This is a genomic window from Comamonas guangdongensis, from assembly GCF_041079535.1.
Classification (GTDB): domain Bacteria; phylum Pseudomonadota; class Gammaproteobacteria; order Burkholderiales; family Burkholderiaceae_C; genus Comamonas; species Comamonas guangdongensis.
In genome coordinates this window covers 57,672-168,654 of record NZ_JBFYGN010000003.1, presented here as the reverse complement: position 1 = coordinate 168,654, position 110,983 = coordinate 57,672, and the positions used below count along the sequence as shown (strand labels likewise).

Genomic DNA, 110,983 nt, shown 5'->3' with positions numbered 1-110,983 from the left:
CCCCAGCGCCGAGACCGCGCACGAGCCTCTCTTCGCACGCATCGAAGGCTATGCGCAAGCCTCGCTGCAGCTGGCCGACGACTTTGTCCACCTCGCACGTGCGCAACAGCAAAGCTATCGCAGCGAAGCCCTGGATCTGGGGCTGCTGGCCGACCAGGCGGTTGCCGACTGCTGGGCCCAGGCGCGCAAGCAGAATGTGCAGCTGCAGTTCGAGCTGCCGGAAACCGAAGCCACGGTGCGCGGCGACCCGGGACTGCTGCACCGCGCGGCCGTCAATCTGCTGAGCAATGCCATCAAATACGGCCGGCCCGAAGCGGCGTCTGCAGCCGCCTGCGTGGAATGCAGCCTCATCGATCAGGACGGATGCTGGGGTTTCGCGGTGCGCGACCACGGCCCAGGGATGGATCAGGCCTCGCTGCAGCGGCTCAGCCAGCCATTCGAGCGGCTGCAGCAGCATCAGCGCCAGGATGGCGTCGGGCTGGGCCTGGCTTTTGTACGCACCGTGGCCCAGCGTCACGGCGGCAGCCTGCAGATCCGCAGCGAACTCGGCCGTGGCAGCCTTTTCATCCTGCTGATTCCCAAGGCCTGAGCCCAGAGACGAAAAATCCCCAGAACCTTTCGGTTCTGAGGATTGACGTTTTGGTGCGGCTGGCAGGAATCGAACCCACGACCCCTTGGTTCGTAGCCAAGTACTCTATCCAGCTGAGCTACAGCCGCAACAGGGTTGTATTCTAGCAGTGCAAAAACGCCTCTCAGACCAAATCGGCAACTTTTTCGCAATCAAGCAAAGAAAAAGCCTGCCATCGCGAACGATGGCAGGCTTGATGCATCTGGTAGGGCGTGGCGGACTTGAACCGACGACCAAGGGATTATGAGTCCCCTGCTCTAACCAACTGAGCTAACGCCCCAACACCGACAACAGCCTGGGCTGCCACCGGAAAAACTTGGCTATTGTAGGGCCTAACGCTTGTGGCTCAAGGCATTGCTCACGAGTTTTGACGTGATATCGACAATCTGGATCATTTTGTCGTAGTGCATGCGGGTGGGACCGATCACCCCCAGGGTGCCCACGATCTTGCCGTCGAGCTCGTAGGGCGCGCTGACGACCGAGAGGTCCTCGAAAGGCACGATCTGGCTTTCGCCACCGATATAGATGCGCACGCCCTCGGCCTGATTGGAGAAGTCCAGCAGCCGCAGAATCTGGGTTTTCTGCTCGAACAGATCGAAAGCTCGGCGCAGATGGCCCATGTCGCTGGAGAAATCGCTCACCGACAGCAGATTGCGCTCGCCCGCGATCACCACATCCTCGCGGTCGTTGCTGCTCATCACTTCGGCGCCGATATTCACGGCCGCCTGCATGAGCACGCCGACTTCCGCGCGCAGCTGCTCCACCTCGATCTTCAATCGCGCACGCACCTCCTCCATGGTCAAACCAGCGTAATGATGATTGAGGAAATTCGAGGCTTCCACCAACTGCGAAGACTCGTAATCCACATCCGTGAAGATCACGCGGTTCTGCACATCGCCTTCGGGCGAGACGATGATGACCAGAAAACGCCGCTCCGACAGGCGCACAAACTCGATATGCTTGAACACGGAGCTGCGGCGCGGCACCATGACCACGCCCACGAACTGGGAGAGGTTGGAAAGCAGATGGGCGGCGTTGGCAATCACTTTTTGCGGTTGCTCCGGCACCAGATCGGGCGTTACAAGGTCTGAGCGCTCCACCGTGAGCATGGTGTCCACGAACAGGCGGTATCCCCTGGCCGTGGGCACGCGCCCCGCCGATGTATGCGGGCTGATGATCAAGCCCATCTCTTCCAGGTCGGCCATCACATTGCGTATGGTGGCGGGCGACAATTCCAGCCCGGAGGCACGCGAGAGAGTGCGCGAGCCTACCGGTTGACCGTCAGCGATATAACGCTCGATCAGCGCTTTGAGCAATAACTTGGCACGTTCGTCGAGCATGATTTCATTTTAATGATGTAATTTCCCAGATGACATCCACGTTCCGCCATATTGCCTTGATAGGCAAATACCACACTCCCGCAGCAGGAGCCCCGTCTGCTGCGGCCGGTCAGGCATTGCAACGGATTGCGGCCTATGTGCGCAGTCTGGGGTGTGAGGTGATTCTGGATACCCAGTCGGCCATCTATGCCGGCCTGTCCGACTATCCGAGCATGGACGTGGGCGGCCTGGGCAAGCACTGCGACCTCGGTCTGGTGGTGGGCGGCGACGGCACCATGCTGGGCGTCGGCCGCCATCTGGCGCGCTACGGCACGCCTCTGGTGGGCATCAACCAGGGCCGCCTGGGCTTTGTCACCGATATTGCGCTGGAGGATTTCGAGGCCTCGATCGCTCCGATTCTGCAGGGCGAGTACGAGGAGGACGAGCGTCCTCTGATGCAGGCCCGCGTCATGCGCGAGGACGCCTGCGTTTTCGAAGCCCAGGCCATGAACGACGTGGTGGTCAACCGCGGCTCGACCTCGGGCATGGTGGAGCTGCGCGTGGAGGTCGGCGGACGCTTTGTGTCCAATCAGCGGGCCGACGGCCTGATCGTGGCCACCCCCACGGGGTCCACAGCCTATGCGCTCTCGGCGGGCGGCCCCATGCTGCACCCCTCGACCCCGGCCTGGGTCATGGTGCCGATTGCGCCTCACAACCTCTCCAACCGCCCCATCGTCCTGTCCGACGCGCAGGAGGTCATGATCGAGGTGGCCGGCGGCCGCGATATCAGCGCGAATTTCGATATGCAGTCGCTGGCTTCGCTGCAGCATGGCGACCGCATCCTAGTCACCCGGGCCGATCACAGCGTGCACTTTCTGCACCCCAAGGGCTGGAATTACTTCGCCACCCTGCGCAAAAAGCTGGGCTGGAACGAAGGGGGCTCCTGACCATGGCCTTGAAGCGCATAGTCCTGCGGGACTTTGTGATCGTCCAGGCGCTGGATCTGGACTGGCAAGCCGGCTTTACGGTGCTGACCGGCGAGACCGGCGCGGGCAAGTCCATTTTGCTGGATGCCCTGCAGCTGGTGCTGGGCGCACGCGCCGATGCGCAGGTAGTGCGCGAAGGCTGCAGCCAGGCCGATATCTGCGTGGAATTCGACTCTCCCGCCTCTTTGCAGCCCTGGCTGGACGAATCCGGCTTTGCGCAGGAGCAGCAGCTGCTGCTGCGCCGCGTCATCGACAGCCAGGGCCGCAGCCGCGCCTGGATCAACGGCACGCCCGCCACGGCCACGCAGCTGCGCCATCTGGGCGAGCAGCTCATAGACATACACGGCCAGCATGCCTGGCAAAGCCTGACGCGTCCGGACTCGGCACGCGCCATGCTGGACACCTACGGCGGCATAGATGGCACGCAGCTCAAAACCCTGTGGCAGGACTGGCGCCAGGCCGGCCAGGCCTTGGAGCAGGCCCTGGCCGCCCAGGACAATCTGCAGCGCGAGCGCGAACGCCTGCAGTGGCAGATTGCCGAGCTGGACAAGCTCTCGCCGCGCGCCGACGAGTGGGAGGAGCTCAATGCCCAGCACACGCGGCTGTCGCATGCGCAGACCTTGATGGATTCCGCCCAGACCTGTCTGCAGATGCTCGAAGACGAGGATGCGGGCGCGGCCAATCCCTTGGGCAGGGCTCACCATCTGCTGCAAGATCAGGAGCATCTGGAACCCGAATTCCAGAACATTGCCGATGTGCTGGGCTCCTGCGTGGCACAGCTGCACGACGCGCGCCACTCCCTCCAGGCCTATCTGCGCCGCGCCGACCTGGACCCCGAACTGCTGGCCGATCTGGACGAGCGCCTGTCGCTATGGATGCAGCTGGCGCGCCGCTACAAGCGCACACCCCAGGAGCTGCCGGCTCTGCTCGAAGGCTGGAAGCAGGAGCTGCGCCAGCTGGATGCGGCCGTGGACGTCGATGCCCTGCGCTCCGCGGAACAAGCCGCGCACCAGCGCTATCAGAGTGAAGCCCGTCAGATCTCGCAGCAGCGCAGCCTGGCTGCACCGCGCCTGTCGCGCGCCATCACCCAGTCCATGCAAAGCCTGGGCATGAAGGGCGGCCGCTTCGAGGTGCAGCTGGAGTCTGCCGAAACGGCCGGCCCCGCTGGCACGGATGGCGTGACCTTTCTTGTCGCGGGCCATACCGGTGCCACCCCCAAGCCGATCGCCAAGGTGGCCTCCGGCGGCGAGCTGTCCCGTATTTCGCTGGCCATCGCCGTCACCACCAGCGAGCTGGGCCAGGCCGGCACCCTGATCTTCGACGAGGTGGACTCCGGCGTCGGCGGTGCCGTGGCCGAAACCGTGGGCCGCCTCATGCACTCGCTGGGCCATTCGCGCCAGGTGCTGGCCGTGACCCACCTGCCCCAGGTCGCGGCCCATGCCGACCAGCACTACCGCGTGACCAAGCGCCCCAAGTCCAACACCACCATCAGCAGCGTGGACCCGCTGGCCGGCGAGGAGCGCGAGATGGAGATGGCCCGCATGCTGGGCGGAGAGCATCTGTCCGAGGCCACCATGGCCCACGCCAGAGAAATGCTGGTCATGGCAAGATTGTCGTCTCGTCAACCATTGGGCAACAATGCCTTCGCCGCTGCCTCATCCAGAAGCAGCAGGGCCGCAACGGCTGCGCGCAAGCCGGGCAGCAAAGTCAGGGGAGTGTGAAATCATGTCTATGGAGATTGTTCTGATCAGCGGCATGTCCGGATCGGGCAAATCCGTGGCGCTGCATGCGCTGGAAGATGCGGGCTATTACTGCGTGGACAACCTGCCTCCGGAGCTGCTGCAGTCCCTGGTCGAGCTCAAGCTCACCCATCACGACGAGAAAGTGGCCATCGCCATGGACGCCCGCAGCGCCCAGGGCCTGCCCCAGCTTCCCGAGCAGCTGGAGCGCCTGAAGCAGCAGGGCCTGGTGCCGCGCATGATTTTTCTCGATGCGAGCACCAGCACGCTGGTGCGGCGCTTTTCCGAAACCCGCAGGCGCCATCCGCTGTCGCCGGGCTCGCTGTCTTCGGGACGGCAGGCGCTGGAGCTGGATATAGAGAAGGAACGCGAGCTGCTGGGCAGCTTGCGCGACCGCTCGGTCGTCGTGGATACCGGCGACCTCAAGTCCTCGCAGCTGCAAAGCTATATCAAGCAGCTCATCGAAGTGCCCAACGGACAGATGACGGTGCTGTTCCAGTCTTTCGGGTTCAAGCACAGCGTGCCCATGGACTCGGACTATATGTTCGATGTGCGCATGCTGCCCAACCCGCACTACGAAAACGAGCTGCGCCCGCTGACGGGGCTGGACCAGCCCGTCGCAGACTATTTGCGCGACCTGCCCGAGGTGCGACAGATGCAGCAGGATATACAGCAGTTCCTGGAGCGCTGGCTGCCGCGGCTGGCCCGGGATCATCGCAGCTATGTCACGATAGGCATAGGCTGCACGGGCGGGCAACACCGCTCGGTCTTCCTGGTCGAAGCCCTGGCCAAGCAGTTCGAGCTGCAGTGGCCCACGCTGCGCCGCCATCGCGCGCTGGATTTTCGCGCCAGCTTTCTGCAGGTCTCCGAACAGTTCCTGCGCCCGACCCAAGCCCCCGAAGCGCCGCGCTGAGCTTGCATCCGGCCATGTACAGCGCCCTGCCCCCAGCGCCCCGGCTGTTGCTGCTTGAAGACGACCCCGCCATCGCCCGCACCATACGCTATGCGCTGGAGCGCGAGGGCATGGCCGTCACCCACTGCCTGCTGCTTGCCGACGCCCGCCGGCAATGGGCGCTGGGCAGCTATGACGCCCTGCTGCTGGACATAGGCCTGCCCGACGGCAACGGCCTGGACTGGTGCCGGGAGCTGCGCTCGGCGGGCTCGATCGCGCCGGTGCTCGTGCTCAGCGCACGGGGCGAGGAAATGGACAAGGTGCTGGGCCTGGAGCTGGGTGCCGATGACTATCTGAGCAAGCCCTTCAGCCCGCGCGAGCTGCTGGCGCGCACCCGAGCCCTGCTGCGCCGGTCCCGGCAATTTCAGCCCCAAACCCAGGCCCGGCTTGCGCCTGCGCTGCAAATAGACGAGCAGGGCCAGCGTGCTCTGGTGCATGCGCAGACACTGGATCTGACGCGTCGCGAATATCAGCTGCTGCAATGCCTGATGCGCAGCACGGGTCGCATATTGAGCCGGGACTTCCTGCTGGAACAGGTCTGGGGACTGGACAGCGAAAGCGCGGACCGCACCGTGGACACGCATATCAAGACCTTGCGCGCCAAGCTGCGCGAGCAGCTGCCGGGGCAGGAGCTCATCACCACCCACCGCGGCCTGGGCTACAGCCTGAGTCTGCCCGAATAGCCGCCATGCGCCTGGGCCTGCGTCTGTTCTTTGCCTTCTTCCTGATCAACGGGCTGGCCGCCTTCTTTGTGCTGCGCGTGTTCATGGTGGAGATCAAGCCCAGCGTGCGCAAGGTGACGGAAGACACCCTGGTCGAGACCGCCTATGCGCTGGCCACCCTGGCCGGCGCGGACCTGGCCGATGGCGAGCTGGCGGGCAATAACGGGCGCTTCGCGAGCCGGCTCGCGGGCTACACGCACAAGCCCATACAGGCCTGGATCTGGGACACGCGCAAGACCACGCTGGACATGCGCATCACGGTGACCGACGCGCAGGGCCGGGTGCTGTTTGACTCGCTGGGCAAGGACGAGGGCCAGGACTATTCGCGCTGGAGGGACATCGCCCTGACGCTGCGCGGAGAGTATGGCGCGCGCACCACGCGCGAGATCCAGCAGGACGAGGCGAGCAGCGTGATGTATGTCTCCGCCCCCATTCTGGTGGACGGCAGGATCGCCGGCGTGCTGACCGCTTCCAAGCCATCGCGCTCGGTGCAGAAGATTGTCGACGACGCGGAGCGCAAGATTCTGCGCGGCGGCCTGCTGTTCGTGCTGCTCTCGGCCGCTGTGGGCTGCGCCGTGACCTGGTGGTTTGTGAGCCATGTGCGCCGGCTGCGCAACTATGCCCAGCAGGTGCAGGCGCCCACGCTCCATGAGTCCGCCCACCCCGACCAGGCCCTGCAGCCCACCGGGGTGCCCAGCATGCCGGGTGAGCTGGGCGAGCTGGCCCAGGCCATGGACGTGATGCGCAAACGACTCGAGGGGCGCGACTATATCGAAGGCTATGTGCGCGCGCTCACGCATGAACTCAAAAGCCCGGTCGCAGCCATACGCGGCGCCGGCGAGCTGCTCCAGGAGGAGCTGCCGCCGCAGGACAGGGAGATGTTTGCCGCGCAGGTGGTGGACCAGAGCCTGCGCCTGCAGAACCTGATCGATCAGCTCCTGCAACTGAGCCGGCTTGAGCAGCGCCAGCATCTGGACAAAAGCCTTCGCTGCAGCCTGCTGGACTGCGCACAGCGAGCCATGCAGGCGCTGCGCAGCAGCGCAGAACAGCGCAACATAGAACTGCAACTCAAGGGACAGGACAGCAGCGGCCCCTGGGAGACAGATCTCGTCACTCTCGCCATCAGCAATCTGCTGCAGAACGCGCTGGATTTTTCGCCTGAAAACCGAGTCATCGAGATCGCGCTGGCCCCGCAGCGCATCACCGTCAGCGATCAAGGCCCCGGCGTTCCCGAGCCCCTACTCGCCCGCCTGGGCGAGCGCTTTTTCACCACCCCCAGACCCAATGGCGAGCGCAGCGGCACCGGCCTGGGCCTGTCCATCGTGACCCGCATCATGCATCTGCATGGCGGCAGCATGTCGGTGCTCAATCTGCGGCCGGGTCTTGCGGTGACACTGGACTTCGCTCCTGAAAGTTAAACGACTGCCAATCTGCGGCAGGACTTCACACCCGCTTCACAGACTTCATTTCAGCCACACAGTCGCTGCAGACACTGCCTCCCGAAACTTCAATTTCAGGAGCACGCATGAAAAACCGACTGCTGTTCAAGACAGTCTCACTGCTGATCGTTCTGGCCCTGCTCATGGCGGGCCTGTCCATGATTCAGGATGTGGTCCGGGACCGCATACGCAACCGCGACCACGCCGTGCAAAGCGTGGTCTCCAGCCTGGCGGGGTCGCAGACCCTGATCGGCCCGGCATTGGTGCAAAACTGCACGGAAACCACCCGCACCGGCAATGGCAAAAAAGTGGAATACAGCACACGCGAGTTCCAGCGCATGCTGCTGCCCGATACGCTGAACCACGATGCCAACGCCAGGATGGAAGAGCGCTCGCGCGGCCTGCACCATATCAACACCTATTTGCTGCACGACCAGATCACGGCCAGCTTTGCCAATGCCGCGCAATATGCGGAACTGCCCAAGCCCAGCGAGCCCAATGCCGTGGTGCGCTGCCAGAAAGTCTCTCTGGCCTTTGCCCTGAGCGACCCACGCGGCATTCGCAGCGCCACCCTGCAGGCCAATGGCCAGGATCTGGCCGTCGACTCCGGCACATCGCTGGCTCGTTACGGCAAAGGCATTCAGGCCGACATCGACAGCAGCCTGCTCAAGAAAGGCCAAGCCTTGAACATCGAGCTCAAGCTGCAGCTGCTGGGCACGGAGCAGCTGGCATTTACGCCCATCGCCAGCGAAAGCAAGGTCACGCTGACCGCAGACTGGCCCCATCCCTCATTCGGCGGCAGCTTTCTGCCCGGCCGTCGCGAAGTCACGCACAGCGGCTTTACGGCCAGCTGGGAACTTTCCTCGCTCGCCACCTCGGCCAGCACCGCCTTCCATCGCCAGCAGGCTCTTTGCGGCTCGGGCTATGACGGCGGTGCCGACGCCTACTCCATCTCCGCAGCCCGCTCCAGGGACGACGGCGGCCCCTGCCTGGAAACCATGAGCACGGAGTTCGTCAATCCCGTCAATGTCTATTCACTCAGCGAGCGGGCCACCAAATACGGCATCCTGTTCGTGGTTCTGACCTTTGTGGCCGTGGGCCTGTTCGAAGTCATGAAAAAGCTGCGCGTCCACCCGGTCCAGTATCTGCTGGTGGGCTCGGCATTGTGCAGCTTCTTCCTGCTGCTGATCAGCCTGTCCGAGCATCTGGGGTTCGCCACCTCCTATGCGATTGCCGCCAGCGCCTGCGTGGCCCTGCTGGCCTTCTACGCCAGCCATATCCTGGGCAGCATCAAGCGCGGCCTGCCGTTTGCGCTCGCCATTGCAGCCCTGTACGGACTGCTGTATGTGCTGCTGCAGCTCGAGCAGACCGCCCTGGTCGTGGGCTCGCTGGCGCTGTTTGCCGTGCTAGCCCTGGTCATGATCTGTACCCGCCATGTGGACTGGTATGCCTTTGGCCAAGGCGAAAGCGCCAGCGAGCAAGGCAACGCCGGGGAGCAGGCATGAGCAGCATGCAGCATTCGCCCGAAGCTCGGGCATTGCTGGCCACCTCGGCCAGGCATCTGCTGAACGCAGACATGGGCGACAGTCTGCGGCATTACCGGCAACTCTGGCAGGCCGCGCAATGCAGCGGCGACCGCGAGGCCCAGCTCTCCATACGCGCACAGGTGGTAAGCGCGGGGCGCGAGCTGCAGGCCAGGCGCACTCATCCGCAAGCCAAGGCGCTATGGCTGGCCTTGCTGGGCCTGCGCTGCTCCATGGTGATGCCACGCATGCGCTTCTGATCCAGGCCTGTGAAAACAAAAAGCCGAGGCCTGGCCTCGGCTTTTTTACTCGGCTCAAGCCAGCTCAGAATCCAGCAGCTTGCGTATGGGTGCCGGCAGGCCCAGATCGGCCCAGGCCACTGCATCGGCCCAGCAGGCTTCACCGGCTTCGGCCACCATGGCCGCACGCGCCTTGTCCAGGCTCACCAGCACGGGATGCAGATGCAGATCCTTGTGGGTCAGCACATGCAGAAATGCGGGCAGGTCCTGCCAGGCAGGCTCCTCGGTCCCCAGCCACGAGGTCTGCACAAATTGCTTGAGAGCGGCGTAGCTGTCAAACACCGGCGGGCTGTAGAGCCCCGCCCAGATGCCGGCCTGCGGACGCTTTTGCAGCCAGACGCGGCTCTGCCCGTCCATGGCGATCAGCAGCCACCAGGACTCGGAGCTGCGCTTGAGCTTGCGTGTGCGCACCGGGTAGTTTTCGGGATTGCCGGCACGCCCGGCCCGGCATTCGCCGTGCAAGGGGCAGACCAGGCAGCTGGGCTTGCGCGGCGTGCAGATGCTGGCGCCCAGGTCCATCATGCCCTGCGTGTAGCGCGGCATGGCGGCCTCCAGGTCTTGCGTGGGGCATAGCTGCTGCGCCTGCTCCCAGAGCAGCTTTTCATTCCTGGACTGAGCCAGGTCGCCGTCGAAGGCCAGCACCCGCGTCAGCACACGCCGCACATTGGCGTCCAGGATTGGCACCCGCTCCGAAAAGCAGAAGGAGGCAATCGCTCCGGCCGTCGAGCGGCCTATGCCCGGCAAACTCGCGAGCTCCTCCGCGGTGCACGGAAACTCGCCGCCCCAGAGTTCCATCACGGCCTGCGCGCATTTGTGCAGATTGCGCGCGCGGCTGTAGTAGCCCAGGCCGCTCCACAGCGCCAGCACGGCGTCCTGCGGGGCAGCGGCCAGGCTGGCCACATCGGGAAAAGCATCGAGGAAACGCTGGTAGTAGCCCAGCACGGTGCTGACCTGGGTCTGCTGCAGCATGATTTCCGACAGCCAGACACGGTAGGGATCACGGGTTTGCTGCCAGGGCAGATGATTGCGGCCATGGCTGGCCTGCCACTGCACCACGGCCGGGGCAATCGACGGGAGATTCAAGATTTCAAGTTACCAGGTTGATGTCCAGCGGCACGGCCGCCTGCCTCTCCATCCCCAGGGGGGACAGCAGCTGGCCGGTCACGCTGGCCAGTTGCGACTGCAGCGTGCCAAGCCGGGCTTGCGCGTTCTCCATCTCGGCGATGCGCTCCTCCAGCCCCGTGGCCGCGCCATGTATGCGGTCCACGGCCTCCAGGCGGCGCGTATAGCTGCGTTTGCGTTCCCGCAATTGTGCATCGACGGGTGCGGTCAGGGATTTGCTCCACATATCCACTTCATTGGAAGCGGCCTCGAACACCGTGCGCAAACGCAGGGCCAGAGCCTTGATCAAACGCTGGGAGAAGGCCGCACCACTGAGCTTGAGTGCATGGCCCAGACCCAGATACTGGGTATAGCTGCCTTCTATGCTGTGCAGGTCGGCGCTGAACTCGGGCAGCACCAGCTGCGGCGGCGTCTGCAGCGCAAAGCCGTATTCGGCATTCAGTTCCTTGAAGGTCGAGCCCAGCATGTTGTGGATCTCTGCGGCCTGTACCAGGGCCTGGGCCGTCACCGCATGCAGGCGCTCGAAAGTCTGCTCGTAGACCTTGCGGGCGCCCAGCTTCAGCCCGCGCTGGTCCAGCGCCTGCTTGAGATCGGTGAGTTCGTTCTTGAGCGTGGCGGAGCTCAGCAGCTGGAACAGCTCCTTGAGCATGCGCATATGCACCGAGCGCATGGCCAGAATCTTGGTCGTGCAGCGGTCGAATTCCTTTTGCTCGGCCTCGATGCGGCCGCGCATGCCGGCAATCACATTGGCATTCTTGCCGCGCAGGCTGCACAGCTCCGCCAGCTGGTCGTCCAGATCGCTGCGGCGCATATTGATGACGCGCTCCACCTGCGACTGCAGCTGCAGCACATTGGCCTGGACGGCCGACTGCAGCACCTTCTGGCGCTGGCCCATGATGCCGTTGGCCAGCAGATCCTCGAATGCGGGCAGGCCGCTGGCCTGCAGCAGGGCATCGTTCTTGCCGACCTTGGCCACCAACCCCTTCTGGGCCGATACCGGCAGCACATGCTCCGCCGGCACGCCCAGCAGATTGGCCGAATCCTGCTGCTGCCGGCGCAGCTGGGCCTGAACCTGGGCGCCGGAGCTCAGGCTGTCCCACAGCGTGTCCACCTTGTTGAGCACCACGAAGCGCGACGCGGCCGTGGCCTGGTCCCCGCCCGCCTTGCCGGCTCCGGCAGGCAGCACGTGGTTGCGCCAGATGGCGAGATCGGACTTAGTCACCCCCGTGTCCGCCCCCAGCACAAACACCACGGCATGGGCCTGGGGAATCAGATTGACCGTGAGCTCGGGCTCCGCTCCCACGGCATTCAGGCCGGGCGTGTCCAGAATCACCAGACCCTGACGCAGCAGGGGATGGGGCATATTGATCAGTGCATGGCGCCACATGGGCACTTCCACCCAGCCCTCGGCATCCATCAGCGGGTTGTCCGCGCCCTCTTCGTCGTGCCAGAAGCCCCAGGCACGCGCCTGGTCCACGGAAACCTTGCGCACCTCGGCCACCTTGGCCAGGGTGTCGGCAATCTGCTGGGCATTGGCGATATCCAGCGGATGCTGGGCCCAGGCATCGCTGCGCATGCGCCACTGGCCCAGGCTCTCGGGCGACTCGCGCGTATCTATGGGCAGCAGGCGCAGGCAGGGCTGGAGCTCCGGCTCCCAGGCCAGCTCTGCCGGGCACATGGTGGTGCGCCCCGCGCTGGCGGGCATGAGGCGGCGGCCATAATGGGCAAAAAAGATGGCATTGATGAGTTCGGACTTGCCGCGCGAGAACTCGGCCACAAAAGCCACCATGACCTTGTCGCTGCGCATCTGCTCCTCGAGGCGCTGCAGACGCTCCTGCACCGAGGTATCAAGCAGATCCTGGGCAATCAGCCATTCACGCAGTTCCTGCAGCTGCGCGGCAAAGCCTCTTCGCCAAGCGCCATGTTGGTCAAACTGCTCGTTGAATGAAGCTCCCACGTGAATCCCTCTTTGTCTTGCTGCCAGCCTGGGCAAAATATAGCATTGACCTCCGACGGAACCCCAGAGGGTCCGCGCCGATGTTGCGCGCCCGGCGGCGGAGGCAGCCTCAAGGCCGCGGCCCCGTCCCGCCAGGCATTTGCCGCGGCATCGATGCCAATCGATGTTTGCCACCGCAGCCTCAGATCAAAAACCAGCTCAAGCGCTTATGCAATAAGCGGCATCAGCTATCAAGTTTGATTATGCCGGCTTTCTTTCTGGCATCGGGCACAGTAATAGGTGCTGCGCTGCCCCTGCCGCAGCAGCCGGATGGGAGAGCCGCAGTGGCTGCAAGGCAGGCCGTCGCGGCCATAGACCTTGGCCTGCAGCTGAAAATGCCCGGCCATTCCATTGGCCGATGAGAAATCGCGCAATGTGGTGCCGCCCAGTTCCACGGCCCGGGCCAGCACCGCGCGTATGGCCTCGTGCAAGGCCTTGGCCTTGCGCGGCCCGACCTCGCGCGCCGGGGTTGCCGGATGTATGCGCGAGAGGAACAGCACCTCGGACGCATAGATATTGCCCACCCCCACCACCACGCTGCCGCCCAGCAGCAGCTGCTTCACCGGGGTGCGGCTGGCAGCCAGGCCCGACCTGAAAGCTGCCAGCGTGAAGCCACCGTCCAGCGGCTCCATGCCCAGATGGTCCAGCAACTTGCGCGCCAGCGCGTCGCTCTCGCCGGCCACATAGACCACGGCGCCAAAGCGCCGCGGATCGTGCAGGCGCAACAGGCCGCCCGTGGTCTGCAGGTCGAAGTGGTCGTGCGGACCCGCGGGCCCCAGGGGCGCCTCCTCGGCCCCCACAAAGCGCAGACTGCCCGACATGCCCAGGTGGACCAGCAGCAGGCCCTCGCTCAGATCCAGCAGCAGGTATTTGCCGCGCCTGCGCACGCCGCGCACCTCGCGCCCGACCAGCGCTTCGGGCCGCAGGCCCAGGGGCCAGCGCAAGGGCTTGCCCGGCACGGCGGCAACAATGCGCGCGCCCGCGATACGGTCGGCAAAGGAGCGGCGCGTGACTTCGACTTCGGGCAACTCAGGCATGCAATCTCATCTTCGGAAAGTGTTCGACAAGCTTCGATTATTATGGGCCGATGGTTCATCCTCTACGTTTTCAAGGACTCGCCGTGGCCGCTGCTTTGGCCATGGGATCGGCAACTGCCTACGCCCAGCCGGCCGACCCGCCGCTGCCGCAGGACACGATCGAGCAGCCCGCCGATCTGGACCAGGCCATGGAACGTGAGAACGAGCAGGCGGCCCTGTCGGCCGAGCTGTTCTATGAAATCCTCGTGGGCGAAATGGCCGCTCGCGAAGGTGCGCTCGCCGACGCTCAGGCCTTGATGATGGAGGCGGCCCGCACCAGCAACAGCGAACAGCTCTACCGCCGCGCCACGGAGCTGGCGGTTCAGTCCCGCTCCGGCGACCGCGCGCTGCGCAGCGCGCGCGCCTGGCTCGAGGCCTTCCCCGAGTCACGCGACGCCAACCGCGCCGTGCTGCGCATTCTGGTGGCCATGAACCGCATCTCCGACTCGGCCAGCTATCTGCGCCGCGAGGTGCAGCTCACTCCCGCCGCCAACCGCAGCGCCACCTTCCTGGCCATCACCCAGCTCTACAACAACGCCACGGACAAGTCCCTGGCCGCCGACGTGGTGGAGCAGGCACTGGAGGACGAACTCAAGGACCCCAAGAACGGCCCCATGGCCTGGGCCACCATCGGCCATATGCGCCTGATCGCGGACCAGAAGCCCGCCGCTCTGCAGGCCTTGCAGAACGGGGAAAAGCTCAGCCCCGACTCCGGTGCCGTGGCCCTGCTGGGCATGGAGCTGCTGGAATCGGGCTCCACCGAGGTCGAACCGCTGGTACAGCGCTATCTCAAGAACAATCCTTCGGCCCAGATGCGCATGGCCTATGCGCGCGTGCTGCTGGACCAGAAGCGCAACGCCGACGCCAAGGAGCAGCTCAAGGCCATCACCAGCGAAACCCCGGAATTCCCCGAAGCCTGGGCCGTGCTGGCCAGCCTGCAGCTGCAGGACAACGAGCTCGACGCCGCCCAGAACTCCATCCAGCAGTTCGGCTCCGTGCTGCCCGCCCTGCCCCAGGGCGTGGGCCGCAATGCGGGCCAGTCCCAGTACTATCTGCTGCAAGCCGATCTGGCCGAGAAGCGCCAGCGCTATGACGAGGCCGACGGCTATCTGCAGCGCATTCCCGATGCGGCCAATCTGCTCAGCATACAGGCGCGCCGCGCCGAGATGCTGGCACGCCAGGGCAAGATTCAGGAAGGCCGCGCCCTGATACGGGCCGTGCCGGCGACCGGCCCCAATCAGCAGCGCCTCAAGCGGCTTGCCGAAGTGCAGCTGCTGCGCGATGCCGGCCTGAGCCACGAAGCCTATGGGCTGCAGGCGGCCCTGCAGAAGGAAGCACCCGACGACGTGGAGCTGGCCTACGACACCGCCATGCTGGCCGAGCGCGTCGGCAAGTACGACGATATGGAGAAGCTGCTGCGCGGCATCATCGAGCGCAAGCCCGATTTCCAGCATGCTTACAACGCCCTCGGCTACTCCTATGCCGAGCGCAATATCAAGCTCGATGAAGCGCAGACCCTGATCCAGAAAGCCCTGGACATGCAGCCCGGCGACCCCTTCATCACCGACAGCCTGGCCTGGGTGCATTTCCGCCGCGGCAATCTGGCCGAGGCCGAGAAACTGCTCGAGCAAGCCTATGCCACGCGCCAGGATGCGGAGATCGCGGCCCACCTCGGCGAAGTGCTGTGGGCACAGGGCAAGCAGGACCAGGCGCGGAAGATCTGGCGCCAGGCCCTGCAGGCGGACGGCGACAACAGCACGCTGCGCGAAACGCTCAAGCGCCTGAACGCCGCACCATGAAGCGCCGCCATGCCCTGAGGCTCTGGCCCGCACTGGCCCTCTGCACGGTGCTGCTGGCCGGCTGCGCCCTGCCTGCGCGCCAGCTGCAGCCCGATGTGGGCGCGGCCGGCAAGCACTGGTCGGGCCGCATGGCCCTGCAGGTGCAAGACTCCCAGCAGCAGTCCTTCAGCGCCGGCTTCGAGCTGCAGGGCTGGCCCGAGCGCGGCACACTGCTGGTCTTCAACCCTCTGGGCTCCATCATCGCGCGCCTGGAATGGACAGCGAGTCAGGCCACGCTGCAGCAGGGCGAAAAAATCACCAGCTCCGCATCCCTGTCCGAACTCATAGTCCGGCTGACGGGCAGCGACATCCCCGTGGCCGCGCTGTTTGACTGGCTGCAGGGCCGGAACACCGCCGTCAGCGGCTGGCAGACCGATCTCTCGCGCATAGGCGAGGGCCGGCTGCGTGCCGACCGCTTCAGCCCTCAGCCCGAGGCCTCGCTGCGCATCGTTCTCGATCAGGACCCGCAGTGATCCACCGGCCGGTGCTATCGTTGCGCCGTTCTTCTCTCTGACAATTTCGCCATGCACTCGCTTTATGACGTGCCGGCTCCGGCCAAGCTCAATCTGTTCCTGCACATCACCGGCCGCCGACCCGACGGCTACCACCTGCTGGAATCGGTCTTCATGCTCATCGACTGGCACGATGTGCTGCATTTCGAGCGCACGGCCAAGGGCCAGATCAGCCGCGAGGACCTCAGCGGCATGGCCCTGCCCGCGGACGACCTCATCACCCGCGCAGCCCGCGCCCTGCAGCAGGCCACCGGCTGCACCCAGGGCGCGCATATAGGCATACACAAGCATCTGCCGGCCCAGGCCGGCATGGGCGGCGGCTCATCCGATGCGGCCAGCACGCTGCTGGCTCTCAACCGCCTGTGGAATCTGCATCTCTCGCGTCAGGAACTGCAAAGCATAGGCCTGACGCTGGGCGCCGACGTGCCGTTTTTCCTCTGCGGCCACTCGGCCTGGGTCGGCGGCATCGGAGAGATCATTACCCCGCTGACGGGAGCCAGCGCCCTGCCCGAGCAGCAGTTCATCGTGGTCAAGCCCGAGCAGGGCCTGGAGACCGGAAAAATTTTCGGCAGCGAATTTCTGAAGCGCGACACAAAGCCTGCTACAATCGCGGACTTCGCTGCAAAGCACTTTGGTTTTGGCCAAAACGACTTGCAGCCGGTCGCCGAAGGCTTGCAGCCTGAAGTGAAAAAAGTCAGGAACTGGCTCGAATCCTTCAAATTGCATGCTACAATGACGGGCTCAGGAAGTGCAGTATTTGCACCGATGACGCAGACGATTGATTTGAACAGTGCGCCAAGCACCTGGAAAATCAGGATCTGCAAAAATCTGGAAAATCATCCACTTTTGAGTTGGGTTTCAGATAACGGGTTATAAGGCTGTTTGTTTTCGACAAAAGGCCTGTGTAGGGGAGTCGCCAAGTTGGTCAAGGCACCGGATTTTGATTCCGGCATGCGAGGGTTCGAGTCCTTCCTCCCCTGCCAAACATCTTCTTGCGTCAAGGCAACCCATAGCACTGGGACGCACAATGCATTCACATCACTCTGATTTCATGGTCTTCACGGGCAATGCCAATCCAGGCATGGCCGAAGAGATTGTTAAGCACCTGGGCACCACCTTGGGTGCTGCCGACGTTGGCCGTTTCTCCGACGGAGAAGTCGCGGTCGAAATCAAGCAGAACGTTCGCGCCCGCGACGTTTTCGTGGTTCAGTCCACCTGCGCACCGACCAACGACAACCTCATGGAGTTGCTGGTCATGGTCGACGCGCTGAAGCGCGCCTCGGCCGAGCGCATCTGCGCCGTGATCCCCTATTTCGGCTACGCCCGCCAGGATCGCCGCCCCCGCTCCAGCCGCGTGCCCATCACCGCCAAGGTGGTGGCCAATATGCTGCAGGCCGTCGGCGTCGAGCGCGTTCTGACCATGGATCTGCACGCCGACCAGATCCAGGGCTTCTTCGACATTCCCGTGGACAACATCTACGCAACCCCGGTGCTGCTGGGCGATCTGCGCCAGAAGAACTACGAAGACCTGATCGTCGTCTCCCCCGACGTTGGCGGCGTGGTGCGTGCGCGTGCCCTGGCCAAGGAACTGGGTTGCGATCTGGCCATCATCGACAAGCGTCGCCCCAAGGCCAATGTATCCGAAGTCATGCACGTGATCGGCGACATCGACGGCCGCAACTGCGTGATCATGGACGACATGATCGACACCGCCGGCACGCTGGTGAAGGCTGCCGAGGTGCTCAAGCAGCGCGGCGCCAAAAACGTGTACGCCTACTGCTCGCACCCCATCTTCTCGGGTCCGGCACTGGAGCGCATCGGCAACGGCTCGGCCCTGGACGAAGTGGTCGTGACCAATACCATTCCGCTGAGCGCCGCCGCCCAGCAATGCGGCAAGATCCGCCAGCTGTCCGTGGCCGGCCTGTTTGCCGAGACGATTCACCGTATTTCCACGGGTGATTCGGTCAGCAGCCTGTTTACGGAATAAAATCTCAGGTTTTTCGGCTCCGAGCCCAAGCAAACCTCCTTCGGGAGGTTTGACTGTTTCGAGGCCATCGCAAGAATCCGGAGCCTGCGGGCACAGATTCTTTTTTCAATCGGGCGAGGCTGGTCGCGGTCCGCCCCTCAAGGAGTTAGTTATGCAATTCGTCGCTTTTGAGCGCGCCAAGCAAGGTACGGGTGCGAGCCGCCGTCTGCGTCTGTCGGGCAAGACCCCTGGCATCGTTTACGGTGCTGGCGAAGCCCAACTGATCGAAATCGATCACAACGCCCTGTGGCACGCCGTGCACAAGGAAGCTTTCCACTCCAGCATCCTGGACATGGAAATCAACGGTCAAGTGACCAAGGTTGTGCTGCGCGACGTGCAGTTCCACCCCTTCAAGAAGCTGGTGCAACACATCGACTTCCAGCGCGTGGACGCCAACACCAAGCTGCACATGAACGTGCCTCTGCACTTCGAAGGCCTGGAAGAATCCCCCGCCGTGAAGGGCGAGAACTGCACCGTGACCCCCCTGATGCACGAACTGCAAGTGATTTGCGAACCCGCAAACCTGCCCGAGTTCATCAAGGTGGACCTGAGCGCCCTGACTTCCAAGTCGGTGCTGGGCCTGCAAGCCCTGAAGCTGCCCAATGGAGTGAAGGCTGTGGTGCGTGGCGCCAACAAGAACCCTTCCCTGATCTCGATCAAGCTGCCCGAAGTGGCTCCTGCCGAAGGCGCCGCACCTGCTCCCGCAGCTGCTCCCGCCAAGAAGGGCAAGAAGTAATTCTTGTGGCTTCGGTACAGCGCCTGTCGCTGTACCCCATGCAAAAAGCCCACTTCGGTGGGCTTTTTGCATGGTGCGGTCCCAATCCTGCGGCCAACCGCAGAAGAAGATAATCACGCCATGATCAAACTGTTTGTCGGCCTGGGCAATCCCGGCCCTGAATACGAAGACACGCGGCACAACGCCGGCTTCTGGTGGATCGATGCGCTGGCGCGCGAACTCAAGGTCACGCTGGTGCCCGAGCGCAGCTACTGGGGACTGATGGCCCGCACCGCCATCCACGGCCAGAACGTCTGGCTGCTGCAACCCCAGACTTTCATGAACCTCTCGGGCAAGTCCGTGGGCACGCTGGCGCGCTTCTTCAAGATCCAGCCCGAGGAGATTCTGGTCGTGCACGACGAGCTGGACTTCGAGCCCGGCCAGGTCAAGCTCAAGCGCGGCGGCAGCCATGGCGGACACAACGGCCTGCGCGACATCCATGCGCAGCTGGGCTCGGCCGACTACTGGCGCCTGCGCGTGGGCATAGGCCACCCCGGCAACAAGGCCGATGTCGCGCACTGGGTGCTCAAGAAGCCTGCGCCCGACCAGCTCAAGCTCATCGAGGACGGCATTGCCCACTCGCTCAAGGCCTGGCCCGAGCTGATCGCGGGCCAGATGGACAAGGCCACGCTGGCCATCCACACCACCAAGCCCCAGCGTCCCAAGCCGCCGCGCAAGCCCGCGACGGACGCCGCGGCCACCGACACGCCCTGAGGCTCTGCAAAAACACAGATAGCTCCTGAATCAGGAGCTATCTGCGCTTGGTCTGCAAGGGCCGGGCGCCCAAAAACCCCTTATTCTGCCGACTTGCCCTGCTGCAGCAGCTCATATTTCTTGAGCAATACCTCGCGGCTTTCCACATATTCCGGGTTCACGGGAATGCAGGCCACGGGACAGATCTGCACGCACTGCGGCTCATCGAAATGGCCCACGCACTCGGTGCACTTATGCGGGTCGATCTCGTAAAACTCCTCGCCCATATAGATTGCGTCGTTCGGGCACTCGGGCTCGCACACATCACAGTTGATGCATTCATCGGTAATCATCAATGCCATGTGGCAGCTCCTCTGCAGTCCTTTGTGTCTTAGAACATTATCCCAAGCCGTCCAAGACATGACAGCAGCCGGGACAAAGCCGCGGGCGCCATCGCGGCGGCACAATAGCCACTATGCTGCGCAGCACGCCAACGGCCTGTCGCGCTCTTTTTTCCGATGCAACCACGCCTGAATTCATGAGCATCTTCTTGCTCAAACGCCTGATCACGCTGATCGCCACCCTGCTTGGCGCCTCCATCGTGGTGTTTGCCGTGCTCGAAATCCTGCCCGGCGACGCCGCGCAGATGCTCATGGGCCCCGATGCCGCCCCCGAGGCCGTGCAGGCCATGGCCCGGCAGCTCGGCCTGGACCAGCCGGCCACAAGCCGCTACTGGCAATGGCTGGCCGGCCTGCTGCATGGTGACATGGGCAACAGCTACGCCTATGGCTCGCCCGTGTCGGAGCTGGTCTGGGAACGCCTGAGCGTCACCGTCCCGCTGGCCGTGCTGGCCATGCTGCTCACCGCGGTGCTCGCCATCAGCGCCGGCGTATTCGCCGCTGCCCGGCACAAGCGCTGGGGCGACGTAGGCGTCATGAGCCTGGCCCAGATCGGCATCGCCATTCCCAACTTCTGGTTTGCGATTCTTCTGATCCTGCTGTTTTCGGTGAAGCTGCAATGGTTCTCGGCCGGCGGCTTTCCGGGCTGGAGCGAGGCCGAAGGCGGCGGCTTCTGGCCCGCGTTGCAGGCGCTGCTGCTGCCCGCGATCTCGCTGGCCGTGGTGCAGGCCGCCATCCTGGCGCGCATCACGCGCTCGGCGGTGCTGGAGGTGCTGCGCGAAGACTTTGTACGCACGGCCCGCGCCAAGGGCCTGTCGCGCGGCGCCGCGCTGTGGCATCACGTGCTGCGCAATGCCATGATTCCCGTCGTCACCGTCATGGGCCTGCAGTTCGCCAATCTGCTCGCGGGCACCATCGTGGTGGAAAACGTCTTCTATCTTCCGGGCCTGGGCCGGCTGATCTTCCAGTCCATCTCCAACCGCGACCTGATCGTGGTGCGCAACTGCGTGCTGCTGCTGGCCGCCATGGTGGTCGTCGTGAATTTTGTGGTCGATATGCTTTATGCCGCCATCGACCCCCGCATCAAGGCCGGCGATATATGAGCATGCGCCCCGAATCCGCGGCCCCAGCGCGGGCCGCAAGCTTTGCACGGCGCGCCCTGCAGCACCGCAGCTTTGTGCTCGGCGCCCTGCTGACCGCCCTGCTGCTGGCCGCGGCCTTGCTGTCCTTTGCGTGGACGCCCGGCTCGGCCTACGAGATGGATATGGACGCGGCACTGCAAGGCGCGGGCGGCCCGCACTGGCTGGGCACGGATGCTTTCGGCCGCGATGTGGCCTCGCAAATCCTCATCGGCGCACGCGCCTCGATTGCCGTGGGACTGATTGCCGTGGGCCTGGGCATGGCGCTGGGCGTGCTGCTGGGACTGATTGCGGCCGCCTGCCGCGGCTGGGTCGAGGAGATACTCATGCGCCTCGCAGACTTCACCTTCGCCTTCCCCGCCCTGCTCTCGGCCATCATGCTCACCGCCGTGTTCGGCGCCGGCATGGTCAACGCCATCATCGCCATCGGCATCTTCAACATCCCCACGTTTGCGCGCATCACGCGCGCCTCGGCCAATGCCATCTGGGCGCGCGACTATGTGCTGGCCGCGCGTGCCTGCGGCAAAAGCCGCATGGCCATCACGCTCCAGCATGTGCTGCCGAACATCGCCTCCGTGCTGGTGGTGCAGGCCACCATACAGTTCGCGCTGGCCATCCTGGCCGAGGCCGCACTGTCCTATCTGGGCCTGGGCACCCAGCCGCCCCAGCCCTCCTGGGGCCGCATGCTCAGCGAGGCCCAGACCCTGATGTTCCAGGCCCCGCTGCTGGCCGTCTGGCCCGGTGTGGCGATTGCGCTGTCGGTGCTGGGCCTCAATCTGCTGGGCGACGGCCTGCGCGATCTGCTGGATCCGCGCCTCGCGCGCGAGCGCTGATGCCGGGAAAGAGCCACATGCCTTTGCTTGAAGTCTCCAATCTCTCCATCCAGCTGCAGACCCGCCGCGGCCCGGCCCAGGCTGTGCGCGATGTGAGCTTCACGCTGGAGCGCGGCGCCACGCTGGGCCTGATCGGCGAGTCGGGCTGCGGCAAGTCGCTGACAGCCCTGGCCCTGATGGGATTGCTGCCCGAGCACGCCCAGGTGCAGGGCAGCATACGCCTCGACGGCCAGGAGCTGCTGGGCCTGAGCGAAAGACGCCTGTGCGCGCTGCGCGGCAACCGACTGTCCATGGTGTTCCAGGAGCCCATGAGCGCCCTCAACCCCGTGCACAGCATAGGCCGCCAGGTGGCCGAGCCGCTGCGCCTGCATCTGGGCCTGAGCCGCGGCCAGGCCCGTGCTCGCGCCACGGAACTGCTGGAGCGCGTGGGCATTGCCCAGGCGGCCCAGCGACTGAACGACTATCCGCACCAGTTCTCCGGCGGGCAGCGCCAGCGCATCATGATCGCCATGGCCCTGGCCTGCGGCCCCGACCTGCTGGTGGCCGACGAACCCACCACGGCGCTGGACGTGACCGTGCAGCAGCGCATTCTGGACCTGCTGCAGGAACTGGTGGCCGAGCACTCCATGGCCCTGGTGCTGATCTCGCACGATCTGGGCGTGATCGCGCAGAACGTGGAACAGCTGCTGGTCATGTATGGCGGCTCGGTGGTCGAGTCCGGCATGACCGAAGCCGTGTTTGCGCGGCGCGCCCACCCCTATACGCGCCGTCTGTTTGCGGCACGCCCGCAGCTCGGCGCCCCGGGACTGGCACGCCAGCACCTGCCCACGATTGCGGGCACGGTGCCCGAGCTGGTCGATATTCCTGTGGGCTGCCCGTTCGCGGGACGCTGCGGCTATACCAAGGAGTATTGCTATGTGGAGCGGCCTCAGCCACGCATGCTGCAAGTGCCCAGCCTGCCGGCTCCGGCCTCGCTGGCCTCCTGGCGCCAACCCCATGTGGTGCGCTGCCTGCGCGACGAAGCCATTGCTGCGGGAGAGTCCGCATGATCGCCTCCTCTCGCGGCGCTCCTGAAACCGCAGCAGATGCTGCTTGCCTGCTGAGGGTTAGCGATCTAAAACGCTCTTATGCTCGCCCGCGCACCTCGCTGTGGCACCGGCCCGAGCCGCTGCAGGCGCTGCGCGGCCTGAGCTTCGAGCTGCAGGCCGGGCAAAGCCTGGGCGTGGTGGGCGAATCGGGCTCTGGCAAGTCCACGCTGGCGCGCCTGGTCATGGCGCTGGACAAGCCCAGCGCCGGCAGCGTGGAGCTGCTGGGCCGCGACCTGAACCGGCTTGGCGAGCAGGAACTGCGCGCAGCGCGGCGCGACTTCCAGATGGTGTTCCAGGACCCCTATGGTTCGCTGGATCCGCGCATGACGGTGGAGCGCATCGTCGGCGAGCCCCTGGGCACGCTCATGGAGCGGCCCGGCCCTGCGGCCAGGCGCCAGCAGGTGCGCTCCGTGCTCGAACAGGTGGGCCTGCGCGCACAGGATGCGGACAAGTATCCGCATGAATTCTCGGGCGGTCAGCGCCAGCGCATTGCGATTGCACGCGCCCTCATCACCCGACCCAGACTCATCGTGGCCGACGAGCCGGTAAGCGCCCTGGATGTCTCGGTTCAGGCCCAGGTGCTCAACCTCATGCAGGACCTGCAGCGCGAGCTCGGCCTGTCCTATCTGTTCATCAGCCACGACCTGGCCGTGGTGCAACATGTCTGCGACCAGGTCATCGTGCTCCATCAGGGCGAGATCGTGGAGCGCGGCACGCCGGACCAACTGTTCTCGGCCCCCGAGCACCCCTATACCCAGGCCCTGCTCAAGGCCGCGCCCAGAGCGATCTAAGAGCGTGTTCACGCTCTAACAGCTCGGCCGCACAGTTGTTCACACACTAGGGCGCCGGATGCGGGCGACTCGTCTCCGGGCCGGCCTGCGTGGTGTAAAAACGCATATGAAACAGGCTCCCGCCCACAGCGGGACCTGCAGCGCTTTTACCGGCCCTTGCGGCCCGCCCCCCCTCGGAGACTTTGTTGATGCTCAATCGCCGCTCCTTGCTGGCCAGCTCGGCTGCCAGCTTGCCCTTGTTCACCACCTGGCCCGCCCTGGCCCAGGCTAGGAAGGACAGCGTCACGCTGGCCATGACGCTGGAGCCGCCGGGACTGGACCCCACGGCGGGCGCGGCCTCCTCGATTGCCGAAGTCGTGCACTACAACGTGTTCGAGACCCTGACCAAGATCAACTCCGACGGCAGCGTCTCGCCGCTGCTGGCCGAAAGCTGGGAGGTCTCGCCCGACCTCAAGACCTATACCTTCCGCCTGCGCAAGGATGTGAAGTTCCAGAACGGCGAACCCTTCAACGCGGCGGCCGTCAAGTTCTCGTTCGACCGCGCGGCCGACGACAAGAGCACCAACAAGGACAAGCGCACCTTCGCCAATCTCAGCACGCAGATCGCCGACGAACACACGGTGGTCATCATCAACAAGGATATAGACCCCGACTTCCTGTTCGTGATGGGCCAGGCCACCTCCATCATCGTCGAGCCCAAGAGCGCCGCCACCAATGCCAGCAAACCCGTGGGCACCGGCCCCTATATGCTGGCCGCGTGGAGCAAGGGCGCATCGGTCACGCTGGCCGCCTGGCCGGGCTTTCGCGCGCCCCAGAGCATCCGCATCAAGCGGGCCGTGTTCCGCTTCATCCCCGATCCCGCGGCCCAGGTCGCCGCGCTGCTGGCCGGGGACGTTGACGCCTTCCCGCGCGTCACGCCGCGCAGCGTGCCGCAGTTCAAGAGCAATCCGCGCTTCCAGGTGGTGGTGAGCAACTCGCGCGCCAAGACCATTCTGGCCATCAACAATGCGCGCAAGCCCTTGAACGATGTGCGCGTGCGCCGCGCCATCGCGGCCGCCATCGACCGCAAGGCCGTGATCGCGGGCGCCGCCGACGGCTATGGCGTGCCCATAGGCAGCTATTACGTGCCCACGGCCTTCGGCTATGTGGACACCACGGGCATCAATCCCTTCGACGTGGAAAAAGCCAAGGCCCTGCTGGCCGAGGCCGGCATCAAGACGCCGCTGACGCTGACCATGACGCTGCCGCCCACGCCCTATGCACGCCAGGGCGGCGAGCTGATCGCGGCCCAGTTGGCCAAGATCGGCATCCAGGTCAGGTTGCAGAACGTGGAATGGGCGCAGTGGCTGTCGGGCACCTATACCAACAAGAACTACGACCTGAGCATCATCTCCCACGTGGAGCCCTTCGACCTGGGCAACTTTGCCAAGCCCGATTACTACTGGGGCTACCACTCTCAGGAGTTCAACGAGCTGTTCGAGAAGATCAAGCACACCCCGCGCCCCGCCGACCGCGCGCGCCTGCTCGGCGACGCCCAGCGCCTGCTGGCGCGCGACTCGGTGCACGGCTTTCTCTACACCCCGCAGTGGGTCACCGTGGCCGACAAAAAGCTGCGCGGGCTATGGAAGGACATGCCGGTGTTTGTGAATGACCTTTCCGCCCTATCCTGGGGATAGCGCGTAAACACCCCCTGAGGCGCTTTGCGCCTTCCCCCTCTCTCTACGCGCTGTGCGCTACGGGAGGGGGACGATGCCTTCGCCTGGGCGGCCCCGCCGCGAGGCGGCTCTTGCTCGGCATCCCTGAGTTGGGGCACGCCAGTTTTTGAGGACGCTTGTTCAGCGCTGGACCAAAGCCAGCCGCAGCGCCAGCGCGCCAAATACCGTGGCCGCAATGCGGTTGAGCCAGCGCTGGGCACGGGCCGAGCGCAGCAGAATCTGGCCGAACAGGCCAGAGCCGCAGGCGATGGAGCCGAACACCAGCAGCGTGGCCAGCATGAACACGCAGCCCAGCGCCATGACCTGCGGCGCCAGGCTGCCGCGCGCCGGGTCGGCGAACTGGGGCAGAAAGGCCAGAAAGAAGATCAGCACCTTGGGGTTGCTCAGATTCATGAGCACGCCGCGCCCCGTCCAGTGCAGGGCCGAGCGCCATGTGAGCCGGTCGCGCTCGGACCGGGCCTGCATCTGGCCGCCGGCGCTGACCGGCGCGCGCCAGGCCCCCCAGGCCAGATAGGCCAGGTAGGCGGCGCCGCAAAGCTTGATGGCCGTGAACAGCATGGGCGAGGCTGCGACCATGGCCGCCAGCCCCAGCGCCACGGCCGTGGTATGGCCCACGAGGCCCAGGCACAGGCCCAGAACCACGCACAGGCCCACGCGCCAGCCGCGCTGGGCCGACTGCAGGAGCACGAACAGATTGTCCGGCCCCGGGCTCAGGCCCAGCAACACGGCCACGCCGAAAAAAGCGATCAGGGTCTGCAAATCAGGCATGGGGATTTTTCGTTGCAATCAAATCAATAGCTGCTTGCGCCATTCAGGCATGTGATCTGGATGACTTTTATCTCCAGTCCAAGAATGGGCAGGTGCTGGCAGCTCATTTTTTCGAGGTAATGCGCTTCTCACAGGCCAGGTCGGCGAACGGGCCGTCGTAGAGACTCCAGGCCTGGCCCGGAGAAAACTGCTGGCAGCTCAGCGCGCCGTCGAGCTGGCTGCGCCACAGATACCAGGGCGCAGGCGCCGCCGGCACCGGCAGTTGCAGCGCGGCCAGCAGGGCCGCGCACAGGCATCGCTTCCAACGGAGATACGGCTTCATGATGGGTTGGCTCCTTGTGGCAACGGCATGGGCACCGTGACTATCCAGCCTTCCAGCGCATCCATGGCCGCGGGCAGACCGTAGCGTGCGTCGCCTTCGGCATGACGCATGGCCGCCCATGCGGCCTGCAGCAGGCAGAGCACGGCATCCAGCGCATCGCCGCTGGCGTCTTCGACAAGCGCTGCGCGCTGGCTGGCGTCGGGCAGCAGCCTCAGGCCGAGCATGGGCAGGCCTTGCTCCAGGGCCTGGACCAGTTCCCGGCGCGCCAGGGCACGCTCGGGATTCTGGTGCGCGGCAGCATCGCTCTTATAGCTGCGCCGCCCGAGCACGGAGCGGGCCAGCATACCCGGATAAGCTTCCAGCCCCACCCGCGCGGCAGGTTGCGCGGGCTCGGCCTGCAGGCCCGGCAGATGGACGCCCGCGGCGCGCAAGCGCGGCAGGCCCGCATGCAGCATATAGGCCACGGGCGGGTTCACCCATTTCATGGAAGGGCTGGCGCCCGCCGGAATGTCGGTGGCGCGGTGTGCAAACTTGCGCCCTGCGGGGCGCGCGTCGCAGAAGGCTTTGAACTGCTCGCGTATCTGCGGCCGGCTCAGCGCCGCATAGTGCTCCATGCAGGCCGCCCAGTCGGCTGGCCAACCAAGGCTTTGCACCAGCTCGCGCGGCAGGCCAAAGGGCAGGTCGAAGCCGCCTATCCATGGCCCGTGCTGCGCGGCGGCCAGCCACTCGCTCCAGCCGTCCAGCGTCGCAAAGCGCAGCAGCCCGTTCAGCTGCACACACTGTTTCTCCATGCAGAGCTGACCACGCGCGATCACGATGGGCTTGCGGGCCGTGGGACTGCTGCTGAAGTCGCAGCCCAGGATCTGCATGCCCATGCCTCAGCCCAGGCCCAGAGCCGTCACGCCCAGAGCGATGAGCACGGCACCCGCAATGCGCAGCGCGCGGTCGCCCTCGCCTAGCAACTTGCCGCCGATCAGCGCCGCAAACAGCATGGACACCTCGCGCGCCGGCGCGACATGGGAAATCGGTGCGCTCTGCACCGCATACAGCACCAGCACATAGGCAATGGGGCTGAACAGGGCCACGACGGCCGCATAACGCCACTGGACGCGCCACAGGCGCCGGGTTTCGGTCCAGTCGCTGACGGCCAGCGGCACGAGCATCACCAGGCGCAGCAGATTGCCCACATAGTCGAGCAGAATCGGTGACATCAGCAGCACCTTGACCGCATAGCTGTCCACCACCGTGTAGCCCGCAATGAACAGGCCGGTGAGCAGACCGTAATACAGCCCGGCCAGCACGCGCTGGCGGGTCTCGGCGTCATGGCCGTCGCGCACGGCCGCGATCATGCGCGGACCGCCCGCGATCAGGAACACGCCCAGCACCACGCCCGCGATGCCGGCCGCGCCTAGGGTGGTCAGCTGCTCGCCCAGAAAGATCACCGCCACCAGCGACGAGATCAGCGGGCCGCTGCCGCGCGCCAGCGGGTAGACCACGGTGAGATCGGCTACGCGGTAGCCGCGCAGCAGCACCACGAAATAGAACACATGCAGCACCGCGCTCGCGGCCACAAAGGCCCATTCCGTCCAGCCCCATTGCGGCACCACATCCTTGCCCAGCCACCAGCCCAGCGGCATCCAGATGATGGCGTTGCAGACCGCGGTATAGAGCGAGAAGCGGGCGTCGCCACCGGCCTTCTTGGCCACGATATTCCAGCCCGAGTGAATCAGGCCGGCCAGAATGATGAGAACAAAAGCTTGCAGCGACATGGATGACATGGCTACCGCAATACAGGATGCGGGCGGCAGCTGAAAAAGCAAAAGGCCGCGCGACGCGCAGCCTCTTGGAAGGGATGAATCAGAGCATTGCTTACTTGCGGGCAGCAATCAGCGAAAGAAACTCGCGGCGCAATTCATTGTTGGTCAGGAAGGCACCGCGCATGACGGAGTTCAGCATCTTGGAGTCCATCTCGCGCACGCCGCGCCAAGACATGCAGAAATGCGAGGCCTCCATGACCACGGCAAGTCCGTCGGGACGGGTCTTGTCCATGATCAGGTCGGCCAGCTGGATGATGGCCTCTTCCTGGATCTGGGGGCGGCCCATGATCCAGTCCACCAGACGCGCATACTTGGACAGGCCGATCACATTGGTGTTCTTGTTGGGCAGCACGCCGATCCAGATCTTGCCGATCACGGGGCAGAGGTGATGGCTGCAGGCGCTGCGCACGGTGATCGGTCCGACGATCATCAACTCGTTCAGATGCTCGGCATTGGGGAACTCGGTGATCGCGGGTTGGTGCACATAGCGGCCGCGAAACACCTCGTTGAGATACATCTTGGCCACGCGGCGGGCCGTGGCCCGGGTGTTGTGGTCGTGCACGGTGTCGATCACCATGGAGTCGAGCACGCCCTGCATCTTGTCCTGAACCTCGTCCAGCAGTTTCTCCAGCTCGCCGGGCTCGATGAATTCCGAGATGTTGTCGTTGGCGTGAAAGCGCTGGTTCGCTGCCTTCAGCCGCTCGCGGATCTTGACCGAGACGGGCGTGCCCTCGGTCGAATTGTCTTTTGTCATGTCGGCGAGTTCTCTGAACATATCGGTCATGGTACCAGTGAATAAACGACCCAAAGCTACAAAGGATTTGTCATCCAAATGCAGGTTTGCAAGGCGCAGCAAGCTATGGTTTCAGTAGCGTCAGGGCACACCACCCAAAACAGGCATACCCCCAACCAGGGACAGCAAGCAAGGGCCTAGGCGGCCCCGCCGCCCCGCAGCAAGGCTGTCGTCCCCCTCCGCGAAGCAGAGAGGGGCGCCCGGCTAGGGGGAAGGCGCGCAGCGCCTCAGGGGGTGCTACAGCCTGAACTCCGCAATCAGCGGCAAATGGTCGGACATGCGCCACCAGATGCGCCCCTTGGGCACCTGCAGGCCCAGCGGCGTGAGGCCGCGCACATAGATATGGTCGAGCTGCGCAATCGGCAGGCGCGAGGGGTAGGTCGAGATGCCCTGGGTTTCCTCAAATTCGAACAGGCCGAAGCCGGCAAGCATGCGCTTGATCTGGTTGCCCCAGTCGTTGAAGTCACCGGCCACCACCAGCGGGGCGTTGGGCGGCACCTCGCGCTCTATGAAGCGCTGCAGCTGGGCAATCTGGCGGATGCGGCTGCCGTGGATCAGGCCCAGATGCACCACGATGGAATGCACACGCTTGCCCTGTATGTCCAGCTCCACATGCAACAGGCCGCGCTGCTCGAAGCGGTGGTCCGAGATGTCCTCGCGCTGGTAGCCGATCACGGGCCAGCGGCTCAGCAAGGCGTTGCCGTGCTCGCCGTCCCTGGTATAGGCATTGGTCAGATACACGGACTCATAGCCCTCGGGCGCCAGATACTCGGCCTGCGGCACATTGGGCCAGCGGTCGAAGTACGCTTCTTCCTTGCGGTTCATCTTGCGCACCTCCTGCAGGCAGACGATGTCGGCATCGAGCTGCTCCACAGCCAGGCCCAGATTGTGGATTTCCAGGCGCCGGGCCGGGCCCAGGCCCTGGACTCCCTTGTGAATGTTGTAAGTGGCCACGCGCAGTATCTGCGGGTCAGAGGCGGGAAACTGGATTTCAGACATAGATTCCGACTTTTTCATGGCTGCCGCCTATGCGCGGGCAAGGCGGGCAAGCTCCGGATCGAAACGCGGCAGCAGCAAGATGGCCTCGGCGTTGGAAAAGGAAAAGCAACGCTGGGCGGCATCGCGCCAGTCATGCCAATCATGTGCGGTGTGCTCGCCGGGATTCAAGTGCACCTGGGTATCGGCCGGCACACGCAGCCCGAAAACCCTCTCCCGGTTATGCCAGACGCCGGGCGCGTAGCGGTGCTGCCACTCGGGGTAGATGGTGTAGACATTTTCCAGATTCCAGTCAAGCAGACTGCAACCCTGGGCCAGCGCATCGATGCCGGTTTCCTCGCCCACCTCGCGCACGGCGGCCTCGCGCCATTCCTCGCCTGGGCTGTCCTTGCTGCCGGTCACGGACTGCCAGAAAGCCCCGCCTTCCGGGGCCGGCGCCGTGCGGCGCAGCAGCAGAACCTTGCCGTCCCCGCGATAGATCACCACGAGCACGGACTCGGGGATCTTGACTGGCGGCGGCTGCACTGGGCTCATCGGTTCATGGTAGCGCGTACGCCGCGGGACCGGGCGTAGCCTTGTCGGGCACAGGGTCTAGCGCCGCGAACTAGCGCCGTGAATTCCCGGCCTTGGTGGCGACCTCGGGCGGCAGGCTCTTGGCCTGCAGCGCGCGCAGCTGGTGCACCAGCTGGTTGTGGGAGTCGAGAAAGGCCGCGGCGATGACCTTGCCCTCGTTGGTATTGCTCCAGCCGGCGCCACCCGCACCGCCCAGCCGGCCTATGACCAGCCCTCCCACGCCCAGATCGGTGGCGCGGGCCGAGCCGGTAGCCGCGGCCACCTGCTCGGTGGTTTCGGTATCGGTCAGAAACAGCGCGGTCTGCGCCTCCTTGAACCTGACCTTCTCGGCCATGCCCGCCAGCCCGGCCAGATCGCGCAGCACGGGAATCATGGCGATGATGCCCGACAGGCCGCCGCCCGCGTTCTGCTCGCTGAAGGTGAGGCTGGGCACCAGCTGGTACTGCGCCTCGTAGCCCCGGCCTTTCTGCACCGTGCCGTCCTTGCGCAGCACACCCGCATCGCGCAGCTCGCCCTCGCGCAGCGTGCCCTGCAGGCCCACGTTGCGGTCCACCACGCGGAAACAGCCGCTTTGCTGGGCCAGCAGCTTGATCAGCGGCACCGGCGTGGACGGCAGCTGGCCGTTGCCATAAGGCATGACATAGCCGCCGGGATTTTCCACCAGCGCCACGGTGGCGATGGGAGCGTCGCAGGTCTCCAGGGAGCTGGCCGCATTGCGTGCGCCCTGCGGCCCCGCCGAGCCCGAGATCTCGGAGCCACCCGCGCCCAGCTCGGTCCCTTTTTCGCTGCAGCCGCCCAGCATCGCAGCGACCCAGACGGCAAGCATGCAGCCTCCTGCTCTCCACATTAAAACCATAGCAGCCTGCGCCTTCATATCCTTGAACTTGAGGTGACCGAGCTTGGAAGGCGTTGGATGGAGCGCGCCGCAAGCTCACAAATAAAAACGCCATCCAGCTCTTCGCTGAATGGCGTTCGCACTATCCCACAGGCTTGCCGGCGGGCCAAGCCCTATTCGAGCCGTGACACCTGGGCGCCACAGCCCGCTCGGTCTCAGGCCTCGGTGGTCACCACCGCGGGGTTGCGCAGCTTGATGTGCAGCTCGCGCAGCTGCTTCTCGTCCACGGGCGAGGGAGCCTGGGTCAGCAGGTCCTGGGCGCGCTGGGTCTTGGGGAAGGCGATCACGTCGCGGATGGACTCGGAGCCCGTCATCAGCGTGATCAGACGGTCCAGACCGAAGGCCAGGCCGCCGTGGGGGGGCGCGCCGTACTGCAGCGCGTCCAGCAGGTAGCCGAACTTGGCGCGCTGCTCGTCGGGAGTGATGTTCAGCGCCGCGAAGACCTTGGCCTGCACGTCGGCGCGGTGGATACGCACCGAGCCGCCGCCCAGTTCCCAGCCGTTGAGCACCATGTCATAGGCCTTGGCGATGCACTTGCCGGGATCGGTGTCCATCAGGTTCTCGTGGCCGTCCTTGGGCGAGGTGAACGGGTGGTGCACGGCCACCCAGCGGCCGCTGTCCTCGTCATGCTCGAACATGGGGAAGTCCACCACCCACAGCGGTGCCCACTTGTCTTCGAACAGGCCGCTCTGCTTGCCGAATTCGCTGTGGCCCACCTTCAGGCGCAGCGCGCCGATGGAGTCGTTGACGACCTTTTCCTTGTCGGCGCCGAAGAACAGCAGATCGCCGTCCTGGGCGCCGGTGCGCTTGAGTATCTCGGCGATGGCCGCATCGTGCAGGTTCTTGACGATGGGCGACTGCAGGCCGTCACGGCCCTTGGCCACTTCGTTGACCTTGATCCAGGCCAGGCCCTTGGCGCCGTAGATCTTGACGAACTCGGTGTAGCTGTCGATCTCGCCGCGGCTGATGGCAGCGCCGCCGGGCACGCGCAGGGCCACGACACGGCCGCCCTTGGTCGTTGCAGGCGTGGAGAAGACCTTGAAGTCCACGTCCTTCATGACTTCGGTTAGCTCGGTGAACTCCAGCTTGACGCGCAGGTCGGGCTTGTCCGAGCCGAAGCGGAAGGCCGCATCCTGGTAGGTCATGATGGGGAATTCGCCCAGATCCACGTTCAGCTGGGTCTGGAACACTTCCTTGATCATGCGCTGGAAGATGGCGCGGATCTCTTCCTCGTTCAGGAACGAGGTTTCGCAGTCGATCTGCGTGAACTCGGGCTGACGGTCGGCGCGCAGGTCTTCGTCGCGGAAGCACTTGGTGATCTGGTAGTAGCGGTCGAAGCCGGAAACCATCAGCATCTGCTTGTACAGCTGGGGCGACTGGGGCAGGGCGAAGAACTCGCCGTCATGCACGCGCGAGGGCACGAGGTAATCGCGCGCGCCTTCGGGCGTGGACTTGCCCAGCATGGGCGTCTCGATGTCGATGAAGCCTTCCTTGTCCAGGAAGTTGCGCACCTGGATGGCGGTCTTGTAGCGCAGCATCATATTGCGCTGCATCACGGGACGGCGCAGGTCCAGCACGCGGTTCGTCAGGCGCACGGTTTCCGACAGGTTTTCCTCGTCCACCTGGAACGGGGGCGTGACGGAAGCGTTGAGCACGTTGAGCTCATGGCACAGCACTTCGATCTGGCCGCTCTTGAGCTTGTCGTTGGTCGTACCTGCGGGACGCGCGCGCACCAGGCCCTTGATCTGCACGCAGAACTCGTTGCGGATGCCTTCGGCGGTCTTGAACATCTCGGCGCGATCGGGGTCGCAGACCACCTGCACATAGCCTTCGCGGTCGCGCAGGTCGATGAAGATCACACCACCGTGGTCGCGGCGGCGGTTCACCCAGCCGCACAGCGTCACGGTTTCGCCCATCAGGGCTTCGGTCACCAGACCGCAGTAATGAGAACGCATTGCCATGAAAATTCTTCCTGCACCTTAGGGGTGCGACAAGGTTGTTTGTTTGGATTCTTCGATGGCCGTGAGGTCCGGCGGAACCACCACCCCCATCGAAACAATGTATTTGAGCGCCGCATCCACGCTCATTTCCAGCTCTATGCACTCGCTCTTGCGCACCATCACGAAATAACCACCTGTGGGGTTGGGCGTGGTGGGCACGAACACGCTCAGGTATTCGTCGCGCAGCAGGGCTGCGACCTCGCCACCCGGATGGCCGGTGACGAAGGCCACGGTCCAGACCCCTTCGCGCGGCCACTGCACCAGCACGGCGGTACGGAAGGCATTGCCGCTTTCGGAGAACACGGTATCCGAGACCTGCTTGACGCTCGAATAGATGGAGCGCACCACGGGAATGCGGCGTACCAGGGCATCGCCCCAATCCACGAGCTTGCGCCCGATGAAATTGCTGGCCACGCCGCCCACGAGCAGCAGGATCAGCAAGGTCAGAATGACGCCAAAGCCCGGGATATGCATGCCCAGCAATTTGTCGGGCTGCCAAGCCTCGGGCAGTATGGCCAGAGTCTGATCCAGCGTGCCTATGATCCAGTTGAGCACGCCCAGCGTGATCACCAGCGGAACGATGACCAAAAGACCTGCAATCAACCACTTGCGCAATGCAGACATAGTGAGTGTGTGCCTCAGGAATTGGCGGTGGCAGGGGCGGCAGCGGCTGCAGGCGCAGCGGCGCTGTCACTGGACGAGGAGGTGCTTGCAGCCGGCTTGCTGCCGCCGTTCTTGAAGTCCGTGGCATACCAGCCAGAACCCTTGAGCTGGAAGCCCGGGGCGGTGAGCTGCTTGGAAAAGGCCTCGGCCCCGCAAGCTGGGCACACGGTCAGCGGCGCGTCCGAGATTTTCTGCAGCACATCCTTGGTGTGACCGCAGGAGTCACACTTGTATGCATAGATAGGCATAGCGCTAAAAACGAGGGAAGTGCAAAAACCCTCAATTATAGGCGCCGCCCCTTGTTTTGCTGCGCTGGTCGGCGAGTGCCGTCTCGCCGCCCTCCGCGCTCAGGCCTCGAGCTGGGTGTAGAACTCGATTTCGCGGTGATGGTTGCTGACCCACTGGGGCAGCAGCGAGCCCGAAAGCATGCCGCAGACCGCGGCCAAAAGACCAGCCAGCTGCTGGGGGAAAGCCTGATTCAGCGCCGGGGTGAGCATGAACACCAGCCACACGCCTATGCCCAGCACCACGGCGGCGATCGCCCCCTGGGTGGTGGCGCGCTTCCAGTACAGGCCGAAGACCAGCGGCACAAAAGCCCCCACCAGCGGTACCTGATAGGCGCTGGCCACCAGCTCGTAGATGGGCGTGCCCTGCATCACGATGGAGTAGCTCAGCACACAGGCCGCAAACACCAGCACGCTGATGCGCATGGTTCTGAGATTGTCCTTGTCGTCGGTATAGGGACGGAACTGGCGCCAGATGTTCTCGGTGAAGGTCACGCTGGGAGCCAGCAAGGTGGCCGAGGCGCAGGACTTGATGGCCGACAGCAGCGCACCGAAGAACAGCACCTGCATGGCAAACGGCATCTTGTCCATCACCAGCGTGGGCAGCACCTTCTGCGGATCGTCGGCCAGCAGGGCCGTGGCTTCGGTCGGCATGATGATGAGCGCGCTGGCCACAAGGAACATGGGCACGAAGGCGAAGATCACATAGCAGGCGCCACCGATGATGGTGCCGCGCACGGCGGACTTCTCGGTATCGGCCGACATCACGCGCTGGAAGATGTCCTGCTGGGGGATGGAGCCCAGCATCATGGTCACGGCCGCGCCTATGAAGAACACGATCTCGTGCCAGCTGGGCTCGGGCAGGAACTTGAACAGGTCGCGGCTGGTGGCCAGATCCACCACCTTGCCGGCGCCGCCGGCCATGTCGCCCGCAAAAAAGGCCAACACCAGCAGGCCCAACACGAGGATGATCATCTGCACGAAGTCCGTCACGGCCACCGACCACATGCCGCCGAACAGCGTGTAGACCAGCACCGAGAGCACGCCTATGGTCATGCCCAGGGGAATGCTGACCGCGCCGCCCGAGAGCAGATTGAACACCAGGCCCAGCGCCGTGACCTGGGCCGAAACCCAGCCCAGGTAGCTGATCATGATGATCAGCGAGCAGATGACCTCTATCGTGCGGCCGTAGCGCGCGCGGTAGTAGTCGCTGATGGTCAGCAGGTTCATGCGGTAGAGCTTGGCCGCAAAGAACACGCCGACCAGAATCAGGCACATGCCCGCGCCGAACGGGTCCTCAACCAGCGCATGCAGGCCGCCTTCGAGGAACTTGGCGGGCACGCCCAGCACCAGCTCCGACCCGAACCAGGTCGCGAAGGTGGTGGTGATGATCATGTACAGGGGCAGGTGACGCCCGGCAATGGCAAAGTCGGCTGTATTCTTCACCCGTTTGGCCGCCCACAGGCCTATGCCTATGGTCACGAACAGGTAGGCAATCACCATCGAGAGCAGCACGCTGGCACTCCTCGGACAAATTTGTGGATGTTCAGAAACGCAGGCGCAGCAGGATCTGCAGCAGCACCAGCCCGATCACAAAGCCTATGCCGCCGCAGAGGATGGCTTGCAGCAGGCGATTGGTGGTTTTTTGCTGCTTTAGCAGCTCTTTGAGCAGGGCCTCGTTGTCGCCGCCGCTGCCCTGCTTGGACAGGTACTGGTAGAGCACGCGCGGCATGTCGGGCAGGATCTTGGCGTACCGCGGCGCCTGGGCCTGCAATTCGCGCCACAGCCGCTGCGGCCCCATCTGCTCCAGCATCCACTTCTCGAGGAAAGGCTTGGCCGTGCTCCAGAGATCGAGGTTGGGGTCGAGCTGGCGCCCCAGGCCTTCGATGTTGAGCAAGGTCTTTTGCAGCAGCACCAGCTGCGGCTGGATCTCGACCTGGAAGCGGCGCGAGGTCTGGAACAAGCGCATCAGCACCATGCCCAGCGAGATCTCGGCCAGGGGACGGTCGAAATAAGGCTCGCAGACCGCGCGTATCGCGGCCTCCAGCTCTTCCACGCGGGTATTGGCGGGCACCCAGCCGCTTTCCACATGCAGCTCGGCCACGCGCTTGTAATCACGGCGGAAGAACGCCAGGAAGTTCTGCGCCAGATATTCCTTGTCGAACTCGGTCAGCGTGCCGACGATGCCGAAGTCCAGCGAGATATAGCGGCCGAAGGTCTCGGGCTCTAGGCTGACCATGATGTTGCCCGGGTGCATGTCGGCATGGAAGAAGCCGTCGCGAAACACCTGGGTAAAGAAGATGGTCACGCCATCGCGCGCCAGCTTGGGAATGTCCACGCCGGCTTCGCGCAAGCGCTCCACCTGGCTGATGGGCACGCCGTTCATGCGCTGCATGACCATCACGTCGGTGTGACAGAAGTCCCAGAAGATCTCGGGGATCAGGACCAGGTCCAGCCCTTCCATATTGCGGCGCAGCTGCGCGGCGTTCGACGCCTCGCGGATCAGGTCCAGCTCGTCGTGCAGATAGTTGTCGAACTCGGCGACCACCTCCTTGGGCTTGAGCCGCTTGCCGTCGTGCGACAGCGCTTCCAGCCAGCCCGCCATCATGTGCATCAGCGCCAGATCCTTGTCGATGACGGATCTCATGCCCGGCCGCAGCACCTTGACCGCCACCTCATGCTCCTGCCCGCTCTTGTCGCGGACCACGGCAAAGTGCACCTGGGCAATCGAGGCGCTGGCGACCGGCTGGCGGTCGAAGCTCACGAAGATCTGGTCTATGGGCTTGCGGAAGGAACGCTCTATGGTGTCCACCGCGATCTGCGAATCGAAAGGCGGCACGCGATCCTGCAGCTTGGCCAGCTCCTCGGCCACATCGGGCGGCATCAGGTCACTGCGCGTGGACAGCACCTGGCCGAACTTCACGAAAATCGGCCCCAGCTCCTCGAGCGCCTCGCGCAGGCGCTGGCCGCGCGGCTTGTCCAGCTTGCGGCCGAAGGTGAGCACGCTGCGCACTCTGCGCAGCCACGGATGGGGCAGGCCGGAGAGCACCAGCTCGTCCAGGCCATAGCGGAACACCACCCAGAGGATGGCCCAGCCTCGCAGGAAACGGCTCATGGCTGGGTGTAGCCGTTGCCGGGCATGGCAGCCACGGGCGCGGTATTCGCGGGAGCTGCGGTCTCGGCCGCGGCAGCGCTCTTGCCGCCCATGCGTGCGCCCACAAACTGGCGCAGGCCCTGGGCCGCGGTACGCGCCACCTTGGCGACGGTGTGAGCCGGCACATCGCCGATCACACGGGCCAGGTCTTCTTCCACATCCCACTGCACGTTGTCGACCAGCCAATTGATCTCGGCCGCGAACTGCACATCGCCTTCGATGCGGATCGCGGGCTTGTCCCCGCGCAAAGCGGTCTGGGCCAGGGAAAGCGGCGAGGTCTCGGTGATCTCGAGCAGCAGGTCGGGTTCGGCACCGGCGGGCGCCACATCGAACAGGCCGGCCGGAGTGACCAGCAAGGCCATGGAATACTGGCGCCATTGCACGCGGGCGGTACGCCCCTTCTGGCGCACGAGGCGTTCCATGGCTTCCTGCTCCTGCATCAGCACATGGTTGAGAAACAGCACCAGACGCTGGTGCATTTCACTCACCAGCCATTCGGGAGCTTGGGGACCGGCCATCACGCGTTCGACGAGACCGCCCAGAAAAGAAAAAGGGGACTGTGTTGCCATAGTCCCCGATTATTCATGAAATTGATTCCCCCCTGTGGCGCTACGCGCCCTCCCCCTGCGGGGGACGGCACCTTCGCTGCGGGACGGCCCTTGCTCGATGCCCCTGGTGCGGGACATGCCGGTGCAAGGATAGCTGTTTTATTGCAGCGCCTGGACGCCGGCCACCAGCCAGCCGCTGGCGCCGTTCTTGGGCTTGGTCATGTTCCAGACCTCGCGGAAGGGGCTGGGACCTGCGGAGGCTTCCTCGCGGATCATGCCCGAGAACTCCACGCTGGCCATGTAATCGTTGCCCAGGTCCTCGATGCCCAGCAGCTGGGCGTCGATCATGAGCACATCCGTGTGATTGGGCTCGCCGGGGCGCTGGGCCTCGCGCTCGGACAGCTGGCTGCGGATTTCCGACAGCATCTCGTCGGTCATCATGGAGCGCAGCGTGCCGATGTCGGAACGGTCCCAGGCCGACTGCAGCGTGACGAAGTTGCGCTTGGCCGCAGTCAGGAAGCCTTCGGTATCGAAACCGGCGGGCACGCCCCAGTTCTGCGAACCGGCCAGAGCCGAGCCGATCATGGAGCCGCCGGCAGCCGCGGCCTCGGGCAGGTGGTTCTGCTCCCAGGGACGGGCCGAGGCATCGTTGCCCACTTTTTCAGGGTTGTACTGGCGGGACTGCGGCGCATTGACATCGCCGCCCAGATTGCCCGCGCCCTGGAAGGCAAACGGGCTGCTGGCGGCCTGCATGGCGGGCGCGGCATTGCGGCGGCGCATGACCATGCCGACGACCGCCATGATGACCATGGCCAGCAAGGCGATCAGCAGGATGTTGCCAAAGGATGCTCCCAGGCCCAGCGAATGCGCGAGCCAGGCCAGGCCCAGGCCTGCGGCCAGACCGCCCAGCATGGCGCCCCAGGGCTTCTTGGGCTGGGCAGCAGGCGTTGCCGGCGTGGCGGGACGGTTCTGCTGGGCCGCATTCTGCTGCGGAGCCTGTTGCGGATTCTGGGCCGGAGCACGAGAGGCTTCACGTTGCGTGACGTTGCCCGACTGTTTGCCAAACGATGAGCCACCGCCCATGCGCTTGGCATCGGCCTGCCCATGCGCCACGACCAGCATTGCCACCAAAACGATTGACCACAGTTTTCTCATGCCATCTCCCTTCCTGTCAAAACAAAAAATAACTAAAAATCGGTTTCGCCAAACGCCTTGCTCCGCTGGCGGCGCAGGAAACCGGCAAGGCCGCCCTCCCACTAAGGAGTGGCCGCCGCTCAGAGGATCAGCACTTGATCCCCACATGCAAGGCGCAGACGCCTCCCGTCATGTTGTGATAATCCACATGGCCGAAGCCGCATTGCTGCATCAAGGCCTTGAGCTCCTGCTGGCCCGGGTGCATGCGGATGGACTCGGCCAGATAGCGATAGCTTTCCGAGTCGCCGGCAATCAGCTTGCCCATGCTCGGCAGGATCTTGAACGAGTACCAGTCGTAGACTTTTTCCAGGGGCTTGGCCACCTTGGAGAACTCCAGAACCAGCAGCTTGCCGCCGGGACGCAGCACGCGGTTCATTTCCTTGAGCGCGGCATCCTTGTGCGTCATATTGCGCAGGCCGAAAGCCACGCTGACCAGATCGAAGTGGTTGTCGGGGAAAGGCAGCTTTTCGGCGTCGCAGACCAGCGTGGGCAGGATCACGCCCTTGTCGGTCAGGCGGTCGCGGCCCACGCGCAGCATGGCCTCGTTGATATCGGTGTGCACCACCTGGCCCGAGGCGCCGACCTTCTTGGAAAACGCCAGTGCCAGGTCGCCGGTGCCGCCCGCGATGTCCAGCGCCTTGTCGCCCTCCTTGAGGTTGGCGACCATGACGGTATAGGCCTTCCAGGCACGGTGCAGACCACCCGACATCACGTCATTCATGATGTCGTATTTGGATGCCACGGAGTCGAACACACCGCGCACGCGGCTGGCCTTCTCGCTTTCATCGACCGACTGGAATCCGAAGTGTGTGGAGCTCATAACAATGAATGCTAAGCAGGCAGTGCTCGCGCGTACAGCGACAACCCCGTGTGGCTACAGGCTTTGAAGCACTATGGTTTTTAAAGGAATCAGCCGATGACGCTTATTCACAGAGCGTCATAAGCTATCGTTAATATAGCATCAGCCTCAATAACCCTGCGCGCGGCGTATGGGTCATGTGGCGTTTGGGGCACGCCCGCAGCGGCTTAGTGCACGCTGCAGCCGTGGCCGCCCGCGCCTTTTTCAGGCATGGGTGTGTCGCGGTCCAGGCCCGCATCCGCCAGGCGCTGCAGATATTGCTGCCACAGCGCATCCTGCTGGCTGCCCAGCTGGTAGAGGTATTCCCAGGTGTAGAGGCCGCTCTCGTGGCCGTCGCTGAAGAAGGGCTTGATCGCGTAGTTACCCACGGGCTCGATGGTGGTGATGCCCACCTCGCGCTTGCCCGTCTGCAGCACTTCCTGACCCGGGCCATGGCCTTGCACCTCGGCCGAGGGCGAATACACGCGCAGCAGCTCGAACGGAATACGGAAAGTCTTGCCGTCCGAGTAGGACACCTCGAGCACGCGCGATGCGCCATGCACGGTCAGGGATTCGGGGGTGGGAGTATGGGCTTGCAATCCGGCCATCTCGATCTCCTTTTCAAGGCATGAAAGAGCAGCCCCGGGCCGCTCTTTCGCTCTCCACGCGGGAGAGGGGAAACATCAGGCCGCCCAGCGGCCCAAGGCCTGCTGCAGTGCGGCATCGATCTCGGGCAGCTGGTGCACGATCTCGGCCTCTCTGGCCTCGTCGCGCGGTCTTTGCGCGGGCGCCCAGACCGCCGCCGGAAAGTGGCTGTCCCAGTCGTAGCGCGCGATCACATGCCAGTGCAGATGAGCCACCATATTGCCCAGAGCCGCCAGATTGATCTTGGTGGGCGAGAGCCGCTCGCGCAGCACGCGCTCCACCACGGTCACGGCCTCCATGCAGAGGCTGCGGTCTGCGGCGCTCAGATCCGAAAACTCGGCCACATGCCGGTTCCAGACCACGCGGTAGAAAGCCGGAAAGCCGGCTTCCGCCGCGCGGATCACGCGCAGCTTGTCGCCGTGCCAGATCGGCACACCGCCATCGGCGGCGCACAGCGGGCAATGGTCTTGCAGGGTCATACCAAGACTCGCTCGATGCCGCCCTGGTTGGCACGCTGCACATAGTCGGCCATCCAGTTCTCCCCGAGGATGTCGCGCGCCATCTCGACCACGATGTAGTCGGCTTCGAGCAGGCCGTTGTTCAGATCATTGCCGTAGCGCGACAGGCCTTGCAGGCAGCTGGGGCAGCTGGTCAATATCTTGACGTTGTCCTTCTCGGCCACGGCGCCGCTGTCGCGCAGCACCGCCTCGCCCTTGCGGATTTCCTCGGTCTTGCGGAAGCGGATCTGCGTGGAGATGTCGGGGCGGGTCACACCCAGCGTACCCGACTCGCCGCAGCAGCGCTCGCTCTTGAGCACGTTGTCGCCCATCAGCGCCTTGACGGTCTTCATGGGATCCTGCGTCTTCATCGGCGTATGGCAGGGGTCGTGGTACAGATATGCGCCCTTGTGCTGCAGCGTGATGCCCTTTTCGAGCAGGTACTCGTGGATGTCGATGATGCGGCAGCCCGGGAAGATCTTGTCGAACTCATAGCCCTGCAACTGGTCGTAGCAGGTGCCGCAGGACACCACCACGGTCTTGATGTCCAGGTAGTTCAGCGTATTGGCCACGCGGTGGAAGAGCACGCGGTTGTCCGTGATCATCTTCTCGGCCTTGTCGAACTGGCCCGAACCGCGCTGCGGATAGCCGCAGCACAGATAGCCTGGCGGCAGCACGGTCTGCACGCCCGCATGCCAGAGCATGGCCTGCGTGGCCAGACCCACCTGGCTAAACAGACGCTCCGAGCCGCAGCCGGGGAAGTAGAACACGGCCTCGGTATCAGCGCTCGTGGACTGGGGATTGCGGATGATGGGTACGTAATCCTTGTCCTCGATGTCGAGCAGGGCGCGCGCCGTCTTGGTCGGCAGGCCGCCGGGCAGCTTCTTGTTGACGAAGTGGATCACCTGCTCCTTGAGCGGCGCCGTGCCCACGGATGCCGGCGGATGGGCGGCCTGCTTCTTGGCGACTGCCCCCAGCACGTCGGCGGCCAGACGCTGAGCCTTGAAGCCCACGCCGACCATGGCCGAGCGCATGAACTTGATGGTGTCCGGATTCGTGGCATTGAGCATGGCCATGGCCAGCTTGTTGCCGGGGCGGAAGCTCTTCTTGTCCATCTTGCGCAGCAGATTGCGCATATTCATGGTCACGTCGCCGAAATCGATCTTGACCGGGCAGGGGTTGAGGCACTTGTGGCAGACCGTGCAGTGGTCGGCCACGTCCTCGAACTCCTGCCAGTGCTTGAGCGAGACGCCGCGGCGCGTCTGCTCTTCGTAGAGGAAGGCCTCCACCAGCAGCGAGGTCGCGAGAATCTTGTTGCGCGGGCTGTAGAGCAGGTTGGCGCGCGGCACATGGGTCGCGCACACGGGCTTGCACTTGCCGCAGCGCAGGCAGTCCTTGACGCTGTTGGCAATCGCGCCGATGTCCGACTGCTGCATGATGATGGACTCATAGCCCATCAGCCCGAAGCTAGGCGTGTAGGCATTGGTCAGGTCGGCATACATCAGCGACTCGCGCGGCGAGCGGCCGTCGTGGCTTTGATGGGCCGAGGCATCCCACTCCTCGTTGCGGATCAGCTTGCCCTTGTTGAAGCGGCCTTCGGGGTCGACGCGCTTCTTGTAGTCGGCAAACGGCGCCAGTTCCTCGTCCGAGAGGAACTCCAGCTTGGTGATGCCGATGCCGTGCTCGCCCGAAATCACGCCGTCCAGGCTGCGCGCCAGTTCCATGATGCGCGCCACGGCTTCGTGCGCGGTCTGCAGCATCTCGTAGTCGTCGCTGTTGACGGGGATGTTGGTGTGCACATTGCCGTCGCCGGCGTGCATGTGCAGCGCCACCCAGACGCGGCCCTTGAGCACCTTCTGGTGGATGCCGTTGAGCGCTTCGCGCAGCGGCTGGAAGGCTGCGCCCGCAAAGATCTTGGACAGCGGCTCCTTGAGCTGGGTCTTCCAGCTCGCGCGCAGCCTGTGGTCCTGCAGCTCGGGGAACAGCGTGGCCACGCCGTCCAGCCAGCCCTGCCAGAGCCCGCGCACCTCGGCCACCAGGCCCAGAGCCTGCTGCACGCGGTCCTCGAGCAGCTCGGCGCTGGGAATGTCGCCGGCATCGTCGCTCTTACCCAGGGGCAGGTCGCCATGCTTGAAGAGGCCGGCCAGCTCGTCGCAGAGCTTGAGCTTGTTGCGCAGCGAGAGCTCGATATTGATGCGCTCGATGCCGTCGGTGTACTCGGCCATGCGCGGCAGCGGAATCACCACGTCCTCATTGATCTTGAAGGCGTTGGTATGGCGGCTGATGGCGGCCGTGCGCTTGCGGTCCAGCCAGAATTTCTTGCGCGCCTCGGCGCTCACGGCCGTGAAGCCCTCGCCGTTGCGCGAATTGGCGATGCGCACCACCTCGGCGGCCACACGCGCCACCTCGTCGGCATCGTCGCCGGCGATGTCGCCGAGCAGCACCATCTTGGGCAGATGGCCGTTGCCCTTCTTGCTCTTGGTCGCATAGCCCACGGCCTTGAGGTAGCGGTCGTCCAGATGTTCAAGGCCGGCCAGCAGCACGCCCGAGCGCTTTTGCTCGGCGAACATATAGTCCTTGATCTCGACGATGGAGGGCACGGCATCCTTGGCATTGCCGAAGAACTCCATGCACACGGTGCGCGTGTGCGCAGGCATGCGGTGCACCACCCAGCGTGCGCTGGTGATCAGGCCGTCCGTGCCTTCCTTCTGAATGCCGGGCAGACCCGAGAGGAACTTGTCGGTCACGTCCTTGCCCAGGCCCTCCTTGCGGAAGGTGCGGCCGGGGATATCCAGGCGCTCGGTGCGCACAGGGGTCTTGCCGTCGGCCTCGAAGTACTTCAGCTCGAAGCAGGCCATCTCGGCATCGTGGATCTTGCCGAGGTTGTGGTCCAGACGCGTGACCTCCAGCCATTGGGCGTCGGGTGTCACCATGCGCCAGGACACCAGATTGTCCAGCGCCGTGCCCCAGAGCACGGCCTTTTTGCCGCCCGCATTCATGGCAATGTTGCCGCCTATGCAGGAGGCCTCGATCGAGGTCGGGTCCACGGCGAACACAAAGCCCGCGCGCTCGGCCGCATCGGCCACGCGCTGGGTCACCACCCCGGCTTCGGAGTAGATCGTGGGCACATCGCGATCCACGCCGGGAATCCGGCGCATCTCGACTTCGGTCAGCGCCTCCAGCTTTTCGGTATTGATGACCACCGAGCGCCAGGTCAGCGGAATGGCGCCGCCCGTGTAGCCGGTGCCGCCTCCGCGCGGAATGATGGTCAGGCCCAGCTCGATACAGCCTTTGACGAGGCCTGCCATCTCGGCTTCGGTGTCCGGGGTCAGCACCACGAACGGGTACTCGACGCGCCAGTCGGTGGCGTCGGTCACATGGGCCACGCGCGACAGGCCGTCGAACTTGATGTTGTCCTTGGCCGTGTAGCGACCCAGCGTCTTGTGCACGCGGCGGCGCAGCTGCTCGGCTTCCACGAAGGTGGCGTTGAATTCATGCACTGCACGGTGTGCGGCCTCCACCAGCTGGCCCACCAGCTGGTCGCGCACCGCATCCTGATTGGGCTCGCGGCGCTTGTCGATCTCGGCCAGGCGGTGCTCCAGCGCCTCCACCAGCGCCTTGCGGCGACCGGGGTTGTCCAGCAGATCGTCCTGAAGATAGGGATTGCGCTGCACAACCCAGATATCCCCCAGCACCTCGTAGAGCATGCGCGCGGATCGGCCCGTGCGGCGTTCCTGACGCAGCTGGTTGAGCACATCCCACATGGATGAGCCCAGCAGGCGAATCACGATCTCGCGGTCGGAAAACGAGGTGTAGTTATAGGGAATCTCGCGCAGTCGAGCGGGTTCGGCAGCCTGAGCCTGCAGGGCGGCGGCCAACGCAATCGGAACATTCATGGGGTAGACCGTATCGGGCGCCCGGTGGCGCCCCGAAGCCAGTGGGACGACGATTTTAAGCTACGCGTGTCGGCCATGCTCGGCTGTGGACTATGCGCGCGATGGACCCGCAGATCCCGCGCCCGCAACCCATATGCGGGCCACGGTCCTCGGCCTGCCAAATTGCCCATTCCGCAGGCGACCGCTCACATCGTCGCGCGCGCCTGGCCCGCCATACCGCGCCCGGACAGCGGCCTGTGACATTTGCACCACGCCACATAGCCTGTTTCCGCCGTAATCAACCATTTACGAACCAAAAACAACTCAATACGAAAGACTACCAACACCAAACGAAATTCCCTTGACCTAGAATGGTGCCGCTTCGCGCGCCCCTTTGGTCACACTGCCGTCATATGACGACGATGTTTACGGGTTCGGCCCATGGTGGAGTGCGCAGCCCACGCAAACAATGACATGCATATGTCATACGCATGACCTAATGTGCAGCACCGCATATTCAGTCACCGAACGTTAGAGGAGCCTTCATGCAATTCAAGCAACTGGCCATGGCCGCAGCCGTCGCCGCCACCGCTTTTTCGGCGCAAGCCACCACCGAGATCCAATGGTGGCATTCCATGACCGCCGTGAACAACGAGTGGGTCAACGATCTGGCCAAGCAGTTCAATGAAAGCCAGAAGGATTACAAGATCGTCCCTACCTACAAGGGCGCGTATGACGAATCGATGACGGCCGCCATCGCCGCGTTCCGCTCGGGCAATGCACCGGATATCCTGCAGGTGTTTGAGGTGGGCACCGCCACCATGATGGCTTCCAAGGGTGCGACCGTGCCCGTGGCCAAGGTCATGGCAGACGCCGGCGTGGCCTTCGACCCCAAGGGCTACATCCCCGCCGTGGCCGGTTACTACACCGCCCCCAACGGCCAGATGCTGAGCTTTCCGTTCAACAGCTCGACCACCATCTTCTATTACAACAAGGACGCCTTCAAGAAGGCCGGCCTGAACCCCGACAAGGCTCCCGCCACCTGGCCCGAAGTCTTTGCCGCCGCCAAGAAGCTCAAGGAAAGCGGCCATAGCTGCCCCATGACCCTGGCCTGGCAGGGCTGGACCCAGCTGGAGTCCTTCTCCACCTGGCACAACGTGGAGTTCGCCACCGAGCAGAACGGCCTGAGCGCCAACGGCTACAAGGCCCGCCTGAAGCTCAACTCGCCGCTGCACGTCAAGCACATCGACAACCTGGCCGCAGCAGCCAAGGCCGGCGAATTCGTCTACAAGGGCCGCGGCGCCATTCCCCAGGCCTCGTTCACGGCCGGTGAATGCGCGATGATCCAGACCTCGTCCGGCTACTACGGCGACGTGGCCAAGAACGCCAAGTTCAACTACGGCCTGGCTCCCCTGCCCTACTACCCCGATGTCAAGGGCGCGCCCCAGAACACCGTGATCGGCGGCGCCTCGCTGTGGGTCATGGCCGGCAAGAACGCCGAGCACTACAAGGGCGTGGCCAAGTTCTTCGAATTCCTGTCCCAGACCAAGGTCCAGGCCGCCTCGCACCAGCGCACCGGCTACCTGCCCGTGACCATGGCCGCCTATGACCTGACCGACAAGTCCGGCTTCTATCAGAAGAACCCCGGCACCGACACCGCCGTGACGCAGATGATCCGCAAGGTGACCAACAACTCGCGCGGTATCCGCCTGGGCAACTATGTGCAGATACGCACCATCGAGGACGAAGAACTCGAACAGGTGTGGGCCGGCAAGAAGAGCGGCAAGCAGGCTCTGGACTCCATCGTGACCCGCGGCGACGAGCTGCTGGCCCGCTTCGAGCGCTCCTACAAGAAGTAAATCCACGGCGCCCGCAAGGGCGCCGACCGGCCTGCGGTGCTCCAACCCGGAGCATCGCGCCCCCCAAACACCCCGTTGACTGAACCCAGCCCGCGGCGGTTTTTTTATTTGTGACTCCTCATGGAAAAACGTGTTCTTTTCCGATCCGGGTGGCTGCCCTGGGTGCTGATCGCACCGCAGTTGCTCATCATCGGCATCTTCTTTTTCTGGCCCGCCGCGCAGGCTGTGCTGCAGTCGTTCCAGATGGAGGACGCATTCGGCATGAGTACCGAATGGGTCGGACTGGACAATTTCCGCACTCTGTTCGCCGACTCGGCCTATCTGGACTCGTTCTCCCGCACCGCCCTGTTCTCGGTACTGGTCGCCGGCGTCGGCATCGCCACCTCGCTGGCGCTGGCCATCTTCGCGGACCGCATCGTGCGCTTCGCCATGGTCTACAAGACCCTGCTCATCATCCCCTATGCCGTGGCACCCGTGATCGCCGGCGTGCTGTGGATCTTCATGTTCTCGCCCTCCATCGGCGTGGTCGCCTATTTCCTGGGCAAACTGGGCTATGACTGGAACCATCTGATGAACGAGAACCAGGCCATGGCGCTGATCGTGCTGGCCTCGGTGTGGAAGCAGATCTCCTATAACTTCCTGTTCTTCCTGGCCGGATTGCAGTCCATTCCCAAGGCGCTGATCGAGGCCGCCTCCATCGACGGTGCCGGCCCCTGGCGCCGTTTCTGGAACATCCAGCTGCCGCTGCTCTCGCCCACCACCTTCTTCCTGCTGGTGATCAACATCGTCTACGCCTTCTTCGACACCTTCGGCATCATCGACGCAGCCACCCATGGCGGCCCCGGCCAGTCGACCTCGATCCTGGTCTACAAGGTGTATCTGGACGGCTTCAAGGCCCTGGACCTGGGCGGCTCCGCAGCCCAGTCCGTGATCCTGATGCTGATCGTCGTCGTGCTGACCGTGATCCAGTTCCGCTATGTTGAAAAGAAAGTGCAGTACTGATCATGGTTGATCGCAACCCCTGGCTCAATTTCTTCTCCCACGCCGTGCTCATCCTCGGCGTGGCCATCGTCGCCTTTCCGCTGTACCTGGCCCTGATCGCCTCCACGCACACCGCCAGCGAGATCGTCCAGGCCCCCATGCCGCTGCTGCCCGGCTCCCATCTGTGGGAGAACTACAAGGAAGCGCTGCTGGGCTCCGGCAAGCTGGGCTCCAACACCAATGTCGTGCACATGATGTGGGTGAGCTTTGTCGTGGCCATGATCATCACCGTGGGCAAGATCGCGATCTCGCTGCTCTCGGCCTTCGCCATCGTCTACTTCCGCTTCCCGTTCAAGATGATCTGCTTCTGGGCCATTTTCCTGACCCTGATGCTGCCCGTGGAAGTGCGTATCCTGCCCACCTACAAGGTGGTGGCCGAACTGGGCCTGCTCAACAGCTACGCCGGTCTGTCGCTGCCGCTGATCGCCTCGGCCACGGCCACCTTCCTGTTCCGCCAGTTCTTCCTGACGGTACCCGATGAACTCGTGGAAGCTGCGCGCATCGACGGCGCAGGCGCCATGCGCTTCTTCAAGGACATCCTGGTGCCCTTGTCCAAGACCTCGATCGCCGCACTGTTCGTGATCCAGTTCATCTATGGCTGGAACCAGTATCTGTGGCCGCTGCTGATGACGACCTCGGAAGACATGTACCCCGTGGTCGTGGGCATCAAGCGCATGGTGGCCGGCGGCGGCGAGGCCGCCATCGACTGGAACATCGTGATGGCCACGGCCATCCTGGCCATGCTGCCGCCGACCTTGGTGGTGATGCTGATGCAGAAGTGGTTTGTCAAAGGCCTGGTGGATACCGAGAAGTAATCCCCGCCTGCCCATCCACCGTCTTTTGACCGATTGAATAAAACCCTGTTATGGCTTCCATTTCCCTCAAGAACATCGTCAAGCGCTACGGCAGCGGCAAGTCTGCCGTACCCGTCATTCACGGCATCAACGTCGAGATCAACGACGGCGAATTCATCGTGCTGGTCGGGCCCTCTGGCTGCGGCAAGTCCACCCTGCTGCGCATGATTGCCGGCCTGGAAGAGATCACCGACGGCGACCTGCTGATCGGCACCAACAAGGTCAATAACCTGGAACCCGCCAAGCGCAATATCGCCATGGTGTTCCAGAACTACGCGCTCTATCCCCATATGAGCAACTACGAGAACATGGCTTATGGCCTGAAGCTCGCCAAGGTGCCCGAAGACGAGATCAAGCGCCGCGTGGACAAAGCCGCCAAGATTCTGGAACTCAGCCACCTGCTGGATCGCAAGCCCCGCCAGCTGTCCGGCGGCCAGCGCCAGCGCGTGGCCATGGGCCGCGCCATCGTGCGTCAGCCCCAGGTGTTCCTGTTTGACGAACCCCTGTCCAACCTGGACGCCAAGCTGCGCGGTCAGACCCGCCTGGAAATCCAGAAGCTGCACGCCGAGCTGGGCATCACCAGCCTGTTCGTGACCCACGACCAGGTCGAGGCCATGACCCTGGCCCAGCGCATGGTGGTGATGAACGGCGGCAATGTGGAGCAGTTCGGCACGCCCGAAGAGGTCTATCACACGCCTGCATCCACCTTTGTGGCGGGTTTCATCGGCTCGCCTCCCATGAACCTGCTTAAGCACTCGCCCAACGGCAAGCCCGGCCTGATTCTGGGCATCCGCCCCGAGCACATCGATCTGGTCGAGGCCGGCGGCGTGGAGTTCAAGGTCCAGACCGTGGAACTGCTGGGCGCCGAGCGCCTGCTGTACGGCAAGGTCGGCGACGAAGACGTGACCGTGCGCGTGGAGGAAGGCAAGCCTTTCCCCAAGCCCGGCGAGACCGCCCGCATCTCCGCGCGCGAAGACCGCCTGCACTGGTTCCATGCCGAAACCGGCAAACGTGTCTGAGCCAGCACAGAGGTCGCACTAGGCTGACTTTTTAGAGAGCACCCCAAGCCCCTGCTTGCGGTGCTCTTGTCACGTAAAGACTGCGAAACTTATGACAACCACTTTGAAACCCTGGCCCTATCCCCGCTGGATCGCCCATCGCGGCGCCGGCAAGCTGGCGCCCGAGAACACCATGAGCGCCTTCCGCCTCGGCGCCCAGCATGGCTACCGCATGTTCGAGTGCGACGCCAAGCTCAGCCGCGACGGCGTGCTGTTCCTCATGCACGACGCGGGCCTGGAGCGCACCACCAACGGCCACGGCACAGGCGGCGACAAGAGCATGGGCGAGCTGGCCCAGCTCGACGCCGGCAGCTGGCATTCGCGCGCCTACGCGGGCGAGCCGCTCCCCACGCTCGAAGCCCTGGCCCGCTGGTGCCTGGCCAACCATCTGCACCTGAACGTGGAAATCAAGCCCACACCGGGCCAGGAGGAAGAAACCGGCCGCGCCTGCGGCGAGCTGATGAACCGCATCTGGCCGCAAGCCGAAGTGCAGCCGCTGTTCACCTCGTTCCAGCCCGATGCGCTCAAGGGTGCCCGCGAGACAGCCCCCCATATTCCGCGCGGCCTGCTGGTGGACAAGCTGGCCGACGCCAAGGGCACAAGCCCCGGGGACATCGACCTGAAGACCGCGCTGGATCTGGGTTGCTCGGCCATGGTGCTCAACCATGCGCTGTGGACGCCCGAGCTGGTGGCCAAGGTCCATGGCGCGGGCCTGCGCTGCAGCAGCTACACCGTCAACGACCAGTGGGCCGCCCAGCGCCTGATAGCCCTGGGCACGGACGGCATCATCACCGACCGCGTGGACATGTTCAGCCCTGCGCAGACTGGTTCTCAACTCTGATTTGATAGCTGCTTGCACTGACTCTGATTGGGCTTCATAGCATTTATTGCTCGAAACCAATATGAACAGACGCAAGCAGCTTCTGCATTCATAGCAACAAAAAGCCCGGCCACCGAAAAGTGACCAGGCTTTTTGGCGTTCACAAGCTCCAATACTGGCGCTGACAAAATCAGGGCAGCCGCGCAAGGGCCGCCCCGCCGCGCTGGCTGCGCCCCCTGCCCGCAGCGCGCAGCACCGCGAGAGCGGGGGAAGGCGCACAGCGCCTCAGGGGGGTGTCAATCCAATTTCGTGCCCGAAGCCTTGACCGCCGCGGCCCAGCGCGGCATCTCGCCGGCCAGGAACTTGGCGAACTCGTCCGCGCCCAGGAAGGCCGGATTCGCGCCCTGCTCCACCATGCGGCCGCGCACCTCGGGCTGGCTCAGCACCTGCTGGAAAGCGGCGCTGAGCTTGGCCACCACCTCCTTGGGCGTGCCGGCCGGGGCCAGGAAGCCGTAGAAGCCCACGACCTCGAAGCCCTTGATGCCGGACTCCATGGCCGTGGGCACCTCGGGCAGGGCGGGATTGCGCTCCTTGCTGGTCACGGCCAGCGCACGCACCTTGCCCTGCTTGTGATAGGCCGCGGCCTGGGGAATGCTCTCGGCCATGAACTGCACCTGGCCGCCGATCAGATCGGTGAAGGCCGGCGCGCTGCCCTTGTAGGGGATATGGACCAGGTCCAGGCCCGTGGCGCTCTTGAACATCTCGGGCACCAGGTGGCTGATGCCGCCGTTGCCGGCCGAGCCGAAATTGACCTTGCCGGGATTGGCCTTGGCATAGGCCATGAACTCCTGCAGATTCTGGGCCGGCACCTTGTTGTTGACCAGCAGCGCCAGCGGCTGCATGGCGGTGCGCGCGATCGGCGTGAAGTCCTTGAGCGTGTTGTAGGGCAGCTTGCTGTACAGGGCCGGGTTGATCACCATCACGCCGGTGTTGGCCAGCATCAGCGTATGGCCGTCGGCGGGCGAGCGCATCACGTCCTGCGCACCCACGGAGCCGCCCGCGCCGGGCTTGTAATCCACCACCACGGGCTGGCCCAGCACGCTCTGCAGCTTGTCGGTCAGCAAACGCGCATGCTGGTCCAGCGGACCGCCGGCCGGGAAGCCAATAACGATGCGTATGGGCTTGCTGGGAAAGGCCTCCGCGGCCTGCGCGCCCAGGGGCAGCAGCAGGCCCGCGCTCGCCATCAGGCCCACCAGGCAGGTGCCAACGATTTTTTTCATGTTCTCCTCCTTGGTTTATCGGAATTTTGCGGGCCGCTTCAGCGAAAAAGTGAGCAGCCCAATCTTGAAGCATGCAGTGTAGCGGCGCATATCGCGGGCTCCATCGTCGATTCAGAGCACAGGCATCCGCAATAATCCATAAAAAAAGCGCTTCCGGCCGGAAGCGCTTTCTAGGGGGAGCAGGTCCGGCCCGCCATCAGCGCTTGGGCTGCCAGGCCAGGGCCAGGTTCTGCTGCTCGGCCACCTGGGCGACGGAGAGCTGCTGCGCGGCCTCGTCGCGGCGCTTGGCGGCCTCGCCGCCGAGCTCCATGGCCGCGAGGTTGTACCAGAAATAGGCCTTGGCATGGTCGCGCGCCAGGCCCTGGCCCTGGGCGTACACCATGCCCAGATTGAACTGGGCCGCGGCATCGCCCTGCTCGGCCGCACGCTGGTACCACTGCACGGCCTGGCCGTAGTCGCGCGCCGTGCCCTGGCCTTCGGCATACATCACGCCCAGGCGGTTCTGCGCACCCGAGTGACCCTGGGCCGCGGCGGCCGCATACCACTTGAGGGCCTGGGCCGGGCTGGCTGCGCCGCCCTGGCCTTCGGCATACAGGCGCGCCAGATTGAACTGAGCCGAGGCATCGCCCTTGTCGGCGGCACGGCCGAACCACTGCATGGCCATCGCATAGCTCTGCGGCACGCCGCGGCCTTCGGCATACAGCGTGCCCACGTTGTTGATGGCCGCGGCATGACCTTGCTCGGCGGCCTTCTGATACCAGTGCAGCGCCGTGCCGTAGTTCTGCGGCGTGCCCAGGCCTTCGGCATAGACCGTGCCCAGGTTGTACTGGGCATCGGCATGGCCCTGATCGGCCGCACGCTGGAACCACTGGGCCGCATAGGCCGGGCTTTGCTCCACGCCCAGACCATAGAGATAGAGACGACCCAGATTGTTCTGGCCGTCGGCATTCCACTGCTCGGCGCTCTTCCGGAACCAGGCCGCGGCCTGCGGGTAATCGCGCGCAACGCCGACGCCATCCATATACATGCGGCCCAGGCGGTTCTGAGCCCGGGCATCGCCCTGCTCGGCCGCGCGCTGCAGCCAGCGGGCAGCTTGGACCGGGTCCAGCTTCACGCCCACGCCGTCGGACAGCATGGCGCCCAACTGGTTCTGCGCCTCGGCATGGCCTTGATCGGCGGCCTTCTTGAACCAGTCGGCGGCCGTCATAGAGTTCGCTGCCACGCCATTGCCCTTGAGGTAGCGCTGGCCCAGCTCGAACTGGGCCGTCACATGGCCCTGGGCCGCGGCCTTCTCCAGCCACTGGGCTGCCGTGGTGAAGCTCTGCGGCACGCCCAGGCCGTCCTGGTAGAGATGGGACAGGTTGTACTGGGCAACGGCATCGCCCTGCTGGGCCGAGCGCAGATACCACTGGCCCGCTTCGCGGTAGTTCTGCGGCACGCCCTGGCCGTTTGCATAGAGCGCGCCCAGGCTGTTCTGGGCACCGACATGGCCCTGAGCCGCAGCCTTGCGGAACCACAGCGCAGCGCTGGCCGCGCTCTGGGGCACGCCCTGGCCGTGCATATACATCTCGCCCAGCTGGTTCTGGGCCTTGGCATCGCCGCGCTCGGCCTCCTGCAGCGGGCCGGACATGGCCGCCAACTTGGCACCGGCGGCGGGCACAGGCCCGTATTGCAGGCGGCTGAATTCAAACTGCGGGCCGGAGGTTACGGGCCTGGCATCGCGCAGGAAATTCATGCGGCCTTCCGCACCGGTTTGCGCGGCTGCGCTCTGGGCACAGACCGCCAGGCTCGACATGAGCAGTGCTGCAATGGGAGTGAACTTCATTCCGGTACGGTTCCTAGACGCGTGTTGTTACAACAGAGATACGTTGATACTAACCCGCGAGCCTAACTGATTCCGCCTCCGGATTCGACAGGCGGCTCCCTGAGCGCGGCATCCTAGCCACAGTCCCGGGAGATTTCCGCGGCCGCATGAAAAAGGCCCGGCAAGGCCGGGCCCGGTTGCTGCCAACGCCGCGGCTCAGGCCTGGCGCAGCTGCTGCTTCACATAGCCGGCCAGCACCTGCATCAGCTCGGCGAAATGCGCGCGCAGCGGCTCGAACCCCGCATTGGGCTCGCGCGTGTCCTCGTCCATATAGATGGGACGGCGGATCTCGATCTGCATCGAATGGCGGCACAGCTGCGGCTGGCCGATGCGGCCTATCAGCTCCACGCCCTTGTAGGGCTCGTTATAGGCCACGCTGTAGCCGAAGCCCTTGAGCGTGTCGCCAATCAGGTGGATGAACTCCGGCGCACAGGTCGTGCCGTCGCGGTCGCCGAGCACGAAGTCGGCCAGCGGCGGCGCATCGCTGCGGCCCAGGCGCTGGTACACATCGTTGGGCATGGAGTGCAGGTTCAGATGCCATACGGCACCGAAACGCGCCACGCTGTCGTCGATGGCCCGCGCCAGCGCCGCATGGTAGGGGCGCCAGTAATGGGCAATGCGGTGCTGCACCTCGGCCACGGTGCGCTTGCGCTCATACAGCGGCGTGGCCACGCCGGCCTTGCTGATGCGCTGCCAGATCAGGCCCAGGCCCTGCTGGGTCTTGATGCCGGGCGCCAGCGGCACGGGCCACTGGCCCTCGATCTGCGCCGGGTCCAGGTCGGTCTCGTTGCGGTTCGGGTCGATATAGGTGCGCGGGAACGTGGCCTCGAGCAGGGTCGCGCCGAACTCGGGCCAGCGCTCCCAGAGCGCGGCCACATGGGTGTCCTCGCCGCGGCGCAGCAGACTCATGGGCACGCAATGACCGAAGTCGTCGGGGTAGGCCGTGCCGCTGTGCGGCGAATCGCAGACTATGGGCAGCAGCTCGCCGCGCGCCGGGTGCACCAGCACCGGCTCGGCCGGCCTGGCTTGCAGAAAATCAGGCACAGACATTCAAACCTTCATCAGTCCAGCTTGATGTTGGCGCGCTTGGCCACTGCCGTGTAACGGTCGATGGCCGTCCTGATCTGCTTGGCGAACTGCTCGGGCGTGTTGCCCATGGACTCGCCGGAGATGGACTTCTGCTTTTCGAGGTAGTCGGGCATGGCCATGGCCTTGTGGGCCGCGGCATTGAGCTTGTCGATGATGGGCTTGGGCGTGCCCGCGGGCGCAACCAGGCCGAACCAGCCGCCGTCGCCCATCTGGGGGAAGCCCAGCTCGGTATAGGTGGGCACATCGGGCAGCACATCGGCGCGCTTCAGGGCCAGCACAGCCAGCGGGCGCAGCTTGCCGTCCTTGATGTGCGGCAGCGTCGAAGGCAGGTTGTCGGTCATGGCATTGACCTGGCCGCCCAGCGCGTCGGTGATGGCCTGGCCGGCGCCCTTGTAGGGGATGTGCAGCAGATCGATGCCAGCCAGGTTCATGAAGTTCTCGATATTGGCATGGCCCAGCGAACCCGTGCCCGGCGACGCGAAGCTGTACTTGCCGGGATGGGCCTTGGCCAGGGCGATGAACTCCTTCATGGTCTTGGCCGGCACGCTGGAGTTCACCACGAACACGCTGGGCACCGACATCACATTGGTGATGGGCGCGAAATCCTTGATGGCGTCATAGGGCAGCTTGCGGAAGATGGCGGGGTTGGAGCCATGGGTGCTCACCGTGGCCATGCCTATGGTGTAGCCGTCGGGCGCGGCCTTGGCGATCTCGGCGGCGCCGATGGATCCGCCGGCACCCCCCTTGTTGTCCACCACCACGGACTTGCCGAGGATCACGCTCATCTTCTCGGCCAGCAGGCGCGCCACCATGTCGGTGGAGCCGCCGGCGCCGAAGGGCACGACGAGGCGAATCGGGCGATTGGGATAGTCCGCGGCGGCGTCGGCCGCGAAGGCCGGGCCGAATGCGGCGGCGACCGTGCAGGCGGCAAGAGTGGACAAAATAGTGCGACGAATGGCCATGCGGCTGCTCCTTGGAAATTCTGGAAAATCTGGTCTGACTGCGGATGCGGGCATCCGGACCTCGCATTCATTCTGTGCCCCGGGCCGCGGCACGAAAAGCGACAAGATGGCACGCAAGTATTACCAGCAGTCATAATTGCCCGCCTATGCGCATGCACTCGCCCTCCCTGTCGGAACTTCACGCCTTTGCGGCCGCGGCCCGCCTGGGCAGCTATTCCCTTGCCGCTCAGGAGCTGTATGTGACCCAGGGCGGCATCAGCCGCGCCATCGCCAGGCTCGAAGAGCATCTGGGCTTTGCGCTGTTCGAGCGCCAGGGCCGGCGCAACACCCTCACCCCCGCGGGCCAGGAATATCTGCAGGCCGTGGAGCCCGCGCTCATGAGCATCGAGGCCGCCTCCGCGGCCGCGCGCCGACGCCGCCACGGCCCGCAGCTGCGCCTGTCCGTGACTCCCACGCTGTTCAGCCACTGGCTGATTCCGCGATTGCCGGACTTCAACGCCCGCCACCCGGCCGTCATGCTTTCCTTCTCGCCCTACCGGCGCGACGACCCGCTGACCGCCCCCGAGATCGATGCCTGGATCCGCGTGGGCAGCCGGCACTGGCCCGCCGGCATGGAGGCCGAATATGTGATCGGCCGCGATCTGATTCCCGTCTGCCACCCGCGCGAGCTGCAGGGACCGCAGGCCATACGCAGCGAGAGCGACCTGCTGGCCCGCCCGCTGCTGTTCCACACCAATTACCCGGGCAACTGGGCGCGCTGGATGCAGGCGCGCGGCCTGGCCCAGCCCTGCCCCGCGCCGGCAGCCGACTTCGAGACCGTGGCCCTGCTGGTGCAGGCCGTGGCCGCGGGCATGGGCGTGGCCATGGTGCAGCGCTGCCTGGTGGAGGAAGATCTGGCCGCGGGCCGCGTGGCCCTGGCCCTGGACGCCACGGTCAATATCGAACGCGGCTACTTTCTGTGCCGGCCCGTGAGCCGCGCGCCGACCGAGGCCCTGGAGCAATTCACGGCCTGGATTCTGGAGCAGGCGGCGCCGCAGGCCATACCGCTGTAAGCGGCTGGCGCGAATACAACAGCCGACTTGAGTCAGATCAAGATTGCGCGCAAAACAGCTTCACCGTCAGCAAGACAATTCAGCGCCAACCCCTGGAAAGCACCCACTGGCATAAGGCACTTGCACCCACCAGAGCGGCATAGCTGGCCATCTTGCCGTCGCGTGAAAACAGCCACAGACCCGCCAGCAGAACCGCGCTGCCGACAATGAAATTGATAGCTACCTGCGCAATGAATGATTGGGCTCCAGCCTTGTTTTGGCGAAACAGATGGGCGCAGGTCGCCAGCCCCAGTGCCAGGAAAAAAGCCGGACCCACGAAATTGAGTAAGTGATTGATGCTCGCAACAAGACCCATGACAGCGGCCGCTTCCAAGGCTTTGAACTCGGGGGATGCCCGATGCTGCACTAAATTTTATAATCAGCGTTTATGGCAGTCTGGGCTTTAGGCATCAATCACCACACGGCACCGCTCGATATGCGGGGCCGTTTTGCGTTCGCGCTCGATCAGATCGCGCCGACGCTGCAAGGTCTGCGCAGCTCCCTGGGCCACACGGCCAAAGCCCACAATGCGGTGGAAACCGCGATTCTCTCCACCTGCAACCGTACCGAGATCTACTGCGCCGCCGATACCCCGGCCATGGAGCACACCGTGCACTGGCTGGCCAACAGCGGCGGCGTCGCGCCCGAGCTGCTGCGCCAGCACTCCTATCTGCTGCAGGACGGCTCCGTGGCCCGCCATGCGTTCCGCGTGGCCTCGGGCCTGGACTCCATGGTGCTGGGCGAGGCCCAGATCCTCGGCCAGATGAAGAACGCGGTGCGCGCAGCCGAAACCGCCGGTGCCCTGGGCACCACGCTGAACCAGCTGTTCCAGCGCAGCTTTGCCGTGGCCAAGGAAGTGCGCTCGTCCACCGAGATCGGCGCCCACAGCATCTCCATGGCCGCCGCTGCCGTGCGCCTGGCCGGCCAGCTGTTCGAAGACCTGAGTCAGATCCGCGTGCTGTTCGTGGGCGCGGGCGAGATGATAGAGCTGGTCTCCACCCACTTTGCGGCGCGCAATCCCAAGCAGATCACCATTGCCAACCGCACCATGGAGCGCGGCGAGAAGCTGGCCGCCCAGTTCGGTGCCGGCACCATGCGCCTGGCCGATCTGCCCGAGCATCTGCACGAATACGACGCCATCATCAGCTGCACCGCCTCCACCCTGCCCATCATCGGCCTGGGTGCGGTGGAGTCTGCGCTCAAGAAGCGCAAGCGCCGCCCCATCTTCATGGTCGATCTGGCCGTGCCGCGCGATATCGAATCCGAGGTCAAGCACCTCAACGACGTCTACCTCTACACCGTGGACGATCTGGCCACCGTGGTGCGCACCGGCCAGGCCCAGCGCCAGGCCGCCGTGGAGCAGGCCGAGGTCATCATCGACACCGGCGTGCAGAGCTTTATGCAATGGATGGACCAGCGCAGCCCCGTGGGCGGCGCCGTCTCCCTGATCCAGCAGGTCAATGCCCAGGCCGACGCATGGCGCGCCCTCGAAATCGCGCGCGCCAAGAAGCTGCTGGCCAAGGGCGAGGACATAGACACCGTGCTCGAGGCCCTGTCGCGCGGCCTGACGCAGAAGATGCTGCACGGCACCATGGCCGAGCTGCACAAGGTCGACCCCGACGCGCGCGCCCAGACGGCCGATGCCGTCTCGCGCCTGTTCCTGCGCGCAAGCCGCAGCTCCAGCAAGCTTTAGCGGCGCTCGCCCGCCGTCGCGCTGCGCCCGCTCGCAGCGCACAGGCCCGGTCGCGGCCTGCACCTCTTTCCCCATTCAACGGAATGCGCCGCCCGCGGCCATACCCAGCACGCTAGACACCATGCAAGACTTTCTGCGCCACCAGCTCGAACGCTATGCCCAACGCCTGCAGGAGCTGGACTTTCTGCTCTCGCGCGAGGACATCATGGCCGACATGAAACAGTACCGCAGCATCTCGCGCGAACATGCCGACGTCACGGCCATCGCCAGCCGCTACGCGCGCCACCGCCAGACCGAGGCCGACATGGCCGCGGCCCGCGAAATGCTCGACGACCCCGACATGGCCGAGATGGCGCAGGAGGAAATCCGCAGTGGCGAGGAGGAGCTGGTCAAGCTGGAAGCCGAGCTGCAGCGCCTGCTGCTGCCCAAGGATCCCGACGACGCCCGTCCGGCCTTTGTGGAAATCCGCGCCGGCACCGGCGGCGATGAATCGGCGCTGTTCGCCGGCGACCTGACGCGCATGTACACGCGCTACGCGGCCAACGTGGGCTGGAAGGTCGAGGTCATGAGCGCCAACGAAGCCGAACTGGGCGGCTACAAGGAAGTGGTGCTGCGCATTGAGGGCGACAATGTCTACGGCGCGCTGCGCTTCGAGTCCGGCGGCCATCGCGTGCAGCGCGTGCCCGCCACCGAGACCCAGGGCCGCATCCACACCAGCGCCTGCACCGTGGCCGTGATGCCCGAGCCCGACGAGGCCGAGGCCATCACGCTCAACCCCGCCGATCTGCGCATCGACACCTTCCGCGCCAGCGGCGCCGGCGGCCAGCACATCAACAAGACCGATTCCGCCGTGCGCGTGGTCCACCTGCCCACGGGCATAGTCGCCGAATGCCAGGACGGCCGCAGCCAGCACAGCAACAAGGCCAAGGCGCTGCAGGTGCTGCAGGCCCGCATCCAGGAAAAGGAGCGCAGCGAGCGCGCCGCCAAGGAGGCCGCGATGCGCAAGGGGCTGATAGGCTCGGGCGATCGCAGCGACCGCATCCGCACCTACAACTTCCCGCAGGGCCGATTGACCGACCACCGCATCAACCTCACGCTGTACAAGCTGCTGGCGGTGATGGAAGGCGATCTCGGCGATGTGATCGAAGCGCTGCAGCATGCACGCGAGGCCGAGCTGCTGGCCGAACTCCAGACCCACTGAGATGAAGCCGCTGCTGGCAGCCATACTGCTTTCCAGCGCCATGCTGGCAGCCACCGGGCAGGCGCAGATGCTGCGCAAGCCCTCGGCCTATGACTCGGGTGCGGGCAGTCCCGTAAATGCCGAGGCCAATCGCAGCGCGCCCGCCGATCTGCGGGTTCTGGGCAGCCGCCAGGACTTCGAGCGCCTGGCGCGCGTGTACGAGCCGCGCAGCGCAAACCCCATGCCCCATGTGCTGTTCGTGCTGGACCGCCAGCAGGCCCGGCTGCATTTCATCAATACCCCGCGCTATGCGCTGCACGAGACTTTCCTGCGCAGCAAGGGCCTGTTACGCGGCGACCGGACCGAACTCAACCGCAATTACCGCGAACCCGGGCGGCGCTTCATACTCGGCACGCTGAGCTGGCAGCCCGCTCTCAAGGGCTATGGCTATGAGTTCTGGGAAGGCGACCGGCTCACGCCCGAGCTGCTGCTGGCCACGGACCGGGCCTTGAAAACCGGCTTTTTCGCTCCCGCACGCTTCAAGGCCAATGCCACGGCCCAGGAGGCCGTGGCCCAGGCCGCGGGCATAGAGGCCGTCACCCCGGCACAGCTGCTGGGCGCACAGAGCTTTTGGCCCCTCAACACCGGCCAGGCCGTGGGGCGGCTGCGCATCGTGAGCTCGGCCGAGGCCGTAGGCAATCTGCAGCCGCAGGACATCGTGCTGCTGCGCGAGGTACCCATCAGCCTGCCGCCGGTTGCGGGCGTGGTCACGGAGCGCCCATCGACGCTGCTCTCCCATGTCAACCTGCTGACGCGCGGCTGGGGCGTGCCCAATGCCTATGTGCGCCAAGCCGCCGAACAATATGCGCCGCTCGACGGGCAATGGGTGCATATGGAGGTCCAGCCCTCGGGCTTTGCGCTGCGCGCGGCCACGGACGCAGAGCGCCAGGCCGCCGCGAACCCGGCCCGGCGCCAACCCGGCAGCGGCAACCGCGTGCTGATCAAGCCCGACCTCGGCCACAGCGAGCTGCTGCCGCTGGCCGCGCTGCGCAGCGCGGATCGCCGGCGCTGCGGCGCCAAGGCCGCCAATCTGGGCGAAATCCGGTCGGCCCGCCTGGCCGATGTGAGCGTGCCCGACGGTTTTTGCATCCCGTTCGCCGCCTACGCCGACTTCATGCGCGGCAACGGCCTGGCCGAACGCCTGGCCCGCATGCGCCAGCAGCCCGGTTTTGCTACGGATGCCGGAGTCCGCAGGCAGGCGCTGTCCGCACTGCAGGCCGAAATCGAGCAATGGCCGGTGAACCCAGCCGTCGCCGACAGCTGGGCCAGGCGCTGGGCCGAGCAGCTCGGCAGCCAGGGCGTTTTTGTGCGCAGCTCGTCCAGCTCCGAGGACCTGCCCCATTTCAGCGGCGCCGGCCTCTACACCACTGTTCCCAATGTGCGCAGCGCCGCCGATCTGACGACCGCCGTGCGCAAGGTCTGGGCCTCGGTCTACAACTTCGAGGCCTGGGAGGCTAGGCAGGCCGCGGGCATAGACGACCAGCAGGTGGTGATGTCGGTCCTGGTGCAGCAGGCCGTGGACTCCACGGCCTCGGGCGTGATGATCACGCGCGACCCGTTCGACGCCTCGCGCCGCCACATGAGCTATATCGCGGCCAAGCGCGGCATAGGCATTCGCGTGGTGGAAGGCCAGCGCGTCGCGGAGCAGATCCTCTACTCCAGCCACAGCCAGGCCGTGCAGGTGCTCAACCGCTCGGCCGACGATGTGGCGCTGCAGCTGAGCGCCGATGGTGGCGTCAGGGAAGTGCCCACACCGATCGGCCGCGCCGTGCTCGACGATGCGCTGGTGCAGCGCCTGGCCCGGGTCGGCTCCGGCATCAAGCAACGCTTCGGCGGCAGGGAACAGGATATCGAATGGGCGGTGCAGGACGGCAGAATCATCATCCTGCAGGCACGCCCTTATGTGACAGGCAAAGCCCCATGAACCACCACCCCACCCTGGCGCAGGCGCTGCAGGACGCCGGCCGGCAAGGCCTGGAGCGCACGGACGCACAAATGCTGCTGCTGCACGCGCTGGACCGCAACCCGCATGAACGGGCCTGGCTCATCATCCACGACACGGACAGCCTCAGCCCCGTGCAGCTGGCGCGCTGGCAGGCGCTTTGCGAGCAGCGGCTACAGGGCGTTCCCGTGGCCTACCTGACCGGCCGCAAGGAGTTCTACGGCCTGGAGCTGAGCGTGGACAGCCGCGTGCTGGACCCGCGCCCCGATACCGAGACCCTGGTGGACTGGGCGCTGGAGCTGCTGCCCGAACAAGGCGCCAGCCGCGTGGTGGACCTGGGCACGGGCAGCGGCGCCATTGCGCTGGCCCTGCAAAGCCAGCGCCCCCAGGCCCAGGTCTGGGCCGTGGATGCTAGCGCCGAGGCCCTGGCCGTGGCCCGGGACAATGCCCGGCGGCTGGGACTGGCCCTGCAGTTTGCCCACGGCAGCTGGCTCGAGCCCCTGGCCGGCCAAGCCGCCTTCGACCTGATCGTGAGCAACCCGCCCTATATCCGTGCCGACGATCCGCATCTGGCCCGACTGATCCACGAACCCCTGTCGGCCCTGGCCAGCGGCGCCGACGGGCTGGATGACATCCGCGCCATCATCGCCCAGGCGCCCGCCCGCCTCACGGCCGGTGGCTGGCTGCTGTTCGAGCATGGCTGGGACCAGGCGGACGCCGTGGCCCAATTGCTGCAGAGCGCCGGTTTCGAGGAGGTCCAGCACCGCCACGACCTCGCCGGCATCGCGCGCTGTACCGGCGCGCGCCGGCCCGCCAGCACTTGATTTTTGCGGCCAGCACCCCATTTGCGTTGCACAGGATTTCCTCACAGCGTCGCATTTCGGGCGGAGAGTGAAATAATTGCAGGCATTGCGGCTCAGGCCGCCATCCATTGAACCCGGAGCCCCACCATGAGCAACACCCAACAACGCATCGACGACCTCGTCAAGAACAACGACATCCTGCTGTTCATGAAAGGAAATGCCAGCTTTCCCCAGTGCGGCTTCTCCGGCCGTGCCGTGCAGATTCTCAAGGCCTGCGGCGTGGACCCCAAGTCCATCGCCACCGTGAACGTGCTGGAAGACCAGGAAATCCGCCAGGGCATCAAGGAATACAGCAACTGGCCCACCATCCCCCAGCTCTATGTGAAGGGCGAGTTCGTGGGCGGCTCGGACATCATGATGGAAATGTATGAGTCGGGCGAGCTGCAGCAGATGCTGGCCGCCAAGGTCTGATCGTTCTATGCCCTCGGCCTGCGCCGGCCGAAGCCAAGCCACTGCATGCCCGCAGTGGCTTTTTTCTTTGAGGCCATGCCCGCACTCCCGCCACCTCCCGAGCACCACTGCCTGATCCACATCGACGGCAGCGCCCTGCCCAACCCCGGCCCCATGAGCCTTGGGGCCGTGCTGCAGCTGCCCGACGGCAGCCGCCACACCCTCTCGCAAAGCCTGCACCGCAGCGGCTGCAACAACGAGGCCGAGCTGCTGGCCCTGATGGCCGCGCTCGAGCTGGCGCAAGAACTGCAAGCCCGCAGCCTGACCGTGCGCACCGACTCCCGGGTGCTGCTGGAGCAGCTCGGCCCGCCTCTGCCCAGGCCCGCACGGCCCATTGCCCGGCTGGCCCCCCTGTTCGAGCAGGCGCGCCAGTGCATGCAGGGGTTTGACGAGCTGGTGCTGCAATGGCTGCCCAGGCACCGCAACACCGAGGCCGATGCTCTGGCCAGGGCCGCTCACGCCGCAGCTCGGGCCTGAGCACCGCATCCCGGCAAGCCTATGCCGGGGACTGCAGCATGCGTTATGTGGTCGAATAGGGTCTGTTCCATCACAGACTGCCAGCGCCGCGATGCGCGACAGCCGCCCTGCCTATGAGTGTTCCCCAAAGCCTGCTGGTGATCTGCCTGCTGATTCTGCTCAGCGCCTTTTTTTCCATCGCCGAAATAGCGCTGGCCGCATCGCGTCGCCTGCGTCTGCGCCAGATGGCCGACGATGGCGATGACAGAGCCGAGCGGGCCCTGCGCGTGCAGGAGCAGCCTGGCGAGTATTTCACCGTGGTGCAAGTGGGACAGAATGCCGTGGCCATCCTCGGCGGCATCGTGGGCGAGGGCGCGTTCAGCCCCGCGCTGACCCAGTTCTTCTCCGTTTGGTTCGAGGCCAAGCCGGCCTCCACCCTGGGTTTTCTGCTCTCATTCCTGCTGATTACCTCGGCCTTCATTCTGCTTGCGGACCTGCTGCCCAAGCGTTTGAGCATGAACGAACCCGAGCGCTATGTGGTCCGGGTACTGGTGCCCATGCGCTGGTGCGTGGTGGTGTTCAAGCCCATTACCTGGTTCTACAACCATGCGACCGAGGCCTTGTTCAAGCTGCTGGGCCTGCCCGCGACGCGCGACGAACGCATCACCTCCGAAGACATACTGGCCATGACCGAGGCCGGCACCAAGGCCGGGGTACTGGCCGTACGCGAGCAGCAGGTGATCGCCAACGTCTTCGAGCTGGACTCGCGCACCGTGGCCTCGGCCATGACCCAGCGCGACAGCGTGGCCTATTTCCTGCGCGACGACAGCGACGCCATCATCCGCGCGCGCATTGCCGAGGAGCCGTTTTCCACCTATCCGGTCTGCGACGGCGACATCGACCATGTGATCGGCTATGTGGATGCCAAGGACCTGTTCCAGCGCGCGCTCAACGGCCAGCCGCTGTCGCTCAGCGACGGCAGCCTGATACGCAAGGTGCTCATCGTGCCCGACAGGCTGACCCTGGCCGAGGTGCTAGAGCAGTTCCGCCTGGTGCACGAGGACTTTGCGGTCATCGTCAACGAATACAGCCTGGTCGTCGGCGTCGTGACCCTGAACGACGTCATGAGCACCGTGATGGGCGATCTGGTGGGCCCCAGCGATGAGGAGCAGATCATCCGGCGCGACGAGAACTCCTGGCTCATCGACGGCATCACGCCCATCGAGGACGTGATGCGCGTGCTGCAGCTCGACGATATGCCGCACGACGACGAATACGAGACCCTGGCCGGCTTTCTCATGGTCATGCTGCGCCGCGTGCCGCGGCGCACGGACACGGTGACTTGGAACCACTACAAGTTCGAAGTGCTGGACGTGGATAGCTACCGCATCGACCAGGTCATGGTCACGCGCCAGCAAAGCGTCGCCGCCGAGTCCGCCGCGCCCGCAGCGGCGGCCGCCGCCAAGGTGCAAAGCACGCACCCTCCGAGCACGGATAAAAAATGAGCACTCAGCGCTTTATGAGCTTTGGGTTCAGCGCATTTCGAGCACAAAAAAGCGAGCCTCAGGCTCGCTTTTTTCATACGGCAGTTCTGCCTCAGACGGAGCGAGGCTCTTCGATCAGCCAGCGCTGCTGGGCACCAAACACCGCATTCGGGTACTGAGGCTGGCCGCGGCTGCCGTTGTAGCGGCCCAGGGCCATATAGGCATCGCCTTTCTCGCGATCCAGATAATGGCGCAGTATCACGCAGCCAAAACGCAGATTGGTCTGCATATGGAACAGCTTGCCCGCGTCGCCGTCGCCGATCAGGCGCATCCAGAACGGCATGATCTGCATATAGCCGCGCGCTCCGACACTGGAGATCGCGTATTTGCGGAACCCGCTTTCCACCTGGATCAGGCCCATGACCATGGACACATCGAGGCCGGCGCGCTTGGACTCATACCAGACGGTCTGCAGAAACTCGCGCCGCGCCTGCGCATCGGGCTTGCGCTTGACCAGGCGGTCGCTGCAGCCGACCAGCCAGCGCAGATAGCTCATGCGCGACTCGGTGGAGGCGAACTCCAGCTCCGGCGGTGCCGACCCGGACACGGCGGCGCTCAGGGCCGTGCGCACCGAATCGGCCAGAGGTTCTTCCAGCTGTCCGCCCGCCCAGGCTGGTCGCGGCAGCAGCCCGCCCGCCGAAGGCAGGGCGAGCGAAGCGGCAGCGGACAGGCATGAGCGTCTATTGAGCATGGAAGCAGAAGCTTACAAGCCCAGGCGGCTCTTGAGGTGGTTCAGCACCTCGGTCGTCGCGAGCTTTGTGGCTTCCGTGTCACGACGTTGCTGATACTCGACCTGGCCGTCCTTGAGACCGCGGTCGCCCAGCACCACGCGGTGAGGCACGCCGATCAGCTCCCAATCGGCCAGCATGGCGCCGGGACGCTCGTCGCGGTCATCCAGAATCACGTCCACACCCAAGGCCAGCAGCTCGCTATAGAGCTTTTCGGCCTCGGCCTTCACCGCCTCGCTGCGGCTCATGCCTATGGGGCAGATCACCACGGTGAAAGGCGCAATCGCATCGGGCCAGATCATGCCGCGCTCGTCGTGGTTTTGCTCCACGGCTGCAGCCGGCAGGCGGGTCACGCCAATGCCGTAGCAGCCCATCTCGAAGTGCTGGGGCTTGCCGTTGTCACCCAGGAAGGTGGCTTCCATGGCCTTGGAGTACTTGGTGCCCAGGTAGAACACATGGCCGATCTCGATGCCGCGCTCGATCGCCAGTTCGCCCTGGCCGTCGGGCGACTTGTCGCCGGCGACCACATTGCGCAGGTCGGCGACCAGCGCGGGCTCGGGCAGGTCGCGGCCGAAGTTCACGCCTGTGATGTGGAAGTCTTCCTCGTTGGCGCCGCAGATCCAGTCGGCCATCACGGCCACGTCGCGGTCCACCACGATGTTCACGGGCTTCTTCAGCCCGATGGGGCCCAGATAGCCGGGCTTGCAACCAAAGTGATCCTCGATCTCGGCCACGCTGGCAAAGCGGAAGTTGGCCAGGCCTTCGACCTTGCCCACCTTGATCTCGTTCATCTCATGGTCGCCGCGCAGCAGCAGCAGCCAGACCTGGGTCTTGATGATCAGGCCCTTGTCGTCCAGCTCGTCGGTGGCCAGTACCAGGGACTTCACGGTCCGTGCCAGCGGCAGACCCAGTTGCTCGGCCACGGCTTCGCAGGTGCTGTTGCCTGGAGTTGCCACCTTGGCCATGGTCTCGGAGGCGGCGGGGCGCTGCTGCGTGGGCGCCAGGGACTCGGCCTTTTCGATATTGGCCGCGTAATCGCTGCTGGGGCAGTAGACGATGGCGTCCTCGCCCGTGGAGGCAATCACCTGGAACTCTTCGCTCAGATCGCCGCCGATGGCGCCGCTGTCGGCACGCACGGCACGGTACTGCAGGCCGAAGCGGTCGAAGATGCGCTTGTAGGCTTCGCGCATGGTCTGGTAGCTGATCTGGGCGGCATCGCGGTCCTTGTCGAAGGAATAGGCATCCTTCATCACGAACTCGCGGCCGCGCATCAGGCCGAAGCGCGGACGGCGCTCGTCGCGGAACTTGGTCTGGATCTGATACAGGTTCTTGGGCAGCTGCTTGTAGCTCTTGAACTCCTGGCGCGCGATGTCCGTCACCACTTCTTCAGAAGTGGGCTGGACGATGAAATCGCGGCCATGGCGGTCCTGAATACGCAGCAGCTCGGGGCCCATCTTGTCGAAGCGGCCGGTTTCCTGCCACAGTTCGGCCGGCTGCACCACGGGCATGGTGACCTCGATGGCGCCAGCACGGTTCATTTCCTCGCGCACGATGGCCTCGACCTTGCGGATCACACGCAGGCCCATGGGCATGTAGTTGTAGATGCCGGCCCCCAGCTTTTTGATCATGCCAGCCCGCGTCATGAGCTTGTGGCTGACCACTTCGGCATCTGCCGGAGCTTCCTTGAGGGTGGAGATGAGAAATTGGGAGGCTTTCATGGAACTGGCAATTCAGTGGAAATAGCCATGGCCCGCTTGCCGATCACAAGGGGCCATGCATAATGAACACAATTCAAAAATTTGGGGTTCGATTATGCTTGACCGGGACGGATTTCGCCCGAACGTCGGCATCATCCTGCTCAACCATAGAAACCAGGTGTTCTGGGGAAAACGCATCCGCACCCACAGCTGGCAGTTTCCGCAAGGTGGCATTGATCGGGGGGAGACACCCGAACAAGCCATGTTCCGCGAACTGCACGAGGAAGTGGGGCTGAAGCCCAACCACGTTCGCGTGGTTGCCCGCACCAGGGACTGGTTGCGCTACGAGGTGCCGGACCGGTATATCCGACGCGACGCGCGCGGGCATTACAAAGGCCAGAAGCAGATATGGTTTCTGCTTCAGTTGGTGGGTCACGACTGGGATTTGAATCTGCGTGCCACCGACCACCCCGAGTTCGATGCCTGGCGCTGGAATGATTACTGGGTTCCGCTGGACGTGGTCGTGGAGTTCAAACGCAGCGTCTATGAAATGGCCCTGACCGAGCTGGCACGCTTTGTGCCGCGCAGCGAGCAGCAGCGCAACCGCTATCTGCGCAGCGGCATGCGGCCGCGCGAGCAGGAAGCCAGTCCGGGAGGCAATGTGGCGCACCACACGCCCGCGCTGCATCCGGCGCGCACGGGAAGCTTTCGCATCAATCCGGGCATGGAGCTGCCTCCCGGGGCCAGTTTCGACCCCGATCCGCAGACCAGTCTCGGCGATCCGCAGGATCACAAGCCATCGCACTGAAAAAAGCCGTAATGCTGCACAAGCATTACGGCTTTCTAGTCTGCGGCCTTGGCCTGCTCAGTGGCCGGCCACGACCATATTGTCGCGGTGCACCATCTCCGGCCCCGCCGAGTAGCCCAGCAGGGCTTCGATCTCCGAAGAACTACGGCGGCACAGCAGCCGCGCTTCCGCGCTCGCATAGCTGGCCAGGCCGCGCGCAATCTCGATACCGCTTTCGTCGCGCACGGCAATCACCTCGCCACGCGAGAAATCGCCGTCCACGGCCATCATGCCTATGGGCAGCAGGCTCTTGCCTTCATCGCGCAGCTTGATCACGGCGCCGGCATCCACGGTCACCGAGCCACGCAGCTGCAAATGGTCGGCGATCCACTGCTTGCGCGCCTGGGTTTTATGGGTCTTGGCCACCAGCAGGGTGCCAATGGATTCCCCCCTGGTGAGGCGCAGCAGCACGTCTTTTTCACGGCCCCAGGCAATCACCGTCGATGCACCGGAACCCGCAGCACGCTTGGCCGCCAGAATCTTGGTGATCATGCCGCCCTTGCCAATCGACGATCCAGCGCCGCCGGCCATGGTTTCCAGTTCGAGGTCGCCAGCCACGGCCACGTCGATGAATTTGGCATCGGGATTCTTGCGCGGATCGGCGCTGTACAGCCCGCGCTGGTCGGTCAGGATCACCAGCGCATCGGCCTCCACCAGATTGGCCACCAGAGCCCCCAGGGTGTCGTTGTCGCCGAACTTGATCTCGTCGATGACCACGGTGTCGTTTTCATTGATGACGGGTACGACGCCCAGCTCCAGCAGCGTCAGCAGCGTGGTGCGCGCGTTCAGATAGCGTTCGCGGTCGGCCAGGTCCGCATGGGTCAGCAGCACCTGGGCGCTGGGCACGTTTTCCTCGCGCAGCTTGGTTTCGTACATCTGGGCCAGGCCCATCTGCCCCACGGCCGCGGCGGCCTGCAGCTCGTGCACCTCGGTGGGCCGGCTCACCCAGCCCAGACGCTTCATGCCCTCGGCAATGGCGCCACTGGAGACCATGATGACTTCGCGCTTGACGCCATCTTCACCGTGCACCAGGGCCGCCAGCTGACGGCTCCATTCCTGGATGGCGGTCTCGTCCAGCCCCCGCCCTTCATTGGTCACCAGGCTGGAGCCGACCTTGACCACGATGCGACGCGCATCACGCAACACATTGGAAGACATGCGAAATTTACAGTGATTTTGGCCGCAACCGCTTATGCATCAAGTGCCTGCAGCTATGAAGTTTATGCAAGGCCGCATAGAGATACACGGCACCCAAAAGACTTGAAGCTTATTCCGGATCCTGGGGAGCAAAACGCGGATCGCTGAGATCCAGACCGGAATCATCCGCCTGCGCAAAGCGTGGATCGATTTCCCGGGGCGCCTGCTCGGCCAGCTGCTGGTTATGGACATGCTCGAAGATCTTGCGGATCAGCGGCTCGCAGCCCTCGCGGGTCAGTGCCGAGATCTCGTAGACCGGCCCCTTCCACTTGAAGCGCTTGACGAAGTCCTTGACCTTGGCGGCACGCTCCTCCACCGGAATCATGTCCAGCTTGTTGAGCACCAGCCAGCGCGGCTTGCTGTAGAGCTCTGCATCGTACTTCTTGAGCTCGCCCACGATGGCCTTGGCCTGCTCGACGGGATCCACGCCCTCGTCAAACGGCGCCAGATCCACGATATGCAGCAGCAAGCGGGTGCGCTGCAGGTGGCGCAGGAACTGATGCCCCAGGCCCGCACCTTCGGAGGCACCTTCGATCAGGCCTGGAATGTCGGCGACCACAAAGCTCTGCTCGGGCCCGACGCGCACCACGCCCAGATTCGGATGCAAGGTGGTGAAAGGATAGTCGGCGATCTTGGGGCGCGCATTGGACACGGCCGTGATGAAGGTGGACTTGCCCGCATTGGGCATGCCCAGCAGACCCACGTCGGCCAGCACCTTGAGCTCCAGCTTCAGGTTGCGGCGCTCGCCGGGATAGCCGGGAGTCTTCTGGCGCGGCGCGCGGTTGATGGCGCTCTTGAAGCGCAGGTTGCCGAAGCCGCCATCGCCGCCCTTGGCAATGGTGATGACCTGGCCGGGCTCCAGCAGCTCGAACAGCACTTCACCCGTATCGGCATCGCTGATGATGGTGCCCACGGGCATGTTCAGCGTGATGTCGTCACCGGCTGCGCCGAACATGTCGGAGCCCATGCCGTGCTGACCGCGCTTGGCCTCGTGGCGACGCGAATAACGGTAATCCACCAGGGTGTTCAGGTTCACATCGGCCACGGCATACACGTGACCGCCACGGCCGCCGTCACCACCGTCGGGGCCGCCGAATTCCTTGTATTTTTCGTGCCGGAAAGACACACAGCCATTGCCACCGTCACCGGCAGCAATGTCGATAAAAGCTTCGTCAACAAACTTCATGAGGCATCCAGTTTACAAAATCAGTGTGCACCAGAAGCCTCGGGTCACACTTTTACGTGGTCTATTACCATGCCCCATCTGCCAACTGGAGCCTTCTCAAACGACAAAGCCCCGACAAGTCGGGGCTTTGTTTTCGTCAAATACGACTTAGGCAGCCGTGATGTTGACTGTCTGCTTGGACAGAGCGCCCTTCACACCGAACGACACGTGGCCGTCCACCAGTGCGAACAGGGTGTGATCCTTGCCCACGCCAACGTTCTCACCGGGGTGGAACTTGGTGCCGCGCTGACGCACGATGATGGAACCGGCTGTCACCAGCTCGCCACCAAAGGCCTTCACGCCCAGCATTTTTGGCTTGGAATCACGTCCGTTGCGCGTAGAGCCGCCGCCTTTTTTCTGTGCCATGTCTAGCTCCTAAAAATTAAGCAGCAATCGCCACGATTTGCAGTTCGGTGAACTGCTGACGATGGCCTTGACGCTTTTGATAGTGCTTACGGCGACGCATCTTGAAGATGTGCACCTTGTCGTGCTTGCCGTGAGCAACCACGGTTGCCTTCACAGATGCGCCGGACACCAGGGGTGCACCAACCTTGATTTCAGCGCCGTTGCCGACGGCCAAAACTTGGTCGATCACGATTTCCTGGCCTACGTCCGCAGCAATCTGTTCTACCTTGATCTTTTCGCCAGCTGCAACGCGATACTGCTTGCCGCCGGTTTTTATGACTGCGTACATGAAAAACCTCTAAAGTTTGAGAGTTCCACAGAATTATTTCCATGGAGCCCTAGATTCTAGCACGCTTGAAAAATTTTCGTCCCCATACCCCTACACCATCACTTGAGCAGACACTTGGGTGACCGGGCGAAAACGCCGTGGCATCTTCCTATAATCGTGAGTCCACTTGGCGGTTCATCACCTTGACTACAGAAATTTCCACATCCAATCCGCTTTCCCTGATCGCAGACGATATGCGCGAAGTGGATCTTGTCATTGCGCAGCGACTGACAACCAGCGTCCCCCTGATTGCCCAGATTTCCCAGTACATCATCGCCGCGGGCGGCAAGCGCCTGCGTCCGGCACTGCTGCTGATGATCTGCGGCGCCCTGGGTCATCAAGGCAGTAACAAATACATTCTGGCCGCCGTGGTCGAGCTGATCCACACCGCCACGCTGCTGCATGACGATGTGGTGGATGAATCCACCTTGCGCCGCGGCCGCCCCACGGCCAACGAAACCTTTGGCAATCCGGCCAGCGTTCTGGTCGGCGACTTTCTGCACACCCGCTCCTTCCAGATGATGGTGGAAGTGGGCAGCATGCGCGTGCTGCAGATCCTGTCCGATGCCACCAATGTGATCGCCGAGGGTGAAGTTCAGCAGCTCATCAACACCCACGATGCTTCGCTGGACGAGGCCGGCTACCTACATGTGATCCGCTCCAAGACGGCCCAGCTGTTCGAGGCCAGCGCCCAACTGGCAGCCGTGCTAGCGGATGCCCCCCGGGAAGTGGAACAGGCCTGCGCCACCTATGGCCAGGCGCTGGGCACGGCCTTCCAGATCATCGACGATGTACTGGACTACACCGGCAACACCCAGGAAATGGGCAAGAACCTCGGCGACGATCTGCGCGAAGGCAAATGCACGCTGCCGCTGATCGCGGCCATGCAGCGCGGCACGCCGGAGCAGGCGACCATCGTTCGCGACGCCATCGAGCAGGGCTCTACCGATCAGCTGGAAGCCGTGGTGGAGATCGTGCGCAGCACCGGCGCGCTGGACATCGCCCGCGCAGCCGCCCACAGCGAGGCCTTGCGCGCCATCGATGCCTTAAACGCGCTGCCAAGCAACGCACACACCACAAATTTGCTACAATTGGCCTCTCAGCTTTTGGAGCGCCGCACTTGAATCGCCAAGTGCACCATGGTGCTCGGCGATAAAGCCTGCGGGGTGTAGCTTAGCCTGGTAGAGCGCTACGTTCGGGACGTAGAGGCCGGAGGTTCGAATCCTCTCACCCCGACCAATCTTGGTCTTTTTTCCCCTCTGATATTGAGCCATGTTCAGGTACATGGCATTGCCGCGGCTACAGTGCTTGTCTGCATGCCATAAAGAGCAGCGAGAATGGTAGGATAAGTCTCCTTTTGTCCTACAAAACTTGGTTACATGGCTGCTGCCGATTCCTTGCAAAAAAACCCACCAGCGGCCATCGCTATTCCCGGCCTAGGCCGGGCTCTGATTTCCGCCGGCAAGGTTTCCCAGCAGGCCGCAGAAGCGGCCGTCAAGAAAGCCGCGGCCAACAAGACTCCATTCATCACCGAACTGGGCCAGTCCGGTGAGATCAGCGCCCTGGAAATTGCCGAAACGATTTCGGCCATGTTCAGCACGCCGCTGCTGGACCTGAACGCCATCGACCCGCAGCAGCTGCCGCTGGAGCTGCTGGATGCCAAGATAGGCAGCACCTACCGCGTGCTGGCGCTCGGCAAGCGCGGCAACCGCATCACCGTTGCCACCGCCGATCCCACACAGCAGGAGGTCGCGGAACAGATCAAGTTCACCACCCAGCTGTTTGTGGACTGGGTCGTGGTCGAGGCCGACAAGCTGCAGAAGCTGGTGGAGCAGGCCGGCAAAAGCGTCGGCGAGTCGCTGGAGACCTACTCCAGCTCCGGAGATTTTGACTTCGACGATGTCAAGATCGAGGATGCTCCCGAGGAAAAAGACAATGCGCTGGGCGCCGACGTGGAAGATGCTCCCGTCGTCAAATTCCTGCACAAGATGCTGCTCGATGCCTTCAATATGCGCGCCTCCGACCTGCACTTCGAGCCTTACGAGCACAGCTACCGCGTGCGCTTCCGTATCGACGGCGAACTGCGCGAAATTGCTTCGCCGCCGATTGCGATCAAGGACAAGCTGGCCTCGCGCATCAAGGTGATCTCGCGCCTGGACATCTCCGAAAAGCGCGTGCCGCAGGACGGCCGCATGAAGCTCAAGGTAGGCCCGGACCGCGTCATCGATTTCCGTGTCAGCACCCTGCCCACGCTGTTCGGCGAGAAGATCGTGATCCGTATTCTCGATCCGAGCTCGGCCAAGATGGGCATCGATGCCCTGGGCTACGAGCCCGAGGAAAAGGAGCGCCTGCTCAAGGCCATCAGTCGCCCCTACGGCATGATTCTGGTGACCGGCCCCACGGGATCGGGCAAGACCGTGTCGCTCTACACCTGCCTGAATCTGCTGAACCAGCCGGGCGTGAACATCGCCACCGCGGAAGACCCTTCCGAAATCAACATGCCCGGTGTCAACCAGGTCAATGTGAACGAGAAGGCCGGCCTGACATTCGCGGCCGCGCTCAAGTCCTTTCTGCGCCAGGACCCGGACATTATCATGGTGGGCGAAATCCGGGACCTGGAAACCGCCGATATTTCCATCAAGGCCGCCCAGACCGGCCACCTGGTGCTGTCGACCTTGCACACCAACGATGCGCCGACCACGCTGACGCGCATGCGCAACATGGGAATTGCGCCCTTCAATATCGCCTCCAGCGTGATTCTGATCACGGCCCAGCGCCTGGCGCGCCGCCTGTGCGCCCAGTGCAAGCAGCCTGCCGATGTGCCGCGCGAGGCCTTGCTGGATGCAGGCTATGACGAAGAGGAAGTGGACGGCAGCTGGGTCACTTACAAGCCCGTGGGCTGCTCCGCCTGCAACAACGGCTATAAAGGCCGCGTCGGCATCTATCAGGTGATGCCGATCAGCGAGGAAATTCAGCGCATCATTTTGCGCGACGGCAGCGCGCTGGAAATCGCCGCCCAGGCCAAGGCCGAGGGCGTGCGTTCATTGCGCGAGTCTGGATTGCATAAAGTCAAACTGGGTCTGACCTCACTCGAAGAAGTGCTGGCCGTTACCAACGAGTAAAAAAACAGAATTTGCGAGGGAGCGCCATGGCCACAGCAGCGTCCAAGGGAATCAAGGAATTTGTCTTTGAATGGGAAGGCAAGGACCGCAACGGCAAGATCGTGCGCGGTGAAACCCGCGCCGGGGGAGAAAACCAGATCCAGGCCATGCTGCGCCGCCAGGGCGTCACCCCCTCCAAGATCAAGAAGCGCAGAACCCGCAGCGGCAAGAAGATCAAGCCCAAGGACATCGCCCTGTTCACGCGCCAGCTGGCCACCATGATGAAGGCCGGCGTGCCGCTGCTGCAGTCGTTTGACATCGTGGGACGCGGCAACAACAACCCCAGCGTGACCAAGCTCCTCAACGACATCCGCTCGGACGTCGAGACCGGCACCTCGCTGAGCGCCGCCTTTCGCAAGTTCCCGCTGTACTTCGACAGCCTGTACTGCAATCTGGTCGAGGCCGGCGAAGCCGCCGGTATTCTGGAGTCCTTGCTGGACCGTCTTGCCACCTATATGGAAAAGACGGAGAACATCAAGTCCAAGATCAAGTCGGCTCTGATGTATCCGACCTCGGTGGTCATCGTCGCCTTCATCGTGGTGACCATCATCATGATTTTCGTGATTCCGGCCTTCAAGGAGGTGTTCACTTCGTTTGGCGCGGATCTGCCCGCACCCACGCTGATCGTCATGGGCATCAGCGACTATTTCGTGCGGTACTGGTGGCTGATCTTCGGCATCCTGGGCGGCGGCATCTACTTCTTCATGCAGGCCTGGAAGCGCAACGAGCGCGTGCAGCAGTTCATGGATCGCACCATGCTCAAGCTCCCTATTTTTGGCGTGCTGATCGAGAAATCCTGCGTGGCCCGCTGGACCCGCACCCTGTCGACCATGTTTGCGGCCGGCGTCCCCCTGGTCGAGGCGCTGGACTCCGTGGGCGGCGCCTCGGGCAATTACATCTACCAGAGCGCCACCGACAAGATCCAGCAGGAGGTCTCCACGGGTACCAGCCTCACGGTAGCCATGGCCAATGCCAACATCTTCCCATCCATGGTGCTGCAGATGTGTGCGATTGGCGAGGAGTCTGGCTCCATCGACCATATGCTGGGCAAGGCCGCCGATTTTTACGAGGAAGAGGTCGACGACATGGTCGCAGGCCTGTCCAGCCTCATGGAGCCCATCATCATCGTCTTCCTGGGTACCCTGATCGGCGGCATTGTGGTATCCATGTACCTGCCTATCTTCAAACTGGGTCAAGTGGTCTGATGATTTCCGAAACGGGTTTGCATGCCGCCGCCGGCGGTGTCCTGGGTCTGCTGATCGGCAGCTTTTTGAACGTGGTCATTCACCGCCTGCCGCGCATGATGGAGCAGGACTGGAATGCCGAGGGCGCACAGTGGGCAGAAGAGCAGAAGAAAAATGGCGCCAGGATCGAGCTGCCGCCGGCCGAAGCCCCCATCACGCTGAGCCGGCCGCGCTCGCGCTGCCCGCATTGCGGCCACCAGATCGCCTGGTACGAGAACATTCCGGTGCTCAGCTATCTGTTCCTGCGCGGGCGCTGCGCGGAATGCAAAAAGCCCATCAGCCTGCGCTATCCGCTGGTGGAGCTGGTCTGTGCGGCGCTGTTCGCCTTCTGCCTGGCGCGCAGCGGCCTTACACCCACGGGATTTGCCTGGTGCGGCTTCAGCGCCGCCTTGCTGGCCCTGGCACTGATCGACTGGGACACGACTTTTCTGCCCGACTCCATCACCCTGCCGCTGCTCTGGGCCGGCCTGATTGCCTCCGCTCTGCAATGGACCGCTGTGCCGCTGACCCAGTCGCTCTGGGGCGCCGTGGCCGGCTATGTGTCGCTGTGGCTGGTCTTCTGGGCCTTCAAGCTGGCCACGGGCAAGGAGGGCATGGGCTACGGCGACTTCAAGCTGTTTGCGGCCCTCGGAGCCTGGTTTGGCTGGCCGGCACTGGTGCCCATCATCCTCATGGCCTCCGTGGTCGGCGCCGTGATCGGCATTGCGCTCAAGATCAACAGCAAGCTGCGCGAAGGCGGTTATGTGCCATTCGGGCCTTTTCTTGCGGGCGGCGGCTTTGTCAGCCTGATCTGGGGCCCGCAGGCGATACTGAGCCTGACCGGACTTTGAACCCGCAGCCATGAGCCTCATCCAGCACGCACAAGCGCCTTACCGGCTAGGCCTGACGGGAGGCATAGGCAGCGGCAAAAGCACGGTGGCCAAGCGGCTGCAGCAGCGTGGCGCCACCCTCATCGATGCCGACCAGATCTCCCGCAGCCTGACCGCAGCCGGCGGCGCGGCACTACCTGCCATCGCCACCGCCTTTGGCCCGGACCTCATCGATGCGCAGGGTGCGCTGGATCGCGGCCGCATGCGCGAGCTGGTGTTTGCCGATCCCGAGGCACGTCAGCGCCTGGAGAGAATTCTGCACCCTCTGATTGCCGAGCAGACCCAGCACCTGCAGCAGCAGGCGCTCAGCCAGGGCGGCAAGCTCGTCGTCCACGATATTCCCCTGCTGGTGGAGTCCGGCCGCTGGCGCCCGGAGCTCGATGGCGTGCTGGTCGTGGATTGCCGCGAAAGCACCCAGATCGAGCGCGTCATGGCCCGCAACGGCCTGAGCCAGGCCGCCGTGCAGTCCATTCTGGCGGCCCAGGCCAAGCGCGCGCAGCGCCTGGCCGCCGCCGACTGGGTGCTCTACAACGACGAAGGCGTCACGATCGAATCCCTCAACGCATCTACCGACCAAATCGCCACCTGGTTCGGGCTATGATGCGCACCATGGCTTGGCCTGTACGTGTGATCGCCGCATGTGCACGTTAACCGCTGTTCCTGTGCGCACCAAGGAGCCCAGCAAGCGTGATCCTGTACGAATATCCATTTAACGAGCGTCTGAGAACCTATCTGCGCCTTGAGCAGCTGTATCGCCGTCTGGGCGAGCTGCTGACGCGCGCGCATCCCGTGGATCACCATTTCGCCCTGATCACGATTTTCGAGATCATGGATGTGGCTTCGCGCAGCGATCTCAAGGCCGACGTGCTCAAGGATCTGGAGCGCCAGAAGAACCTGCTGGAAGTCCTGCGCGACAACCCCGACATCTCCCAGCACATGCTGCACCAGGTGGCGCGCCAGGTCGAGAGCTGCTTCAAGGCCATCAACGAGCAAAGCGGCAAGACGGGCCAGGCGCTGACCGAGAACGAATGGCTGATGTCCATCCGCAGCCGCGTGGGCATTCCCGGCGGCACCTGCAGCTTTGACCTGCCCGCCTACCACGCCTGGCAGAACCTGGACCCACGCTACCGCCAGCACAATCTCGAGGAATGGACCGCCGAGCTGAGCCCCCTGGGCCAGTCGCTGGAGCTGATCCTGCAGTTGCTGCGCGAAACCGGCGTGCCCCAGCGCGTGGCGGCCGAGCAAGGCGTGTTTCAGCAGGCCATGCCCGCGGGCCGCAGTTTCCAGCTGCTGCGCCTGCGCATCGATCCCCATCTGCATCTGGTGCCCGAAATCAGCGGCAACCGGCTGCTGGTCTCGGTGCGCCTGCTCAAGCTGGAAGACGGCTGCAAGCCCCAGCCCTGCACCGAGGACGCCTCGTTCGAACTCACACTATGCGCGTGACCGCCCCCGCATCCCACGCCTGCCGAGCCGCTGATTGCGGCTCAATTGCTTTTATGCCCCCGTGTTTTCCAGCTGTGATACATCTACGCCATGAGCACTGACAACCATCCCCCCACCATGGTGCGCTGCCCCACCTGTGGCGGCCCCAGCGTTTTTGCGCCCGGCAACAAGTTCCGCCCCTTCTGCGGCGAGCGCTGCCGCAACATCGATCTCGGTGCCTGGGCCAATGAGGAATTCCGCATGCCGGCCCAGACTCCGCCCGAGGATGCACCATTCGGCGACCCGCGCACCGAGGACTGATAGCCACCCTCAAAAAAAGAGCGCCTTGCGCCGGATAGATCTGCGATTCGAGCCAATAAGAGCTCAATATCAAGATATATCCAGCGCAAGGCGCTCCTGATTTAGAGGCGGTCGCGGCTTCAGGGCTTGGGCTGCTGCGCCTCGTAATAGCCTTGATCGAAAACCAGGCCGCGCTCCTCGCTCAGCCACTGCAGCACGGGATAGGCACCGGGCAGCACGGGATGCACCTCCAGCGGCAGCTGCTGCCAGGCCATCTGCTGGCCTTCGCGCATTTCAAACTCGCCCGACCACGCTGTCACCTTGCACCAGTGCAGGCGCACCAGCGCATGCGGATAGTCATGCTCGGTCACCTTCCAGGGAATCGCCTGGCCGATGCTCACGCCCAGCTCCTCGACCAGCTCGCGGCGCAGGGCCTGCTCCACGCTCTCGCCCTCCTCGAGCTTGCCGCCCGGAAACTCCCAGTAGCCCGCATAGGGCTTGCCGGCGGGACGGCTGGAAATCAGCAGCGCGCCATCGGATTCGCGCAGCAGCACGCCCACGGCCACTTCCGTGTGCTTGCGTGCGGGTTGCGCCAGGTTGTCAACAGTCACGGTTCAATCTTCCTCTCAAAGCACAGCCCCCGCACACTGCGGGACACCGGGCAAGGGCCGCCCCGCAGCCAGGGTGTCCCCCTTCCTGGGGGAAGCCACACAGTGGCTCAGGGGGGTGTTCCATTTATTCCAGGTCCGCCTCCTCGGCCAGACCCTGGACGTCTTCTATACGTGCGCTGCCGGCCGCGGGCCTTTCGGCACGGCCCGCATAGTCGCGTGCAAACTGATGGGCCACGCGGCCGCTGCGCGAGCCGCGTTCCAGCGCCCAGACCAGGGCCTCGGGCCTGGCAGCCTCCACGGCCGCCGCATCCAGGCCCAGCGCCGACAGCCACTGGGCCACCACGCGCAGATACTCGTCCTGGCTGAAGGGATAGAAGCTCACCCACAGGCCAAAGCGCTCGGACAGTGAAATCTTCTCTTCCACCACCTCGCCGGGATGGATCTCGCCGTTCTCGCCTTTTTGCTGGGCCAGATTGTCCGTCATGTACTCGGGCAGCAGGTGGCGGCGGTTGCTGGTCGCATAGACCAGCACATTGGGCGTGGCCGCGGAGACCGAGCCGTCCAGAATCGACTTCATGGCTTTGTAGCCGGGCTCGCCTTCCTCGAAGCTCAGATCGTCGCAATAGATGATGAACTTCTCGGGCCGGCCCGCCACCACATCCACGATATCGGGCAAATCGGTCAGATCCGCCTTGTCCACCTCGATCAGGCGCAGGCCTTGCGGCGCATAGCTGTGCAGGCAGGCGCGGATCAGCGAGGACTTGCCCGTGCCGCGTGCACCCGTGAGCAGCACATTGTTGGCCGTGCGCCCTTGCACGAACTGCTCGGTATTGCGCGCGATCTTGTCCTTCTGCACATCGATGTTCTGCAGATCGGACAGCTGCATGGCGCCCACATGGCGCACGGGTTCGAGCGCGCCGCAGCCGTTGGCGCGCTTGCGGTAGCGCCAGGCAATCGCCTCGCTCCAGGCGGCGGGCGCCTGCAGCGGCTGGGGCAGCACGGACTCTATGCGCTGCATGAGTTGCTCGGCACGCTCCACCAAGCGCTCCAAAGGATTCATCACATCTTGCACGACCGGATCTCCATCTATTTTTATAGCTTCCAGCGCTTGGTATTCATTGGTTTCAACATCAAAATCAATAAAAACCAATTACAGGCAATCGCAAAAAGCTCCTGAAATTGCAGCATACGCAGTGCCTGCAAGGCCTAAAACTGGCACAACCCAAGCCAAGGATACCGAGCAAGAGCCGTCTCGCAGCGAAGGTATCGTCCCCCTCCGGCGCAAAGCGCCAGAGAGGGGGAAGCGGCAAAGCCGCTCAGGGGGTGATCAAGACCGGTAATCGGCGTTGATGGTCACGTATTCGTGGCTGAGGTCGCAGGTCCACACGGTCTGTGCCGCATCGCCGCGACCCAGCGCCACGCGCACCGTGATCTCCTGCTGCTTCATCACGCGCTGGCCGTCTTCTTCCCTGTAGGAAGGGTTGCGGCCGCCGTCGACCACCACATGCACGTCATCTAGATACAGATCGATCTTGGTCTGGTCCAGATCGGCAATGCCCGCATAGCCCACGGCGGCCAGAATGCGGCCCAGGTTGGGGTCGGAGGCGAAGAAAGCCGTCTTCACCAGGGGCGAGTGGGCAATCGAGTAGGCCGCGAGCCGGCACTCTTCCTCGTTCTTGCCGCCTTCCACCTTCACGGTGATGAACTTGGTCGCACCCTCGCCGTCGCGCACGATGGCCTGCGCCAGTTTCTGCGCCACTTCCAGCAGGGCCGCCTTGAGCTGCTGGCCTTCGCTGCTCGTCAGCGAGCCGATCTGCGCATTGCCGGCCTTGCCGGTGGCGATCAGCACAAAAGAGTCATTGGTGGAGGTGTCGCCATCAATGGTCACGCGGTTGAACGAGCCATCGGCCAGTTCCTTGACCAGGGGCTGCAGCAGTTCGGGAGCGATCGCCGCATCGGTGGCCAGAAAGCCCAGCATGGTCGCCATATTGGGGCGGATCATGCCCGCGCCCTTGCTGATGCCGGTGATGGACACGGTCTTGCCGCCCAGGCTCAGGCTGCGGCTGAAGGCCTTGGGCAGGGTGTCGGTGGTCATGATGCCTTCGGCGGCCGTGGCCCAGTTGTCGGCCTTGGCGGCGGCAATGGCTTGAGGCATGCCGGCCACGATGCGGTCCACGGGCAGCTCTTCCATGATCACGCCCGTGGAGAAAGGCAGGATCTGGCCGGGCTGCAGGTCCAGCTCCTTGGCCAGCGCGTCGCAGGTGGCGCGCGCATTGGCCAGGCCGGCGGCACCCGTGCCTGCATTGGCATTGCCGGTATTGACCACCATGGCGCGGATGGCCGTGCCGGCGCTCAAATGCTCGCGGCAGACCTGAACCGGTGCGGCGCAGAAACGGTTTTGCGTGAACACGCCGGCCACCGCCGTGCCTGCATCGAGCAGGAACACCGTCAAGTCCTTGCGATTGGCCTTGCGCACACCGGCTTCGGTGACGCCGATGCGAACGCCATTGATCGCCAGCAGATCGGCGGCAACGGGAGCGGAAAGATTCACGGACATTGCAATGTTCCTGAGAGAAGCCTCCCCCTGTGCCGCTGCGCGGTTTCCCCCGAGGGGGACGACATCTTCGCTGCGAGGCGGCTCTTGCTCGATGTCTCTAGCCAAGAGTGCGCCCTGTGCAGCAGCCTAGGGGTCGAAAGTTAAAACGTTCTCCATTATCGGAACAAACGGAGGCTTGATCGGACTTACCGGATTTTGTTGCGCAAAAAGCTGCGCCCAAATGCAAACACGGGCCGCAGCCCGTGTTATTCGATAAAGCATGTTCAAGCCAGAGACGGCCAGCCAGGGCAGCCCCGCAGCAAAGGCCGTCGTCCCCCTTTAAGGGGGAAGGCGCAAAGCGCCTCAGGGGTCAGGACAGCTTGCCGTGGCAGAGCTTGTACTTCTTGCCGCTGCCGCAGGGGCAGGGGTCGTTGCGGCCCACATGCACTCCCTGGGGCATGGCCAGCGCCAGCTCGCTCTCGGGCGTGGCGGAGCCGATATCGGCGTCCGAGGGGCCGCTGTAGTTCATGTGCTCCAGGCTCTGGACACCGCGTTCGTTCATGGCCACGGCGGCCTCGTCCATCTCTTCGCGAGAGCGCACCTGCACCGTCATCAGAATGCGGGTGACTTCGGTCTTGACCTGGTCGATGAGCTGGCGGAACAGCTCGAAGGCTTCGCGCTTGTATTCCTGCTTGGGCTGCTTTTGCGCATAGCCGCGCAGGTGAATGCCCTGGCGCAGATAGTCGAGCGCGGCCAGATGGTCGCGCCAGTTGCTGTCAAAGCTCTGCAGCAGCACGGCGCGCTGGAACTGCGTGAAGTTTTCCTGGCCGATCAAGGCGACCTTGACATCGAACATCTCGTTCGCCAGCTTGAGCACCCGCTCGAGAATTTCCTCGTCAGTGATGGAGTCGGAGGACGCCACTTCCTGCTGCAGCGACAGCTCGATCTGCCATTCGCTGGCCAGGGCTTTTTCCAGGCCGGGGATGTCCCACTGCTCTTCCATGGACTCGGCCGGCACATACTGGCGCACCACATCGGTGATGACATCGTCGCGCATGGCGGCCAGCATGCCGTTGAGGTCGGAGGAGTCCAGAATGTCGTTGCGCTGCTGGTAGATGACCTTGCGCTGGTCATTGGCCACATCGTCGTATTCGAGCAGCTGCTTGCGCATGTCGAAGTTGCGGGCCTCCACCTTGCGCTGGGCCGACTCGATGGAGCGGGTCACGATGCCCGCCTCGATCGCCTCGCCCTCGGGCATCTTCAGGCGGTCCATGATGGCCTTGACGCGGTCGCCCGCGAAGATGCGCATCAGCTGGTCGTCCAGGCTCAGGTAGAAGCGCGAGGAGCCGGGGTCGCCCTGGCGACCCGAACGGCCGCGCAGCTGGTTGTCGATACGGCGCGACTCGTGGCGCTCGGTGGCGATGATGCGCAGGCCGCCCAGGGCCACGATCTTGTCGTGGTCCACCTGCCAGTCGGCGCGCAGCTTGTCGATCTTCTGCTTGCGCTCGGTCGGGCTCAGCGCCTCGTCGGCCTCGATGGCCGCAACTTCCTTGTCGATATTGCCGCCCAGCACGATGTCGGTACCGCGGCCCGCCATGTTCGTGGCGATGGTGATCATGCCTTCGCTGCCGGCCTGGGCAATGATGTCGGCCTCGCGCTCGTGCTGCTTGGCATTGAGCACCTGGTGAGGCAGCTTTTCGCGGCTCAGCAGCTGGTCGATGATTTCGGAGTTCTCGATCGAGGTCGTGCCCACCAGCACGGGCTGGCCGCGCTCATAGCATTCGCGGATGTCCTTGATCGCGGCATCGTATTTTTCGCGCGTGGTCTTGTAGACGCGGTCCAACTGGTCCTGGCGCTTGCTGGGCTTGTTGGGCGGCACGACCACGGTTTCCAGGCCGTAGATTTCCTGGAACTCATAGGCCTCGGTATCGGCCGTGCCCGTCATGCCCGAAAGCTTTTTGTACAGACGGAAGTAGTTCTGGAAGGTGATCGAGGCCATGGTCTGGTTCTCGGCCTGGATGGCCACACCTTCCTTGGCTTCCACGGCCTGGTGCAGGCCATCGCTCCAGCGGCGGCCCGCCATCAGACGACCTGTGAACTCGTCCACGATCACGATTTCGTCGTTCTGCACCACATAGTGCTGGTCGCGGAAATACAGCTGGTTGGCGCGCAGCGCCGCGTACAGATGGTGCACCAGCGAGATATTGGACGGATCGTACAGCGACGAGCCCTCGGCGATCAGGCCCGCATGGGTCAGCAGGCGCTCGGCAGCCTCATAGCCCTGGTCGGTCAGATAGACCTGATGGGATTTTTCGTCGACCGTGAAGTCGCCGGGCTTGGTCACGCCTTCGCCGGTGCGCGGGTCGGCCTCGCCTTCCTGGCGCACCAGATTCGGCACGATCTGGTTCATGGCCACATACATGGCCGTATGGTCTTCGGCCGGGCCGGAGATGATCAGCGGCGTACGCGCCTCGTCGATCAGGATGGAGTCCACCTCGTCGACGATGGCGTAATTGAGCACGCGCTGCACGCGGTCCACGGGCTCGTAGACCATGTTGTCGCGCAGATAGTCGAAGCCGTACTCGTTGTTCGTGCCGTAGGTGATGTCGGAGTTGTAGGCGGCCTGCTTTTCCTCGCGCGAGAGATTGGGCAGGTTGATGCCCACCGTCAGGCCCAGGAAGTTGTACAGACGCGCCATGGTGGTCGCATCGCGCCTGGCCAGATAGTCGTTCACGGTCACCACGTGCACGCCCTCGCCCGACAGGGCGTTGAGATACACGGGCAGCGTGGCGGTCAGCGTCTTGCCTTCGCCGGTGCGCATTTCGGCGATCTTGCCATAGTGCAAGGCCATCGCGCCCAGCATCTGCACGTCGAAGTGGCGCATCTTCATGACGCGCTTGGAGCCTTCGCGCACGACGGCAAAAGCCTCGGGCAGCAGATCATCCAGCGACTCGCCCTTGGCCACGCGCTCCTTGAACTCCAGAGTCTTGGCGCGCAATGCCTCATCGCTGAGCTTTTCGTACTCAGCCTCCATCGCATTGATGCGAGCGACTGTCTTGCGGTATTGCTTGAGCAGCCGGTCATTGCGGCTGCCGAACAATTTGGTGAGGAAATTGGTGGCCATGCGTACAAAGACATCCCGCCCTCGCGCCACTGGCACAGAGCATGATGCCCGGAATCCCTTGATTGTTGGTCTGCAGATGGGGCCGTCTCAGTCGCAATCAAGAGCGTCACCACACGATGAAGCTTGCCTGAGATGCCTAAAACTGAAACACGGACCAAAAAATGATTCTAACCGCCCAGGCTGCCCTTGGTTTTTCGCCGCTTTTGCGCTCAGCCCAAAGCCCGGTCCCGCACATCTCTATGCACTCTGGGCGAAACTAATACCAGTCGCGCCCTACTCCCAACCCTGCCACCGATGAGCACTACCCGCCGCCACCAAGCCATCACCGCTATTGCCGCGGTGCAGACCTCGCCCACGCTGACGCGCCTGGCCGAACTCACACGCGACTCCAGCAACCGCCTCGCCGCGGTCCAGCCGCTGATCCCTCCGATGCTGCGCGGCAGCCTGCAGGCCGGCCCCATCGAAGGCGACAGCTGGTGCCTGCTGGTCAAGAACAACGCTGCTGCGGCCAAGGTACGGCAGCTGCTGCCGGCCATGGCCGCGCATCTGCGCACCAAGGGCTGGAATGTGGCGAGCATCAGGCTCAAGGTCCAGAACTAGACTCCCGCCGTCTCATCGACAGCCTGAAAGCGGTCGAACTGCGCCAGCGCGATCACGGCCGCAAGCGCCGTTCCCACCCCGGCCAGAGGATGCAGGATAAAGGCCACCGCGGGCACGACCAGCAGCAACTGGCGCAGACCCCAGCTGTATAGCAGTCCGGCCTTGCGCACATAGGCCGTACCGGCCGCAGCCCAGGCCCGGCGTGCGGCGGATTCGACCGGCATGCCGCCCACGAAGCCCGCATGGTTGTAATAGCGCACCGCCATGGTGCAGGCTATGAGCGAGGCAAACAGCAGCCCCAGCATCACGATTTCCATCGCCAGCCGCGGCGTGAAGCCAGGCCAGGCCGCATCGGCCGCACCGAACGAGGCATGCAGGGACGAAGCCGTGAGCGTCAACGCCCCCATCAAGGCCAGCATGGCGGTCGAGGCCGTCATCGTGGCCGACATCAGCGAGTTGCGCAGGGTCTGCACCGCCAGAATCTCCGAGCCCCTGTGCTGGGACACGGAGGCAAACCAGTCTTCGCGCAGCGCCGCATGCACGGTTCTGGCCAGGCGGCGCGGCCAACGGCGCTGCGCCAGCAGCAGCCACAGCTCATAGGCAGCGACGATGACCAGCGTCACCCAGGCCGCAAACCAGGCATCAAACATGGCCGCCCGCCTTAGACCCTAGCGCCTGGCCAGAGCGGCGACGCTCAAGCAGTTCGAAGATGCCCATGCCGGCCAGCATCGCCAGCACAAAGACCAGAGCCTTGAGCTGGCCCGCTCCCAAGGCGACCAGTGCCGGCCCCGGACAGATGCCAACCAGGCCCCAGCCTATGCCAAACAACAGGCTGCCGCCGACCAGGCGCCGGTCGATATGGGTGGCCGAAGGCAGCTTCATGTCCAGCCCGAGCAGCGACACCGTGCGCCGGCGTGCCACGGTGAACGCGACCAGGCCGATCACAATGGCGCCGGCCATGACCAGCGCCAGCGACGGGTCCCAGTCGCCGGCCAGATCCAGAAAGCCCAGCACCTTGGCCGGATTGGCCATGCCCGAGACCAGCAGGCCGAAACCGAACACCAGTCCCGACAGCAACGCAATCAATACCTGCATATCAATCTCCTCAGATCGCCATGAGATGGCGGATGACGTAGACGGTGGCGAAACCCGCGGCCATGAAGGACAGCGTGGCCACCAGCGAGCGCGGTGACAGGCGCGACAGGCCGCAGACACCGTGGCCGCTTGTGCAGCCCGAGCCGTAGCGCGTGCCAATGCCCACCAGCAGGCCCGCGACAATCAGCGCGCTCCAATCGGCATCGATGTGCGCCTGCACCTGCCCGCCGGACAGTGCCAGCAGCACCGGGGCCGCAATCAGGCCTGCCAGGAAGGCCAGACGCCAGGCGATATCGCCGCGCACCGGCTTGAGCAGCCCCCCCAACACGCCGCTGATGCCGGCGATGCGCCCGCCCAGCAGCACGAATATGGCCGCACCCAGCCCGATGAGAACCCCTCCGGCCAAAGCCGCCCAGGGCGTAAAAGCATTCCAGTCTATGGTCATGGTGGTTTACCTTTGAGGACAGAAAATCTCATGCAAAACGGACGGCGAGCCGCCCCCGGGCTCACCCCGTCCAGCAGGCCCAGGGCAACATCTGGCAGGGAACTATCCGCTTCAACTAAGATTGACATATTCTATATATTTATATAATATTAGTCAACAGATTGAATTCCTCGCCATTTCAGGAGACCGCGATGCAAACCACCATCCAGGCTTTTTTTGATCCAGCCACCTGGACCGTGAGCTATGTGGTGCATGACAACGCCAGCCAGCAGGCCGCCGTCATCGACCCGGTGCTCGACTTCGATATGCGCTCGGGTCGCACCTCGACGCATTCCGCCGATCGACTGCTGACTTATCTGCGCGAGCAGGGCCTGACGGTGCAATGGATTCTGGAAACGCATGCCCATGCCGACCATCTGTCCAGCGCCCGCTACATACAGCAGCAGGCCGGCGGGCGCATCGCGATCGGCGAGAACATCCGCGCAGTGCAGTCCGTGTTCCGGAAGCTCTACAACCTGGAGCGCAGCTTCCTGCCCGATGGCAGCCAGTTCGACCATCTGTTCAAGGACGGCGAGATCTTCATGCTCGGCGATGTCCCGGTCCAGGCCCTGCTCGTGCCCGGCCACACGCCGGCCGACATGGCCTATGTGGTGGACGGCGCGGTCTTCGTGGGCGACACGCTGTTCATGCCCGACGTGGGCTCGGCGCGCGCCGATTTCCCCGGCGGCGATGCGCGCACGCTGTACCGCTCGGTGCGCCGCATTCTGGAGCTGCCGCCGCAAACGCGCATGTTCGTCTGTCACGACTACCCGCCCGCAACGCGCGAGCCGCAGTGGGAAACCACGGTGGCCGAGCAGCGCGCAGCCAATATCCATGTGCGCGACGGCATTGCGGAGCCGGAGTTCGTCGCCATGCGCCAGGCCCGGGACGCCACGCTGGAAGCCCCGGCCCTCATCCTGCCATCGCTGCAGGTCAACGTCCGTGCGGGCCAGCTGCCGCCGCCCGAGGAGGACGGTGTTTCCTATCTGAAGATTCCACTGAACGTGCTGGGCCACCCCCGACAGCCATAAGGGGAGCAGCCATGCAAAGCAAGCTGCACTGGGAACAGGTCTACACCACGAAGGCAGCCGATGCCCTCAGCTGGTATGCGCCGCACCTTGACGCCTCGCTGCAGTACATCCAGGCCACCCAGTTGGGCACACAGGCGGCCATCGTCGACATCGGCGGCGGCGAGGCCACGCTGGTCGACGACCTGCTCGAGGCAGGCTATCGCCAGCTCACGGTGCTGGACATCTCGGCCAAGGCGCTCGAGGTCGCGGCGCAGCGGCTGGGCGAAAGCGCTGCGGGCGTGCAGTGGATCGCCGCCGATGTGCTGGAGCACGATTTCGCGGCAAAGTCAGTAGACATCTGGCACGACCGCGCCGTGTTCCACTTTCTGACCGAGACATGGCAACGCCAGGCCTATGTGGCCCAGGTGCTGCAGGCCTTGAAGCCCGGCGGGTTCGCCATCGTCGGCACCTTCGGTCCGAACGGGCCGCAGCAGTGCAGCGGCCTGCCCGTGATGCGCTATGCGCCCGAAGCGCTGCACGGCGCATTTGGCGAAAGCTTCCACCTGGTCCGGCACAGCATAGACATGCACACCACACCCTGGGGCAGCCCGCAGGAATTCGTCTACTGTTTTTGTCGGCGCCACACCTGAAAAGCAGCGCCCAGCAAAAAAGGCCTTCGCTGAACAGCGAAGGCCTTTTGAAATGGTGCCGGTTGTCGGATTCGAACTGACGACCTACCGCTTACAAGGCGGGTGCTCTACCAACTGAGCTAAACCGGCGAAGCTCGAATTCTAGCCGAGAAATTCACCCTTAAAAAAGAAAGCGGCAATTCCCGGGAAGATGGCCGCAAACGCCATGGCATTTGCGAACCATGACGACACTTACTTCACCCGCTTGAGAGCTGGGCGACCGCCCGCGGGCGGCGGGGTGCGCGGGCCGTCGTCATCGCCGGTCTCGTCGGTCTTCACGGGCACCAGTTGCACCACGCGGTCTTCGCCGGCCTCGGCTGTATCGATATCCGACACCTGCTCTGGTGCATCAGCCTCATCCTGGCCGGCGCCGAGCTCTTCATCTTCGGGCGGGAAGGCCATGCCCTGGCCCGTCTCGCGCGCATAAATGGCCAGCACATTGGCAACCGGCACCATGATTTCGCGCGGCTTGCCGCCGAAACGCGCCTTGAATTCCACGTATTCATTGCCGATCAGCAGACCGCTGGTGGCGTCATAGCTGATATTGAGCACGATCTGGCCGTCGCGCACGAATTCCATGGGCACCTGGGTGCTGCGGTCCACACGCACCGCGATATGAGGAGTGAAGCCGTTGTCGGTACACCACTCGAACAAGGCCCGCAGCATGTACGGACGGGTCGAAGTCGCTTCAGGGGCTGTCATGTCGTTTCCTGACCAATCAATTCCAGAAGATTGCAAAGACAAAAAAGCGGGCAGACGAAGGAAGTCCCTTCACCGTGCCCGCCCGGATGGCATATGCAATTACTTGCGCATGACCTTTTCGGAAGGCGTCAGCGCTTCAATATAGGCGGGGCGCGAGAAGATGCGCTCGGCGTACTTGAGCAGGGGAGCGGCGTTCTTGGACAGCTCGATGCCGTAGTAGTCCAGGCGCCACAGCAGCGGAGCAATGGCCACGTCCAGCATGGAGAAGTTCTCGCCCATGATGTACTTGTTCTTCAGGAAGATCGGAGCCATCTGCGTGAGGCGGTCGCGGATCTGGGCGCGGGCCTTTTCCAGCGCCTTTTCATTGCCCTTGACATTGCGCTCTTCCAGAGTGCTCACGTGCACGAACAGCTCCTTCTCGAAGTTCAGCAGGAACAGGCGCACGCGGGCGCGGTCCACCGGGTCGCCGGGCATGAGCTGGGGATGGGGGAAGCGCTCGTCGATGTACTCGTTGATGATGTTGGATTCGTAGAGGATCAGGTCGCGCTCGACCAGGATGGGCACCTGACCATAGGGGTTCATCACGCTGATCTCTTCGGGCTTGCTGAACAAGTCCACATCGCGGATCTCGAAGTCCATGCCTTTTTCAAACAGCACAAAGCGGCAGCGGTGTGAGAAGGGGCAGGTCGTTCCCGAATAAAGCACCATCATGGTGGAGGCTCCTAAAAATCAAAAAGAGTGGGTCGCCCACGGCGCCCCACTCTGCACTAACACGGTATGGCTGCAGACAGCATCTGCACGGCAGCAGAGCTTACTTGACGTCTTTCCAGAACGCAGCGTTCAGGCGCCAGGCCACAAAGATGAAGAAGGCCAGGAAGATAAGCACACCCACCCCGACGCGGGTACGGGTGTTCTGGGCCGGCTCTCCCATCCATTGCAGGTAATTCACCAGATCGCCAACGGCCTGATCGTACTGCACTGCGGTCATCTTGCCAGGAGACAGCTGCTCCCAACCCTTGAAGACCTGGGTCTTAACCCCGTGCTCGTCGTGTTCTTCGAAGTTCGCGCGGCGCTCGCCCTGCAGCTCCCACAGCGCATGCGGCATGCCTACGCTGGGAAAGGCGAGATTATTCCAGCCCGTGGCCTTGGTGTCATCCCGGTAGAAAGTACGCAAGAAGGTGTACAGGTAATCACTGCCCGAGCCGCCGGCGCCCGCACGCGAGCGCGCGATCACCGTCAGATCCGGAGGATTGGCGCCAAACCACTCCTTGGCCTCCTTGGGATTGATGGCCGCCTGCATGGTCTCGCCAACCTTGTCGGTGGTGAACAGCAGATTGTCCTTGATGTCCTTTTCGCTCAGGCCTATGTCCTTCAGGCGGTTGAAGCGCATGTAGGCAGCGGAGTGGCAGCTCAGGCAGTAGTTGACAAAGAGCTTGGCGCCATTCTGCAGGGACGCGGTATCGCTGGTATTGACCGGCGCCTTGTCCCAGTGAATGCCGCCTTCGGAGGCTTGTGCGCCGCCGGCAATGCCCAGGGCAGCAACCAGGGCCAGAATCAGTTTCTTCATTCTTGTTCTCTCCCGCTTCAGTGTGGCTTGAAGGTCACGCGCTCAGGCACAGGCTTGGTGGCACCCAAGCGACTCCACCAGGGCATGAGCAGGAAGAAGCCGAAGTAGAACAGGGTTCCGACCTGCGACACCTTTTCACCCACAGGCGACGGAGGCTGCACGCCCAGATAGGCGAGGATGACGAAGTCCACCACGAACACGGCATACACATACTTGTGCCAGCTCGGACGATAGCGGATGGACTTGACCGGGCTGCAATCGAGCCAGGGCAGAGCGAACAGGATAATGACCGCACCGCCCATGACGACCACACCCCAGAACTTGGCGTCGATGGACAGCATCATGGCGATCACGCCCAGCGCAACCACACCTACCAGACCCTTGACGGCCGAAGGCAGACGCGACTTCAGGATGCCGTAGCCGGCGCCCAGCACCACGCAGGCGATCAGCACATACATCATCTCGCTGGTGATGGCACGCAGCATCGAATAGAAGGGCGTGAAGTACCAGACCGGTGCAATGTGGTTCGGCGTCTTGAGCGGATCGGCCGGGATGAAGTTGTTGTACTCGAGGAAGTAGCCGCCGAACTCGGGCGCGAAGAAGACTACGGCCGAGAACAGGAACAGGAACACGGTCACGCCGAAGATGTCGTGCACGGTGTAGTAGGGGTGGAAAGGCACGCCGTCCAGCGGACGACCCTTCTCATCCTTGGGTGCCTTCGGGCCCTTGATTTCGATGCCGTCGGGATTGTTGGACCCCACGTCATGCAGCGCCAGCAGGTGGGCCACGACCAGGCCCAGCAGCACCAGGGGCACGGCGATCACGTGGAAGCTGAAGAAGCGGTTCAGCGTCGCATCACCGACCACATAGTCGCCGCGGATCAGCAGGGCCAGATCGGGACCCACAAAGGGGATGGCCGAAAACAGGTTCACGATCACCTGGGCACCCCAGTACGACATCTGACCCCAGGGCAGCAGATAGCCCATGAAGGCCTCGGCCATCAGCACGAGGAAGATGGCGCAGCCGAAGATCCACACCAGCTCACGCGGCTTACGGTAAGAACCGTACAGAAGACCGCGGAACATATGCAGATAGACCACGATGAAGAAAGCCGAGGCTCCCGTGGAGTGCATGTAGCGGATCAGCCAGCCCCAGGGCACATCGCGCATGATGTACTCGACCGAGGCGAAAGCCTTGTCCGCATCCGGCTTGTAGTGCATCACCAGGAAGATGCCGGTGACGATCTGGATCACCAGCACCAGCAGTGCCAGCGAGCCGAAGATGTACCAGAAGTTGAAATTCTTGGGAGCGTAATACTCCGACATATGGACGCGGTAAGCGTCAAATGCTGTCGGGAAACGGTTCTCAAACCAGTTCATGACCTTCGCACCGGAGGTGGAGTTCGGGTCAATTTGCTTGAATTCGTGGGCCATTGTTCTTGTCTCCCTCAGGCAGCCTTCTTGTCGTCACCAATCAGCAGCCTGGTGTCGGACAGATACATATGCGGCGGCACCTGCAGATTGTCCGGGGCGGGCTTGTTCTTGAACACGCGGCCCGCCATATCGAAGGTCGAGCCGTGGCAGGGGCACAGAAAACCGCCCTTCCAGTCGTTGGGCAGCGAGGGCTGGGGACCGGAGTGGAACTTGTCGGTGGGCGAGCAGCCAAGATGCGTGCAGATACCGACCACTACCAGGACTTCGGGCTTGATGGAGCGCAAATCATTGCGAGCGTATACCGGCGTGAATTCGTCGGGATGGCGTTCGGACTTGGGGTCGGCCAGCTCGCCGTCGAGCGTGGGCAGATCCTTGAGCTGTTCGGGTGTGCGCTTGATGATCCACACCGGCTTGCCGCGCCATTCGACGGTGAGCTTCTCACCTTCCTTGAGGTTGGAGATATCTACCTCCACCGCTGCACCAGCCGCCTTGGCCTTTTCCGAAGGCTGGAAGGAGCTCACAAACGGAACGGCTGTTGCCACGCCGCCCACTGCACCAGCACAGGCTGACGTGATGATCCACGTACGCTTGCTGGAGTCGACTGGAGAGTCACTCATGGATTTCCTCGAAGTACATCGCTTGATTTGGGGTCAACTGCAAATTCTAGCGGTGTGATTATGGTTATTCCAGCCTCCGTCCGACGTTGACAAGCGCCAAAGTCGCGCAATACTGCGCTATCTCAAACTATCAGTGACTGGAACTGCTTATGGGCATGATGCAAGAATTCCGCGAATTCGCCATCAAGGGAAACGTGATGGATTTGGCCGTCGGCGTGATCATCGGCGGGGCCTTCGGCAAGATTGTCGATTCCGTCGTGAACGACCTCATCATGCCCCTGGTCGGCCTGATCTTTGGCAAGCTGGATTTCTCCAATCTGTTCGTCGTGCTGGGCACCATGCCGGAAGGCGTGCCGCGCACGCTGGATGCCTTGAAGAAGGCCGGAGTTCCCGTGTTTGCCTATGGCAACTTCATCACGGTGGCCGTTAACTTCCTGATCCTGGCCTTCATCATTTTCATGATGGTCAAGCAGGTCAACCGCCTCAAGCGCGAAGCCCCTGCCGCCCCCGCCGAGGCGCCCACCACTCCCGAAGACATCCAGCTGCTGCGCGAGATCCGCGACAGCCTCAACCGCAGGCCGTAAGGCGCCCCCCCATGAAAAAAGCCTGCCGGATTCAGCGGCAGGCTTTTTTCATGGGCAGCGGCTTCAGGCCGCCAGGCTGCGCGCCATATGGATGGCCTCGAGCAGACTGGTCTCATCGGCAACACCCTGGCCCGCGATGTCGAAAGCCGTGCCATGGTCGGGGCTGGTGCGCACCAGCGGCAGGCCCAGCGTGACATTGACGCCTTTTTCCACGCCCAGATATTTGACCGGGATCAACCCTTGGTCGTGGTACATCGCCAACACCACGTCGAATTCGCCCGGATGGGACGCGGTATTGCGGGCCCGCATGAACACGGTATCGGGAGCCAGCGGCCCCTGCACGTCCATGCCTTCGGAGCGCGCCTGGGCAATGGCCGGCGCAATGATCTCGATTTCTTCACGGCCGAAAATCCCGCCCTCACCCGCATGCGGATTGAGGCCGGCCACGGCGATACGCGGCGCTCGCCCCAGATTCTTGCTGAGCGCCCCATGGGTGATGCGCAGGGTCTGCAGAATCTGTGGCTGGGTCACGGCCTCGATGGCATCGCGCAGCGAAACATGGATGCTGACCAGTACCGTGCGCAGCTCGTCATTGGCCAGCATCATGCGCACCGGCATTTGCTCCAGGGCGACGCCCGCGTGCGCGGCAGCCTCGGCCTGCAGCAGCTCGGTATGGCCGGGGAACGAGACTCCGGCCAGATGCAGCGCCTCCTTGTGCAGCGGCGCCGTGACCAGGGCCGCAATCTCGCCGCGCAGCGCGGCCTGCGCGGCCCAGACCACGCATTGCGCCGCCGCCTGCCCGGCCGCGGCCGATATACGGCCATAGGGCTGAGGCCCCGCGAGACCGGGCAGGTTCAGCAGCGGAATCGTGCCCGCCGGAACGGCCCAGGCCTCGGCCGGCTCTTCGATCACCGCCACGGGCTGGGCCATGCCCTGCTCGCCCTCGGCCACCCGGGCCGCCAGAGCCGTCGCGCGGCGCAGGGTCTGCAGCTCGCCCACCACAAAACAGCCTTGCAAAGCCTGTGGTGCCGCGCGAAAAGCCTTGGCAATGATTTCCGGGCCAATGCCTGCGCAATCCCCCTGGGGGATGGCAATGGTTTTGGCCGATGTTGATTCAGAAGCAGACATAAGCATCCAGTCAGCCGCTAGCCCAATCCCCTATTGCGCCAGCAGCTATCAAAATTTAAGCCAAGCGCTTAAGCCGGATTGTCGATATCGATGAAGCGGTGCTCCAGCCCGCACTCCTGCGCCACATGGGCGGCCACGGCCGGAGCCCCATAGCGCTCGGTGGCGTGATGGCCGGCCGCGATAAAGCACACTCCGGTCTCGCGCGCCAGATGGGCCTGGGGTTCAGAAATCTCGCCGGTGATATAGGCATCCGCTCCGGCCGCGATCGCGGACTCGAAAAAGCCTTGCGCGCCGCCCGTGCACCAGGCCAGCTTGCGGATCGGCCTTTGCCCATCGGCGCCGACCAGGGTCACGCTGCGCCCCAGAGCCCGCTGCACATGATCCGCCAGGGCTGCGGCATCGGCAAATTCGGCCTCGGCCAGCCAGCCCAGGTTCTGCTCGCCAAACATGGCCTGGCCCTGGACTCCAAGCTGGGCCCCAAGCCGCGCGTTGTTGCCGAGTTCGGGATGGGCGTCCAGCGGCAGGTGATAGGCGAACAGATTGATATCGTGCGCCAGCAGCAGGCGGATGCGCTCCTTGAGCCAGCCCGTGATACGCCCGTCCATGCCGCGCCAGAACAGGCCGTGGTGCACAAAGATCGCATCGGCCTCGGCCTCGATTGCCGCCTCGATCAGCGCGCGGCTGGCCGTCACGCCGCTGACGATGCGGCGAATCTCGCTTCGGCCTTCGACCTGCAGGCCATTGGGCCCGTAGTCCTTGAAGCGCTCGGGCTGCAGCAGCCCATTGAAGACGGATAGCAGTTGGTTTCGCTCGATGCTCATGGCCACGATTGTGCCCAAGCCCGCAAGCTGCCGAAGCGCTTATGGGCTTGCCGGATGCAAAAAGGGCAGCTCAGGCTGCCCTTTTGCTCATCTCGGTTCGACTCAAGCCTTTTTGGCCTGCCAGCCCTTGCAGGCCAGCGGCCAGAAGCCCATGGCCACGCCGAGCACGCCCATGGCCGCCACATAGTGTGCCGGAGCCATCACGTCGGCCTGCTGCCACACGGACACCAGCATCGGCGTCAGGCCGCCGAACACCGCGTAAGCCATGTTGTAGGAGAAGGACAGGCCGGTGAAGCGCACTTCGGGCGGGAAGGCGCGCACGCCCACCACGGGCAGCAAGGAGATCGCGCCCACGAAAAAGCCCACTGTCGCATAGGTGCAGATCAGCGAATCCTCGCTGCCCGGCAGGTTCAGATAGAACAGATAGGCCGTGACCGTCATGCCGCCCCAGCCAAGAATCATGGCCACCCGGGTGCCCAGCTTGTCGGACAGCCAGCCCCAGAACACGCAGCCCAGGGTCAGCGTCACCGTGGCCACGGCATTGGCCTTGAGCGCCAGCGCCGGAGCGATGTGGAAGACCTTCTGCAGATAGGAGGGCGTGAACAGAATCACCACCACGATGGCCGTGGACAGCACCCAGGTCATCAGCGCCACGACCACGCTGGCTTCGCGGTGCTCGCGCAGAATGGTCTTGATGGGCAGCTCGCGGTCGGCGGCCTTGCGGGCCTGCAGCTCCTGGAAGATAGGGGTTTCATGCAGGAACTTGCGCAGATACACCGACACCAGGCCGAACACGCCGCCCAGAATGAACGGGATACGCCAGGCCCAATCATGGATCTCGGTTTGGCTGTACGCGCTGTTGAGCCAGACGCCGATGATGGAGCCCAGGAAAATGCCGCCGGTAATGCCCGAGGTCAGCGAGCCGATGGCAAAACCGTAGCGCTTGGCGGGCGCATGCTCGGCCACGAACACCCAGGCGCCAGGCATCTCGCCACCAATCGCGGCGCCCTGCATCACCCGCATCAGCAGCAGCAGAATGGGGGCGGCCAGGCCGATGTTTTCATAGGTGGGCAGCAGGCCGATGACCAGGGTGGGCACGGCCATCAGAAACACCGACAGCGTGAACATCTTCTTGCGGCCCAGGATGTCGCCGAAGTGGGCGATCAGAATGCCGCCGATCGGGCGCGCCAGATAGCCGGCCGCAAAAATGCCCAGGGTCTGCAGCTGGCGCATCCAGTCCGGCAGCGAGGCCGGGAAGAACAGCGAGCCGATCACATTGGCAAAAAAGACGAACACCACGAAGTCATAGAACTCCAGCGTTCCGCCCAGGGCCGACAGGCCCAGGGTCTTGTAGTCCTCCCGGTTCAGGAGACGATTCGGCACCGCAGCCGACGCCATGGTCGGTGCAGCGCGGTCAAGCGTAGTCATGGTGTTTCCTAGATCGAACAACAGGACAGCGCGGAAAAGCCGCTGATCACGGGTCAACGTGCAGTGGCAGACCGATTGAGGCGGGCTTCAGATGCAAAGCCGAGCCACACTGAGCGCGATCACTTGGTGGGCGATCACTTCAGTAAACGGCGAGATAAGCGCGGTCGAAAAATCATTCTAGGGTTTACACCCATGGCCACGGCCTAAGCAAAACTACAGACGGCTACAGTCCTATGTGCGCCCGGCCTGCAGCCTCCAGCGGTTTGCGCTATGCAAATGCGGGCCGCAAGCCTCGCGCTTTGCCACGGCCATGCCTCACAATGTGGACCTGTTCCCCTCACTCTTCATACGCATTACATGAAACGCACCTGGCTGCTGTTTTCGCAGGTCGTCACCGTGCTGGTGGCTATCTATTTTGTAGTAGCTACCCTGCAGCCCGGCTGGCTTCAGCGGGGAAATATCCGCAGCAGTGCGGGCATTTCGCTGCTGCAGGCGCCGGCCACGCCGGCCGGTGAAGTCGCTCCGGGCAGCTTTGCGCCCGCGGCGCGCAAGGCCGCGCCCGCCGTGGTCAGCATCAACACCAGCAAGGCCGTGCGCCACCCGCGCGCCAACGATCCCTGGTTCCAGTTCTTCTTTGGCGACCAGGGGCCGCAGGAGCAATCTGGTTTGGGCAGCGGCGTCATCATCAGTCAAGATGGCTACATACTCACCAACAACCATGTGGTGGAAGGCGCGGACGATATCGAGGTCACGCTGACCGACAGCCGCCAGGCCAAGGCCAAGGTGATAGGCACCGACCCCGAGACCGATCTGGCCATTCTCAAGATCGAGCTCGACAAGCTGCCCGTCATCGTGCTCGGCAACTCCGACCAGATCGCCGTGGGCGATCGCGTACTGGCCATTGGCAATCCCTTTGGCGTGGGCCAGACGGTGACCAGCGGCATCATCAGCGCGCTGGGCCGCAGCCAGCTGGGCATCAACACCTTCGAGAACTTCATCCAGACCGATGCGGCCATCAACCCCGGCAACTCGGGCGGCGCGCTGGTGGATGCCAACGGCAGCCTGCTGGGCATCAACACCGCCATCTACTCGCGCTCGGGCGGCAGCATGGGCATAGGTTTTGCGATTCCCGTGTCCACGGCCAAGATGGTGCTGGACAGCATCGTCAGGGACGGCAAGGTCACGCGCGGCTGGATCGGCGTCGAGCCCAACGAGCTCTCGCCCGAGCTGGCCGAAACCTTTGGCGTCAAGGCCGATGCGGGCGTCATCATCACCGGCGTGCTCCAGGCCGGCCCCGCGGCCCAGGCCGGCATGCGCCCCGGCGACGTGATCGTCCAGGTGGGCGAAACCCCCACCCGCAATGTCTCCGAGCTGCTCACGGCCGTGGCCGCGCTCAAGCCCGGTGCGGCCACCAAGTTCGATGTGCGCCGCGGCGACAGCAAGGTCGTGCTGGAAGTCACGCCCGGCACCCGCCCCACCGCCAGCACGCTGCAGCAGCAGGGCCGACGCCCCTGATCGAGCCGCACCCCGTGCCCAGCCAGCGCCCGCGCTGGCTTTTTCATGCACCGCTTCAAACCTTGATGGATCAAGCGCCAGCAGCCATCAAAACAAAAGCCCTTGAAGAACTTCAAGGGCTTTTTGCATGGGAAAGATGGAGGAAAGCCGGGCTCTCAGCTGCCGTCCGCGGGCTTGTCCACCGCGGTTGTACCGGCCTCCTCGGCCTCGGGTGCCCGCGACACCTTGCTGAACCAGCGCGCGCCGATGATGCCCACCTCGTAGAGCAGGCACATGGGCACGGCCAGCGCCAGCTGCGAGATCACGTCGGGAGGCGTGATCACCGCCGCAATGATGAAGGCCAGCACCACGAAATAGCCGCGGAAGGACTTGAGCTTGTCGATTTCCACCAGATCAAAGCGCACCAGCAACATCACCACAATGGGCACCTGGAAGGCCGCCGCAAAAGCCATGTACAGCGCCAGTATGGCTTCCACATAGGAGGCGATATCGGGCGTCGCGGCCACGCTGGCCGGCGTGAAGTGCTGGATGAACTTGAACATATTGCCCAGCACGAAGAACTGCACAAAGGCAATGCCCGCATAGGCCAGCAGGCTGCCGAACAGGATCAGCGGCAGCACAAACTTCTTTTCATGGCTGTACAGCCCCGGCGCCACAAAGGCCCAGATCTGGTACATGATCCAGGGCAGCACCAGCAGCACGGCCACCATCATCAGCACCTTGAGCGGCACGAAGAACGGCGAGAACACGCCCACCGCGATCAGCTTGGCGCCGGGCGGCATATGTTCCTTGATGGGATGGGCGATAAAGTCGATCAGGCCGTCCGGACCGGGCCAGAACATCAGCAGCGCGATACCTAAGCCAATACCGTAAATGCAGTACAGCAGGCGATCGCGCAGCTCCATCAGGTGCTGTACAAACGGCTGCTCCGTGCCGGCCAGTTCGTCTTCTTTAGAGGGTTCGGACATGGTGCAAAACTGCGCCAGAGCCCCAGGGGCTCCGCACGCATGAAACAACAACGCCCGCGGACACGGGCAAGGGGCGACATGCAAAAGGCAGACCGGCTCCCCTATCGGGCGGCCAGGTGGCCGGCAGGCTGCGCATGGGCATGCTCAACGGAACTTCTGCGGACGGAAACGCGCCACGCGCGCCGCACCCGACTGGACCCTGGTGCGCACACCGGACCGGGCTTTGTACCACTGGGGTACGGAGCCGCGCTTGAGACGCCAGTTCTTGCGCGGGTGCTTGTAGGCAGGCACCACGGAACTCTGGGTATCGCCGTCCGAGCCATAGGAGTCAAAGGACGAGGCGGCGGTCATCTGCGCATCGCCCTGCAAGTCCTTGGTGGCCTCGTTCCAGTCCTTTTCCAGATCGGAGGCCTGGGTGCGGATGCTCGACTCCACGTCGCGCGCCGCACTCTCGACCGTGTCCTTCATCTTGCGCAGTTCATCCAGCTCCATGGAGCGGTTGACCTCTGCCTTGACGTCGGCCACATAACGCTGCGCCCTGCCAAGCATGGTTCCCACCATGCGTGCCACGCGCGGCAGCTTCTCGGGGCCGATGACCACCAGGGCCACGGCGCCGATCAGCGCCATCTTGGACAGGCCAATATCAAACATCTATCAGTGCCAGATTTGCAGCAATCAGCTCTTTTGCTTGGCTTCCACGTCGATGGTGGCCTTTTCGGTGCTCTGCTGGTTGGCAACCTGGCCCGCAGCCGCATCGGGTGCGGCATCGCTGGAGCCGTCCTTCATGCCGTCCTTGAAGCCCTTGACGGCGCCGCCCAGGTCGGTGCCGATGTTCTTGAGCTTCTTGGTGCCGAACACCAGAACCACGATGAGCAGCACGATCAGCCAGTGCCAGATAGAAAACGAGCCCATGAGAATCTCCTAAAGAATTGCGATCCATTTTAGACGGCCGCCGCCTTGGCGCCGCCCAATGTCCCACAAAAGCAGCGCGGACTTGCGCGGCGGCAGCAAGCGCCCCCACCCGAGAGACACCGAGCAAGAGCCGCCTCGCGGCGAAGGTGTCGTCCCCCTTCAAGGGGGAAGGCGCGCAGCGCCTCAGGGGGTCAACCCTTCCTCCAGGGACGCGGGCCGCCCATCACGTGCAGATGCAGGTGGTGCACTTCCTGGCCGCCCTCGTCGCCGGTGTTCACCATGATGCGGAAGCCGCCGTCGGGAAAGGGCTTGCAGCCCTGCTCCAGCGCCAGCCTGGGCACCAGGGCCAGCATACGGCCCAGCAGCGGTGCATGTTCGTCCGTGACCTGGGCCATGGAGGCGATGTGCTGTTTGGGAATCAGCAAAAAGTGAACCGGCGCTGCCGGGTTGATGTCGTGGAAGGCGAACAGCTCCTCGTCCTCGTACACCTTGCGGGAAGGAATCTCGCCCTTGGCGATGCGGCAGAAAATGCAGTGGGAATCGTGATCGTGCATGGTCCAGAACTTACACAAAGCGGAAAACTACACCGCATTGTCGTTGAATCGCAGGGTCTGCTTGAGGCCCAGGTGCTGGCGGTTCTGATGCAGCCAGCGCTGACCCAGCTCCCGGCCCAAACCGAACATCTGCTGCACCAGGTTGATATCGGCGCGCGCCTTGCTCGAGGCGCCGAAGGGCTTGAGCGCCGCCCCGCCGTCGATGCGATGCATGAGCACATGCTTGTAGCGCTCGGGGTCCAGGCGTTTTTGCTCCAGCAGGCGGATCACGAACTCGATGGCGCGCAGCTCCGCCAGCAGGCTGGCGTTGAAGGTCACCTCGTTCATGCGGTCCATGATGTCGCCGGCCGTATCGGGCAGGGCATCGGACTCCTTGGGGTTGATCTGCACCAGCAGTATGTCGCGGCATTGGGTCGAGTACACCAGCGGGTACAGGGCCGGATTGCCGGAAAAGCCGCCGTCCCAGTAATACTCGCCGTCTATCTCCACGGCCTTGAACAGCTGGGGCAGGCAGGCCGAGGCCATGATGGCGTCGGCCGTCACCTGCTCGCCGGTGAAGATCTTGCCGCGACCCGTGCGCACATTGGTGGCGCAGACAAAGAGCTTGGGCACGACCTCGGCATGGGCGGGGTGGACCAGGGTGTCGAAATCCACCACCTGGGTCAGCAGCTGGCGCAGGGGATTGATATTGAGCGGATTGGTCTGATAGGGCGACAGGAACTGGTTGAGCACGCCCATGATCCGCGCGCCCGACAGCGGCACACCCCAGAACATCTTGCCCATGCTGCCCATGGTGCCCACCCCCTCCCAGAACTCGGTCAGGGCCTTGCGGGCCAGCGCGCGCCCCAGGTGGCGGGCCCGGTCCGGGTGCTTTTCCTGCGCCGCAGCCTGGGCGAAGCCATGGGCCAGCACCACGGCATTCATGGCGCCGGCGCTGGTGCCGCTGATGCCTTCGAGCACCAGGCCGTCGTCTTCCAGCAGCGCATCGAGCACGCCCCAGGTCAAAGCCCCATGGGAGCCCCCGCCTTGCAGAGCCAGGTTGATGGTGTGAGAGTTTGCTTCAGCCATGGTGCTCCCTTCCCGTCCGTATGCGAGATCCGCAGCCCCCAGCATCGCACAGGCCGCAGCCATCTGAATACACGCGGACCGCATACTGTTGCCGCACAGCAAAAAGCCCCGGCTGAAAACAGCAGGGGCTGGGGTCGGGTGCGGGCGGGAATCAGGCCTGGATAGGCCGGTTCTTATCCATGGCCATCATGCCGCGCACGATGCGGTAGAGGAACCAGATGGAGATCAGGCTCCAGGCAATCCAGCCCGGCACGAAGAACAGCAGCCACAGCGGCAGCGTGATCACGTACAGGATGCCGGCCCAGGCCACGCTGCGTATGCGCCAGGAAAAATGGCTTTCCTGCCAGCTGCCGCGCGCATCATCGCGCTTGATCAGGTCGATGACCAGCGCGATCAGCAGCAGCACGATGCTGGGCTGGGCGCTGGGCACCACGGCGGCCACGGCCACCACCAGATGCAGCAGATAGCTGACCCAGCCCCAGGCCTTGAGGCCTTCGGTCTCGGGCCGCACGGTGCTATTCACATCCACCACGTCTCTGTCATCGTTCATCAGGCATGTCCTTTCTCCTGCTCGGCACGTTCATTGGCCTTGCGCAGGGCTTTCTCCTCCAGGCCGCTGAGACCTTCGCGACGCTCCAGCTCGGCGATGACCTGGGCGGGGGTGAGATCAAAGTGTGCCAGCGCAATCATGGAGTGAAACCACAAGTCTGCCACTTCGTAAAGGAATTCGCCCTTGTCACCGCCATGTTCGGCATCCTTGGCCGCCATCACGACCTCGGTGGCCTCCTCGCCGATTTTCTTGAGAAAGGCATCGGGCCCCTTGTGCAGCAGCCGCGCCACATAGCTTTTCTCGGGATCGCCGCCGTTGGCGGGCTTGCGGCTCTCGATCACGGCAGCCAGGCGGGCCAGGGAATCTTGGGAAGAAGTCATATCAGTCATTTGTAGATGCTTTCCGGATCTTTCAAGACCGGATCAATGGGCGTCCACTGTCCATCTCGCAACACGCTGTAGAAACAGCTGTGGCGGCCCGTGTGGCAGGCGATGCCGGGCTCGTGGCCGGTCTGCGTGACCTTCAGCAAAATGACGTCGCTGTCGCAATCTATGCGCAGCTCGTGCACGGTCTGCACATGGCCGGACTCCTCGCCCTTGAACCACAGCTTGCCGCGCGAGCGGCTGAAATACACCGCGCGCCCCAGCTCGGCCGTCCTGGCCAGGGCCTCGCGGTTCATCCAGGCGAACATGAGCACGTCGCCCGTGTCCTTTTCCTGAGCGATGACGGGCACCAGCCCCTTGTCATCCCATTTGACCTGATCGAGCCATTCCATGTGTCAATCCTGATTTCATAGCTGCTTGCGCCATCCTTCAAATGATTCCAGCAATGAAATCATTTGAAGCCCTTGCTTGATTGGCGCTACCAGCTCCTGATTTAAAAGCATTCAAAGGCGGACCGGAATGCCGCGCGCGCGCATGCACTCCTTGGCCTGCTGCACCGTGTATTCGCCATAGTGAAAAATGCTGGCCGCCAGCACGGCATCGGCACCGCCTATGGTGACACCATCGGCCAGATCATCGAGATTACCCACACCGCCCGAAGCGATCACCGGCACGGCCACGGCATCGCTGACGGCACGCGTGAGCTGAAGGTCGAAACCGCTCTTGGTGCCGTCACGGTCCATGCTGGTCAGCAGGATCTCGCCGGCGCCGCGGCGCGCCATCTCGGCCGCCCATTGCACGGCGTCCAGGCCCGTGTTCTTGCGCCCGCCATGGCTGTAGACATCCCAGCCCTCGCCCAGGGGCCGGCCGTCGGCGCCCGGGCGCAGCAGGTCGTCGCCCTTGCGGCGCTTGGCGTCTATGGCCACCACGATGCATTGCGCGCCGTATTTGTCGCTGGCCGCATTGATCACATCGGGGTTGGCAATGGCGGCCGAGTTGAAGCTGGTCTTGTCGGCGCCGGCATTGAGCAGGCGCCGCACGTCTTCCACCGTGCGCACGCCGCCGCCCACGGTCAGCGGGATGAAGACCTGAGAGGCCACGGCCTCGATGATGGGCAGGATCAGGTCGCGCCCGTCGCTGGTGGCCGTGATGTCCAGAAAGGTCAGCTCGTCGGCGCCCTGGGCGTTGTAGCGCGCCGCGATTTCCACGGGATCGCCCGCATCGCGCAGCTCCACGAAGTTGACGCCCTTGACCACGCGGCCGCCGGTCACGTCAAGGCAGGGAATGATGCGTTTGGCAAGCATGAAGAACTCTCTGAACGGTTGAAACAGGGCGGCGCGGGATCAAAGCGCCGTCAAATGTTGGGCCGCCCGCCATTGCCGGCCGGGCTCCAGCACGACCGGGGTATCGATGGCCGCAGCTTCCACGCACAGCATATGCTGCCAGCTGTCGGCCGCCATGTCCTGAAGCCTGGCGCACAGCGCGGCGCCGGGGTTCCAGACCACGCTCTCGCTCCAGGCCGCATCCTGTGCGATCCGCAGCCAGGGCCGGCCCGCCGCCTGCAGCTGCAAGCCCTGGGCGGCGCGCGGATAGACGCGGTCCGTCTCCGGACCGAAGCTCACGGCGCCCGTCTGGGAGCGATGGGTATCGGCCTCGGCCGCCGCCGCATCCCAGTAGACCAGGCCTTCCAGGCCGTGCAGCGCGGCCTGCTCCACCTGGGCCACACGCAGATAGCTGTGCAGCGCCGCGGTAAAGCTCAGCGCCTCGGCGCCGCGGTTATGCACGGCCAGCTCCACGCTCAGGGCACCGGGTCTGAGCTGCACGGTCAGCAGCGCCTCGAATGCATGGGGCCAGACCGCGCGCGTGGCTGCGGTATCGACCAAGCCCAGCGTCAGCTGCGTGCCGTCCTCGCCGCAGGCCCGCGCCTCCTCGGCCTCGGCCGACCAGCTCATGCTGCGCACAAAGCCATGCTTGACCAAGGGACCACGCTGGTTGAACTGGGGAAAGCAGACCGGAATGCCGCCGCGTATGGGGCTGTGGCCGTCGTGCGCGGCCCTGGGGCTGACAAACAAGCGCTCCTGCCCGCCGCTGACCCAGGACAGCACCTGTGCGCCCTGCAGGCCGATCAAGGCGCTGTCGCCGTTGGCCAGCTGCAGTGCAATCGCCGGCAGACCCTGCCAGTTGCCGGGCCTGACCAGGAATGCGGCATCACTCACCGCAGAGCTCGTCCGCGCGCTCCTGGCCGGCCGCGAAGTCCAGATCGCCGGTGTAGATGGCACGGCCGCAGATCACGCCCTCGACACCCTCGTCCTGCACCTTGCACAGGGCTTCGATATCAGCCATGCCGGCCAGGCCGCCCGAGGCGATGACGGGAATCTTGAGCGACTGCGCGAGCTTGACGGTGGCATCGATGTTGATGCCGCTGAGCATGCCGTCGCGGCCGATGTCGGTGTAGATGATGGACTCCACGCCCCAGTCCTCGAAGCGCTTGGCCGTGGAGATCACGTCCTGGCCCGTGAGCTTGCTCCAGCCGTCAATGGCCACCTTGCCGTCCTTGGCATCCAGGCCCACGATGATGTGGCCGGGGAAGGCGCTGCAGGCATCCTGCAGAAAGCCGGGGTTCTTGACCGCGGCCGTGCCTATGATCAGGTACTCGATGCCCAAATCGATGTAGCGCTCGATGGTGTCCAGGTCGCGGATGCCTCCGCCCAGCTGCACGGGAATCTCGCCGTCCACGGCCTTGAGAATGCTTTTGATGGCCGACAGATTCTTGGGCTGGCCCGCAAACGCACCGTTGAGATCCACCAGATGCAGGCGGCGCGCGCCGGCATCCAGCCACTTGGCGGCCATGGCTGCAGGGTCTTCGCCGAACGTGGTGGACTGGTCCATATCACCCTGAATAAGGCGTACGCAGTGGCCGTCCTTGAGGTCGATAGCGGGGATGAGCAACATGATGGTGGTTTGCTAGCAATAAGGGCCGTCAAAATGGCCGATGCACAAGGGAAAACTTCAGGGCTTCCAGCCCAGGAAGTTGCGGAACAGCGCCAGGCCCTGGTCCGAGCTTTTCTCGGGGTGGAACTGGGTGGCGAAAATATTATCGCGTGCGACGGCACATGCAAAGAGGCCGCCGTAGTCGGTCTGGGCCGCGCAATGCGCGGGCTCCAGCACCTGCGCATAGAAGCTGTGCACGAAATAGTAGAAGCTGGCGTCGGGAATGCCGGCCCACAGCGCATGGGAGCCGCCCTGATGCCGGGTCTGCTGCACGCGGTTCCAGCCCATCTGCGGCACCTTGAAGCGGCTGCCGTCGGCCTGGGTCCTGCCCGCCAGATCGAATTTGCGCACCTGGCCGGGGATCAGACCCAGGCCCGGCACATCGCCTTCGTCGCTGTGGTCCAGCAGCATCTGCATGCCCACGCAGACACCGAACAGCGGCTTGTTGGCCGCCGCGTGCAGCACCGCTTCCTGCAGACCGGAATCGCGCAGCTCGCGCATGCAGTCGGGCATGGCGCCCTGGCCGGGCAGGACCACGCGGTCGGCCGCATAGACCACATCGGGATCGGCCGTGACCAGCACTTGCCAGCCCGTGTCCGCGGCCGCCGTGCGCACGGCCTGGGAGACCGAACGCAGATTGCCCATGCCGTAATCGACCACAGCCACGGTGTTGTTCTTCAAACTCATAGCAGCTACCGCTTGTAGAGATTGGGTTTCAGAGCGAAATCACTTGGAAATCTTCAGAGCGCGCCCTTGGTGGAGGGAATCACGCCGGCCATGCGCTCATCATGCTCCAAGGCAAAGCGCAGCGCACGCGCAAAGGCCTTGAAGATGGTCTCGCACTGGTGGTGGGCATTGATGCCCTTGAGATTGTCGATGTGCAGGGTCACGCCCGCATGGTTCACAAAGCCCTGGAAGAACTCGAACACCAGTTGCGTATCGAGCTGGCCTATGCTGCCGGCCGTGAACTTCACGTCCATGTGCAGACCGGGACGGCCCGAGAAATCGACGACCACGCGGCTCAAAGCCTCGTCCAGCGGCACGTAGGCGTGGCCGTAGCGGCGTATGCCTTTCTTGTCGCCCACGGCCTTGGCAAAGGCCTGGCCCAGGGTGATGCCGATATCTTCCACCGTGTGGTGGCCGTCGATGTGCAGATCGCCCGCACATTCGATGTCCATATCGATCAGGCCGTGGCGCGCGATCTGGTCCAGCATGTGGTCGAGAAAGCCGATGCCGGAGTTCAGCTGGGCCTTGCCCGTACCGTCGAGGTTGACGCGCACGGCCACGCGGGTCTCCGCCGTGTTGCGCTGCACTTCGGCAATGCGCGGCAGGTTTTGAGCGATGGAGGGAACGATATTGCTCACAGGGATTCCTTCAATGCCGCCAGCATCTGGGCGTTTTCTTCACGGGTGCCCACGGTCAGGCGCAGACAGTTGGCCAGCAGCGGGTGCATGGCCGAGACATTCTTCACCAGCACGCCGCGCGCCTTCATCTCGAGCTGGGCCCGGCCCGCATCGGCCACGCGCAGCAGCACCATATTGGCTTCCGAAGGCCAGACCTTCTCGACACCGGGAATGGCCTTGAGCGCATCGATCAACGGCTGGCGCTCGGCGCGAATGGCGCTGGCCTGCTCGGCATACAGCGACTCGTGCGCCAGCGCAAAGATGGCGGTCTCGCAGTTGAGCACGCTGATGTTGTACGGCGGGCGCACCTTGTCCAGTTCCTTGACGATGACGGACGGGCCGATCAGATAGCCCAGGCGCGCGCCGGCCAGGCCGAACTTGGACAGGGTGCGCATCAGCAGCACATGGCTGTTGCGTTCGGGCTCGGCCTTCATGCGGGTGATCCAGCTGCGGCTGGCGAAGGGCTGATAGGCCTCGTCCATGACCACCAGACCGCCGATCTGGGCCACGGCGTCGATGACGGCCTGCACCTTGTGCTCGTCCCACAGCGTGGCCGTGGGATTGTTGGGGTAGGCGATATAGGTGATGGCGGGCTTGTGCTCGGCAATCGCGGCCTGCATGGCGGGCAGATCCAGATCGAAATCCGCCGTCAGATCGACCGAGACAAAGTCCAGGCCCTGGAGCTTGGCGGAGAGCGGATACATCACAAAGCCCGGCATGGGAGCCAGCATCTTGGCGCGGCCGCCTTCGGCGGGCTGGGCCGTGGCCAGCGCCAGCAGGGTGATGATCTCGTCCGAGCCATTGCCCAGCAGCAAGGCCGAGCCCGCCGGCGCACCCGCATAGTCGGCCAGCATTTTCTTGAGCACTTCCAGGCGTTCGCCGGGATAGCGGTTGATCTCCAGCGCGCCCAGATGCTCGCCCAGCTTTTTCTGCAGATCCACCGGCAGACGGTAGGGGTTCTCCATCGTGTCCATCTTCAGCAGGCCTTGCGCGGGCTGGACGTGATAGCCCTGCATGGCGCGCACATCGGCGCGAATGCGTTGCAGGGCCTTGGATTGGTTGTCTTGGGCAGTCATGGATTCACTCCTTCACACAGGGCTTGCGTTGGCCGTTGCGATCATGCGTTTCGGCACTCAAGCCTCGATATTGCCGGGGGCCGCCTGCCGCAGCGGATTCAGCACGGTCACGCCGCCGAACTCGGCGCCATGGGGCAGGTGCAGGCTCAGCATATGGCTGCAGCCGCTGTGCTGGGCACAGGCCACGGCCAGGCAGTCGCCAAAATCCAGTGCATGGCGCGCCTGCACGGCCCAGGCCGTTTCCAGCGTGGCGGCGTCGGTCTTCCAGGGCGTCCAGGTCTGGTAGCGGCGGATCGCGGCACGCGCATCGCCCTGGGGCATGGGTGCGGCCGCCGTCGTGACCTGGTCATAGAACTCCACCAGGGCCTGGTTGCCGGTGCGCCCCGTGCGGCCGTGCCACAGCGCGTCCAGCCAGGCCAGCGTGGCCGTGTACAGCTCGCCCCCTGCCACATCCTCGGCCGCAATCAGCACCGAGGTATCGACGAATACGGTGGTCATGGCGCTCATGCCGCGGCTCCCGAATCCGCGGCTTTCTGCAGCCCGCCCCTCTGGGGACTGGCGCTGCGCGCTGCGGCTTTGGCTGCGGGCCGGGCCTGCCAGCTGCGCTCATCGGTGCGCCAGGCCAGATAGGCGCGCTCATACGCATCCTCGCGTCGCTGCAGCTCGGCCATGAAGTCACCCAGCATGCGCGAGACGCTGGTGCCGCGGCGCGCGGCTTCCACGCGCGCCCACTCGAGCACGCTGTCTTCCACGGTGATGGTGACATTCTTCATGCATGAGATATTACACGAAATTCGTGTGACACGAAATTCGTGTTGAATCAATAAAACAATCAACCGAGCATGGAACAGGCCATCGCCCCCACCTGTCGCAAGGCCTGCAGATGCCGCGGCGTCCAGCCCCCCCCCCCAGACCCACGCGCATTCCTTGCTTGAAACGCCCTGCAGCGCCAAACAGCGCGCCGGGCGCTATCAGAATCTGCTGCGCCAGACAGGCTTGGTGCAAGGCCGCAGCATCCAGCGGCGCAGGCAGCTCCAGCCACAGCAGCAGGCCGCCGGGCGGGTCGCTGACCCGCGTGCCTGCCGGAAAGCTCTGTGCAATCACCTGCCGCGCCTGCTCCACCCGCGCGGCAATGGCGGCGCGTAACTGACGCATGGCGGCGTGATGACCTGCCTGCGAGATCAGATCGGCCAGCGCCAGCTCCAGCACGGCCGACTGGCCACCGGCCTGCATCTCCTTGATGTGGCGCAGCCTGTCCGTCCAGCGTCCCGCCTCCAGCCAGCCCAGCCGTAGGCCCGGCGCCAGCGTCTTGGAAAAGGAGTGGCAGAGCATGATCTGCCCCGTGCTGTCATAGGATTTGAGGCTGCGGCGCATGGCATCGCCTTCGGCCAGATCGGCGTAGATGGCATCCTCGATCACGGGCAGATCATGCTGCACCGCCAATTGCACCAGGCGCTTGCGCTCGGCCTGAGGCATGCAACTGCCCAGAGGGTTGCTGAGCGTGGGCACCAGCAGCAGCGCCTTGACGGGCTGGGTGTCCAGCGCCAACTGCAGCGCATCCAGCGAAATGCCGTGACGCGGGTGACAGGGAATTTCCAGCGCCTTCAGCTGCAAGGCCTGCAACACCTCGAGAAACGAGAAATGCGTGGGTGACTCCAGCGCCACCACATCGCCGGGTTCGGTGACTGCGCGCAGACACAGGGCCACGCTGTCCATGCAGCCGCCGGTGATGAGAATGCGTTCCGGGTCGAGACTGCAGCCCAGTCCCACGGCATAACGCGCCAATGCACGCCGCGCTTCTTCATGGCCGTCCGATCCGGGATAGGTACACAGCAGATGGCGGTGCTTTTGCACCGAGCGCGTGACGGCGCGGCGTACACGGTCGGGGTTGAGCAAATCGATGCCGGGGGTGCCGCTGCTGAAAGACACCATGCCCTCGGGCTGCTCACGCCCCAGAACACGCTGGCCCAGCCAATCCAGCGAGACGGCCCGCGGCCGACGCATGGGCCGGGCAATCTTGGGCTCGGGCAGTTGCACGGCGCGCGGCGCAACAAAAAAACCGGAGCGCGGCCGCGCCGTGATCTGCCTTGCATCTTCCAGCCAATGGTAGGCCTGCACCACCGTGGTCTGCGCC

Annotated in this window: 111 protein-coding genes, 5 tRNA genes and 1 pseudogene (2 of these 117 only partly in view); 47 read left to right on the top strand and 70 right to left on the bottom strand. The window is 64.1% G+C overall.

The genetic code is table 11. The features are described 5' to 3' along the window. Positions 1-589, top strand: partial view of a CHASE2 domain-containing protein gene (locus AB6724_RS03820; RefSeq protein ID WP_369337175.1) — the final stretch only. Its footprint begins 1,769 nt before the window's first position; only the last 589 of its 2,358 coding nucleotides appear in the window; the start codon falls outside the window, past its left edge; it ends in the stop codon at positions 587-589. Between the two features lie 51 nt (positions 590-640). On the opposite strand, the gene AB6724_RS03815 is transcribed toward AB6724_RS03820, so the two are convergent. From AB6724_RS03815 to hrcA, 3 genes are all read right to left on the bottom strand, one after another. Then, positions 641-717: transfer RNA gene (locus AB6724_RS03815), tRNA-Arg, on the bottom strand. Between the two features lie 114 nt (positions 718-831). Beyond that, a tRNA-Ile gene (locus AB6724_RS03810) sits at positions 832-908 on the bottom strand. Between the two features lie 52 nt (positions 909-960). Further along, positions 961-1,968 (bottom strand): heat-inducible transcriptional repressor HrcA, encoded by a 1,008-nt coding sequence (gene hrcA, locus AB6724_RS03805; RefSeq protein ID WP_369337174.1) that lies wholly within the window; start codon positions 1,966-1,968, stop codon positions 961-963. Between the two features lie 29 nt (positions 1,969-1,997). Between hrcA and AB6724_RS03800 the strand changes: the two genes are divergently transcribed. From AB6724_RS03800 to AB6724_RS03770, 7 genes are all read left to right on the top strand, one after another. After that, positions 1,998-2,894: an NAD kinase gene (locus tag AB6724_RS03800; RefSeq protein WP_369337173.1), complete on the top strand. Its 897-nt coding sequence runs from the start codon at positions 1,998-2,000 to the stop codon at positions 2,892-2,894. Positions 2,895-2,896: 2 nt separating this feature from the next. Further along, positions 2,897-4,654: a DNA repair protein RecN gene (recN, locus tag AB6724_RS03795; protein ID WP_369337172.1), complete on the top strand. Its 1,758-nt coding sequence runs from the start codon at positions 2,897-2,899 to the stop codon at positions 4,652-4,654. A gap of 4 nt (positions 4,655-4,658) precedes the next feature. Then, on the top strand, positions 4,659-5,585 hold the full coding sequence (gene rapZ / locus AB6724_RS03790) for an RNase adapter RapZ (protein ID WP_369337171.1): 927 nt from the start codon (positions 4,659-4,661) through the stop codon (positions 5,583-5,585). Between the two features lie 14 nt (positions 5,586-5,599). Beyond that, positions 5,600-6,307, top strand: a complete 708-nt coding sequence (locus AB6724_RS03785) for a winged helix-turn-helix domain-containing protein (protein WP_369337170.1) — start codon at positions 5,600-5,602, stop codon at positions 6,305-6,307. 5 nt (positions 6,308-6,312) lie between these two features. Further along, on the top strand, positions 6,313-7,764 hold the full coding sequence (creC, locus tag AB6724_RS03780) for a two-component system sensor histidine kinase CreC (RefSeq protein WP_369337169.1): 1,452 nt from the start codon (positions 6,313-6,315) through the stop codon (positions 7,762-7,764). Between the two features lie 107 nt (positions 7,765-7,871). Further along, positions 7,872-9,290 (top strand): cell envelope integrity protein CreD, encoded by a 1,419-nt coding sequence (creD, locus tag AB6724_RS03775; protein ID WP_369337168.1) that lies wholly within the window; start codon positions 7,872-7,874, stop codon positions 9,288-9,290. Then, positions 9,287-9,568, top strand: coding sequence for a hypothetical protein (locus tag AB6724_RS03770; RefSeq protein ID WP_369337167.1), 282 nt, complete (start codon positions 9,287-9,289; stop codon positions 9,566-9,568). The genes creD and AB6724_RS03770 overlap by 4 nt, the downstream gene beginning before the upstream one ends. A 54-nt stretch (positions 9,569-9,622) precedes the next feature. Here AB6724_RS03770 and mutY read toward each other — a convergent pair whose 3' ends face one another. The 3 genes from mutY to mutM form a co-directional block, all read right to left on the bottom strand. Beyond that, positions 9,623-10,690, bottom strand: coding sequence for an A/G-specific adenine glycosylase (mutY, locus tag AB6724_RS03765; RefSeq protein ID WP_369337166.1), 1,068 nt, complete (start codon positions 10,688-10,690; stop codon positions 9,623-9,625). A 4-nt stretch (positions 10,691-10,694) separates the two neighbouring features. Beyond that, positions 10,695-12,686 carry a dynamin family protein gene (locus AB6724_RS03760; protein ID WP_369337165.1) on the bottom strand — a complete coding sequence of 664 codons (1,992 nt, stop codon included), beginning with the start codon at positions 12,684-12,686 and terminating at the stop codon, positions 10,695-10,697. A 230-nt stretch (positions 12,687-12,916) separates the two neighbouring features. Then, positions 12,917-13,762: a bifunctional DNA-formamidopyrimidine glycosylase/DNA-(apurinic or apyrimidinic site) lyase gene (mutM, locus tag AB6724_RS03755; protein ID WP_369337164.1), complete on the bottom strand. Its 846-nt coding sequence runs from the start codon at positions 13,760-13,762 to the stop codon at positions 12,917-12,919. A gap of 50 nt (positions 13,763-13,812) precedes the next feature. Here mutM and AB6724_RS03750 point away from each other — a divergent pair, with 50 nt between their 5' ends. The 7 genes from AB6724_RS03750 to pth all read left to right on the top strand — a co-directional run bounded on the left by AB6724_RS03750 (position 13,813) and on the right by pth (position 19,666). Beyond that, the gene (locus AB6724_RS03750) at positions 13,813-15,600 is read left to right on the top strand and encodes a tetratricopeptide repeat protein (RefSeq protein WP_369337163.1); all 1,788 of its coding nucleotides are present in this window, start codon (positions 13,813-13,815) and stop codon (positions 15,598-15,600) included. Continuing rightward, positions 15,597-16,112 (top strand): lipoprotein insertase outer membrane protein LolB, encoded by a 516-nt coding sequence (locus tag AB6724_RS03745; RefSeq protein ID WP_369337162.1) that lies wholly within the window; start codon positions 15,597-15,599, stop codon positions 16,110-16,112. The genes AB6724_RS03750 and AB6724_RS03745 overlap by 4 nt, the downstream gene beginning before the upstream one ends. A gap of 51 nt (positions 16,113-16,163) precedes the next feature. Then, the gene (gene ispE, locus AB6724_RS03740; RefSeq protein WP_369337161.1) at positions 16,164-17,027 is read left to right on the top strand and encodes a 4-(cytidine 5'-diphospho)-2-C-methyl-D-erythritol kinase; all 864 of its coding nucleotides are present in this window, start codon (positions 16,164-16,166) and stop codon (positions 17,025-17,027) included. Positions 17,028-17,057: 30 nt separating this feature from the next. Beyond that, positions 17,058-17,134, top strand: a tRNA-Gln gene (locus AB6724_RS03735). A 44-nt stretch (positions 17,135-17,178) separates the two neighbouring features. After that, on the top strand, positions 17,179-18,138 hold the full coding sequence (locus AB6724_RS03730; protein WP_369337160.1) for a ribose-phosphate pyrophosphokinase: 960 nt from the start codon (positions 17,179-17,181) through the stop codon (positions 18,136-18,138). Between the two features lie 151 nt (positions 18,139-18,289). Then, a complete protein-coding gene (locus AB6724_RS03725; RefSeq protein WP_369337159.1) occupies positions 18,290-18,913 on the top strand; it encodes a 50S ribosomal protein L25/general stress protein Ctc in 624 nt (207 codons plus the stop codon). Positions 18,914-19,033: 120 nt separating this feature from the next. Beyond that, a complete protein-coding gene (gene pth, locus AB6724_RS03720; protein ID WP_369337158.1) occupies positions 19,034-19,666 on the top strand; it encodes an aminoacyl-tRNA hydrolase in 633 nt (210 codons plus the stop codon). Positions 19,667-19,746: 80 nt separating this feature from the next. Here pth and AB6724_RS03715 read toward each other — a convergent pair whose 3' ends face one another. Next, positions 19,747-20,007 (bottom strand): YfhL family 4Fe-4S dicluster ferredoxin, encoded by a 261-nt coding sequence (locus AB6724_RS03715; protein WP_369337157.1) that lies wholly within the window; start codon positions 20,005-20,007, stop codon positions 19,747-19,749. Positions 20,008-20,183: 176 nt separating this feature from the next. Between AB6724_RS03715 and AB6724_RS03710 the strand changes: the two genes are divergently transcribed. The 5 genes from AB6724_RS03710 to AB6724_RS03690 all read left to right on the top strand — a co-directional run bounded on the left by AB6724_RS03710 (position 20,184) and on the right by AB6724_RS03690 (position 25,570). After that, positions 20,184-21,146 (top strand): ABC transporter permease, encoded by a 963-nt coding sequence (locus AB6724_RS03710; RefSeq protein ID WP_369337156.1) that lies wholly within the window; start codon positions 20,184-20,186, stop codon positions 21,144-21,146. Beyond that, a complete protein-coding gene (locus tag AB6724_RS03705) occupies positions 21,143-22,015 on the top strand; it encodes an ABC transporter permease (RefSeq protein ID WP_369337155.1) in 873 nt (290 codons plus the stop codon). Before AB6724_RS03710 ends, AB6724_RS03705 begins: the two co-directional genes overlap by 4 nt. Before the next feature lie 17 nt (positions 22,016-22,032). Beyond that, positions 22,033-23,064, top strand: coding sequence for an ABC transporter ATP-binding protein (locus tag AB6724_RS03700; RefSeq protein WP_369337154.1), 1,032 nt, complete (start codon positions 22,033-22,035; stop codon positions 23,062-23,064). Next, the gene (locus AB6724_RS03695; protein ID WP_369337153.1) at positions 23,061-23,894 is read left to right on the top strand and encodes an ATP-binding cassette domain-containing protein; all 834 of its coding nucleotides are present in this window, start codon (positions 23,061-23,063) and stop codon (positions 23,892-23,894) included. Before AB6724_RS03700 ends, AB6724_RS03695 begins: the two co-directional genes overlap by 4 nt. Before the next feature lie 188 nt (positions 23,895-24,082). Then, the gene (locus AB6724_RS03690) at positions 24,083-25,570 is read left to right on the top strand and encodes an ABC transporter substrate-binding protein (protein ID WP_369337152.1); all 1,488 of its coding nucleotides are present in this window, start codon (positions 24,083-24,085) and stop codon (positions 25,568-25,570) included. A gap of 159 nt (positions 25,571-25,729) precedes the next feature. Here the strand turns inward: AB6724_RS03690 and AB6724_RS03685 are convergent, their stop codons facing one another. From AB6724_RS03685 to AB6724_RS03595, 19 genes are all read right to left on the bottom strand, one after another. Further along, a complete protein-coding gene (locus tag AB6724_RS03685; RefSeq protein WP_369337151.1) occupies positions 25,730-26,377 on the bottom strand; it encodes a LysE family translocator in 648 nt (215 codons plus the stop codon). A 103-nt stretch (positions 26,378-26,480) separates the two neighbouring features. Then, positions 26,481-26,699, bottom strand: a complete 219-nt coding sequence (locus tag AB6724_RS03680) for a hypothetical protein (RefSeq protein WP_369337150.1) — start codon at positions 26,697-26,699, stop codon at positions 26,481-26,483. After that, positions 26,696-27,568 (bottom strand): DUF429 domain-containing protein, encoded by an 873-nt coding sequence (locus AB6724_RS03675; RefSeq protein WP_369337269.1) that lies wholly within the window; start codon positions 27,566-27,568, stop codon positions 26,696-26,698. Before AB6724_RS03675 ends, AB6724_RS03680 begins: the two co-directional genes overlap by 4 nt. A 9-nt stretch (positions 27,569-27,577) precedes the next feature. Beyond that, positions 27,578-28,468 carry an EamA family transporter gene (locus AB6724_RS03670; protein WP_369337268.1) on the bottom strand — a complete coding sequence of 297 codons (891 nt, stop codon included), beginning with the start codon at positions 28,466-28,468 and terminating at the stop codon, positions 27,578-27,580. A gap of 100 nt (positions 28,469-28,568) precedes the next feature. Next, positions 28,569-29,291 carry a GTP cyclohydrolase I gene (folE, locus tag AB6724_RS03665; protein WP_369337149.1) on the bottom strand — a complete coding sequence of 241 codons (723 nt, stop codon included), beginning with the start codon at positions 29,289-29,291 and terminating at the stop codon, positions 28,569-28,571. A 255-nt stretch (positions 29,292-29,546) separates the two neighbouring features. Continuing rightward, entirely contained in the window at positions 29,547-30,308 is a 762-nt protein-coding gene (locus tag AB6724_RS03660; protein ID WP_369337148.1) for an endonuclease/exonuclease/phosphatase family protein, read from the bottom strand. A 27-nt stretch (positions 30,309-30,335) separates the two neighbouring features. Further along, positions 30,336-30,839: a dihydroneopterin triphosphate diphosphatase gene (gene nudB, locus AB6724_RS03655; protein WP_369337147.1), complete on the bottom strand. Its 504-nt coding sequence runs from the start codon at positions 30,837-30,839 to the stop codon at positions 30,336-30,338. Between the two features lie 70 nt (positions 30,840-30,909). Further along, positions 30,910-31,704 (bottom strand): CsgG/HfaB family protein, encoded by a 795-nt coding sequence (locus AB6724_RS03650; protein ID WP_369337146.1) that lies wholly within the window; start codon positions 31,702-31,704, stop codon positions 30,910-30,912. 224 nt (positions 31,705-31,928) lie between these two features. After that, on the bottom strand, positions 31,929-33,734 hold the full coding sequence (gene aspS, locus AB6724_RS03645; protein WP_369337145.1) for an aspartate--tRNA ligase: 1,806 nt from the start codon (positions 33,732-33,734) through the stop codon (positions 31,929-31,931). 18 nt (positions 33,735-33,752) lie between these two features. Continuing rightward, on the bottom strand, positions 33,753-34,397 hold the full coding sequence (locus AB6724_RS03640; protein ID WP_369337144.1) for a DUF502 domain-containing protein: 645 nt from the start codon (positions 34,395-34,397) through the stop codon (positions 33,753-33,755). Between the two features lie 14 nt (positions 34,398-34,411). After that, positions 34,412-34,684 (bottom strand): FmdB family zinc ribbon protein, encoded by a 273-nt coding sequence (locus tag AB6724_RS03635; protein ID WP_369337143.1) that lies wholly within the window; start codon positions 34,682-34,684, stop codon positions 34,412-34,414. 99 nt (positions 34,685-34,783) lie between these two features. Then, complete coding sequence (locus AB6724_RS03630; protein WP_369337142.1) at positions 34,784-36,235, bottom strand: high affinity choline transporter 1; 1,452 nt, start codon at positions 36,233-36,235, stop codon at positions 34,784-34,786. A gap of 31 nt (positions 36,236-36,266) precedes the next feature. Further along, the gene (ubiB, locus tag AB6724_RS03625; RefSeq protein ID WP_369337141.1) at positions 36,267-37,835 is read right to left on the bottom strand and encodes a ubiquinone biosynthesis regulatory protein kinase UbiB; all 1,569 of its coding nucleotides are present in this window, start codon (positions 37,833-37,835) and stop codon (positions 36,267-36,269) included. Next, the gene (locus AB6724_RS03620) at positions 37,832-38,443 is read right to left on the bottom strand and encodes a ubiquinone biosynthesis accessory factor UbiJ (protein ID WP_369337140.1); all 612 of its coding nucleotides are present in this window, start codon (positions 38,441-38,443) and stop codon (positions 37,832-37,834) included. Before AB6724_RS03620 ends, ubiB begins: the two co-directional genes overlap by 4 nt. A gap of 138 nt (positions 38,444-38,581) precedes the next feature. Continuing rightward, positions 38,582-39,577 carry a Tim44 domain-containing protein gene (locus AB6724_RS03615; RefSeq protein WP_369337139.1) on the bottom strand — a complete coding sequence of 332 codons (996 nt, stop codon included), beginning with the start codon at positions 39,575-39,577 and terminating at the stop codon, positions 38,582-38,584. A gap of 127 nt (positions 39,578-39,704) precedes the next feature. Beyond that, on the bottom strand, positions 39,705-40,436 hold the full coding sequence (ubiE, locus tag AB6724_RS03610; protein WP_369337138.1) for a bifunctional demethylmenaquinone methyltransferase/2-methoxy-6-polyprenyl-1,4-benzoquinol methylase UbiE: 732 nt from the start codon (positions 40,434-40,436) through the stop codon (positions 39,705-39,707). A gap of 206 nt (positions 40,437-40,642) precedes the next feature. Then, on the bottom strand, positions 40,643-41,062 hold the full coding sequence (locus AB6724_RS03605; RefSeq protein WP_369337137.1) for a gamma-butyrobetaine hydroxylase family protein: 420 nt from the start codon (positions 41,060-41,062) through the stop codon (positions 40,643-40,645). Between the two features lie 75 nt (positions 41,063-41,137). Next, on the bottom strand, positions 41,138-41,578 hold the full coding sequence (locus AB6724_RS03600; RefSeq protein ID WP_369337136.1) for an HIT family protein: 441 nt from the start codon (positions 41,576-41,578) through the stop codon (positions 41,138-41,140). After that, the gene (locus tag AB6724_RS03595) at positions 41,575-45,492 is read right to left on the bottom strand and encodes a DUF3683 domain-containing protein (RefSeq protein WP_369337135.1); all 3,918 of its coding nucleotides are present in this window, start codon (positions 45,490-45,492) and stop codon (positions 41,575-41,577) included. The genes AB6724_RS03600 and AB6724_RS03595 overlap by 4 nt, the downstream gene beginning before the upstream one ends. Before the next feature lie 524 nt (positions 45,493-46,016). Between AB6724_RS03595 and ugpB the strand changes: the two genes are divergently transcribed. The 5 genes from ugpB (at position 46,017) to ugpQ (ending at position 51,124) form a co-directional block, all read left to right on the top strand. Then, positions 46,017-47,330 (top strand): sn-glycerol-3-phosphate ABC transporter substrate-binding protein UgpB, encoded by a 1,314-nt coding sequence (gene ugpB, locus AB6724_RS03590; protein WP_369337134.1) that lies wholly within the window; start codon positions 46,017-46,019, stop codon positions 47,328-47,330. Positions 47,331-47,450: 120 nt separating this feature from the next. Beyond that, positions 47,451-48,332 carry a sn-glycerol-3-phosphate ABC transporter permease UgpA gene (gene ugpA, locus AB6724_RS03585; RefSeq protein WP_369337133.1) on the top strand — a complete coding sequence of 294 codons (882 nt, stop codon included), beginning with the start codon at positions 47,451-47,453 and terminating at the stop codon, positions 48,330-48,332. Between the two features lie 2 nt (positions 48,333-48,334). Continuing rightward, the gene (gene ugpE, locus AB6724_RS03580) at positions 48,335-49,186 is read left to right on the top strand and encodes a sn-glycerol-3-phosphate ABC transporter permease UgpE (RefSeq protein WP_369337132.1); all 852 of its coding nucleotides are present in this window, start codon (positions 48,335-48,337) and stop codon (positions 49,184-49,186) included. A gap of 50 nt (positions 49,187-49,236) precedes the next feature. After that, positions 49,237-50,244, top strand: coding sequence for a sn-glycerol-3-phosphate ABC transporter ATP-binding protein UgpC (gene ugpC, locus AB6724_RS03575; protein ID WP_369337131.1), 1,008 nt, complete (start codon positions 49,237-49,239; stop codon positions 50,242-50,244). Between the two features lie 91 nt (positions 50,245-50,335). Next, positions 50,336-51,124, top strand: a complete 789-nt coding sequence (gene ugpQ / locus AB6724_RS03570; protein ID WP_369337130.1) for a glycerophosphodiester phosphodiesterase — start codon at positions 50,336-50,338, stop codon at positions 51,122-51,124. 275 nt (positions 51,125-51,399) lie between these two features. Here ugpQ and AB6724_RS03565 read toward each other — a convergent pair whose 3' ends face one another. The 4 genes from AB6724_RS03565 to AB6724_RS03550 form a co-directional block, all read right to left on the bottom strand. Continuing rightward, positions 51,400-52,347 (bottom strand): Bug family tripartite tricarboxylate transporter substrate binding protein, encoded by a 948-nt coding sequence (locus AB6724_RS03565; RefSeq protein ID WP_369337267.1) that lies wholly within the window; start codon positions 52,345-52,347, stop codon positions 51,400-51,402. Between the two features lie 232 nt (positions 52,348-52,579). Next, on the bottom strand, positions 52,580-54,208 hold the full coding sequence (locus AB6724_RS03560) for an SEL1-like repeat protein (protein ID WP_369337129.1): 1,629 nt from the start codon (positions 54,206-54,208) through the stop codon (positions 52,580-52,582). A 195-nt stretch (positions 54,209-54,403) separates the two neighbouring features. Further along, the gene (locus AB6724_RS03555; RefSeq protein WP_369337128.1) at positions 54,404-55,297 is read right to left on the bottom strand and encodes an N-formylglutamate amidohydrolase; all 894 of its coding nucleotides are present in this window, start codon (positions 55,295-55,297) and stop codon (positions 54,404-54,406) included. An 11-nt stretch (positions 55,298-55,308) separates the two neighbouring features. Beyond that, positions 55,309-56,298, bottom strand: a complete 990-nt coding sequence (locus AB6724_RS03550) for a tripartite tricarboxylate transporter substrate binding protein BugE (RefSeq protein ID WP_369337127.1) — start codon at positions 56,296-56,298, stop codon at positions 55,309-55,311. Between the two features lie 146 nt (positions 56,299-56,444). On the opposite strand from AB6724_RS03550, the gene AB6724_RS03545 reads away from it, so the two are divergent. Then, entirely contained in the window at positions 56,445-57,350 is a 906-nt protein-coding gene (locus AB6724_RS03545; protein ID WP_369337126.1) for a LysR substrate-binding domain-containing protein, read from the top strand. Positions 57,351-57,429: 79 nt separating this feature from the next. Here the strand turns inward: AB6724_RS03545 and AB6724_RS03540 are convergent, their stop codons facing one another. After that, positions 57,430-57,705 carry a hypothetical protein gene (locus AB6724_RS03540; RefSeq protein WP_369337266.1) on the bottom strand — a complete coding sequence of 92 codons (276 nt, stop codon included), beginning with the start codon at positions 57,703-57,705 and terminating at the stop codon, positions 57,430-57,432. Positions 57,706-57,777: 72 nt separating this feature from the next. Here AB6724_RS03540 and hemA point away from each other — a divergent pair, with 72 nt between their 5' ends. The 7 genes from hemA to paeA all read left to right on the top strand — a co-directional run bounded on the left by hemA (position 57,778) and on the right by paeA (position 65,538). Further along, positions 57,778-59,082: a glutamyl-tRNA reductase gene (hemA, locus tag AB6724_RS03535; protein ID WP_369337125.1), complete on the top strand. Its 1,305-nt coding sequence runs from the start codon at positions 57,778-57,780 to the stop codon at positions 59,080-59,082. Between the two features lie 121 nt (positions 59,083-59,203). Further along, positions 59,204-60,283: a peptide chain release factor 1 gene (gene prfA / locus AB6724_RS03530; protein WP_369337124.1), complete on the top strand. Its 1,080-nt coding sequence runs from the start codon at positions 59,204-59,206 to the stop codon at positions 60,281-60,283. Position 60,284: 1 nt separating this feature from the next. After that, positions 60,285-62,246: a PEP/pyruvate-binding domain-containing protein gene (locus AB6724_RS03525; RefSeq protein WP_369337123.1), complete on the top strand. Its 1,962-nt coding sequence runs from the start codon at positions 60,285-60,287 to the stop codon at positions 62,244-62,246. Then, positions 62,243-63,088, top strand: coding sequence for a peptide chain release factor N(5)-glutamine methyltransferase (gene prmC, locus AB6724_RS03520; protein WP_369337122.1), 846 nt, complete (start codon positions 62,243-62,245; stop codon positions 63,086-63,088). The genes AB6724_RS03525 and prmC overlap by 4 nt, the downstream gene beginning before the upstream one ends. 126 nt (positions 63,089-63,214) lie before the next feature. Then, complete coding sequence (gene grxD, locus AB6724_RS03515; protein ID WP_369337121.1) at positions 63,215-63,538, top strand: Grx4 family monothiol glutaredoxin; 324 nt, start codon at positions 63,215-63,217, stop codon at positions 63,536-63,538. A 54-nt stretch (positions 63,539-63,592) separates the two neighbouring features. Continuing rightward, positions 63,593-64,054: a reverse transcriptase-like protein gene (locus AB6724_RS03510; protein WP_439329824.1), complete on the top strand. Its 462-nt coding sequence runs from the start codon at positions 63,593-63,595 to the stop codon at positions 64,052-64,054. A gap of 113 nt (positions 64,055-64,167) precedes the next feature. Next, positions 64,168-65,538: a polyamine export protein PaeA gene (paeA, locus tag AB6724_RS03505; protein ID WP_369337119.1), complete on the top strand. Its 1,371-nt coding sequence runs from the start codon at positions 64,168-64,170 to the stop codon at positions 65,536-65,538. Positions 65,539-65,629: 91 nt separating this feature from the next. On the opposite strand, the gene AB6724_RS03500 is transcribed toward paeA, so the two are convergent. Then, on the bottom strand, positions 65,630-66,268 hold the full coding sequence (locus AB6724_RS03500; protein WP_369337118.1) for a transglycosylase SLT domain-containing protein: 639 nt from the start codon (positions 66,266-66,268) through the stop codon (positions 65,630-65,632). Positions 66,269-66,280: 12 nt separating this feature from the next. Beyond that, positions 66,281-68,023: a proline--tRNA ligase gene (locus AB6724_RS03495; RefSeq protein WP_369337117.1), complete on the bottom strand. Its 1,743-nt coding sequence runs from the start codon at positions 68,021-68,023 to the stop codon at positions 66,281-66,283. A gap of 94 nt (positions 68,024-68,117) precedes the next feature. Here AB6724_RS03495 and AB6724_RS03490 point away from each other — a divergent pair, with 94 nt between their 5' ends. Next, the gene (locus tag AB6724_RS03490; RefSeq protein WP_369337116.1) at positions 68,118-68,810 is read left to right on the top strand and encodes an RNA pyrophosphohydrolase; all 693 of its coding nucleotides are present in this window, start codon (positions 68,118-68,120) and stop codon (positions 68,808-68,810) included. 57 nt (positions 68,811-68,867) lie between these two features. On the opposite strand, the gene proB is transcribed toward AB6724_RS03490, so the two are convergent. The 4 genes from proB to rplU all read right to left on the bottom strand — a co-directional run bounded on the left by proB (position 68,868) and on the right by rplU (position 71,965). Then, complete coding sequence (gene proB, locus AB6724_RS03485; protein ID WP_369337115.1) at positions 68,868-70,007, bottom strand: glutamate 5-kinase; 1,140 nt, start codon at positions 70,005-70,007, stop codon at positions 68,868-68,870. A 109-nt stretch (positions 70,008-70,116) separates the two neighbouring features. Then, the gene (gene cgtA / locus AB6724_RS03480; RefSeq protein WP_369337114.1) at positions 70,117-71,232 is read right to left on the bottom strand and encodes an Obg family GTPase CgtA; all 1,116 of its coding nucleotides are present in this window, start codon (positions 71,230-71,232) and stop codon (positions 70,117-70,119) included. 147 nt (positions 71,233-71,379) lie between these two features. Next, positions 71,380-71,637, bottom strand: coding sequence for a 50S ribosomal protein L27 (gene rpmA, locus AB6724_RS03475; protein ID WP_003058534.1), 258 nt, complete (start codon positions 71,635-71,637; stop codon positions 71,380-71,382). A gap of 16 nt (positions 71,638-71,653) precedes the next feature. Continuing rightward, positions 71,654-71,965: a 50S ribosomal protein L21 gene (gene rplU / locus AB6724_RS03470; RefSeq protein WP_003058536.1), complete on the bottom strand. Its 312-nt coding sequence runs from the start codon at positions 71,963-71,965 to the stop codon at positions 71,654-71,656. A gap of 233 nt (positions 71,966-72,198) precedes the next feature. Between rplU and AB6724_RS03465 the strand changes: the two genes are divergently transcribed. The 8 genes from AB6724_RS03465 (at position 72,199) to AB6724_RS03430 (ending at position 79,021) form a co-directional block, all read left to right on the top strand. After that, complete coding sequence (locus AB6724_RS03465) at positions 72,199-73,128, top strand: polyprenyl synthetase family protein (RefSeq protein ID WP_369337265.1); 930 nt, start codon at positions 72,199-72,201, stop codon at positions 73,126-73,128. A gap of 38 nt (positions 73,129-73,166) precedes the next feature. Further along, a tRNA-Pro gene (locus AB6724_RS03460) sits at positions 73,167-73,243 on the top strand. Between the two features lie 140 nt (positions 73,244-73,383). Further along, positions 73,384-75,126, top strand: coding sequence for a type IV-A pilus assembly ATPase PilB (pilB, locus tag AB6724_RS03455; RefSeq protein ID WP_369337113.1), 1,743 nt, complete (start codon positions 73,384-73,386; stop codon positions 75,124-75,126). 26 nt (positions 75,127-75,152) lie between these two features. Next, on the top strand, positions 75,153-76,370 hold the full coding sequence (locus tag AB6724_RS03450) for a type II secretion system F family protein (RefSeq protein ID WP_369337112.1): 1,218 nt from the start codon (positions 75,153-75,155) through the stop codon (positions 76,368-76,370). After that, positions 76,370-77,239 (top strand): prepilin peptidase, encoded by an 870-nt coding sequence (locus AB6724_RS03445; RefSeq protein ID WP_369337111.1) that lies wholly within the window; start codon positions 76,370-76,372, stop codon positions 77,237-77,239. The genes AB6724_RS03450 and AB6724_RS03445 overlap by 1 nt, the downstream gene beginning before the upstream one ends. A 10-nt stretch (positions 77,240-77,249) precedes the next feature. Further along, a complete protein-coding gene (gene coaE, locus AB6724_RS03440) occupies positions 77,250-77,879 on the top strand; it encodes a dephospho-CoA kinase (protein ID WP_369337110.1) in 630 nt (209 codons plus the stop codon). Positions 77,880-77,965: 86 nt separating this feature from the next. Then, on the top strand, positions 77,966-78,721 hold the full coding sequence (gene zapD / locus AB6724_RS03435; protein ID WP_369337109.1) for a cell division protein ZapD: 756 nt from the start codon (positions 77,966-77,968) through the stop codon (positions 78,719-78,721). Positions 78,722-78,811: 90 nt separating this feature from the next. After that, positions 78,812-79,021: a DNA gyrase inhibitor YacG gene (locus tag AB6724_RS03430; protein ID WP_369337108.1), complete on the top strand. Its 210-nt coding sequence runs from the start codon at positions 78,812-78,814 to the stop codon at positions 79,019-79,021. Positions 79,022-79,140: 119 nt separating this feature from the next. Here the strand turns inward: AB6724_RS03430 and AB6724_RS03425 are convergent, their stop codons facing one another. The 4 genes from AB6724_RS03425 to secA all read right to left on the bottom strand — a co-directional run bounded on the left by AB6724_RS03425 (position 79,141) and on the right by secA (position 85,271). After that, positions 79,141-79,611, bottom strand: a complete 471-nt coding sequence (locus AB6724_RS03425; RefSeq protein WP_369337107.1) for an NUDIX domain-containing protein — start codon at positions 79,609-79,611, stop codon at positions 79,141-79,143. Positions 79,612-79,735: 124 nt separating this feature from the next. Further along, complete coding sequence (locus AB6724_RS03420; RefSeq protein ID WP_369337264.1) at positions 79,736-80,671, bottom strand: ATP-binding protein; 936 nt, start codon at positions 80,669-80,671, stop codon at positions 79,736-79,738. Between the two features lie 267 nt (positions 80,672-80,938). Further along, the gene (argJ, locus tag AB6724_RS03415) at positions 80,939-82,168 is read right to left on the bottom strand and encodes a bifunctional glutamate N-acetyltransferase/amino-acid acetyltransferase ArgJ (RefSeq protein ID WP_369337106.1); all 1,230 of its coding nucleotides are present in this window, start codon (positions 82,166-82,168) and stop codon (positions 80,939-80,941) included. A gap of 349 nt (positions 82,169-82,517) precedes the next feature. After that, the gene (secA, locus tag AB6724_RS03410) at positions 82,518-85,271 is read right to left on the bottom strand and encodes a preprotein translocase subunit SecA (RefSeq protein ID WP_369337105.1); all 2,754 of its coding nucleotides are present in this window, start codon (positions 85,269-85,271) and stop codon (positions 82,518-82,520) included. 294 nt (positions 85,272-85,565) lie between these two features. On the opposite strand from secA, the gene AB6724_RS03405 reads away from it, so the two are divergent. After that, positions 85,566-85,871 (top strand): hypothetical protein, encoded by a 306-nt coding sequence (locus AB6724_RS03405; RefSeq protein ID WP_369337104.1) that lies wholly within the window; start codon positions 85,566-85,568, stop codon positions 85,869-85,871. Here AB6724_RS03405 and AB6724_RS03400 read toward each other — a convergent pair. The 3 genes from AB6724_RS03400 to AB6724_RS03390 are packed head-to-tail and all read right to left on the bottom strand — an operon-like array spanning position 85,868 to position 87,411. After that, positions 85,868-86,521 (bottom strand): DUF599 domain-containing protein, encoded by a 654-nt coding sequence (locus AB6724_RS03400; protein WP_369337103.1) that lies wholly within the window; start codon positions 86,519-86,521, stop codon positions 85,868-85,870. The two genes, AB6724_RS03405 and AB6724_RS03400, sit on opposite strands and share 4 nt — an antisense overlap. Then, complete coding sequence (locus AB6724_RS03395; RefSeq protein WP_369337102.1) at positions 86,514-86,966, bottom strand: DUF6691 family protein; 453 nt, start codon at positions 86,964-86,966, stop codon at positions 86,514-86,516. The genes AB6724_RS03400 and AB6724_RS03395 overlap by 8 nt, the downstream gene beginning before the upstream one ends. A gap of 10 nt (positions 86,967-86,976) precedes the next feature. Further along, the gene (locus tag AB6724_RS03390; protein WP_369337101.1) at positions 86,977-87,411 is read right to left on the bottom strand and encodes a YeeE/YedE family protein; all 435 of its coding nucleotides are present in this window, start codon (positions 87,409-87,411) and stop codon (positions 86,977-86,979) included. Between the two features lie 191 nt (positions 87,412-87,602). On the opposite strand from AB6724_RS03390, the gene AB6724_RS03385 reads away from it, so the two are divergent. Both AB6724_RS03385 and AB6724_RS03380 read left to right on the top strand, forming a co-directional pair. Next, the gene (locus AB6724_RS03385; protein ID WP_369337100.1) at positions 87,603-88,481 is read left to right on the top strand and encodes an MBL fold metallo-hydrolase; all 879 of its coding nucleotides are present in this window, start codon (positions 87,603-87,605) and stop codon (positions 88,479-88,481) included. 11 nt (positions 88,482-88,492) lie between these two features. Next, a complete protein-coding gene (locus tag AB6724_RS03380) occupies positions 88,493-89,110 on the top strand; it encodes a class I SAM-dependent methyltransferase (RefSeq protein ID WP_369337099.1) in 618 nt (205 codons plus the stop codon). Between the two features lie 53 nt (positions 89,111-89,163). Here AB6724_RS03380 and AB6724_RS03375 read toward each other — a convergent pair. From AB6724_RS03375 to petA, 6 genes are all read right to left on the bottom strand, one after another. After that, positions 89,164-89,239 (bottom strand) — tRNA-Thr (locus tag AB6724_RS03375). A 102-nt stretch (positions 89,240-89,341) separates the two neighbouring features. Beyond that, the gene (locus tag AB6724_RS03370) at positions 89,342-89,851 is read right to left on the bottom strand and encodes a ClpXP protease specificity-enhancing factor (RefSeq protein ID WP_369337098.1); all 510 of its coding nucleotides are present in this window, start codon (positions 89,849-89,851) and stop codon (positions 89,342-89,344) included. Positions 89,852-89,950: 99 nt separating this feature from the next. Continuing rightward, positions 89,951-90,562 carry a glutathione S-transferase N-terminal domain-containing protein gene (locus AB6724_RS03365; protein WP_369337097.1) on the bottom strand — a complete coding sequence of 204 codons (612 nt, stop codon included), beginning with the start codon at positions 90,560-90,562 and terminating at the stop codon, positions 89,951-89,953. Positions 90,563-90,662: 100 nt separating this feature from the next. Next, complete coding sequence (locus AB6724_RS03360; RefSeq protein WP_369337096.1) at positions 90,663-91,418, bottom strand: cytochrome c1; 756 nt, start codon at positions 91,416-91,418, stop codon at positions 90,663-90,665. A gap of 17 nt (positions 91,419-91,435) precedes the next feature. Then, positions 91,436-92,851, bottom strand: coding sequence for a cytochrome b (locus tag AB6724_RS03355; protein WP_369337095.1), 1,416 nt, complete (start codon positions 92,849-92,851; stop codon positions 91,436-91,438). Positions 92,852-92,865: 14 nt separating this feature from the next. After that, complete coding sequence (gene petA / locus AB6724_RS03350; RefSeq protein ID WP_369337094.1) at positions 92,866-93,468, bottom strand: ubiquinol-cytochrome c reductase iron-sulfur subunit; 603 nt, start codon at positions 93,466-93,468, stop codon at positions 92,866-92,868. Between the two features lie 149 nt (positions 93,469-93,617). On the opposite strand from petA, the gene mscL reads away from it, so the two are divergent. Next, a complete protein-coding gene (gene mscL, locus AB6724_RS03345) occupies positions 93,618-94,052 on the top strand; it encodes a large conductance mechanosensitive channel protein MscL (RefSeq protein WP_369337093.1) in 435 nt (144 codons plus the stop codon). A gap of 63 nt (positions 94,053-94,115) precedes the next feature. Here mscL and pdxA read toward each other — a convergent pair whose 3' ends face one another. The 3 genes from pdxA to AB6724_RS03330 all read right to left on the bottom strand — a co-directional run bounded on the left by pdxA (position 94,116) and on the right by AB6724_RS03330 (position 97,429). Beyond that, the gene (gene pdxA / locus AB6724_RS03340; RefSeq protein ID WP_369337092.1) at positions 94,116-95,180 is read right to left on the bottom strand and encodes a 4-hydroxythreonine-4-phosphate dehydrogenase PdxA; all 1,065 of its coding nucleotides are present in this window, start codon (positions 95,178-95,180) and stop codon (positions 94,116-94,118) included. 68 nt (positions 95,181-95,248) lie between these two features. Beyond that, on the bottom strand, positions 95,249-96,001 hold the full coding sequence (locus AB6724_RS03335) for a Nif3-like dinuclear metal center hexameric protein (protein ID WP_369337091.1): 753 nt from the start codon (positions 95,999-96,001) through the stop codon (positions 95,249-95,251). A 102-nt stretch (positions 96,002-96,103) separates the two neighbouring features. After that, positions 96,104-97,429, bottom strand: coding sequence for an MFS transporter (locus tag AB6724_RS03330; RefSeq protein ID WP_369337090.1), 1,326 nt, complete (start codon positions 97,427-97,429; stop codon positions 96,104-96,106). A gap of 357 nt (positions 97,430-97,786) precedes the next feature. Here AB6724_RS03330 and AB6724_RS03325 point away from each other — a divergent pair, with 357 nt between their 5' ends. Then, the gene (locus AB6724_RS03325; RefSeq protein ID WP_369337089.1) at positions 97,787-98,944 is read left to right on the top strand and encodes a S1C family serine protease; all 1,158 of its coding nucleotides are present in this window, start codon (positions 97,787-97,789) and stop codon (positions 98,942-98,944) included. Between the two features lie 155 nt (positions 98,945-99,099). On the opposite strand, the gene tatC is transcribed toward AB6724_RS03325, so the two are convergent. The 17 genes and pseudogenes from tatC to AB6724_RS03240 all read right to left on the bottom strand — a co-directional run. Beyond that, positions 99,100-99,912, bottom strand: a complete 813-nt coding sequence (tatC, locus tag AB6724_RS03320; protein WP_369337088.1) for a twin-arginine translocase subunit TatC — start codon at positions 99,910-99,912, stop codon at positions 99,100-99,102. 144 nt (positions 99,913-100,056) lie between these two features. After that, the gene (tatB, locus tag AB6724_RS03315) at positions 100,057-100,563 is read right to left on the bottom strand and encodes a Sec-independent protein translocase protein TatB (RefSeq protein ID WP_369337087.1); all 507 of its coding nucleotides are present in this window, start codon (positions 100,561-100,563) and stop codon (positions 100,057-100,059) included. Positions 100,564-100,587: 24 nt separating this feature from the next. Further along, on the bottom strand, positions 100,588-100,824 hold the full coding sequence (gene tatA, locus AB6724_RS03310) for a Sec-independent protein translocase subunit TatA (protein ID WP_369337086.1): 237 nt from the start codon (positions 100,822-100,824) through the stop codon (positions 100,588-100,590). Between the two features lie 191 nt (positions 100,825-101,015). Further along, on the bottom strand, positions 101,016-101,378 hold the full coding sequence (locus tag AB6724_RS03305) for a histidine triad nucleotide-binding protein (RefSeq protein ID WP_369337085.1): 363 nt from the start codon (positions 101,376-101,378) through the stop codon (positions 101,016-101,018). 27 nt (positions 101,379-101,405) lie between these two features. Continuing rightward, positions 101,406-102,446, bottom strand: coding sequence for a patatin-like phospholipase family protein (locus AB6724_RS03300; RefSeq protein ID WP_369337084.1), 1,041 nt, complete (start codon positions 102,444-102,446; stop codon positions 101,406-101,408). A 151-nt stretch (positions 102,447-102,597) separates the two neighbouring features. Continuing rightward, positions 102,598-102,996, bottom strand: coding sequence for a DUF4870 family protein (locus AB6724_RS03295; RefSeq protein WP_369337083.1), 399 nt, complete (start codon positions 102,994-102,996; stop codon positions 102,598-102,600). Beyond that, positions 102,996-103,385: a phosphoribosyl-ATP diphosphatase gene (locus tag AB6724_RS03290; protein WP_369337082.1), complete on the bottom strand. Its 390-nt coding sequence runs from the start codon at positions 103,383-103,385 to the stop codon at positions 102,996-102,998. Before AB6724_RS03290 ends, AB6724_RS03295 begins: the two co-directional genes overlap by 1 nt. After that, complete coding sequence (hisI, locus tag AB6724_RS03285; protein WP_369337081.1) at positions 103,382-103,771, bottom strand: phosphoribosyl-AMP cyclohydrolase; 390 nt, start codon at positions 103,769-103,771, stop codon at positions 103,382-103,384. Before hisI ends, AB6724_RS03290 begins: the two co-directional genes overlap by 4 nt. Positions 103,772-103,882: 111 nt before the next feature. After that, positions 103,883-104,683 (bottom strand): imidazole glycerol phosphate synthase subunit HisF, encoded by an 801-nt coding sequence (gene hisF, locus AB6724_RS03280; protein WP_369337080.1) that lies wholly within the window; start codon positions 104,681-104,683, stop codon positions 103,883-103,885. A gap of 39 nt (positions 104,684-104,722) precedes the next feature. Beyond that, positions 104,723-105,595 (bottom strand): D-hexose-6-phosphate mutarotase, encoded by an 873-nt coding sequence (locus AB6724_RS03275; RefSeq protein ID WP_369337079.1) that lies wholly within the window; start codon positions 105,593-105,595, stop codon positions 104,723-104,725. Further along, complete coding sequence (hisA, locus tag AB6724_RS03270) at positions 105,588-106,331, bottom strand: 1-(5-phosphoribosyl)-5-[(5-phosphoribosylamino)methylideneamino]imidazole-4-carboxamide isomerase (RefSeq protein WP_369337078.1); 744 nt, start codon at positions 106,329-106,331, stop codon at positions 105,588-105,590. The genes AB6724_RS03275 and hisA overlap by 8 nt, the downstream gene beginning before the upstream one ends. Positions 106,332-106,388: 57 nt before the next feature. Then, positions 106,389-107,057, bottom strand: a complete 669-nt coding sequence (gene hisH / locus AB6724_RS03265) for an imidazole glycerol phosphate synthase subunit HisH (protein ID WP_369337077.1) — start codon at positions 107,055-107,057, stop codon at positions 106,389-106,391. 53 nt (positions 107,058-107,110) lie between these two features. Beyond that, on the bottom strand, positions 107,111-107,734 hold the full coding sequence (gene hisB, locus AB6724_RS03260; RefSeq protein ID WP_369337076.1) for an imidazoleglycerol-phosphate dehydratase HisB: 624 nt from the start codon (positions 107,732-107,734) through the stop codon (positions 107,111-107,113). Beyond that, positions 107,731-108,849 carry a histidinol-phosphate transaminase gene (gene hisC / locus AB6724_RS03255; protein WP_369337075.1) on the bottom strand — a complete coding sequence of 373 codons (1,119 nt, stop codon included), beginning with the start codon at positions 108,847-108,849 and terminating at the stop codon, positions 107,731-107,733. Before hisC ends, hisB begins: the two co-directional genes overlap by 4 nt. Before the next feature lie 57 nt (positions 108,850-108,906). Then, positions 108,907-109,356 carry a PIN domain-containing protein gene (locus tag AB6724_RS03250; protein WP_439329822.1) on the bottom strand — a complete coding sequence of 150 codons (450 nt, stop codon included), beginning with the start codon at positions 109,354-109,356 and terminating at the stop codon, positions 108,907-108,909. Next, positions 109,353-109,622: a hypothetical protein gene (locus AB6724_RS03245; protein WP_369337074.1), complete on the bottom strand. Its 270-nt coding sequence runs from the start codon at positions 109,620-109,622 to the stop codon at positions 109,353-109,355. The genes AB6724_RS03250 and AB6724_RS03245 overlap by 4 nt, the downstream gene beginning before the upstream one ends. A gap of 59 nt (positions 109,623-109,681) precedes the next feature. Beyond that, a pseudogene (locus tag AB6724_RS03240) lies at positions 109,682-110,983 on the bottom strand (aminotransferase-like domain-containing protein) (it continues 131 nt past the right edge of the window).

What these genes read in the sequence shown, in the direction of transcription:
- hrcA (WP_369337174.1), bottom strand. Translation starts at nt 1,968, where the DNA reads ATGCTCGACGAACGTGCCAAGTTATTGCTCAAAGCGCTGATCGAGCGT.
- AB6724_RS03800 (WP_369337173.1), top strand. Translation starts at nt 1,998, where the DNA reads ATGACATCCACGTTCCGCCATATTGCCTTGATAGGCAAATACCACACT.
- recN (WP_369337172.1), top strand. Translation starts at nt 2,897, where the DNA reads ATGGCCTTGAAGCGCATAGTCCTGCGGGACTTTGTGATCGTCCAGGCG.
- rapZ (WP_369337171.1), top strand. Translation starts at nt 4,659, where the DNA reads ATGTCTATGGAGATTGTTCTGATCAGCGGCATGTCCGGATCGGGCAAA.
- AB6724_RS03785 (WP_369337170.1), top strand. Translation starts at nt 5,600, where the DNA reads ATGTACAGCGCCCTGCCCCCAGCGCCCCGGCTGTTGCTGCTTGAAGAC.
- creC (WP_369337169.1), top strand. Translation starts at nt 6,313, where the DNA reads ATGCGCCTGGGCCTGCGTCTGTTCTTTGCCTTCTTCCTGATCAACGGG.
- creD (WP_369337168.1), top strand. Translation starts at nt 7,872, where the DNA reads ATGAAAAACCGACTGCTGTTCAAGACAGTCTCACTGCTGATCGTTCTG.
- AB6724_RS03770 (WP_369337167.1), top strand. Translation starts at nt 9,287, where the DNA reads ATGAGCAGCATGCAGCATTCGCCCGAAGCTCGGGCATTGCTGGCCACC.
- mutM (WP_369337164.1), bottom strand. Translation starts at nt 13,762, where the DNA reads ATGCCTGAGTTGCCCGAAGTCGAAGTCACGCGCCGCTCCTTTGCCGAC.
- AB6724_RS03750 (WP_369337163.1), top strand. Translation starts at nt 13,813, where the DNA reads ATGGTTCATCCTCTACGTTTTCAAGGACTCGCCGTGGCCGCTGCTTTG.
- AB6724_RS03745 (WP_369337162.1), top strand. Translation starts at nt 15,597, where the DNA reads ATGAAGCGCCGCCATGCCCTGAGGCTCTGGCCCGCACTGGCCCTCTGC.
- ispE (WP_369337161.1), top strand. Translation starts at nt 16,164, where the DNA reads ATGCACTCGCTTTATGACGTGCCGGCTCCGGCCAAGCTCAATCTGTTC.
- AB6724_RS03730 (WP_369337160.1), top strand. Translation starts at nt 17,179, where the DNA reads ATGCATTCACATCACTCTGATTTCATGGTCTTCACGGGCAATGCCAAT.
- AB6724_RS03725 (WP_369337159.1), top strand. Translation starts at nt 18,290, where the DNA reads ATGCAATTCGTCGCTTTTGAGCGCGCCAAGCAAGGTACGGGTGCGAGC.
- pth (WP_369337158.1), top strand. Translation starts at nt 19,034, where the DNA reads ATGATCAAACTGTTTGTCGGCCTGGGCAATCCCGGCCCTGAATACGAA.
- AB6724_RS03715 (WP_369337157.1), bottom strand. Translation starts at nt 20,007, where the DNA reads ATGGCATTGATGATTACCGATGAATGCATCAACTGTGATGTGTGCGAG.
- AB6724_RS03710 (WP_369337156.1), top strand. Translation starts at nt 20,184, where the DNA reads ATGAGCATCTTCTTGCTCAAACGCCTGATCACGCTGATCGCCACCCTG.
- AB6724_RS03705 (WP_369337155.1), top strand. Translation starts at nt 21,143, where the DNA reads ATGAGCATGCGCCCCGAATCCGCGGCCCCAGCGCGGGCCGCAAGCTTT.
- AB6724_RS03700 (WP_369337154.1), top strand. Translation starts at nt 22,033, where the DNA reads ATGCCTTTGCTTGAAGTCTCCAATCTCTCCATCCAGCTGCAGACCCGC.
- AB6724_RS03695 (WP_369337153.1), top strand. Translation starts at nt 23,061, where the DNA reads ATGATCGCCTCCTCTCGCGGCGCTCCTGAAACCGCAGCAGATGCTGCT.
- AB6724_RS03690 (WP_369337152.1), top strand. Translation starts at nt 24,083, where the DNA reads ATGCTCAATCGCCGCTCCTTGCTGGCCAGCTCGGCTGCCAGCTTGCCC.
- AB6724_RS03685 (WP_369337151.1), bottom strand. Translation starts at nt 26,377, where the DNA reads ATGCCTGATTTGCAGACCCTGATCGCTTTTTTCGGCGTGGCCGTGTTG.
- AB6724_RS03680 (WP_369337150.1), bottom strand. Translation starts at nt 26,699, where the DNA reads ATGAAGCCGTATCTCCGTTGGAAGCGATGCCTGTGCGCGGCCCTGCTG.
- AB6724_RS03675 (WP_369337269.1), bottom strand. Translation starts at nt 27,568, where the DNA reads ATGCAGATCCTGGGCTGCGACTTCAGCAGCAGTCCCACGGCCCGCAAG.
- AB6724_RS03670 (WP_369337268.1), bottom strand. Translation starts at nt 28,468, where the DNA reads ATGTCGCTGCAAGCTTTTGTTCTCATCATTCTGGCCGGCCTGATTCAC.
- folE (WP_369337149.1), bottom strand. Translation starts at nt 29,291, where the DNA reads ATGTTCAGAGAACTCGCCGACATGACAAAAGACAATTCGACCGAGGGC.
- AB6724_RS03660 (WP_369337148.1), bottom strand. Translation starts at nt 30,308, where the DNA reads ATGTCTGAAATCCAGTTTCCCGCCTCTGACCCGCAGATACTGCGCGTG.
- nudB (WP_369337147.1), bottom strand. Translation starts at nt 30,839, where the DNA reads ATGAGCCCAGTGCAGCCGCCGCCAGTCAAGATCCCCGAGTCCGTGCTC.
- AB6724_RS03650 (WP_369337146.1), bottom strand. Translation starts at nt 31,704, where the DNA reads ATGCTTGCCGTCTGGGTCGCTGCGATGCTGGGCGGCTGCAGCGAAAAA.
- aspS (WP_369337145.1), bottom strand. Translation starts at nt 33,734, where the DNA reads ATGGCAATGCGTTCTCATTACTGCGGTCTGGTGACCGAAGCCCTGATG.
- AB6724_RS03640 (WP_369337144.1), bottom strand. Translation starts at nt 34,397, where the DNA reads ATGTCTGCATTGCGCAAGTGGTTGATTGCAGGTCTTTTGGTCATCGTT.
- AB6724_RS03635 (WP_369337143.1), bottom strand. Translation starts at nt 34,684, where the DNA reads ATGCCTATCTATGCATACAAGTGTGACTCCTGCGGTCACACCAAGGAT.
- ubiB (WP_369337141.1), bottom strand. Translation starts at nt 37,835, where the DNA reads ATGAGCCGTTTCCTGCGAGGCTGGGCCATCCTCTGGGTGGTGTTCCGC.
- AB6724_RS03620 (WP_369337140.1), bottom strand. Translation starts at nt 38,443, where the DNA reads ATGGCAACACAGTCCCCTTTTTCTTTTCTGGGCGGTCTCGTCGAACGC.
- AB6724_RS03615 (WP_369337139.1), bottom strand. Translation starts at nt 39,577, where the DNA reads ATGAGAAAACTGTGGTCAATCGTTTTGGTGGCAATGCTGGTCGTGGCG.
- ubiE (WP_369337138.1), bottom strand. Translation starts at nt 40,436, where the DNA reads ATGAGCTCCACACACTTCGGATTCCAGTCGGTCGATGAAAGCGAGAAG.
- AB6724_RS03605 (WP_369337137.1), bottom strand. Translation starts at nt 41,062, where the DNA reads ATGGCCGGATTGCAAGCCCATACTCCCACCCCCGAATCCCTGACCGTG.
- AB6724_RS03600 (WP_369337136.1), bottom strand. Translation starts at nt 41,578, where the DNA reads ATGACCCTGCAAGACCATTGCCCGCTGTGCGCCGCCGATGGCGGTGTG.
- AB6724_RS03595 (WP_369337135.1), bottom strand. Translation starts at nt 45,492, where the DNA reads ATGAATGTTCCGATTGCGTTGGCCGCCGCCCTGCAGGCTCAGGCTGCC.
- ugpB (WP_369337134.1), top strand. Translation starts at nt 46,017, where the DNA reads ATGCAATTCAAGCAACTGGCCATGGCCGCAGCCGTCGCCGCCACCGCT.
- ugpA (WP_369337133.1), top strand. Translation starts at nt 47,451, where the DNA reads ATGGAAAAACGTGTTCTTTTCCGATCCGGGTGGCTGCCCTGGGTGCTG.
- ugpE (WP_369337132.1), top strand. Translation starts at nt 48,335, where the DNA reads ATGGTTGATCGCAACCCCTGGCTCAATTTCTTCTCCCACGCCGTGCTC.
- ugpC (WP_369337131.1), top strand. Translation starts at nt 49,237, where the DNA reads ATGGCTTCCATTTCCCTCAAGAACATCGTCAAGCGCTACGGCAGCGGC.
- ugpQ (WP_369337130.1), top strand. Translation starts at nt 50,336, where the DNA reads ATGACAACCACTTTGAAACCCTGGCCCTATCCCCGCTGGATCGCCCAT.
- AB6724_RS03565 (WP_369337267.1), bottom strand. Translation starts at nt 52,347, where the DNA reads ATGGCGAGCGCGGGCCTGCTGCTGCCCCTGGGCGCGCAGGCCGCGGAG.
- AB6724_RS03560 (WP_369337129.1), bottom strand. Translation starts at nt 54,208, where the DNA reads ATGAAGTTCACTCCCATTGCAGCACTGCTCATGTCGAGCCTGGCGGTC.
- AB6724_RS03555 (WP_369337128.1), bottom strand. Translation starts at nt 55,297, where the DNA reads ATGTCTGTGCCTGATTTTCTGCAAGCCAGGCCGGCCGAGCCGGTGCTG.
- AB6724_RS03550 (WP_369337127.1), bottom strand. Translation starts at nt 56,298, where the DNA reads ATGGCCATTCGTCGCACTATTTTGTCCACTCTTGCCGCCTGCACGGTC.
- AB6724_RS03545 (WP_369337126.1), top strand. Translation starts at nt 56,445, where the DNA reads ATGCGCATGCACTCGCCCTCCCTGTCGGAACTTCACGCCTTTGCGGCC.
- AB6724_RS03540 (WP_369337266.1), bottom strand. Translation starts at nt 57,705, where the DNA reads ATGGGTCTTGTTGCGAGCATCAATCACTTACTCAATTTCGTGGGTCCG.
- hemA (WP_369337125.1), top strand. Translation starts at nt 57,778, where the DNA reads ATGGCAGTCTGGGCTTTAGGCATCAATCACCACACGGCACCGCTCGAT.
- prfA (WP_369337124.1), top strand. Translation starts at nt 59,204, where the DNA reads ATGCAAGACTTTCTGCGCCACCAGCTCGAACGCTATGCCCAACGCCTG.
- AB6724_RS03525 (WP_369337123.1), top strand. Translation starts at nt 60,285, where the DNA reads ATGAAGCCGCTGCTGGCAGCCATACTGCTTTCCAGCGCCATGCTGGCA.
- prmC (WP_369337122.1), top strand. Translation starts at nt 62,243, where the DNA reads ATGAACCACCACCCCACCCTGGCGCAGGCGCTGCAGGACGCCGGCCGG.
- grxD (WP_369337121.1), top strand. Translation starts at nt 63,215, where the DNA reads ATGAGCAACACCCAACAACGCATCGACGACCTCGTCAAGAACAACGAC.
- paeA (WP_369337119.1), top strand. Translation starts at nt 64,168, where the DNA reads ATGAGTGTTCCCCAAAGCCTGCTGGTGATCTGCCTGCTGATTCTGCTC.
- AB6724_RS03500 (WP_369337118.1), bottom strand. Translation starts at nt 66,268, where the DNA reads ATGCTCAATAGACGCTCATGCCTGTCCGCTGCCGCTTCGCTCGCCCTG.
- AB6724_RS03495 (WP_369337117.1), bottom strand. Translation starts at nt 68,023, where the DNA reads ATGAAAGCCTCCCAATTTCTCATCTCCACCCTCAAGGAAGCTCCGGCA.
- AB6724_RS03490 (WP_369337116.1), top strand. Translation starts at nt 68,118, where the DNA reads ATGCTTGACCGGGACGGATTTCGCCCGAACGTCGGCATCATCCTGCTC.
- proB (WP_369337115.1), bottom strand. Translation starts at nt 70,007, where the DNA reads ATGTCTTCCAATGTGTTGCGTGATGCGCGTCGCATCGTGGTCAAGGTC.
- cgtA (WP_369337114.1), bottom strand. Translation starts at nt 71,232, where the DNA reads ATGAAGTTTGTTGACGAAGCTTTTATCGACATTGCTGCCGGTGACGGT.
- rpmA (WP_003058534.1), bottom strand. Translation starts at nt 71,637, where the DNA reads ATGGCACAGAAAAAAGGCGGCGGCTCTACGCGCAACGGACGTGATTCC.
- rplU (WP_003058536.1), bottom strand. Translation starts at nt 71,965, where the DNA reads ATGTACGCAGTCATAAAAACCGGCGGCAAGCAGTATCGCGTTGCAGCT.
- AB6724_RS03465 (WP_369337265.1), top strand. Translation starts at nt 72,199, where the DNA reads ATGCGCGAAGTGGATCTTGTCATTGCGCAGCGACTGACAACCAGCGTC.
- pilB (WP_369337113.1), top strand. Translation starts at nt 73,384, where the DNA reads ATGGCTGCTGCCGATTCCTTGCAAAAAAACCCACCAGCGGCCATCGCT.
- AB6724_RS03450 (WP_369337112.1), top strand. Translation starts at nt 75,153, where the DNA reads ATGGCCACAGCAGCGTCCAAGGGAATCAAGGAATTTGTCTTTGAATGG.
- AB6724_RS03445 (WP_369337111.1), top strand. Translation starts at nt 76,370, where the DNA reads ATGATTTCCGAAACGGGTTTGCATGCCGCCGCCGGCGGTGTCCTGGGT.
- coaE (WP_369337110.1), top strand. Translation starts at nt 77,250, where the DNA reads ATGAGCCTCATCCAGCACGCACAAGCGCCTTACCGGCTAGGCCTGACG.
- AB6724_RS03430 (WP_369337108.1), top strand. Translation starts at nt 78,812, where the DNA reads ATGAGCACTGACAACCATCCCCCCACCATGGTGCGCTGCCCCACCTGT.
- AB6724_RS03420 (WP_369337264.1), bottom strand. Translation starts at nt 80,671, where the DNA reads ATGAATCCTTTGGAGCGCTTGGTGGAGCGTGCCGAGCAACTCATGCAG.
- argJ (WP_369337106.1), bottom strand. Translation starts at nt 82,168, where the DNA reads ATGTCCGTGAATCTTTCCGCTCCCGTTGCCGCCGATCTGCTGGCGATC.
- secA (WP_369337105.1), bottom strand. Translation starts at nt 85,271, where the DNA reads ATGGCCACCAATTTCCTCACCAAATTGTTCGGCAGCCGCAATGACCGG.
- AB6724_RS03405 (WP_369337104.1), top strand. Translation starts at nt 85,566, where the DNA reads ATGAGCACTACCCGCCGCCACCAAGCCATCACCGCTATTGCCGCGGTG.
- AB6724_RS03400 (WP_369337103.1), bottom strand. Translation starts at nt 86,521, where the DNA reads ATGTTTGATGCCTGGTTTGCGGCCTGGGTGACGCTGGTCATCGTCGCT.
- AB6724_RS03395 (WP_369337102.1), bottom strand. Translation starts at nt 86,966, where the DNA reads ATGCAGGTATTGATTGCGTTGCTGTCGGGACTGGTGTTCGGTTTCGGC.
- AB6724_RS03390 (WP_369337101.1), bottom strand. Translation starts at nt 87,411, where the DNA reads ATGACCATAGACTGGAATGCTTTTACGCCCTGGGCGGCTTTGGCCGGA.
- AB6724_RS03385 (WP_369337100.1), top strand. Translation starts at nt 87,603, where the DNA reads ATGCAAACCACCATCCAGGCTTTTTTTGATCCAGCCACCTGGACCGTG.
- AB6724_RS03380 (WP_369337099.1), top strand. Translation starts at nt 88,493, where the DNA reads ATGCAAAGCAAGCTGCACTGGGAACAGGTCTACACCACGAAGGCAGCC.
- AB6724_RS03370 (WP_369337098.1), bottom strand. Translation starts at nt 89,851, where the DNA reads ATGACAGCCCCTGAAGCGACTTCGACCCGTCCGTACATGCTGCGGGCC.
- AB6724_RS03365 (WP_369337097.1), bottom strand. Translation starts at nt 90,562, where the DNA reads ATGATGGTGCTTTATTCGGGAACGACCTGCCCCTTCTCACACCGCTGC.
- AB6724_RS03360 (WP_369337096.1), bottom strand. Translation starts at nt 91,418, where the DNA reads ATGAAGAAACTGATTCTGGCCCTGGTTGCTGCCCTGGGCATTGCCGGC.
- AB6724_RS03355 (WP_369337095.1), bottom strand. Translation starts at nt 92,851, where the DNA reads ATGGCCCACGAATTCAAGCAAATTGACCCGAACTCCACCTCCGGTGCG.
- petA (WP_369337094.1), bottom strand. Translation starts at nt 93,468, where the DNA reads ATGAGTGACTCTCCAGTCGACTCCAGCAAGCGTACGTGGATCATCACG.
- mscL (WP_369337093.1), top strand. Translation starts at nt 93,618, where the DNA reads ATGGGCATGATGCAAGAATTCCGCGAATTCGCCATCAAGGGAAACGTG.
- pdxA (WP_369337092.1), bottom strand. Translation starts at nt 95,180, where the DNA reads ATGTCTGCTTCTGAATCAACATCGGCCAAAACCATTGCCATCCCCCAG.
- AB6724_RS03335 (WP_369337091.1), bottom strand. Translation starts at nt 96,001, where the DNA reads ATGAGCATCGAGCGAAACCAACTGCTATCCGTCTTCAATGGGCTGCTG.
- AB6724_RS03330 (WP_369337090.1), bottom strand. Translation starts at nt 97,429, where the DNA reads ATGACTACGCTTGACCGCGCTGCACCGACCATGGCGTCGGCTGCGGTG.
- AB6724_RS03325 (WP_369337089.1), top strand. Translation starts at nt 97,787, where the DNA reads ATGAAACGCACCTGGCTGCTGTTTTCGCAGGTCGTCACCGTGCTGGTG.
- tatC (WP_369337088.1), bottom strand. Translation starts at nt 99,912, where the DNA reads ATGTCCGAACCCTCTAAAGAAGACGAACTGGCCGGCACGGAGCAGCCG.
- tatB (WP_369337087.1), bottom strand. Translation starts at nt 100,563, where the DNA reads ATGTTTGATATTGGCCTGTCCAAGATGGCGCTGATCGGCGCCGTGGCC.
- tatA (WP_369337086.1), bottom strand. Translation starts at nt 100,824, where the DNA reads ATGGGCTCGTTTTCTATCTGGCACTGGCTGATCGTGCTGCTCATCGTG.
- AB6724_RS03305 (WP_369337085.1), bottom strand. Translation starts at nt 101,378, where the DNA reads ATGCACGATCACGATTCCCACTGCATTTTCTGCCGCATCGCCAAGGGC.
- AB6724_RS03300 (WP_369337084.1), bottom strand. Translation starts at nt 102,446, where the DNA reads ATGGCTGAAGCAAACTCTCACACCATCAACCTGGCTCTGCAAGGCGGG.
- AB6724_RS03295 (WP_369337083.1), bottom strand. Translation starts at nt 102,996, where the DNA reads ATGAACGATGACAGAGACGTGGTGGATGTGAATAGCACCGTGCGGCCC.
- AB6724_RS03290 (WP_369337082.1), bottom strand. Translation starts at nt 103,385, where the DNA reads ATGACTGATATGACTTCTTCCCAAGATTCCCTGGCCCGCCTGGCTGCC.
- hisI (WP_369337081.1), bottom strand. Translation starts at nt 103,771, where the DNA reads ATGGAATGGCTCGATCAGGTCAAATGGGATGACAAGGGGCTGGTGCCC.
- hisF (WP_369337080.1), bottom strand. Translation starts at nt 104,683, where the DNA reads ATGCTTGCCAAACGCATCATTCCCTGCCTTGACGTGACCGGCGGCCGC.
- hisA (WP_369337078.1), bottom strand. Translation starts at nt 106,331, where the DNA reads ATGTTGCTCATCCCCGCTATCGACCTCAAGGACGGCCACTGCGTACGC.
- hisH (WP_369337077.1), bottom strand. Translation starts at nt 107,057, where the DNA reads ATGAGTTTGAAGAACAACACCGTGGCTGTGGTCGATTACGGCATGGGC.
- hisC (WP_369337075.1), bottom strand. Translation starts at nt 108,849, where the DNA reads ATGACTGCCCAAGACAACCAATCCAAGGCCCTGCAACGCATTCGCGCC.
- AB6724_RS03250 (WP_439329822.1), bottom strand. Translation starts at nt 109,356, where the DNA reads ATGAGCGCCATGACCACCGTATTCGTCGATACCTCGGTGCTGATTGCG.
- AB6724_RS03245 (WP_369337074.1), bottom strand. Translation starts at nt 109,622, where the DNA reads ATGAAGAATGTCACCATCACCGTGGAAGACAGCGTGCTCGAGTGGGCG.